A 114,997-nucleotide genomic window follows, 5' to 3' on the forward strand; every position below is an offset into this window, starting at 1 on the left:
GCCGGTTCGGCTGCCGCAGCGAACGCCGCGGCCGCCGCCTGCGATCAAACGGACCGCGAGAAAGGAAGGTTGTACTGAAATAATGAAGAAAAAGGTATTGTTCGTCTGTCTCGGCAACATTTGCCGTTCGCCGATGGCGGAAGCGGTATTCCGCCATCGGGTCAAGGAAGCGGGCTTGGACCATGCCATCGAAGCGGATTCCGCCGGGACAGGCGACTGGCATATCGGGCATCCGCCGCACGAAGGGACGCGGGCGATTCTCGATCGGCATGCGATCAGCTATGAAGGAATGCGCGCGCGGCTCGTAGCGGAAGACGATTTTGAAACATTCGATTATATTGTCTGTATGGACGATTCGAATTTGCGGAACGTCCGGAAGCTGCAGCCGAAAGCGGGACAACATCGGGCGAAATTATACAAGTTTATGGATTTTGTGCCGGAATCCGCCGTCACCGACGTTCCGGACCCGTACTTTACCGGCAATTTCGATGAGGTTTACGAACTGGTCAGCGTCGGCTGCGACAAGCTGCTCGAACGCATTAAGGCCGATCTGGCGGATGCCGGACGTTGAGCGGTCGCACGCGTCTGCCGTCATGCCGAAACAATAAAGCCCCATCGCCGGCGCCGTCCGTTGCGGCAACCCGGCGATGGGGCTTTCCCGTACAGGGCATCCGTCAGCCGGCCATGAAATACCGAAGCGCGTCCGGGATTTCCTGCTGCCAGAAGCCCCATTGATGCTTGCCGTCCTTTTCTTCATAGAAGACGTCGGCGCCGCGTTCCTTCAATAACCGGCTGGTCGTCCGGTTCAGCTCGACGAAATCGTACACGCCTGTATCGGTCTGGAACGATGTTTCCTGCAGCCCGACAATCATGTACAATTGCAGGGCGGACAAGTCCGCGTATTGCGCAACGATTCGCTGCGATTCAGGATAATAGGCGCCGGAAAGCGACATGATGCGCCGAAACAGCTCCGGATACGAGATCGCCGTGTGCAGCGACGCGGTGGCGCCCAGCGAATCGCCGGCCAGCAGCCGATATTCCGGTGAGCGCCGGACCGGATAGCGGCTCTCGACGTACGGCACCATCTCTTCGGCAAAAAATGTGACATAGTCGGCATGGCGCGCCCCGTCCGGCGCGTATTCCGCCGTCCGGTGCCGCTTGTCGACATCGACGCCCGCGATAATGAACGGCTCGATATCCTCGTCGAGAATGAGCCGGTTCGCGGTCGTGGCGATTCGTCCGAAATTAAAAAAATCTTCGCCGTCCTGGCAATACACGATCGGGTAGCTCAGCGTTTCATTGTAGCCCGGCGGCAAATAGATCCGCACGGAGCGGCTGCCCTCCGGCAGACGGCGGCTTTCGACAATTTCTTTTACGATCGTTCGTTTCGTATACCTTACATCGGTCATGGCGAATTCTCCTTTACCGGTTGCATGGTTTGGCGGATGTATGGGTAACAATAGAGAGGAAAGCTGGAAGAATAAAGGCTCTTTCTCAAAATTGTACTACTCTGTATTAGTGTTAAAAACTATCTGTTACATATACAATTTCTTAAGAAAAACATGCAAAACAGAGAAAAACAGCGGATTTTTCGTTTTTTGTTTTGACCATTTTGTGAAAACAGGTTTATAATGATTCTATAACAGTGGACCACGATTTTCAAATATTATGATCGAGGTGAGCGTTGACAATGAGCAAGGTGATCAGTAAAGCTCAGTACGAAGTGTACACGGAGCCGGTTCAGCCGTTGACGATATTGTCGCCGGAAGGCGAGGTCGTCAATCCGGATCTGATGCCGAATCTTAGCGACGACCAATTGAAAGAGTTAATGTATCGGATGGTGTTCACCCGCACATGGGACGAGAGGGCCGTAAACCTCGGACGCCAGGGGCGCCTCGGATTTTATGCGCCGGTATCCGGCCAGGAGGCGTCGATGATCGGAAGCGAGTACGCGCTCAATAAAGACGATTTTATATGTCCGGGTTACCGCGACATGCCGCAAATCGTCTGGCACGGCTTGCCGATGTATCAAGCGTTCCTGTATTCGCGCGGCCATCAGCATGGCGGGCAAATTCCCGAAGACGTGCATGTGCTGATGCCGCAAATTATTATCGGGGCGCAAGTTCTGCATGCTAACGGCGTGGCGATGGCGTTCAAGAAGCGCGGCGAGAAGCGCGTCGTCATTACGTATACGGGCGACGGCGGTTCCTCCGAAGGCGATTTCTACGAAGCGCTGAACTTTGCCGGCGTATTCAAATTGCCGGTCATCTTCGCCGTGCAGAACAACCGCTATGCCATTACGACGCCGTTCGAGAAGCAGACGGCCGCGCTGTCGATCGCGCACAAGGCGGTTGCCGCCGGCATTCACGGCGTACAGGTGGACGGCATGGACGTGCTTGCCGTTTACAAAGCGGTTTCCGATGCGGCGGAGCGCGGACGCAACGGCGAAGGCGCAACGCTTCTTGAGCTGCTCACCTACCGTTTCCGCCCGCACTCGATGGCGGACGACGCGACGAAATACCGGACGAAGGAAGAAGAAAACGAATGGTCGATGAAAGATCCGCTTGTCCGGTTCGGCAAATTTTTGGAGAAGAAGAAGCTGTGGTCCGAAGAAGATACGGCTCGTGTGAAGGAAGAGGCGAAAGCGGCCGTCAACGAGCATATCAAGAAGGCCGAAAATACGGAGAAAATGACGGTCCAGGGTCTGATCGACTCCATGTTCGAATCGACGCCGCAACATTTGGAAGAGCAAAAAGCCGATTTTAATTAAGGCCGAATTTCGATAAGGAGGAACCAGCGAACATGGCTCAAATGAATATGTTGGAAGCGATCCGCGACGCAATGCGCGTCGAAATGAAACGCGACGAGAACGTGATTGCGTTCGGCGAAGACGTCGGCAAGGTCGGCGGCGTTTTCCGCGTGACGGAAGGGCTTCAGGAAGAATTCGGAGAGGACCGCGTGTTCGACACTCCGCTTGCGGAGTCCGCAATTGCGGGGATGGCCGTCGGCATGGGCATTCAAGGCTTCCGGCCGATCGCGGAAATTCAGTTCATCGGCTTCATCTTCGAAGCGCTCGACCAGATGTTCGTTCAGGCTGCGCGGATGCGTTACCGTTCCGGCGGCCGCTATAACGCGCCGATCGTGTTCCGCACGCCTTTCGGCGGCGGCGTCAACGCGGCGGAGCTGCATACCGATTCGCTCGAAGGATTGGCCGTCCAGACGCCCGGCATGAAAGTAATCGTTCCGTCCAATCCGTACGACGCCAAAGGTCTTATGATATCTGCTATTCGCGACAATGACCCGGTATTTTTCATGGAGCATCTCAATCTGTACCGCAAATTCCGCGCGGAGGTGCCGGAGGGCGAATATACGGTGCCGATCGGCAAGGCGAAAGTCGTCCGCGAAGGCTCGGATGTAACGATTATCGCTTACGGCATGATGGTGCATACGGCGATGCAGGCGGCCGACGAACTGGAGAAGCAAGGCGTGAAGGCGGAGATTATCGACCTGCGCACCTTGATGCCGCTCGATATCGATACGATCGTCGCCTCCATTCAGAAGACGAACCGCGCCATCGTCGTGCAGGAAGCGCAGAAGACGGCGGGCGTAGCCGCGGAAGTGATCGCGCAGATCAACGAGAGAGCGATTCTTCATCTGGAAGCGCCGGTGCTGCGGGTAGCCGGTCCGGATACCGTGTATCCGTTCGTGCAAATCGAGAACGTATGGCTTCCGACACCGGCCCGCATCATTGCCGCCGTCAACAAGGTACGGGAATTTTAAGATCCGATAGTTCAGCTGGAGGAGGTAGGACAAGTGGCGAAATTCGAATACCGGTTCCCGGAGCTGGGCGAAGGACTGCACGAAGGCGAAATCGTCAAGATGCTGATCAAGCCCGGAGATACCGTAACCGACGAAGATATTATTATGGAAGTGCAAAACGATAAAGCGATCGTAGAGGTGCCTTGTCCGGTCAACGGGAAAGTGCTGGAAGTGCTGGCGAAAGACGGGCAAGTGTGCCATGTCGGCGACATTGTCGCCATTATCGACGCGGAAGGAGACATTCCGCAGCAGGCCGCTCCCGGAGCCGTCGAAAGCGGCGGCGCTGCGGCGCAGGAAGAGCAGAAAGCGTCGCAGGGCGGAGCCGACATTCAGCCCGGACAAGCGGCGCCGGCCGCTGCGGACGGGGGACAAGCGCCGAAGAGCGAGCCCGGTAAAGGCGGACTCGTGCTTGCCACGCCGAGCGTCCGCAAATACGCGCGCGAAAAAGGCGTCGATCTGACGGGCGTCCAGGGAACCGGCAAGAACGGCCGCATTACCCGCGAAGATGTGGATGCTGCCGCTTCCGGCGGCGTGCAGGCCGCTCCGGGAGCAGCCGCGGCACAAGGCGTTGCCGAAGCGCGTCCGGCGCAGGCGGCCGCCGTGCAGACGACGGGCGATCGTCCGGAGGAGCGTATTCCGTTCAAAGGTATTCGCAAAGTGATTGCAAGCGCGATGTCCAAGTCGGTTTACACGGCGCCGCACGTTACGCTGATGGACGAAGTGGACGTGACGAAGCTCGTCGAGCTGCGCACGAAGTCGAAGCCGATCGCCGAGAAGAAAGGCGTCAAGCTGACGTACCTGCCGTTCATCGTCAAGGCGCTGGTGGCGGCATGCCGCGAGTATCCGATTCTGAACGCGACGCTGGATGAGGAAAACCAGGAAATCGTGCTTCGGAAATATTACAACATCGGCATCGCCACCGATACCGACAACGGCTTGCTCGTGCCGGTCATCGAGAACGCCGACCGCAAAAACATCTGGATGATCGCGAACGAGATCCGCGATCTGGCGACGCGCGGCCGCGAAGGCAAGCTGGCTCCGCACGAGATGAAGGGCAGCACGATTTCGATTACGAACATCGGTTCCGCCGGCGGCATGTTCTTCACGCCGGTTATCAACTTCCCGGAAGTCGCCATTCTCGGCACGGGACGCATTACGGAGAAAGCAGTAGTACGCGACGGGCAAATTGTCGCCGCGCCGGTAATGGCGTTGTCGCTCAGCTTCGACCATCGTTTGATCGACGGTGCGACGGCACAAAACTTTTTGAACTACATCAAGCAGCTGCTGGCCGATCCGGAGCTGCTGGTAATGGAGGTATAACGATATGGTCGTAGGAGACGCTTCTCTCGATATCGATACACTGGTCATTGGCGCCGGTCCCGGCGGTTATGTGGCGGCCATTCGGGCCGCCCAGCTCGGACAGAGCGTGCTTGTCGTGGATAAAGAATATGTCGGCGGCGTATGCCTCAATGTCGGCTGCATTCCGTCGAAGGCGCTCATCTCTGCCGCGCATCAATACGAAACGGTGAAGCACGCTTCGTCGATCGGCATTGACGCCGGAGAGGTCAAAGTTGATTTCGGCAAAGTCCAGGCGTTCAAAGAAAGCGTCGTGAAGAAGCTGACGGGCGGGGTATCGTCGCTGCTCAAGGCGAACAAGGTCCAGTTCTTCCAGGGCGAAGTCATGTTCATCAACGAGAACGAGGCGCGCGTATTCAACGAACAGGAAGCGCCGCGCTACAAATTCAAAAACTGCATTATCGCCACGGGCTCCCGTCCGATCGAGCTGAAGGCGTTCCCGTTCGGCGGACGCATCCTCTCCTCGACCGGAGCGCTCGCGCTGCAGGAAGTGCCGAAGAGCCTTGTCGTTATCGGCGGCGGCTATATCGGCATCGAGCTTGGCCAGATGTTCTCCAAGTTCGGCACGCAAGTAACCGTGATCGAAGGCACGAACTCGATTCTTCCCGGCTTCGACACCGACATGTCGTCGCTTGTCGCGAAGAAGCTGAAGGCGCAAGGCGTGAACGTCGTGACGGGCGCCCAGGCGAAGAGCGCGGAGCAGACCGACAAGGACGTCACCGTTACGTATACGGTGGGCGACAAGGAAGAGAAAGTGACGGCGGACTACCTGCTTGTAACCGTCGGCCGCCGGCCGAATACGGACGGCGAGCTCGGTCTCGATCTGATCAACATCAAGATGACCGATCGCGGGCTGATCGAAATCGACGATCAATGCCGCACGAGCGTTCCGCATATTTATGCGATCGGCGACATCGTGCCCGGTCCTGCGCTGGCGCATAAAGCGTCGTATGAAGGCAAGGTGGCGGCCGAGGCGATCGCCGGGCTGCCGAGCAAGATCGATTACAAGGTGATTCCGCTCGTCTGCTTCTCCGATCCGGAATGCGCAAGCGTCGGCTATACGGAGTCCGAAGCGAAAGAGAAAGGCTACAATGTGAAAGTCGGCAAGTTCCCGTTCAGCGCGAACGGCCGCGCATTGTCGCTGCAGTCGACCGACGGATTCGTGAAAATCGTTTCCGACGCCGACACCGGGCTCGTCCTCGGCGCGCAAGTCGCCGGCGCCGAAGCGTCCAACCTGATCGCCGAGCTCGGCCTTGCGATCGAAATGGGCGCAACCGTCGAAGATATCGCGCTTACGATTCATGCGCATCCGACGCTTGGCGAAATTACGATGGAGGCGGCGGAAGTCGCGCTCGGCCATCCGATTCACACGTTCGTAAAATAATTCGCAGCATGCGCATGCAGACTGCCGAAAGAGAGGTCATGCGGTTGGTTCAACCGGGACCTCTTTTTTCGTCATCATACCGTATAAAACAACGGCATAACGTTCATGATGAATGAAAAACGAGAGGGGCGTACAGCGATGTCCGACAGGCAAGGCAGGTTGATCCGGGAATCCCGGACCGTTATGACGCAACTGATTTTCCCTTCGGATACGAATCATCACGGGACGATGTTCGGCGGAAAACTGATGGAATTGATGGATAAGGCGGCGGCGATCGCCAGCATGCGCCATGCCCGCATGGCTACCGTTACCGTTTCGACCGACAGTCTCGAATTCGTCGCCCCGATCCGGCTCGGCGAAGTGATCGAGGTGGAAGCGTTCATCAGCTGGACGCATCGCAGTTCGATGGAAGTTTACGTCAAGGTGCAGTCGGAAAATGTCGAATCCGGGGAGCGGAAAACGGCGGTCACCGCTTTTTTCACCTTTGTAGCGCTCGGCAAGGACGGTAAGCCGACGCCCGTCCCGCCCGTCATCCCCGAATCCGAAGAAGAGATTCGGCTTCATCAAACCGCGCCGGAGCGGTATGAAATGCGCTTGCAACGAAGACAAAACAAACGTTCGCATACTTGAACCGGTATGGTACAATAGGGGAAATGGCTTTGTCAGCAATCGGGAGGAGAAACGAAGCGTGAGAGCGTATTTGGATTTGCTTCAGGATATTTTGGACAACGGAACCGTAAAGAAAGACCGGACCGGGACAGGGACGATTTCGGTCTTCGGGCGGCAGCTCCGGTTCGATCTGAATGACGGTTTTCCGCTCGTCACGACGAAACGGATTCACATCAAGTCGGTCGTGCATGAGCTGCTCTGGTTTTTGAGCGGAGATACCAACATCCGCTATTTGCAGGACAACGGCGTGCGGATTTGGAACGAATGGGCGGACGAGAACGGGGATCTCGGGCCGGTGTACGGCTCGCAATGGCGGGCCTGGGAAGGGGCCGACGGCAGACGGCACGACCAGATCGCCCAGGTGGTGGAGTCGATCCGGCGCAATCCGGACTCGCGGCGCCATCTCGTCAGCGCCTGGAACGTGGCGGAAATCGACAAGATGAAGCTGCCGCCGTGCCATTTTGCGTTTCAATTTTATGTATCCGACGGTAAGCTGTCGTGCATGCTGACGATGCGTTCGTCCGACACCTTTCTCGGATTGCCGTTCAACATTGCCCAGTATGCGTTATTGACGCATATGATCGCCCAGCAGTGCGATCTTGGTGTGGGCGAGTTCATTTATTCGGGCGGCGACGTGCATATTTACCTGAATCATCTCGACCAGGTGAAAGAGCAGCTGTCGCGCGAGCCGTACCCGCTGCCGCGCCTTGTCATCAAGCGCAAGCCGGCATCGATTTTCGATTACAAATATGAAGATTTCGAGTTTGTCGGTTATCAGCATCATCCGACGATCAAGGCGGAAGTGTCGGTATAACGGGAAGGGAGCGTGGGAGCTGTGGGCATCACGATGATCGCCGCAATGGACCGCAACCGGCTGATCGGCCGCAACAATGAGCTGCCTTGGCGCATTCCTGCGGATATGGCTTATTTTGTCCGCATGACAAAAGGGAAAACGGTCGTCATGGGGCGTAAGACGCTGGAATCGTTCAACGGTCCGCTGAAAAACCGGACGAACGTCATGCTGACGAAGAGCCGCGATTTTCGGCCGGAAGGCTGCGAAGTCGTGCACTCCGTCGAGGAAGCGTTGGCACGGTATGCCGGCGGCGGGGAGCTGATGATTATCGGCGGGGCGGAAGTGTATAAGCAGTTTTTGCCATATGCGGATAAGCTGCTGCTGACCGAAATCGACGAGGAGTTTGAGGGCGATACCTATTTCCCGTCATTCGACGAGGCGGAATGGAAGCTCTCCGGCAGCGAAAAGGGCGTCAAAAACGACGAAAATCCTTATGATTACTGGTTTCGGACATATGTAAGACGCTGACGCGTTCCTGTGCGATTTGTGACAAGGTGTATGACAAATAGTGCAAATGATTATACGGATAATCCATTGGTTCGACCTGGATTGGAATGCTAGGATATTTTAAATAGGAGACGGGAATATACAAGACTTCTCAGTTGCAGATCAACGGAAATCCCGTTATAGTTTAAAATAAACTGGCCGATAATTGGCCAATCGGGACGAATAATGGAGGGATTGCGGTCATGTCGACACCTACCGGATTTATGGAATATAAGCGAGAACTGCCTGCCGATCGCGACCCGCTTGAGCGCATTAAAGATTGGGAGGAATTTCATAAGCATCTTTCCGAAGACCAGCTGCGGACGCAGGGCGCGCGCTGCATGGATTGCGGCACGCCCTATTGCCATACGGGAATGGAATTGAACGGATCGGTATTGGGTTGTCCTGTCCACAACCTGATACCGGAATGGAACAACCTGATCTATCGGGGACTGTGGCGCGAGGCGCTGGATCGGCTGCACAAAACGAATAATTTCCCCGAATTTACCGGCAGCGTCTGTCCCGCTCCTTGCGAAGGATCCTGTACGGTCGGTCTGATCGGCGAGCCGGTCACCATCAAGACGATCGAGAAAGCGATTATCGACCGCGGATTCGAGGAAGGATGGGTCGTGCCGGATCCGCCGAAGAAGCGTACCGGCAAGCGCGTTGCGATCGTCGGTTCGGGACCGGCCGGGCTCGCTTGCGCGGCGCAGCTGAACAAAGCGGGGCACACGGTCACCGTCTACGAGCGCGCGGATCGCATCGGCGGTCTGCTTACGTACGGCATTCCGACGATGAAGCTGGATAAGAAGGTCGTGCAGCGCCGGGTCGACCTGCTGGCAGCGGAAGGCGTCCAATTCGTGACGAATACCGAAATCGGCAAAGATATCCCGGCCCAACAGCTGCTGGACGAATTCGACGCCGTCGTCCTTTGCGGCGGCGCAACGAAGGCGCGTGACGTCGACATTGAGGGTCGCGAATTGGGCGGCATCTATATGGCGATGGATTATTTGAACAGCACGATCAAGAGCTATCTCGATTCCGGGCTTGCGGACGGGAACTACATTTCGGCGAAAGACAAAAACGTCATCGTCATCGGCGGCGGCGATACCGGAACCGACTGCGTCGCAACGGCGCTGCGCCACGGCTGCAAATCGGTCACGCAATTCGGCACGCATGCCAAGGCGCCGCTTACGCGCGACCCGATCACGAACCCGTGGCCGCAGTTCCCGAACGTCTATACGCTCGATTATGCCCAGGAAGAGGCCAAAGCGCTGTTCGGGGAAGATCCGCGGGCGTTCTCCGTGCTGACGAAGAAGTTTGTCGGCGATGAGAACGGCAACGTGAAAGAGCTGCACACGGTTCAAATCGAGCGGATCGTCGACGAAACCGGACGCAAAATTTACAAGGAAATTCCGGGTACGGAAAAAGTATGGCCGGCCGATCTCGTGCTGATCGCCATCGGGTTCGAAGGACCGGAGAACACCCTGATCGACCAATTCGGCCTGGAGCGCGACCGCCGTTCGAACGTAAAGGCGGAATACGGCAAATACCGTACGAACGTGGACAAAGTCTTCGCCGCCGGCGACATGCGCCGCGGCCAAAGCCTTGTCGTATGGGCCATCAACGAAGGCCGTGAGGCAGCGCGCGAAGTGGACCGCTACCTGATGGGCTCCACGATGCTGCCGTAATGTCGACTCAAAGCTGTCAGGAAAGAGAGTCCGCTTGTCAAGAAAAAGGCGTCAGGCAGCCGTAACGGCATTCCTGCGAGACCCCCGATTCGCCGCTCGCGGCGGGTCGGGGTTTTATGATTAGCTATTGCTTCAATCAAGGGAATCCGTTTAATTATAAAAGCTCTGCAAAGCCCTTCCATCCTTTACGGAAAAGAAGGGCTTATTTTTTTATTCATTCCTTTGACATTACATAAAAGATGCATACAATTCCACTTCCCTATGGTGGGATTTGGCGGAATCGACGCGATTATCGCTAAGCGGGAAGATTCCGCAATCGCAACCTTTCTTTATCGATTCTTTATAATTGCTTGATATGCTCTTTGTCGAAAAGGGGATTTCTCCCGGAATACTGACAGAGTAGGATGATAGCCATGAACGACATTTTGCGAACGGTGAATCTGGAAAAACGTTTTGGCAAACAAACGGCGGTCTCCGGCGTTTCGCTTCATGTCCGCGCGGGTACGGTGTACGGTCTTCTCGGGCCAAATGGGGCCGGCAAAACGACGACGCTGAAAATGATAGCGGGATTGCTGCGGCCTTCCTCCGGCCAAATATGGATAAACGGCAAGCCGTGGACCCGAGATTGCTTGAGGGAGATCGGGGCGCTGATCGAGTCCCCGGCGCTGTACGGCAATTTGACGGCACGAGAAAATTTGCTGGTGCACACCCGATTGCTGCAGCTGCCCGAATCCCGAATCCGGGAGGTGCTCGAAACCGTGGACTTGACGGACACCGGCAACAAGAAAGCTTCCCAATTTTCGCTGGGTATGAAACAAAGGCTGGGCATCGCCATCGCGCTCGTGCAAAACCCGAAACTGCTCATTCTGGACGAGCCGACGAACGGCCTGGATCCGCTCGGAATCCAGGATTTGCGCGGGCTGATCCGTTCATTTCCGGCACGGGGCATCACCGTGATCCTGTCGAGTCACATTCTCTCTGAAGTGGAGCATACCGCCGACGACATCGGGATTATTAGCGGTGGAAGGCTGCGCTACGAAGGCGCGAACCGGCGCGGAACCGACTTGGAATCGCTGTTTATGGACGTCGTCCGGGGCGACAGGCGGAAGGAGGGAGCGGGCGATGCTTAACCTGCTTCAGGCGGAAGCCTTGAAGTCCAAGCGCACGTTTGCCCGAAAGCTGGTATGCGGCGCGCCTCTTTTCTTTGTCCTGTACGCCATCGTCGTCAAAATGCTGATGCCCGACCAAAGCATCGGCACCTGGGAGGCGCTTCTGTTCATTGTGTTTAATTGGTGGCCGGTTCTGTTCGTGCCGCTCGGGACGGCGCTTCTGTGCGCGCTGACCGAAGCCCGGGAGAAAAAATCGGGAGCCGAGCGCAGCCTCAGGACGCGTCCGGTCTCGCTTCCGCGTCTCTGGCTGGCCAAAACGGCCGTTCTGGCCGGTCATACGTTCATCTCTTCCGGAGTGCTCGTGGCCTCAACGCTGCTCGCGGGGCTGCTCATAGCGGACGGGCCTGCGCCTTTCTGGCGGATTATCGGGGCAAGTGCGGTTGTCTGGATGCTGTCGACGGCGCTGATTCCGCTGCATTTGATGGTCGCGGCATGGAAGGGGCCGGCAGTTTCCCTCGCGCTCGGTTTGGCCGGGATGTTTGCCGGCGTTCTTTCGGCGCCGGAGCCCTATTGGCCGGCGGTCCCGTGGAGCTGGCCGACCCGGTTGATGGCACCGATTGTCGGCGTCCACCCGAACGGCGTTCCGCTCCCGGACGGCGACCCGCTGCTTAGCGCTTCCGTCATTCCGGTCGGGTTCGGTCTCGCCCTCGTGTTTTTGGCTGTTACCTTGCAACTGACCGCCATATGGTACGCTCGCAGGGAGGTGCGCTAGCGATGACCCTTTTGCGCATTCTCCGTACCGATTGGCTGATCACCAAACGAACCGGTTACCGCTGGCTCGTCTTTACGGCGCCGCCGCTGGCTGCGGGAATATTGCTTTGGTATTTCTCAGGCCGGCCGCTTGCTCCGGGATTGGCGAATGCGATCTATGAAGCTTTCAGCCAAATGACCGCTTCGGCGCTTCCGCTCGCGATCGGCCTGCTATCCGGAATGCTCGCCATGCAGGAGGAGCAGGCCGGCTGCTTCGGCGGGCTGTTGGGTCGGCAGCAGCCGAGAGCGCTGAGCTTTGCGGGCAAGCTCCTGATGGTGACGCTTCCTGTCGGCTTCGGGATTTTCGCAGCGGCTCTGCTGCTTGTCTTCGGTATGGAGACGCTGCTCGGCATCGCAGACGCCGATGCCGGTCTCTTTCTCGCCGGCGCGGCTTACACGACGATCGGATCGCTTACGCTATGTGTGTTTCATCTGTTTTTGGCGCTGGCTTTCGGGATGGGCGCTTCGGCAGCTGCCGGCGGAGCGGGATTTTTGCTGGCTGCGATCGTCGGCGCGACGGTGATCGGCGACCGGATTTGGGAATTCGTCCCTTGGGCCTGGCCTGTCCGGTTGTCGCAGTTTCCGTTGACGGCGCGTCTTTCGGAATTTCAGAACGGGACCGGCGCCTCGGCCTTCGAGCTGTACTGCCGGCAGGTGGACGGCGTCCTGCTGATGGCTGTTGCCTCGTTTATCGTTGCTTCGATCTGCGGTACAATATGGTTTGTCGGTTGGGAAGGACGCAAAACTTACGAATAGAACAGCTGGTAGAACAACGGAGGATCAAATGAGTACGATTTTGATCGTGGACGACGAGCGTGACATGGTGGAATTGCTGTCGGATGAACTGACGGCGAGGGGGCACCGCGTACTGGCCGCTTATGACGGAGACCGCGGCATCGAGCTGGCCGGCTCCAAACCCGACTTGGTCATTCTGGACGTCATGATGCCGGGCCGTGACGGCTTCGACGTGTGCCGGGCAATTCGCGACACCGTCGCGTGCCCGATCCTTTTCGTTAGCGCCAGGCAGTCGGAGAACGACCGGGTTAAGGGCTTCTCCATGGGCGGCGACGATTATATCGTCAAGCCGTTCGGACTGAGGGAATTGCTCGCCCGCATCGAGGCGAATTTGCGAAGGGAGGAGCGCGCCAGACAGAACATCGGGGCCGACGTTGGAGACAAAGCCGCTCAGCCGCTGCTTCGCTGGGGAAATATGGAGCTCGATCTGAAAGGGATGTCCGTAACGGTATGCGGAAAGCCGGTCGCCTTGACCCGGAAGGAATACGAGATCGTGGAACTGCTTGCGCTGCATGCCGGGCAAGTTTTTTCCCGGGAGCAGATATACGAAAGGATCTGGGGCTGGGATGCGGAAGGGGACTCTTCCACCATTGTCGAGCATATTAAAAAAATCAGGGCCAAGCTGGCCGCCGCCGATCTTTCCGGAGACTATATTCAGACTGTCTGGGGCATCGGCTACAAATGGAAAAAGGGGTAGAAGATGAAGAATATCGCCGATTGGTCGCTGAAGTCGCAGTTCGTCCTTGGCTTCGCGCTCATCCTTCTGCTCAGTTTGCTGGCTACCGCCTCCACATACGCGCTCGGCGCCGTATTGTTTACCCGGATGGAATACAAAGGCGTCTATCCGGCCAACTACTACGAAAAGCAGATTCCGGACATTAAGGAATATATCCGGAAGGAGAACACAGCATTGCTTAATCCTTCCGCGAAGGAAGAACTGGAGCGGCAAGTTCCCGGCGCCGGATTTCTTTATCAGGTGGTAGACGGCGACGGCAACTACAGATACGGCACCTTGCACGAACCGGTCTTCGAGGGGAGGCAGCAACTGTATGACGGGCTGAATAAGCCGATCCGGTATCGCGGCCGGTATGTGCAGACGGTGCCAATCATTGGCGGGGACGGGCGGATTGCGGGCGCTGTGCTGCTGTCCTACTCGCTCAGTCCGACGTTTGCCGAAGGTCAAGGCTGGCTTGCCGCTGTTTTTGCTGCCTTTTTGCTGTCGCCGTTTTTTTACATTTTTCTGTTTACGCTGCTTTTCGCCAAAACGATTGCCGGCCGAATCAACGAGCCGATCCGGATGCTGATGAAGGCTTCCCGCAAAATCGCGGAAAAAGATTTGGATTTCACCATTGAATACCGGTCAGGCAATGAGCTGGGACAATTGTGCTCGGCGTTCGCCCGAATGCAGGAGGAACTGCGCTCTTCGCTGTCCGCGCAATGGAGACTGGAGCGGGAGAAGGCTGAAATGATCGAAGCGCTGGCCCATGATTTGAAAACGCCAATTTCGATTATCTCGGGTTATGCCGAAGCTTTGCTCGATTCCGGGGCTCCGGAAGACAAGCTGCGCCGGTATCTGACGGTCATCCGCGACAATGCCGGCAAAAGCGCCGGGCTCGTGCGCCAGCTCCAGTACAGCGCTGAGCTGGAACGATTCGAAGACCGGCTGAACGTTTTACCGGTGGAGCTCGTGTCCTGGACCGGGAAGCTGATCAAGCAATTCAAGCCGGCGGCCGCGGCCAAGGGGATTCGCCTTTCTTTTCTGCCGGAGGGGGCCATAGGGGTATGCCGGATTGATCCGGAGAAGCTGGAGCGCATACTCGGCAATATTGTTTCCAACAGCATATCGTATACTCCCGAAGGCGGTCGGATCGAAGTAGGACTGGCAGTCGAAGGGCGGCAAGTCCGCTTCCGGATCCGGGATACCGGACCCGGATTCCCGCCCGGGGAGGAGGAAAGGGCGTTCGAACGCTTTTACCGGGCCGACAAAGCGCGGGGGCAATCGGAAGGCCATTCCGGTCTCGGCCTTTACATTGCAAGGCGGCTGGTGGAAAGCCATGGGGGAGAGATCAAAGCTTGCAACGCGGAGGACGGCGGAGCGGTGGTGTCCTTTGTGATTGCCGCCGCCGGAGAAGAGGGGGTAAACTGAACCTGCCGATGACGCCTTGAAATAGCCTGCAGTGCTTTCTTGAGCGGGCCAGGCAATGGCCGGTATTCGTTGACGCGATTCGCGTTCGTCGCACGACCGGCGTCCGTCGGTGAGATTCGAATCCGTCGGTGCTTCGCGTCACCGTCGAATCGCTTGGCTAAAAACCTGCAAAAATGCAGGATTTTCAGCTCCAAAAGGCTGATTTTACACAAAAGCCTGCAAAAATACAGGAATTATTTGATATTTTTGTCTATATGGCCTAATTCGAACAAAAATCCTGTATAATTGCAATAATTATTAAATTTTGTTTATTATTGGATGAAAAAAACTGTACTTTTGCAGTTTTTACGGTCATTTGATGTACCGTAGCAAATGTTAAAGCGAAGGTCAAGTTCACTGTCTTGCTGGGGAGCTTTTTGCAAGAAGGCCGTGCCGCATGCCGGCCGAATCCGGAGGACGCCTTTTATCCGTCTTGCCGCCCATCCGCCTCGTCTCCCGCCAAACCGTCAGCCATTGTCCATCCGCCTCGTCTCCCGCTACCCGTCCACCTTTGCCCGACCGCCTCGTCTCCCGCCAAACCGTCTGCCATTGCCCGCCCGCCCCGCTCCGGCCAAACCGTCTGCCATTGCCCATCCACCTCGGCCCCTGCCTCCGACCGAAACGTCGGCTCGCTGACCGGAACTTTTCGTTGTGGTAAAATAGATAACGGTTCTTTTTTCGAGTTCGTATTTTAGGGGGAATGGGGCATGATCCGTTATGGACAGGATACGGCGGAGGAGCTGCGCTTCACCGCATTTTATCCGCGAATCGAGCGGCGGAACGAGCATTGGGTGGACATCGAGCTGCGGTTCGAGCTGTCGCCGCAGACGCCGGCGCCGGCCGATGCGGTCGACTTGACCGCGCTCGTCATCTGTACGCCGGACGGGGAGATTTTCCAGATCGTGCCGCAGGAAGAAGGGTGCGACAGCGAGTTTCAGTTTACGGCGGCCGAGAAAGAGCAGATTGCCGCCTTTATCGCGCGGCCGGACATTCAGGCGGCTATAGCCGAGCAAGTGGCGGCGGCGCAGCGGGAGCGCTGACGCGGTATGTCTAAGACGCTTATTATAGCCGAAAAGCCGGATATGGGCCGGACGATCGCGGCGGTGATCGAGCCGAAGGCGGTCAACAAACGGACGTATCTGGAAGGCGAACGGTATGTGATCACCTGGGCGATCGGCCACCTCGTCGGATTGGCCGAGCCGGAGCGGTACGACGAGAAGTACAAGCGGTGGAATGACCGGGACTTGCCGATTATCCCGGAACGGTTCAAGCTGTGGCCGAACGCCCGGACGAAGGAGCAGCTGAAGACGATCGGCGAGCTCGCCAAGCGCTGCGACCGGCTGATCAACGCGTGCGACGCCGGCCGGGAAGGGCAGCTTATCTTCCATTTGATCCGCCAATATTTGAAGCTGAAGCAGCCCGTCGACCGGCTGTGGATTTCCGACCTGACGCCGGAGACGATTCGGCGCGGTTTCGAGACGCTGCGCAGCGACGCCGAGTACGACGCGCTGACGCGGGCGGCGAGAGCGCGCAGCGAGGCGGATTGGCTGATCGGCATGAACGCCTCGCGCGCCTTCACGATCCGCCATAAGGCACTGCTGTCGGTCGGCCGGGTGCAGACGCCGGTGCTGGCGCTGTTGTACGACCGCCACCGCGAAATCGAGGCGTTCCGGCCGGAAACGTATTATGTCGTTGCGGCGAGCTTCCTCCAAGAGAAGACAAGCTATGCCGGCGTCTGGCAGGGCGAGCGGCTCATCGACCGGATGAAGGCCGAAGCGATCGCCGGGAAAGTGCGGGGCAAGCCCGCCGCCATCGCCAAATACGAGAGCGCCGAGAGCAGCGAGTATCCGTTCAAGCTGTACGATTTGACGCTGCTGCAGCGGGAAGCGAACGGAAAATACGGCTTTTCGGCGAAAAAAACGTTGGACATCGCGCAGTCGCTGTACGAGAAGCATAAAGTGATTACATACCCGCGCACCAACTCGAACTATGTAACGGAAGGAAATATCGCGGCGATGAGCAAAGCGCTGGCGATGCTGGGCGGGACCGAATATGCCAAACTGGCGGCCGGCGCGGACCGCGGGCGCGTCCATAAAGGCAACCGGGCCGTATGCAATCCGGCGAAAGTGGAGGATCATCACGCCATATTGCCGACGCCGAAGAAGCCGTCAACGCTGAACGCCGACGAGCAAAAAATATACGACATGATCGTCAGGCGCTTCCTGGCGCAATATTATCCGCCGGCCCGCTATCGCAATCATACGGTATGGACGATCTGCGAAAGTGAGACGTTCCGGACGAAAGTGAAGGAGCTGCTCGAACCGGGCTGGAAGGTCGTGCAGCAGGACGCCGACGCTTCCGCGGCGCGCAAGCGGAAGAAGGACGGGCAGGACGAAGCCGGTCCGGAGGACGAGACGGTAACGGATCGGCCGTTCCTCATCGATAAGGCCAAAGAAGTTCGCTGCACCGAAGCCGAAGCGAAAGAGAAGACGACGCAGCCGCCGAAGCCGTATACCGAAGGAACGCTGCTGAAAGCGATGGAGAGCGCCGGAAAATCGATCGAAGACGACGAGCTGCGGGAAGCGATGAAGGAGACGGGGCTCGGTACGCCGGCGACCCGCGCGGCCACGATCGAAAGGCTGAAGCAGGTCGGGTACATTGCCGCGAGCGGCAAACGGCTCGATATTACGGCCAAAGGGCTGACCGCGATCGAGCTCATTCGGGGCGCGGGCGTGGAGCTGCTCGCCTCTCCGGAGATGACCGGGCAGTGGGAGCGGCGGCTGCATCAAATTTCCCGCGGGGAAGCGTCCGATGAACGGTTTATGGAGCAGGTGAAACGGTTTGCGGTCCAAATTGTCGAGAAGGTTCGGCAGCAGCAGCCGGCAGCGCCGGGCACGCTGGGGGACGGCGGCAGAACCGGCTCCGGGTCCCAAGGCCGCAAAAGCGGCAGAACGGCAGGCCGGCGCAGCGCCGCGCGCGGGAGCAAACCGGCAGCGTCCGCCGAACGCAAGGAGCCGGCCGCTTATGGAAGTTGTCCGAAGCCGGGTTGCCGGGGGACGATTATCGAAGGGAAGCGGGGCTTCGGCTGCAGCGCATACCGCGAAGGTTGCACGTTCGTCATGTGGAAGGACCAGTCCGGCAAGAAGCTGACCCCGGCCATGGTCCGGGATTTGCTTCAAAAAGGCGAAACCCGAAAGCTTTCGCTTCGCCGTCCGGACGGCTCGGAGGGAAAAGGCCGTCTCGTGCTGCACGACGCGGCAAGCGGCGCGATCCGGGCCGTATTCGACGATTAGACGAGTCCGGCGTTCCAGGCCGAGACCACGTAGTTTTGAATGGCGCCGGGCACTTCGGACAACCGGCCGACCGTAACGAAAGCGCCTTTCGGGGCGACGTCGATATCGACGATATTATACTGCCACTCTTGCTCCGTTTTGACGTGGATGGCGTGAATGCCGGTCGTCAGCGCTGGCACGACATCCGTCCGGATCGAATTGCCGATCATCCACGTCCGGCTGCGGTCGAATCCGCCTTCCGCCAATATGGCTTCCAGCGCATTGCTGTTTTTATGGCGGCGAATATAGATGCGGGAGCCGAAGTACCGCTCCAGCTTCAGCTTCTCGATTTTTCGCCGCTGAATCCGCCGCTCTCCTCCTGTGTACAGATGCAGCTCGTGACCGGACTCCCGCAGCGTCATCAGCGTTTCTTCCATATGCGGATACGGCTCGGCTTCCTGTTCGTAGACGCTAAGGCCCAGCTTCCATAGCCGCTCCTTCTCCGCATCGGACTCGGGACGGCCGGTCAATCTTGAAAAGTGCCGGTACGTCTCGACGAACGATTGCGGAAAATGATCGCTCTTGAAGCCGACGATTTCGATGCCGGCGATATCGATTTCGGTTTGCTTGTCCCGGATAATTTCAGGCGTAATTTCGTCGTAGCTTTTAAACCAGGTCGTCATCTCATCGATAAACTGGTCGATGATGAGGCCGAAATATTTATTGCAATGAATCAGCGTATCGTCCAGATCGAACAGCAGATGTTGTTTCATCGGGCAACTCCTTTTTTGCGTCCTCTGTTTCGGGCAAGAGCTCCGAATTCGGGTCGGCTCGTACCCATTTTATATTGCACAACAGCTTCTTCAAGTATAGCACAGAAACGAAAAGGCCGCGCGAACGAAACGCCAAGCGAATACCGAAGCGAAGCGGGACGAATAGAAGATGAAAATGGGCATATAGATCTAAAAGAAAGGGTTTACAACCGTCCGATACGGTGATATATTGAAGAAAAACGTTTCGAATTTTTGAAAGCGATTACTAAAAAACCGAATGGTTGACTGTTATTGCGTTTTTATCCGTTTCATTTGTATTTTTTTATCCGATTTGCGAAACGTTTCGAATTGATTCGTACCGGAGGGAGGAAGAGCCGTGAAGCTGCCGGTTATGACGTTTAACCTGCGCACCGAAAGCGGGACTTCGGCGGAGCATGCATGGGAGAGCCGTTCCGAACGGGCGGCAAAGGTGATCAGGCAATTCGGGCCGCTGCTGTTCGGAACCCAGGAAGGCTCCCGCTCCATGCTGGAGCTTCTCAAAGAAAAGCTGAAGGACTTTCGTTACATAGGCCAGGGAAGAGATGGCGGAACGAACGGCGAATACTCCGCGATATTTTACGATTCAAGCTTGCTTGACGTTGTCGAGGAAGGCCAATTCTGGTTATCCGAGCAGCCCGATGTGCCGGGAAGCAAGAGCTGGGACGCCGCTTTTCCGCGAATATGCACATGGGCGCAATTCCAATCGATTGAACAACCGGCTCATCAATGGCTGGTTTTCAATACCCATCTGGACCATATCGGCCGACAGGCGCGTGAGGAAGGGATTTTGCTTATTGCCGGTGCAATCGGGCGAATGCGTGCCCACACCGGGCTTCCCGCCGTCTTGATGGGAGATCTGAACGCCGCGCCGGACAATCCGGTCATCCGGTTTCTGTGCGGGGAAGTGACATTGAAAGGCTATAAGATGCAGCTTCGGAACGCTTTCGAGGCTGCGGCGGCCAGACCGGGGGCAACCTATCATAATTTTGAAGGGGGTGAAGAGGGAGAGCCGATCGACTACATTTTTGCCACCGAGGAGATCCGGATTAGTCAGGTGCAGATTGTCAGGAGCAAGGTAAACGGCCAATTTCCGTCCGACCATTATCCTGTAGCGGCAGTTTTGGAGATGGAATGAGAGGGTCTGCGTTAGGATGAATAGTTAAAATGTAAGGAGCGGGAGCATGCATATTTCAATTGCGTCTTATTCTTTTCACGGCATGTTTAATCGGAAGGAAATCGATTTGTTCGGTTATTTGGAAAGCTTGAAATATCGTTATCATGTCAGCGGTGCCGATATATGGAATATGATGCTCGTCTCCTATGAAGAAGACTATCTTCTGAAAATCAGGAAGCATATGGACCAACGGGAACTCCATCTGGCCAATTTATGCGTGGACGGCGCGCATGTATGGGAGCCGGACCCCGAACTGAGGGAGAAGAACTATCAAAACGCGCTGATGAACCTGCGTGCCGCGGAGCTGTTGGGCGCGCAGACTGTCCGAATCGACATGGGCGGGCATGATCTGGAAATGTCGGATGAACAATTCGAGTATACCGTCAAAACATACAAAGAATTTGCCCGCCGCGCTGAAGAAGGCGGCTATAAGGTCGGTCCGGAAAACCATTGGGGCACCTCACGCGTTCCCGAAAACATCAAGAAGCTGGTGGAAGCGGTGGACAGTCCCGCTTTCGGGATTCTGCTGCATTTGGAAAACTGGGACGTGGATAAAGAAAACGGGGACCGCTTGTGTGCGCAATATGCCTTCCATACTCATTTTGCAGCATGGGTGCTGCCGCGCTACGAGGAAAAGATTCGAATCCTGATCGATGCGGGATATGAAGGACACTACAGTGTCGAGCATCATTCCAGCAAAAATGAGTACGTGGAAGTCGAATGGCAGCTTGCCAATATCCGGCGCATTCTTGCACACCTGAACGGCGAAACGGATTAACGGAGGGGATCGGCGGTGAATAAAATCAGAATCGGAATTATTGGCGTCGGCATTATCGGAAAAGTTCATTTGGATTATTATGCGAAAATCGAAGGCGCCGAAGTGGTGGCGGCGGCCGATCTCAATGAAGCCGAGCTGCAAAGCGTAGCCGAGAAATATCATATTCCCCATACGTATACCCGCTTTCAAGATTTGCTGCAGCGCGACGACATCGACGCGGTCGATGTATGCCTGCATAATAACGCCCATGCGCCGGTGACCATTGAAGCGCTGAAGGCAGGGAAGCACGTCTATTGCGAGAAGCCGATCGCCGGCTCGTATATTGACGGCAAGTCGATGGTGGATGCGGCGAGGCAGTACGGCAGGAAGCTGCATATCCAATTAAGCCATCTCTACGCCAAAGAAACTTTAGCGGCAAAAACGCTGATCGAAGCCGGGAAGCTCGGCAAGCTGTATCACGCTCGCTCGACCGGCTACCGGCGGCGCGGACGCCCTTATGTGGACGGCTACGGCACGCAATTTTTTACGAGAAAGGAATCGGCCGGAGGCGGCGCTTTGTTCGATATGGGCGTCTATCATATTTCCCAGCTGCTGTATCTGCTCGGCAATAGGGAAGTCAAGACGATAACGGGCAGCACTTATCAGGAAATGGAGATCGACGAACGCCGAAAGAACATTTCGCAGTTTGACGTGGAAGAGCTCGGCGTCGGCTTTGTCCGGTTCAAGGACGGTCTTACGCTCGACATCATCGAATCGTGGGCGGTTCATTTGAATGATTTCGAAGGCAGCAGCATCATAGGCTCGGAGGGGGGAATACGGCTTCCGGGTTATGCGCACGGCAAACCGACGCCGATGACCTACCATACGAATATGTGCGATATGGAAATGGACAGTACCTTCAACCTGGATGCGATGAGCTACCGCTGGCATAATCTGCGGGACAACATGGATGCCTACGATTCTTCGCAGCACCACTGGATCGCCGCGCTTCAAGGCAGGGTCGAGCTGCTGCCGACGGCGGATATCGCTTTGCAGACGATGCTGATCAGCGAAGGAATCTATATTTCGCAGCGATTGGGCCGGGAGGTGACGGCTGACGAGGTCGTCTCGCTATCCCAATCCCTGGCGCTTCAACTCACATAGGCACGGTAGACGAGAAGGATAAAAAAGGATAAAAAAAGATTGATTTCGACATGATCATATGGTAAATTTTTATTACTGATCGAAACGTTTCGATATTCACGACGAATGATGAAAGGGCTAACAAGCGCAAAAATAGCTAGCAATCAACTGATTTCAAAAGAAAAACATCGTCTTTTTGCGTATGAATCGAATTTTTTACCCTAAAATCGAAACGTTTCTATTTTTTCTTTCCGCGTTTCTATGCTACTTTCTGTCTTGCAACTATCGGGGGCAAATGTAATCGCATTCATAGGGTCGGGCGGATTGTGAAAACGCATGCATGTGGAAAAAGAAAGGGCATGTCACAGGAAATCAAAAAAAGGAGCCTGATGTAAAAATGAGAAAAACGACCTCATTTATCCTGATGCTGGTACTGAGTTTGGCGCTCGTCGTTGCCGGCTGCGGCAGCGGCGGCGGGGAAACCGGCAGCAGCAACCAGAATCAACCTCCTGCTTCCTCGACGGACTCAGAAGGCTCTGCCGGGCAGACGAACGAGCAGACGAACGAACAGGCAAACGAACAGACGGATACGCCGAAAGAAACGGTGACGCTCAAATGGGGCACCTGGATGGGCGAAGAAGAAGCGAATCGCATCATCGAGGCTTTCGAAGCGACGCATCCGCACATCAACATCGAGACGGATCCGGCGGTCACCTGGCCGTGGAACGAGAAATTGGCTGCTGTAGCAGCCGCAGGGCAGCTTCCGGATGTCATCTGGACATTCGGCGTACCGGTAGCGGCCGCCAACGGATGGCTGGAGGATCTGACCCCCTTCCTGGCAGCAGATCCCGAATATCAGGCGGGCAACACGTTCAAGAACCTGGACGAGACCGCCAACTATAACGGCAAACAGTATGCGCTTCCGCACTCGCTTCTGATGTTCGGCGTGTTCCTCAATCTGGATCTGTTCGAAAAAGAGAACATTCCGATTCCGTCTGCCAACTGGACCGTCGACGAAATGCGCGAAGCCGCAATCAAACTGACCAAGTACAACGACAATCAATTCGGCATGGCGAATATTAAAGGGATGCGCGAAACGCTGACCTCTGCGTTCGATCCGTCCCTGGGCTGGAATGCATGGGACGGCGAGAAGTTTAACTTCACCAGTCCGGCCTTTAAAGAAACGGTAGCTTTTATCGACGAACTGCTTTATTCGGATAAAGTATCTCTTGATATTTACAAGCAGGAAGAAAAAGAACAATGGTACGGCAAAGATAAAAACCCCTGGATGCTCGGCAAGATCGGCATGCAGTATGACGGTACCTGGCTCATTAACGGAAGCATCCAGGATGCCAATTTCAAATGGGATATCCGGCCGCTGCCCGCTTCCAAAGGACAACGGATTCCGCTCATTACCGATTATGTCGGCATTACAAAAAGCTCCCAGCATAAAGAAGAAGCTTTTGAATTCGTAAAATGGCTGACTTACTCCAAGGAAGGCTGGATGGAAAGAATGAAGCCGGAATGGCCGCTGAACAGCATTCCGCTCATTAATGACGAAGAAGTATGGAACGCTTACCTGGGCAGAGAAGATATGCCTGCAGGCATGCGCGACATGATTGCCATGATTCCGGACGGGTTTGTCGATCCGATCAAGTGGCTGCCGGGCTACATGGATGCGCTGAACATCTATCATGAGACGTTCAAGCAAATCGACGAGCGTAAGGCCAAGCTGGAAGACGTGGCGCCCGATCTGGAGAAACGGATGAACGATGCTTACAAAACCGCTGCGGACCAACTGAGCGCGGCGCCATAACTTCCGGGATGAACATGTTCTCTCCCTGCTTCAGGGAGAGAACACTTTTTCACACTTTGCTGTTTGGATATTGGCGTTCGATTATTTACCTCGAAGAGGAGAATAAATTATGAAGCGTAAAGCGCCGGCATTAATGCTTGTTTTATGTATGCTGTTGGCATTGTTTCCATCCTCTCCGTCACAGCACGTCTTAGCCAATTCGGACGGCAGTACAAAGAGTTTGCTAGACAGCTTGTTTAAAAAAGACGGTGAAGAAAATTCCGGACAAGACGATGAGCAAGGCGGAACGGATACGGAGCAGGAGGAAGGCAGCCGCGGGATCGGTCGGAGAGTGACCGAGGATTATTATTTGCAAGTGAAACAGCAGTGGGAGCAAGCGGGTTACTCCGATTCGCAATCGTTTCAAGCGGTTATTCATCCTGCCGAGTTGTATGCCGGCGGAAAGAAAGCCGAGTTAACTCCAATCTCGCAAGCAAACGGTTACGATGAGCAAGTCGTGTTATGGAACGAACTGACTCCTGAAATCAATTTCACGGTAAATGTCCCGAGTGACGGGCTTTATCAGATTCAAATAGATTATTTTGCCCTTCCGGGCAAAATTACGCCGCCGGAGAGAGGCATTCAAATTAACGGCGAATACCAGTACTTCGAAAGCCGCAGAATCGTATTTCCGCGGCTCTGGGCCAATGAATCCGAGCAGTTCCAGACCGATGAGCTGGGCAATGAGGTGTTCGCCAAGCAGGTCGAAGTACAGCGGTGGCAAAGCGCCGCGCTGACGGATGCGAGCTACCTGAACAATGAGCCGCTTACATTTTACCTGAAGAAAGGCCGCAACGAGATCAAATTGCTGTATTTGAGGGAAGCGATGCTGTTAGGACGGATCCGTGTGGAGTCGCCCGAGGCGTTGCCTTCCTATGAAGACTATTTGCAGCGCAACGGCGCATCCGATGAGATCGAGGCGCTCTATACATTCGAGGCGGAGAAGTCGGATTTGAAATCGGATTCGTATATTCAGGCGATAGCCAGCGGAGACGCCAACGTAACGCCCAACCGGGGTTCTCTGATCACGCTCAATACGCTCGGCGGAGACAGCTGGAAGCACGGCGGCCAGAGCGTCACCTGGAATATTCAAGTAGAAAAAACCGGATATTACGAGCTTGCTTTCAAATATACCCAGTATTTCAATATCAACATGCCCGTATTTCGCAAGCTGCTGATCGACGGGCAAGTACCGTTTCGCGAAGTGGCGCCTTATCCGTTTCCGTACGCTTCGGACTGGGAAAACGAGGTGCTCTCGAACGACAAAGGAGAACCTTTCAAGTTTTATCTGACCGAAGGAGAGCACCAGCTGACGTTGATCGCCGACCCGTCTCCTTACCAACGGGTCATTCAAACGGTAAGAGATGTAATGGAAGAGCTTAACGAGCTCAATCTGGAAATCAAAATGGCGACCGGGAACACCCAGGATGTCTACCGCGATTGGGATATTACCGAACAGATGCCGGATATTACGGAAAGACTGAACGGGATTGCCGGCAAATTGCGTGAGGAGTATCAATATTTGCGCGATCTAAGCGGAAAAAATCCGGATCAGGCCAGAAATCTGCTGATCGGGGCCGAGCAGCTGGAGCGGCTGGCCAAAGAACCGGCCCAAATACCGGTGAGGTTCGATCAAATTTCGCAAGGTTCCGGCTCCGTTACGCAAAAGCTGGGAGACATGCTCCTGACGTTGCCGCAGCAGCCGATCCAATTCGACAAGTTCTACGTCTATCACAACAAGAAGCTGCCGAAGGCCAAGGCAAGCTGGTGGCAGAAAATATCCGCCATGTCCGGCAATTTCTTCACTTCGTTTACGACGGATTACACGCGCATCAGCCCTACGGACGAGGACGCCTTGCAAATTTGGGTTAACCGCCCGCGGCAGTATGTCATGCTGATGCAGCAGTTGGCCAATCAGGCGTTCACGGCCGAAACCGGCATTAAAGTATCCTTGTCTCTCATGCCGAACGAGCAGAAGCTCATCCTGGCGAACGCATCGGGCAAATCGCCGGATGTGGCGCTCGGCGTAAGCGAGAAATTTCCTTATGAATTCGCGTTAAGGGGAGCGCTGACGGATCTCAGCCAATTTGAGGATTACGGGGAAGTCGTCGAACGTTTCGCGCCGGGAGCGATGCTGCCGTTCATCTTTGACGGCGGAGTCTACGCGCTGCCGGAGACGCAGAACTTCTGGGTGCTCTTTTACCGCAAGGACATTCTCGATGCGCTCGGCCTGGAAGTGCCGCAAACCTGGGAGGATGTGCTGGCGATCCTGCCGAGCCTGCAGCGCTACGGCATGAACTTCTATGTTCCGCTTGCCGAAGCCGGCGCGATGAAATCGTTCAACCTGACGACACCGTTCTTCTATCAGCAGGGCGGCGAGCTGTTCGCGGAGGATGGCACGAAAACGGCGGTGGACAGCGAGGAAGCGCTGGAAGGGTTCAAGCTGATGACGGATATTTTCACGGTGTACAACATGCCGCTGCAAATCCCGAATTTCTACAATCATTTCCGGGACGGACATTTGCCGATCGGCATTTCCAACTACAACACATATGTGGAATTGACGACGGCCGCGCCGGAATTGAGCGGGTCCTGGAAGATCGCGCCTTACCCCGGAATCGCCGACGACAAAGGGAACATTGCCCGCTGGGCGCCGGGTACCGGCCAAGGCGTCATCGTCTTCAAGGACAGCGATAAACAGCAGCAGGCATGGGAATTCGTGAAGTGGTGGACGTCCACGGAAGTGCAGGCCGAATTCGGCAATCTGATCGAGACGATCTACGGGCCGACTTACCGCTGGAACAGTGCGAACCTGGATGCGTTCAGCGAGCTGCCGTGGCCGGAAGAGGATCTGGAAGTCATTCTGGAGCAGTGGAAATGGCTGAAGGACGTGCCGCATATTCCCGGGGATTATATGCTGGACCGGGAGCTGAGCAACGCCTGGAACAAGGTTGTGTTCGACGGGGAGAATCAGCGGAAGGCGATTGAGGACGCCGTCGTGCTGGCGAACCGCGAGATTATGAAGAAGCTGGAAGAGTTCGGCTATGTGAAGAACGGCCAAATCGTCAAAAAACTGAAGGTGCCGACGATTGAGGATGTCAAAAGGTCAGGAGGTGATTCGGGATGAAGGTGGCTATGAGCAAATCAGTGCGCAGAGAACTGGAGGCCATGTTTTTCGTATGGCCGTTCGTTCTCACCTTCACTTTGTTTATCGTCATACCGGTCATTGTCGCCATTTACCTGTCGTTTACTTACTTTAACACCATACAGCCGCCCGAATTCATCGGCCTGAAAAACTACGTCAATCTGCTCACGCAAGACAATGTGTTCATGATGTACGTGCTGCCGAATACGTTCAAGTTCTCGTTGATTGTCGGACCGGGAGGTTATATTTTGTCGTTCTGGCTGGCCTGGCTGCTGGCGCAAATTCCGAGACGCTCGAGATCGGTGCTGACGCTCATCATTTACTCGCCGTCGATGACCGCGGCGGTGGCGATGGCCGTCGTATGGCTCGTCGTATTCAGCGGCGATGCGGCTGGCTATCTGAACAGCTTGCTGATCAACCTCGGCATTATCCATGAACCGATCCAGTGGACGCAGTCGCCGCATTATCTGATGTACATCATGATTGCGGTGACGCTCTGGAACAGCATGGGCGTCGGCTTTCTCGCGATGCTCGCCGGCATCCTGAACATTAACCAGGAGCAGTACGAAGCCGGTTACATCGACGGCATCCGAAACAGGCTGCAGGAAGTTTGGTACATTACGATTCCGTCGATGAAACCGCAAATGCTGTTCGGCGCCGTCATGGCGGTCGTCGGCACGTTCCAGGCCGGCGATATCGGCGTCCAGCTGTCCGGCGCCAACCCGACGCCGCAATATGCCGGGCAAGTCATCATCAACCATATTCAGGATTACGGATTTATCCGCTATGACATGGGGTATGCGTCTGCGGTGTCCGTCGTGCTGCTCATCATCGTTTACGGCCTCTCCAAGATTTGCTGGAGACTGTTCGCCGAGAAGGATTAAAGTGATGCAGGAGGAGATGGTACGAAATGAATTCATTTCATGGCAATAAAATCAATCCGACAAGAATTCATCGGAGCCAAATCAAGTACTTTCTGTTCTTGATCACTTTATCCGCCTTCATGCTGCTGCCGATCGTATTTATGTTCTCGCAGGCGATGAAGCCGATCGATGAGCTGTTCTTGTACCCGCCGCGGTTTTTTGTGGAAAATCCGACCTTCAAAAACTTTTACGACCTGTTTAACGTGACGAGCGTAACGGTCATTCCGATGACCCGCTTTCTCTTTAACAGCATCGTCGTCACGAGCATTGTCGTATTTTTGAGCATCACGATCAGCGCGATGGCGGGTTTTGCGCTGTCCAAGCTGGAATTCAAGAGCAAGAAGATCATCTTCGAAGCCAATATTATCGCGTTGATGTTCGTTCCCGCCGCCATGGCGATTCCGCGCTATTTTATCGTCGATGCGCTCGGGCTGACCGATAATCTGCTCGGCCATATTATTCCGATTCTGGCGATGCCGGTGGGCCTGTTTCTGATCAAGCAGTTCGTGGATCAAATTCCGAACGAATTGATTCAATCGGCCTCGATCGACGGGGCCTCGAATTTTACGCTGTTCCGAAAAATCATTCTTCCGATTATTATGCCGGCGCTGGCGACCGTGGCGATTCTGGCGTTTCAGATGGCCTGGAACAATACGGAAACGTCGGAAATTTACATGAACAATGAAACGCTCAGAACGTTTGCCTTTTACATGACCACGCTCACAGGCAATTTGGAAAACCGGGTCGCCGGTCAAGGCATTGCGGCTGCGGCCGCTCTCATAATGTTCGTGCCCAACCTGATTATTTTTATCTTCATGCAGAGCAGAGTGATTGATACGATGGCGCATTCGGGGCTGAAATGATAAGGGGGATAAGCATGGCGAAATTCAAATCCATACTGTTCATCGCTTTGGTCATGCTGTTGCTGCTGCCGTCAGCGGCCTCCGCCGACGCCCCTTATGTGACGTTTACCGTCAATCATGAGGGCGAGCCGATTTTGACCCAGAGCGCTTACTTGCCGACAGGTGTCGTGGATGGCTTCAACATTATCGAGAAGGACGCCGAAACCGGAGAAGAAAGCGGCGTTCCGCTGTCGCGTCCGGAGGATATCTATATTGACAGCCTTGACCATGTCTATGTGGCGGACACCGGCAACGGCAGAATTGTGGTGTTTGACGTTTGGGGCAATTATTTGCGGACGATCGGGCAGGAGGTGCTGTCCAAGCCGACGGGCGTGTTCGTCGACGACGAAGGTACGGTATATGTCGCCGATTACGGCAACGAAAAAGTGTATATGTTCGGCAAAGACGGAGCGTTGCTCAAAGAGTTCGGCAAGCCGAAATCCCATTTGTACGGGAAAAATAATCCGTTCAAGCCGACGAAAGTGATCGCGGATAAGCGGAAAAATTTATTCATCGTCGGGGAAGGCACCATTCACGGATTGATACAGATCAGCCAGGACGGCGAGTTTCTCGGCTATTTCGGCGGCAATAAAACCGGCTTCAGCCTGAAGCGTCTGCTGCAGCGGACGTTCTACACCCAGGCCCAATTGGACCAGCTGATGAAGCAGCTGCCGCCTTCCGCCACGAATGTGGCGATCGACCGCGACGGGCTTGTGTACACCAGCACGGTCGGCACGCGAACCGACAGCATCAAGAAGCTGAACGTGGCAGGCAAAAACTTGCTTCCGGGACTGTGGTCATACCCGGATATCGCCGATATAACCGTGGATGCGCTCGGCAACATTTATGCGGTCGACGCTTTCAGAGGGAGGATTATCGAATACGACCGCGACGGCAACATGCTGTTCGTATTAGGCGGGACGGACCAGGGAAGCCAGCGGCTCGGGCTGTTCAATTCGCCAAGCGGCATAGCGGCCAGCTCGGACGGGCGGCTGTTTGTCGTCGACAAGCAGCGAAACAATATTCAGATTTTGAAGCCGACCGAATTTGCCGAAATTGTCCATGAAGCGATCTTTTATTACATGGACGGCAAATATGCGCAGAGCGAAGGGCCGTGGCTGGATGTGCTGCGGTTGAACAGCATGTTCGATCTGGCCCATACCGGGCTCGGCATGGCCGCGATGAAGCAGGGCGATTACGAGCTTGCGCTGGAGGAGTTCAGCGTAGCGGGCAACAAAGAGGAGTATTCGAACGCCTATTGGGAAATCCGCAGAGTCTGGCTGATGGAGAACGCCTCGTTTTTTATCATTGGCATCGTCCTTTTGCTTGCCGCGATTTCCGTCATGAAAAAGCTGTACCGAAAGTACGGCTTCGCGCGGCCGGTCGTTGACGGCTGGAAACGGTTCAAGGAGATCACGCTGGTGAAGCAGCTGCTGCATACGTTCCGCCTGATGAGGCATCCGGTTGACGGCTACTACGAACTGGAGGCGGAAGGGAAATCGTCCCTGTTGTCGGCGTGGATCCTGCTCGCGCTGCTGTTCGCCGTCCGCCTGTTCGAGATCTATCAGACGAACTTCCTGTTTGCGGACTGGGATGTCAAGAAGGTGAACTTGTTCACGGAATTTTTGAAGGTGTACGTTCCGTTTTTTGCCTGGGTCATCTCCAACTACCTGGTCAGCACGATCAATGACGGGGAAGGCAAATTCAAGGATATTTTCAAAGGCTCGGTATACGCTTTGAGCCCTTACATTATTTTTGCCGGGCCGGTGGCGCTCTTGTCCCAGGGATTAACGCGGCTCGAGGCCGTGCTGTACAATTTCGCGTCCACGGCGATCGTGGTGTACTGCGCCTTTCTCTTCTTTATGATGGTGAAGGAAATTCACGATTACGAGATCGGACAGTCATTCAAAAATATTTTCCTGACGATCGTCGGCATGTTGATTATGGCGCTGCTGGCCTTCATCCTGTTCGGATTGTCCAACCAGGTGACGGACTTCGTTTATTCGATCTTCCAGGAGGTGAAGTACCGTGTCTCTCATTAAAAAGACGGTCGCTTATCTGTGCGTCGTATCGCTGCTGTTTTTCGGCGCCGTATCGCTGGTGACCGGGGAAGAGCAGCCCTCCGAAGTGTCCGACCGATTCTCGGACGATCAGGCGGACCGGGCGATCGAATACAAAATCAACAGCTATACCTCACCCGAACCGAACAACAGCGCCGCGATCGCGCCAAGGGAAATTCCAAGCGGTTTCGAGCTGGCCGGACAAACGGACAGCCTGGAATTGTACATCGGCGAGCAGATGCAAAGTTTTATGATAAAGAACAAGCACACCGGTTACGTATGGAGCTCTGTGCCGGACGAGAAATGGCTGAAGGAGGAGAAGCTGAACGAGGAATGGGGATCGGCGGTCCGTTCGCCGTTTCTGCTGGAATATTTCGATCAGAATGCGATGCTGAAAAGGGGCAGCTACCGTTCGCTCGGGGCAACTACGGAGAGCATGGAGCCGGTTCCCGGCGGAATGAAAGCCGTCTACGCTATCGAATCGCTCGGCATCAAGTTTTCGATGGAAGTGAAGCTGGAGAATGACTCGCTCGTCGTACGATTCGCCGACCAGGACATCGTGGAGAACGGCAGCGGCAAACTGGCTTCCATTCAGCCGCTTCCGTTTTTCGGAGCGGTCAGGAACAGCGAGATTCCGGGCTATATGTTCATCCCGGACGGCAGCGGGGCGCTCATTCGTTTTCAGGCGACCCATCCGCGGTACGATCAGGCGTATGAAGGCCGCGTGTACGGTATGGATTACGCGATCGAATATTCGGATCTGTGGGCCGTGAACGAGCAGCCGATTCTGATGCCGGTGTTCGGTCTGACGCACGGCGTGAAGCAGAACAGCTTTCTGGGCATTATCGAGGACGGCAAATACAGCGCCCGGATCAACGCCTATCCGAGCGGCGTGAATACAGGCTTTTATTGGGTATCGCCCAAATTTATGCTGCGATATCCGTACTTTCAGCGAACGAGCAAAAACATGGGCGGCTTCAATACGTTCCAGGCCAATCGCAACCAGGAGGACCGGCAGGTTCGCTACCTTTTCCAAAGCGGCCAGGACGCCGATTACGTCGGCATGGCGAAGGCTTACCGGAGCTACCTGAACGAGCGGGGAGCGATTTCGCCGAAGCAGGGCTCGGACGGGAACATCCCGCTGAACCTCGAGATGCTGGGCGCGGACAAGGAGCCGGGAATCATCGGCAACCGGATCGTCAAAATGACGAGCTTCGATGAGGCGGAAAAAATCGTGGACGATTTGCGCGGGCGCGGAATTGACAATCTGTCCGTCGTGTTTACCGGCTGGGGCAAGGGCGGACAGAATGGCAGCAACCCCGACAAGTTCCCGGTCGGTAAGGAGTTGGGAGGTGAGAAAGGGCTCGTTGAGCTGAAGAACCGTCTGGCGGACAAGGGCGTCCCGTTGTTCCTGTACAACGACTATACCAATGCGTACGGCAGCAACGGCAATTTCCGCCCGAATGCGGACGGAATCCGCACAGCCGGCAACGAGGTGCTGCAGGAAACCTACTATTTGTGGGTCGACCAGGAAAGCAGCAGCGATCTGACCGTCTACTTTATGAACCCGAAGGTTGCGTCAAGCATAGCGGCCAAGGATGCGGAGCGGTTCGGCAAGATGGGAATGGATTCCGTCGCGATCGGCAAGACAGGCCGGCTGCTATTGTCGGATCATCATCCGCAGAAACGCCTGTCGCGGAAGCAGTCGGCGGAGGAATACGCGAAGCTGGCGGGCGCGTTGCGGGAGAAGCTGGATAACGTTGGCTTCTATACGCCGAACGAATATTTGTGGCCGTATACGACGCAAATGTTCGAAATGCCGATGTACTCTTCGCAGTATATGTTTGCGACCGATACCGTGCCGTTTCTGCAGATTGTGCTGCACGGATCTGTCGATTACTTTGCGCCGCCTGCCAATTACAACGCCAATCCGAAGGAGTACCTGCTGCGAATGGTGGAGTACGGGGCTTATCCGTCCTTTAACGTGACCGGCGAGCCGTCATGGAAGCTGAAGTATACGCTATCCAACTATATGTTCACCTCGTACTATGAGGACTGGAAAGAAGAAATCGTCTCCACTTACGAGCGGATGAACGAGGCGCTGCGGCAGGTGCAGGACGCGACCATCGAACAGCGCAATATGCTGGACTGGGGCGTCGTGGAAGTCGTCTACTCCAACGGCGTCAAAATTATCGTGAATTACAGAACGAAGGACGTTCAGTATGAAAACCGTACCGTACCGGGAATGGACTTCATTCTGGCGGGGGGTGAATGAGTTGCTGCTGAAACTGATCAGAAAACGAAGAGAGATGTTTACGGGTTATTTGTTCGTGCTCCCTTGGATTATCGGGTTTCTGCTATTTATGGCTTATCCGATCTATTTCTCGCTGTACATGAGCTTTAATCGGGTACTGATCACGTCCGACGGCATCAACACCACCTTTATCGGCTGGGACAACTTCAAATACGCGTTTCTGTCCGATCCGAAGTATGTGGAGGAATTGATCCTGTTCGTGCAGAAGGTCGTGTTCATGATTCCGGTGGTCGTCATCTTCGCAATGCTCGTGGCGCTGCTGATTAACCAGCCGATTCGCCTGAAAGGCTTGTTCAGAGGGATTTTCTTTCTGCCGGTTGTCATTACGAGCGGCGAGGTCGTCAAGGAATTGTTCTCGCAAGGGGCGACTTCCATTCCGATCGTCGAGCGCTACGGCATCGTCCAGTTTCTGGAGGCGAATTTTAGTCCGACCTGGTCGGAGCCGATTATTGCGGTCATTCAGCAATTGATCGTCATTTTATGGTATTCGGGCGTGCAGATTCTGATCTTTTTGGCCGGATTGCAGAAGGTGAACAGCCAAATTTATGAAGCGGCTTCGATCGACGGCGCCTCGCCGTGGGAAATTTTTTGGAAGATCACGCTGCCCAGCATCAAGCCGTTCATCCTGGTCAATATCGTCTATACGACCGTCGACCTGTTTACCAACTCTTTAAACGGCGTGATCGACCTGATCAAAGAGCATATGTTTAAGATCAATACCGGTTTTGGCTATGCGACAGCGCTGGCATGGATCTATTTTGCGATCATCTTTGTGATCCTGCTGCTCGTCGTCCTCATCTTCGGCCGAAATGAAGACTACAACCCGAGAAGGGCAGTGAGGTGAACAGGATGAAGCCGGACATCGCTTCCATTGTGAGGTCAGCCAGGACCGTAGATAAAAAAATGATCGAAAACGGCTGGAACAAGCTGAAAAAGTTTTTGCTCGGCAAGCAGGGCAACGACGGCATCGTCTTCAAGCTCGTCGTGTACGCGCTGCTGATCAGCATCGGCTTTGTCTATTTGTATCCGATCTTTTATATGCTCTCCCAGAGCCTCAAGAGTCTGGACGATCTGCTCGACCCGACCGTGCTGTGGCTGCCGAAGACGCTTCATCTGGAAAACTATGTCCAGGCCTGGAAGGTGCTCGATTTCACCCGGGCGTTCGGTGCGTCGCTGCTCAACTCGGTGCTCCCGGCTATCGCCCAGACCGTATCCTGCGCCCTGGTCGGTTACGGGTTTGCCAGATTCCGGTTTCCGGGCAAAAACGTAATGCTGGCCTTTATATTGCTGACATTCATTATTCCGGTGCAGGTCGTGATGATTCCGCTGTTCCTGCTGTTTCAGCAGTACGGCATGCTGGGCTCGCCGCTTCCGTTTATCGTACCGGCCCTGTTTGCCGGCGGACTCAAGAGCGCGCTGTTCATCCTGATCTATTTGCAGTTTTTCAAGACGGTGCCCAAAGCGCTTGAGGAGTCGGCGCAAATCGACGGCGCAGGCGCGATCAAAACCTTTTTCCGCATTATTATGCCGATCTCGGTACCGGCGATCGTCGTCGTCTTCCTGTTCTCGCTCGTATGGCACTGGAATGAAACGTATACGACATCGCTTTATTTGGGAGAAAGCATGAGGACGCTTCCGCTGAAGCTGCAGTCCTTCGATCTGGCCTTCTCTCAAGTGTTCACCTCGAGCCAGACGAGCGGCGATACGGCGAACATTAACGAGTCGATCAAGCTTGCCGGAACGATGCTGATCATTCTTCCGCTCTTGATCCTGTATCTGTTCGCACAGCGGTGGTTCGTCGAAGTTATCGACAAGACGGGCATTACAGGCGAGTAATCATCAAAAACCAAAAATATTCATCATTGGAGGAGTGGGAACGATGAGCAAACAAAAGTTGAAACTGGGTATTATCGGAGCGGGAGGCATTTTCAAATATGTGCATGGTCCGGCGTGGGCCCAGCATCCGGAAGTGGAATTCACAGCCGTATGCGATGTGAACCGGGAGCGGGCGGAGGAAGCGGCCAAGCAGTATAATATTCCGCATGTATACACCGACTACCGCGATCTGCTGGCGCATGATGAGATCGATATCGTCGATATTTGCACCCCTAATTTGTACCATTCTCCGTATACCGTTGCGGCGCTGGAAGCCGGCAAGCACGTCCTGTGCGAAAAGCCGGATGCGGTCAGCCCGGAGGAAGCGGTCAAAATGGCGGAGACCGCCGAGAGAACGGGCAAAACGCTGATCGTGATGCGCAACAACCGGTTCAGCGCCGCCGCCCGGTATATGAAGAAATTTATTGAGCAAGGGCACATGGGAGAGATTTATACCGGCCGCTGCGGCTGGCTGCGCCGCCGCGGAATTCCGGGCAAGGGCGGATGGTTTACGACCAAGGAACTGTCCGGAGGCGGTCCGCTCATCGATCTCGGCGTTCACTTTATCGATCTGGCTGTCTGGCTGATGGGCAATCCGCGCCCGGTATCCGTCGTAGGTGCCACCTATACGAAATTTGCGGATACGGACATTTCCGATTCGGAGCACAGCCAGTTCGGCGAGAAGCAGGATCAGGGCACATTTGACGTGGAAGATCTGGCAACGGGCTTCATCCGGTTCGACAACGGGGCCAGCCTGCAGATCGAGTTCAGCTGGGCTTCCAATGTCGAGGAGGAAGTGACCTTCTACGAGCTGCGCGGCACCAAAGCGGGCGCAAACTTCAGAAACGGCCAATTGAAGCTCATCACGGAAGTGGAAGGGAAAATGTGGAACGTCAATCCGGAGCTTCACACCCATCATGTCGGCGATCATGCCAACAATATCAACCATTTTGTCGATGTCGTCCAGGGCCGCACGCAGCCGATCTTTACTCCGCAGCAAGGGGTGGAAATGATCAAAATATTATCCGCCATTTACGAATCGGCACGGACCGGACGCGAGGTGAGGTTATAAGAGGGCGGCAAGATGAACCGGATAACGCGTTTGACGGCAGGGCTGCTGCTCGTCACGTTCGTGCTGCAAGTCGTGCTGGCCGGGTGCAGCCGTCCGGCCTCCCCCGACCGGGGGGATAAGACCGACGATCCGCTGCTGGAGGAGGAAAGCCGCAAAAGCTTCGAATTTTTCTGGAAGGAGGCCAATACGGACCCTGCAAGCAAAGGCTACGGCCTGATCCGGGACCGCGCGCCCGGTAATCCGAACTTGAGCAGCGTCGCCTCGGTCGGCTTCGGCCTGACCGCTCTGGCGATCGGCGCCGAGCGCGGGTGGATCACGCGCGAGGAAGCGAAAGAGCGTGCGCTGGGCACATTGAACACGCTGTGGAATCACGCCGAGCAGATCAACGGGTTTTACTACCACTTCCTGAACATGAATGATGCGACCAGAGCGGGCAACAGCGAGGTATCGATCATCGATACGGCCATTGCGCTGTGCGGCGCCATTGTCGCAGGCGAATATTTCGGCGGGGAAATCAAGGAGCTCGCAGAGCAAATCTACGAAAGAGTGGACTGGAATTGGTACCGCGACCCGGAGCGGAATCTGTTCTATATGGGATACCATCCGGAAGAAGGTTTCAAGGGCCATTGGGATTTCTATGCGGAGCAGCTGATGCTGTATTTCTTGGCTGCCGGTTCGCCGACTTATCCGCTCGACGAGAATATGTTCTACAGCTTTATCCGCCATACCGGGTCGTATGGGGACAGCGAGCCTTTCATCCATTCCTGGTTCGGCTCGATCTTTACCTATCAGTTCTCGCACGCATGGTTTGACTTGCGCGATAAAGTCGACAAACAGGGAGTCGATTGGTGGGAAAATTCCGTGAACGCCTCGAAAGCGGCCCGGTTGTTCGCCATCGATCAAGCGGAGACGTTCAGCACATTCGGTCCGGATGCATGGGGGCTTACCGCCTCGGACGGGCCGAGGGGTTATGAGGGGAAATACGGGGCGGCCCCGTCGGGCTACAGCAACGATGCGCATTTCGTAGACGGCACGCTGCCGCCGGCCGGAGCGCTCGGCTCCATCGTATTCACGCCGGAGGAATCGATTGCGGCGTTAAAGCATTACTACACGTTCCCCGATCTGATCGGCGAGTACGGATTGAAGGATGCTTATAATACCGCCGTATCGCCGGCATGGTATGCCCGCGATGTGATCGGAATCGACAAAGGCATCACGCTGCTCATGATTGAGAACTACCGGGCCGGCTTTGTCTGGGAATGGTTTATGAAAAACGAATATGTCAAAAAAGGAATGGAAATTGTCGGCATGTCGGAAAAACGGGATTCGTCTTCATAGAATCGCATCATTTCCTGCCGATAAAGAAGGTTTACGATTGAAAAACGAAGAATGTATTATGTAATTATTTCCGGAACATACAACATCAAGAACGGTTTTCTGCCGCCGCATCCGGCAGGAGCCTCTGCAGCTTGCCGAGTAAATCTGGAACTAGATGAGGAGACAACAATGGCAACGATCAAAGATGTCGCCAAGATGGCGGGTGTATCGATATCGACGGTTTCCTATGCCTTGAACGACAATCCCAAGGTCAGCAAAAAAACGAAACAAAAGGTTATGGAAGCCGCACGCCAGCTTAATTATCAGAAAAATGGCCTCGCATCCGATTTGAAAAAAAACAGTACGCGTACGATTGCCATTATTGTTACGGACTTGGCCGGCCCTCACTATGCAGAACTGGTAAAAGGCATTCAGGAGGTTACGATGTCCAAGGGCTACGATCTTCTCGCATGCAGCTCGGTTGGCGAGAAAACCTCCACCGCCGTCAAGTTTTTGACGGAAAAACGGGTCGACGGCGCGATTGTGTTGGCGCACAATATTAGTGAAGAGATCATCCTTCAATCGGCTCGCAAAGAATTTCCGATCATTCTGCTTGACCGGCAAGTAGACAGTGAATTCGTCGTAAGCATTGAAGTGGATAACGAGCAGGGCTGCCATATGGCGGCGGAATATTTAATTGAGCAGGGGCATCGGGATATTGCGTTTATAAGCGGCAATGCGATCAGCAGCCTGCATGTGCAGCGGGCGCGCGGCTACGAGAGCGCGCTGCGCAAGCACGGGCTGGACGGCAAAAGCCGGCTGCATCAGTTCGGGATGTTCAATCAGGAGAACGGCTACAGCATGACGAAGATGCTGATCGCCCAAGGCAATCTGCCGACAGCCATTATGTATGCCAACGACGAGATGGCGATCGGGGGCCTCAAAGCGTTCAGGGAGTACGGCATCAAGGTGCCTTCGGACGTCTCCATCGTCGGATTCGACGATATCGAGCTGGCGCAATACGTTCGTCCCGCGCTCACAACCGTCATGCAGCCCAAATATGAACGCGGCGCATTGGCGGCGCATTTGATATTCCAAATTCTCGAAGGCCAGGAGACGCAAAATTACTACAAGTTACCGACACAGCTGGTACTCCGGGATTCCGTTCAAAAAAGAACGGAGTAAACGGGGGAACGGTGAAACGGTTCGCCGGATTAATCGGCACGATTAGTCCGGGATACGTTTAGCGGATTTTCGAAACGTTTCACCTTTCTCCGGTCAATCGAGAGACATCTTCTGGAAGAGGAGAACGGAAATGATCGAAATCAAAAACAAGCGGATCCTTATCGACGGCAAGCCGCAACTCATAATGTGCGGCGAGATTCATTACTACCGGTTGGCCAGACATGATTGGCAGGATCGCATCGACAAGCTGAAGGCGGCCGGCTTCAATGCCGTAGCCTCGTATATTCCATGGCTGTGCCACGAACCGGTGGAAGGCGAAATCGATTTGGAAGGCAGAACGCGTCCGGAGCTCGATCTGGGCGGATTCATCGATTTGTGCCGGGAGAACGGGCTGTATTTCATCGCCAGGCCGGGTCCGTTCATTATGGCGGAAATGAAAAACGAAGGGTTGCCGCATTGGATCTATACGAAACATCCCCGGATCGTGCCGGTGACATGGGACGGGCGTGCGGTTCCGACGAAGACCGTCGATTACTTGGCCCCGGAATTTCTGCAGGAAGCGGAAAAATGGTACGCCGCAGTTATGCCGGTTCTGGCCGCTCGTCTATACGGCAAAGGCGGCAATGTGATCGGGGTGCAGCTGGACAATGAAATCGGCATGCTCTCCTGGGTGAGCAATTCGCCCGATTTGACGGAGCATGTGCTGGAGGACTTTGCCGGTTGGCTGCAGCGGAAATACGACGCCGGTACGCTGGGACGGCGATACCCGTTCAAGCTGGACCGGAAGGAGGAGCGGGAGCAGGCCGTCCGGTCGCCGCGGGAGGAATATGCGGCTGCGCTGCTTCACGACCTGGGCTATTATATGCGCCATCGTTTTGCCAAGTATGTAGCCGAGCTTCGCAAATATGCGGAGCAATCGGGGGTCACCGGCATTCCGTTCCTGGTGAATATTCACGGCACAGGGAACGGAAGAGGCAAAACCTATCCGATCGGCATCAGCCAGCTGTATGAATCGTATACGCAGGCGCCGGGTTACCTGTCCGGCTCGGATATCTATTTCGGCGACTTGAATATGAACACTTTCCAAGACTTGTATCTGATCAACGGATTTATGGATGCGGTTCATTTGCCCGATCAGCCGCTTGCGTCGCTGGAGTTTAACTGCGGCGACGGCAATTTCGGGGAAACCTACGGCAGTCGCTATGACCCTTCGGCTGTCGATTTCAAGACACGGATGTGCATTGCGCAAGGAAATCGGCTGCTTAATTTCTACTTATTCAGCGGCGGGTACAACTACCGGATGGACCAAAAGCTCGGCGACGGCAATGACCGCATCGCCTTCACCGGGGAGCGCCACGGATTTGCGGCGCCGGTCGGTCCGGATGGCGATCTGAATTATACCTATCCGAGAATGGCCCGCGTCAACAAGACCGTCATGGCCGTGGCGGATAAGCTGGCTGTCATGGACGAGGAGCGCGACGCGGTCGCATATGGCTTCATTCCCGACTATTACATGACGGAGTATAAATATCCGCACAGCACCGTAATGAAGGACATCGTTACGAATCTCGAAGCGAATCGCAATGCCGGAGCATGGGATATTATGGCCCGCGCGATGCTGCTTGCGGGATATCGCTTCGGTTCTGTCGACGTGCAGAACAAGCCGATCGATCCGCAGCAGACACCTGTAATCGCCCTTCCATCGGCCAGATATATGCATGCGCATATCCAGCGCAAGCTGGTCGCGTATATGGAAGCCGGCGGCGGCCTTCTGCTGTATGGCGAAGTTCCGCTCTACGATATGGAAGGGGCTCCGTGCACCGTTCTGGCCGATGCCTTCGGCGTGAAGCCGACGCGCACGCTTCGAGACGGAGGACATTATTACTTGTCTCTGTGCGCGGAGGGTTGGGCCGCGCCGCGGCCGGAAATCCGCGCTTATTACGCCCAGACGTTCGATCACGGCAGGACAGAGCCGCTGCTGCGCGTGTACGATACCCGCGAAGTGTGCGCTTTCGAAGCGGCAGTGGGCGAAGGCAAAGCGATCGTCATCGCTTCCGCTTACCGCTGCGATATTCCGCTGTTCCGCACGGCGCTTGAGCGATTGGGCGCGAAGGCCGAGCTGCAGCATGACTGCAGGGACCACGGCATTTTTATGACTTCAACGGCGACGGAGGACGGGGAACGGTTTCTTCATCTGCTCAATCTGGACGGATTTGACAAAGAGATCCGCCTGTATGACCGCGGGGCGCCGCTGCTGGAGGGCCGGCCGTTCGTACTTTCCAGCAAAGACGGGGTTATGCTTCCGCTCGATATCACGTATCATGGCGTAAAGATCGTCTATTCGACCGCGGAAATCGCGCAGGTAAGCGAAGACGAGCTGGCCTTCCGATTAACGCAGGCCGAAGATGTGATCGCGCTGGAAACGGACCGCAGAATTGCAGCGAGCGATGCGTATTCCGTTCGGCAAGACGGCAGCACCGTTTATATTATTTCCAAGAAGCATGCCAAGGTGGACGATCGTCTGGTCATTCGCTTTGCATCATGAGAAAGCATGAGATTTGAATCATGAGAGGAGTAATCCGATGACAAACGCCATTACGAACGCCGTTACGAACGTTTATCAGGAACTGCCGGAGAAAGTGAAAGCTTTTTTTGACCGTCAATACAAAGATTCGTACGCCTTGATCGATGCTGCGCGCCATCCGCGGACCGGCCTGTACGGCGATGCGTTTATGACGTTCGGCCCGAATCCGGAGAACAGGTGCTCCATTGCGGCCACAGGCGTCGGCCTGATCAGCCTTTGCGTAGCCGATCTGGAAGGCTGGGACGACAACGCTGCGGAGAAGGCAAGAGTGACGCTGCGCGGGGTAACGGGAGAGATCGAAGGCTGCCGGGTGGCGCGCGATACGTTCACCGGCTTCTACGCTCACTTTGTCGATATGGAGACAGGGGACAATCTGAATTCGGAAATTTCGACGATCGACACGTCGTTGCTGGTTGCCGGAGCGCTCTTCGCCGGGGAGCATTTCAAGGACAGGGCGCCGGACATCGCCGCCATGGCGTACGATCTGCTCCGGTCGATCGATTGGCGCGTCGTTGTCGCGGACAAGAATAAAGGCGTCATCAACATGATCGTGAAGGACGGGATCGGCACTGCGCCGCTGCCTGCCTACAACGAATATGTGCTGGTCTCCTATCTGGCGCTGCTCGGACAGCCGGAGAATCCGGATATCCGCGATTTGTGGTACAACAATTTTGCCGAGGAGCGAATGCATGAGCTTCCGAAGTCGAAATACCGGGACATTACGGTGTTGACAGACACGACGACCAATCACAGCGCGTTCCTGTCCTCCTTCGTGCATCAATTTCCGTTTTATCTTGTTCCGGAATATGCCAAGAGCCCGACGTACCGCGATTATTTCGCCAATGCGTGCCTTGCCGACCGGTTAAAATGGAAAGAGCTTCAGGATGTTCCGTCCTATGTGTGGGGGTACGGGGCCGGCCCGAACGACGGGTTGTTCGGCGGTTACCATGCGGACAAGATCGGCAATTCGCCGCACAACATCGCCTCGGCCTATATCGTGGCGGGTTTCCTGCCGGTATATCCCGCAGGCATCTACGATCTGTATGCGTTATATCAACTGCATATCCCTTATGACAGCTACACCAATCCGAACGACAAGGAAGACGAGCGCAAATTCCGGGCGGCGTATCGGTACGGCCTGCACCGCTATTCCTGGTGGCATCTCGAACAGCCGAACCGCTGGTACCCGACGAAGATCACCCTGATCGACTGGAGCTCCATGCTGTACGGACTGACGGCCTTCAAACGGGGGATGGCGTTCTTCACCGAGCGGCTTGTCGAGCTGGAACAGCTTCAGACCGGTACGGCATCTTACGCAGACGATCAGAATACGATCGCATAACGGTACTTGATACCGATTACTTCGTCTGAAAGGATGGTTAACCATGGGGTCCGATTCACGCCCGAATATATTATTTATTATGAGTGACGATCATGCCGCTCATGCGATGAGCTGCTACGGCAGCCGGATCAACGAGACGCCCAACCTGGACCGGATCGCCGAGGAAGGGATGCGGTTCGACAATTGCTTCTGCACCAACTCGATCTGCGCCCCGAGCCGGGCCACGATTTTGACCGGTCTTTATAATCATTTGAACGGGGTCAAAACATTGGGAGACGGCCTGGATGGCAGACAACAAACGGTGCCCAAGATTTTGCAGAAGAACGGCTATCAGACCGGGCTGATCGGCAAATGGCATCTGGGGCACGGAGGGGTCTATGACCCGACCGGCTTCGATTACTGGAATATTCTCCCCGATCAAGGGGAGTACCACAACCCTTCGATGTACGAAATGGGCGAGCTCAAGCCGTATACCGGCTATGTCACCGACATCATCACCGACTTGTCGCTCGAGTGGCTTGAAAATCGCGATCAGGACAAACCATTCTTTCTCATGTGCCATCATAAGGCGCCGCATCGCCATTGGGAGCCGGACGACAAGCATGCCCATATGTACGAGGATATCGACATCCCGGAGCCGGAAACGTTCTATGACGATTACAGCAACCGGGCGGCGGCCGCCGCAGCCGCTACGATGAGGATCGACAGGGACTTGAATGCGCTCGATACGAAAGGAGAGCCTCCGGAAGGGCTTACGCCGCTCGAGGTGAAGAAGTGGAAATACCAGCGGTACATAAAAGATTATTTGAGATGTATCGCGTCGGTCGACGATAATGTCGGCCGTCTCCTGGATTATCTCGACGAGAAGGGGCTAGCGGACAATACGATCGTCATCTACACGTCGGACCAGGGCTTTTTCCTGGGCGACCACGGCTGGTACGACAAACGGTTCATGTACGAGGAATCGCTGCGCATGCCCTTTATTGTAAGGTATCCGAAAGAAATCCGGCCCGGCAGCGTGCAGAAGGCGATGGCGCTGAATGTGGACTTCGCTCCGACCTTCCTGGATTATGCGGGAATCGATATTCCGGATCATATGCAGGGAAGCAGCTTGCGGCCGCTGATGAAAGGCGAAGTGCCGGAAGGCTGGCAAACGTCCATGTATTACCGTTATTGGATGCATCTGTCCCATCATGGTGTGTACGCGCATTACGGCATCCGCACCGAAAGATACAAATTAATCTACTATTATGCGGAGGCGCTCGGCACGACCCATTCGATCGACGATCCGAAAGAGCCGGAATGGGAACTGTTCGATCTGCAGCAAGATCCTTACGAACTCAACAGCGTCTACCACGATCCGGAATATGCAGATACCGTCCGCAGCCTCAAGGAACAGCTGTATCGGCTGAAAGAAAAAGTAAAGGACTACGAATAAGCGGCTTCATAGGATAAAAAAAAGCAGGGGCGCCTTGTGCGACCTCTGCTTTCTCATCATAACGGCTGCTGCCTGACCGTCGTCAGGCGCCGTACTTGGTCTTCTTCGCGATCAGATCGTTCTTGATGAACGAAATGCGCTTCCGTACGTAAAAATCCAGACTGTCTCCTTTCAATTCGCGCGGAGCGACCGGCACCCCCGCTTCGTTATCGATAATGGTCAGTCTGCCGTCGGCATAAAACTTGAACGTCAAGTCCCGCCACGGACGATGCTTTTCCACAAAACGATAGTTCTCGCAGTTGGTCATGCTGGTCAGCCTCCTTCGCAATGGATAGAACGTTTGTTCTTGTTTCTATTATAACAAACATTTGTTCGGGTGGAAACTGTTTTTTGTTTCCCGTAAACTAGTTTATAGGAAAACTTCGCAAAAACGGACGCGCTGCAAAGGAGAAACGGACATGATTCACGTATCCCGATTGACGAAACAGATACCCGGCGGGCCCAAGGTGCTGGACGATATTACGCTGGAAGCCGGACAAGGCCAGTTCATCGCCGTCAAGGGCGCGAGCGGGAGCGGCAAGTCGATGCTGCTGCGCTGCCTGGCGCTGCGCGAAAAATGGAGCGGCGGCACGTACGTCTTCGACGGGACGGATATTTTCAAGCAGGGCTGGGCGGGCATTCGCAAAATCCGGCGCGAGGTCGCGTACCTGGAAGAGAAGCCCGTTCTGTATCCGAACCGGACCGGTCTGAAAAACGTGCTGATCGGTTCCGCTTATCAAACGTCGATCTTCCGGCGTCTGACCGGCATGGTGCGCAATGACGATTATATGGGCGCGATGGATATGATCGAGAAAATGGGGCTGCTGGACAAGGCGCACCAGAAAGTGAGCAACATGAGCGGCGGCGAGAAACAGCGCATCGCGATCGCCCGGGCGCTCGTGCACGGCGCCAAGGTGATATTGGCCGACGAACCGGTATCGGGACTCGATCCGCACGCGGCCGATACGGTGCTCGCCGACTTGAAGCGGCTGTGCAAGGAGCAGGGGCTGATTGTCATCGCGGTGCTCCACCAGGGCGATTGGGCGGAGCGTTTCGCCGACCGCACGATCGGACTGAATCAGGGCCGGATCGTGCTCGACGTAAGCGGCAGAAGGCTGACGGAGCGGGAGAAGATGCTGCTGTGAGCGAGCTGTCCGCGATCGAGCTGCGCCCGATTCGGGAGGAAGAGCTGGATGCAGCTTACCGGCTGGAACGTCTGTGCTACCCGCCGGAGGCGGCGGCGACGGCGGAAGCGTTCCGTTACCGCTACCGGCGATTCGGCGCTTATTTCTGGTCGGCCTGGATCGGCGGCAAGCTGGTCGGCATCGCCAACGGCGTACGAACGAACAGTCCGACTTGCGGCGACGAGGCGAAGGGGGTTCAGGGGGCGGACGACGACGGCATTCATTTTTGCGTGTTGACCGTCGCAGTCGAGCCGTCATGGCGCCGCCGCGGCATCGCTTCCAAGCTTGTCAGACGTCTGATCCGTCAAGCCGAAACCGACGGACTCGCATCCGTCATGCTGATGTGCGAGAAGCATCTGGTCGATTTTTACCGCAAGCAAGGTTTCGAATATATCGGTCCGGCCGCCTCGAACCATGGAGGCATCGAATGGCATGAGATGAGGCGGGTGCATATAATGGAACATCATTGCTGACTAGGCAGGTGTTCCATTATGGTTTTTCACCCTCCTCCAATCATTTCGTCGCATCGCGTCGTGTTGCCGAAGACGGAACTGTGGGTTCCGGTCGTACGCGGCTTGCACAGCCGCAGAGCGGAAGCGGACATTAACGATGCCATTCGCGGCACGGTCCGCCAGCTCGTCGTCGATCAAGGCTCGCTGGACGATCCGCGCGCCGAGATGATTGGCTATTTCGAGACAAAGACAAACCACAGCCAGGTGCTGAGCATTTCGCTTTTCAATTATGCGTACACCGGCGGGGCGCACGGGCTGACGCTGCAGCGCTCGCTGACGTTCGATACGACAACCGGCCGCTCGTATGCGCTTCACGAATTGTTCAAACCCGGCAGTCCCTATGTCAAAGTATTGTCCGAAATCGTGGCGGAGCAGATTAAAGAGCGGAAGATCGATACGCTCCAGCCGTTCCAGTCGATACGTCCGGACCAGGATTTTTATGTAGCGGACCGTTCGCTGGTCATTTACTTTCAATTGTATGAATTGGCGCCGTACGTTTACGGATTTCCCTATTTTCCGATCTCCGTCTACGAGCTGGAGCCGATCATTAACGATGACGGGCCATTGGCTGCCATGCTGTAAAAAACAAGCAGTGCTGCGGTTCGCTTCCTCTTCATAGGGTAGAAGAGGGAGGTGGGCATCAATGGGGTTCGTGCTCGTAGGAGCGCTGCTTTTTGCCGCCGTTTGCGCGACAGCCATCGCTTTGGCCGCGCTGGCCGAACGGCGGGTGAGAGCTTCACGGCATCTGACGCTCGGCGATCAGACCGAATATGTCCGGTGGATGAGGGACAAACATGACCTGAACCGGTTCGGTCTCGCCCAGCAGCTGCGCCGCGGCCTCGGGGGACTGTCGTCGTTCGGCGCATCCTTCAATGTGATGTCTTTGATCGGCAGCTCGGCGGTTTTGTTCGGTCCGGCCCTCATGCTGGGCGGACCGGCGGTGATCGGCTACGGCTGGCCGATCGTCGCGCTGTTCTCGCTGGCCGTATGCGCTTCGCAGGCCGAGATCGCATCGGCGGTGCCGACGGCCGGCGGCTGTTATCACTGGGCTGCCGCACTGGGCGGACGGAGATGGGGCTGGTATGCGGGCTGGCTCCATCTATCCGGATATGGGGCACTGCTCGTTCTCGTGAACGTGACGGCAGCCGGTTTGCTGGACGCTTACGCCTCGCAGCGATTCGGCTATACGCCCGGCGCGCTGACGTTCTGGTCGTGGACGCTGGCGCTGTTCGGTACGCAAGCGGCAGCGCATCATGCGGGCATCCGCCTGCTCGCCGCCGTACACGCGGCGGGCGCCTGGCTGCAGGCGCTGCTTGCGGTCGCGATTATAGCCGGACTCGTCTGGATCGTCTGGCCGGGGGCCTATCCGGCGGACTGGTTGTATCGATTCGACAATCCGGTGCTCGGAACGGAAGGCGACCTATGGGCATTCGCAGCCGGCACGCTGCTGCTGATGCGGGCTTTCATCGGCGGGGACGCGGCCGGCCATGCGGGCGAAGAAACGGTCGATCCGCGCATCCGCGTTCCCTGGGGGATGTTTTTGTCGGCTGCCTATGTCGCCGTGATCGGATTCGTGCTGCTCGCGTTCATGGCGCTGTCCTGGGGAGCCGGCGCCAATGCCGCCGGCGGCAGCCTGTTCCTCCAGTTGGCGCTGGCGCCGTGGAAGGCGGCGGGACCGGTCGTCGCGGCCGGCATCGCGCTTGCGCTATGGTTCAGCGGATTTGCGGTGCTCGGTACGGCATCGCGGTCGCTCTTCGCGCTGGCCCGCGATCAGGCGGCCCCCAGAAGCTTCCTGTGGGCCCAGGTGTCGGCCAAAAGCCATATGCCCGTCCGGGCGATCTGGCTCGTCACCGCCGCCGGCCTCACTTGCGCCGTACTGCTCGATACGGCCGTCTGGCTGCAGCGGCTGTCGCCGGTCTCTTTCACGCTGGCGTTCGTGATGTTATGTCTTCATATCGCGTACGCCATTCCGATCGGCCTCAAGCTGACGCGCAGGGACAGATGGAGCCGGCTGGAGGCCGACGCGCCGTGGCGGCTGGGCGGTTGGGGAAAGCCGCTCGGCTGGATCGCCTTCGTCTGGCTGCTGCTGACCGCGGCCGCCGCCGTTTATTTGTTCAGCGTCTGGGCAGCAGCGGCCGCCGCCATCATCGTGCTCGTCGTGATCATCATGGACTTTCGTTACGGCAAGCGGCATAAGGAAGGTTTGGAGAACGCTTCCCGGCGCACGCGCGACGAAATCATCCGTATGGAACGCACTTACCGCCGCAGGATGTCCGGGAAATGAATGGGCGGGCCGGCTGTCATTTCCCGGGGAAACGCACAAATTTACATAATGCGAGCCGTTCGACAGCGAACCGGCCGGTGATGGACGGTTCTGTCGAACGAAGGCGAACGATCTTAATATTTTATCCTATTAATTATTAATATAGCGAACGATTAATCTCTCCGTTGTCTTCCCGGGAATCCGGACTTATAATTGCGGCATGTTCGACGACAAGGCGGCTGTATGAAACCGCTTGCCGAAACCGGCGCCGCCTGCCGGCCAGACGAACCGACCGAGCGGTGCGGAACGGCCGGCTCCGATCGAAATAACGGCACTGCAGGGCCCAAGCCGGCCGCAGACATGCGGGCGGACCCGCGGCCGGTTCGGCGTCTGCAGCTCAGCTCATTTTCCGTAAAAGGTGGGGTTCTCATGAATGTGGCGAAATTGCTTGGCTACGGGGAGCAGGACAGACTGCTGATCATTAACGCGGATGATTTCGGCGTATGTCATACGACGAACATCGGTATCCAGAAGCTGCTGGAAGGCGGCGTCGTCTCGTCGGCGACGCTGATGATGCCGTGCGGCTGGGCGCGCGAGGCGGCGCTGTGGAGCGCCCGGCATCCGCAGTTCGACGTCGGCGTACATCTGACGCTGACGAGCGAATGGGATCACTACAAATGGGGGCCCGTCTGCCGGACGCATCCGACGGATACGCTCGTGACGGAGGAAGGATACTTCCCGAAAGATACGAAAACGTTCGAAACGCAGGCTGACCCCGAGCAGGTGCGCGAGGAGCTGGTCGCCCAAATCGAGATGGCGCTTCGTCTCGGCATGAAGCCGTCCCATGCGGACAACCATATGGGCAGCTTGTACGGACTGGCGACCGGACGCGATTTTCTCGATATCGTATTCGACGTGTGCGCCCAATACGGGCTGCCGTTCCGGCTGCCCCGGTATTTGCTGCAGGAGAACGGCCAGGTAGCGCCGCCGGAGATGGCGGATTTGGCGCGCAAGCGGGCCGACGAAGCGAATGCGAAAGGCGTGCTTGTGCTCGATTATTTGCTCGGTTTGCCGTTCGGAATGGCGGAAGGCGAGACGTATTCCTCGCTGAAATCCGACATGCAGGCGCTGCTGCGGAGCTTGCGGCCGGGCGTATCGGAAATTATCATTCATCCTTCGCCGGTTACCGACGAGCTGCGCGCCTTCCACGGCCAGCCGGACAAGCGGGGAATGGAGATGGATCTGTTCCGCGATCCCGAAGTGCAGGAGACGATCCGTGAGGAAGGCATCATTCTGATTCGCTGGAAAGATCTGCAGAACGTGCAGAGGGGGCTGCGCAACCGGTAGCCCGGCGCATCCGGCCACGCATACGCACGCATACGGCCGGTCTGCCCGCGATCGTGCAAACGGCGCTTTCGCCATGCGGAAGCCGCCGTTTTTTTGCCCTGAAGACGCGGCGGGAAAGAAAGGGGTACAAAACCGGTACAGGACGCATATATCATTATGGATAACACTATGCGAATGGCTTGGAAACTGGTATACTCAAAATTGTAAAAATTATGACAATTATGAAAAATTCGATAATGGAAATCGGGAAGGGAGAGGGAGAAGGTGGCGGTTCTTCCGAAACGGAACGATCTCGGCTTCTTTGAAATCCGGCTGGAATCGATTGGCGGGCTCGGAGCCAATCTGGCAGGGAAGATGCTTGCGGAAGCAGGCGTAGTTGGAAGCGGTTTCAACGGCGTCAGCTTTTCATCCTACGGCTCGGAGAAGAAAGGGTCGCCGGTCAAGGCGCACATCCGGTTTTGCGATATAGGGACGAACATCCGCGATACGACGCCGGTAGAGCGTCCGCATATTGTCGGCATCTTTCACGAGAATCTGTCCAAAACCGTCAATGTGATCAGCGGCATCTACGAGGACAGCGTCGTCCTTGTCAACTCCGCGAAAACGCCTGAGCAATTGAAGGAAAAGCTGAAGCTGCAGGGCGGCACGATTGCGGTCGTCGACGCAACCGGCATTGCCCTGGAGGAGCATAACAGGGTCAACATGGGGATGCTCGGCGGCTTGTTCCGGCTGTGCGACTTTCTCGATTTCGAGCATATGAAAGGAATTATCCGGAAGTCGCTGGAGAAGAAATATCCGCAGGCGGTCGAGCCGGCGCTGCGCACGTTCCAGCGGGGGTATGACGAAGTCCGCTTTCGGACGTTCGCGCTTCCGGAAGGCGCCGAGATGCCGTTGCCGACCCGCTGGGACATCCCGGTGCTCGGCTACGAGACGCAGCCGCTCGGCGGCATGATCGTCAATCCGGGCAACAGCGTGCTGAAAGACTTGAGTATTTCCCGCCAAGGCATGATGCCGCATTTCGATGAGGAGAAGTGCATTCATTGCGCGGCATGCGATACGGCCTGCCCGGATTTCTGCTTCGTCTGGGAGGAACGGCCGGACAAGAGAGGAAGGCTTCAGATGTTTCTGCAAGGCATCGATTATCAATACTGCAAAGGCTGTCTGAAATGCGTCGTCGCCTGTCCGACCGAGGCGCTCATGTCGGAACGCGAAACGGATGGCTACGGCGAAGCGAATCGGGTGCCGCATCGTTTCCCAATGGCAAACTGATGCGAGTTCATGAATCGGGGTGATTATGCAATGGCCATCGAGATCGACAAGGAAGCGAGCCGGGGCACCGTCCCGCAGCGGATGGTGTACGAATCCGGCAACGAAATGGCGGCGTACGCGGCGCATCAGATCAACTATCACATCATGGGCTATTTTCCGATTTCGCCGTCGACGGAAGTGGCGCAGTTTCTCGATTTGATGAAAGCGAACGGCCAGCATGACATCAAGCTGATTCCCGCCGACGGCGAGCACGGCTCGGCGGGAATATGCTACGGCGCGTCGGTCGCAGGCGGCCGCGTATTCAACGCGACCAGCTCGAACGGCTACCTGTACATGCTGGAGCAAATGCCGGTGCAGTCCGGTACGCGGTTTCCGATGGTCATGAACCTCGTCTGCCGCTCCGTGTCCGGGCCGCTCGACATTCATGGCGATCATTCGGACCTGTATTTTGCGCTCAATACGGGCTGGCCGATTCTGATGTGCCGCGATCCTCAGGCCGTATACGACATGAACATCATGGCGCTCAAGCTGGCTGAGGACCCGGAGGTGCGGCTGCCGGTGCTGGTGGCGTCGGACGGCTATTTCACCTCCCATCAGAAGCGGCGCGTGCAGATGTTCGCGGACCGTGCGGACGTGCTGGCTTTCGTCGGCGAGCGCCCGCCGGAAGGATTCGCGCATGTGCTCGACCGGAACAACCCGATTACGGTCGGGCCGTACATGAACGAGCCGGACTATATCAACAACTGCTATCAGCAGTCGATGGCGATGTACAGGGCGGCGGACGTGTACGACCGCATCCGCAAGGAATATGCCGTACTGACCGGCCGCGACTATCCGCTGCTCGATCTGTACCGGATGGAGGATGCGGAAGTGGCCGTCTTCCTGATGAATTCCGCGTCGGAAATTATAAAAGATGTCGTCGACCAGCTGCGCAAGCAGGGAATCAAAGCCGGATCGATCGCGCCCAACATGATACGCCCGTTCCCGCAGAAGGAAATCGCCGAGGCGCTGCGCGGCGTCAAAGCCGTCACCGTCGGCGACCGGGCCGATTCGTACGGCGGGCACGGCGGCAATATGACGAATGAGGTGAAGGCGGCGCTGTTCTCGCACGGCGTGAAGGACACGCTCGTCATCAGCCGTGTATACGGATTGGGCGGCAAAGACTTCTACGCCGAGGACGGGCATCATTTCTTCCGGCTGGCGATCGAGGCCGCGGAAACCGGCAAGGTCGACAAGCCGTTCGACTACTACGGCCATACGCCGGGCGACCCGGCGCTGGCGCCGAAGCGGGTGCTGGAACCGCTGCGCTACGAAGATTTGAAGACCGGACTCGTCACGGTCGACAAGGACGAGACGACCGGCAAGCTGAAAGTGCGCGTTCCCCCGGTCCGCCAGCTGACGAAGAAGCCGAAGCGGCTTGCACCGGGCCACGGCGCTTGCCCGGGCTGCGGCATCTTCTCCGGACTCGAGCTGTTCTTCAAAGGCATCGAAGGCGACATCGTCACGCTTTATCAGACCGGCTGCGCAATGGTCGTCACGACCGGTTTTCCGTACTCGTCCCACAAGGCGACCTATATTCACAATCTGTTCCAGAACGGGGCGGCAACGCTGTCCGGCGTCGTGGAGATGTTCTGGGAGCGCAAGCGGCGCGGCGAGCTGGACGACCTTGGGCTGAAGGACGACTTCACGTTCGTGATGATTACCGGCGACGGCGGCATGGACATCGGGATGGGTCCGGCGATCGGCAGCGCGCTGCGCAATCATAAGATGATCATTCTCGAATACGATAACGAAGGCTATATGAATACGGGCGCACAGCTGTCGTATTCGACGCCGCTCGGCCACCGGACGTCGACGTCCAACGTCGGCAAGCATCAGGGCGGCAAGCTGTTTCACCACAAGGATACGGCGCAAATTATGGCGGCAACCAATATTCCGTACGTGTTCACCGGCTCGGAATCGGCGCCCCAGGACTTGCTGCGCAAGGCGGCGAAGGCGCAATATTACGCGCAGAACGAAGGGCTCGTGTACGGTAAAATATTAATCACCTGTCCGCTCAACTGGCTGTCGGAGGAGAAGATCGGGCAGACGCTCATCGACGATGCGGTCAATTCGTGCTTCTTTCCGCTGTACGAGGTGGAGCATGGCGTGACGACGATTACGTACAATCCGGAGGAGAAAGGGAAACGCATTCCGCTGGCGGACTGGCTGAAAAATATGGGCAAGACCAAGCATATGACGCGTCCCGAGTACGCCGAAGCGCTGCGGGCGTTCGAGGACGAAGTGGAGCGGCGCTGGAGCCGGCTGAAGGCGAAGCACGACAACCCGTATTTGTAGCCGGATCGTTCCGTACCGGAACAAGCAACCGGGCAGACGCAATCCCGCAAGGCGAGATTGCGTCTGTTTTGTGCGAGGAGGGGAGAGCATGCCCTTCGTTTGCCGTCATCGGGAGAGCGGCGTTATCGTCGCGGCGTGGCAGCGCAACGTATACGATTTGCCGTACTATGGCGTACTGTGGTGGGAAACCGGCGAAGACGCCGAGCGGGAATCGGAAACGCGGTTAAGCGAATGCGGATACGACGACATCTCTTCGTGGGAAACCGTCGAAGTCACCGAAAGCCGCGTCAAGCTGATGAATGTCAAGCTGAACAATAACGATGCGCGTACGGTCGTTCTCGAGCGCGACGGCTCCATTCAAGTATCGTTCGAACGGCCATAAGTTTACATATCGGAATAACGCATATCAACCCGTCATGCCGCAATGCGGCGCCAAGCACAATGTGCAAGGAGGAGCGCATTCGAATGGAATCCATACCGCGTCCCGATGCAGGCGTATTCGACCGGTTCCGGACGATCGGCTCGGTGGGGGAGGCGGCCGGCTTCGGCGAACGGCTCGCCCGCTGCGGCTTCAGCGCCGTGCGCCGTTTTCTGGAGGAGTTTCGCGATTATTTGAAGCAATATACCGACGACGAGACGCCGGAAGCGGAAGCGCTGCTTGACCTGGCGCGAATCGCGCTGCCCGAGCCGGGAACCGTAAGCCCTTCCTGGGAACGGATCTGGGACGAATACCAGTCGATTATTGCGTATAAAAGCACCGTGTACAGCCGCATACCGGTCCGGGAACGGGAAGGGGAATGGCAGGTGCTGATCGACAATCCGTTCACCCGTCAGCAGATCGTCGTCTATCCCGGCCTGACCTTCGCGGAAGCGGCCTATTTATTCGCTTATTTTCGGTCGGGGCTCGCCCGGAACGAACATATCCGGCTGCAAAAGATTGTCACGCTCGTTTCGGACACGGGCTCCGGATAACCAGAGACGGGGCGGAGGAAGGAACGGCCGCTTCCAGCCGAAAAAAGCAAACGTTCGCTTTATGCGGCGGAATCGGTTACAATGGAAGAAGCTGTACGATCGGGTGGGGAAGGAAGAAGATGAGCAAAGGAACGGCAATACTAAGACAGCAGAACGAGAAACGGACGCTTTCGCTGCTGCGGATACGCGGCACGAGCTCCCGGCAGGAAATCGCCAAGGAGCTTGGGCTGAGCAAAAATACGATATCGCTTATTGTCGATAAATTTTTGAAGGAAGGGATCGTTCAGGAGGTCGGCATCGACGAAAACGGGGGAGTGGGACGGCCGCGAATCCGGCTCCGCCTCGTGCCCGAAAGCTACAAGACGATCGGCTTGCTCGTCGGAAGCCGGCAATGTCAGTATGTAGTGACCGATTACGTCTCCTCCGTCCTTGAGAAAGGAACGCTTGCGATGGATTTTCGCGAGCCGGTGCAAGCGCTGGAAGCGATCGGCCGCTTGTGCGCCAGGCTGCTTGCGCTTCATCCGGAAGCGCTGGGCGTCGGCGTTGCGGTGCCCGGTCTCGTCGATCCGGAGCAAGGGCTGCTGCGGTTCGCGACCAACCTCGGGTGGCGGAACGTGCGGATCAGGGAGACGCTGGGCAGCAAGCTGAACGTTCCGGTCCGCGTCATGAACAAGGTGAAGGCGTCGGCTTTGGCGCCCGCCTTTGAAATGCCCGCCGGCGAAGCGGGCTCGGCTTTCTACGTTTCGATCGACGAAGGCGTCGGGGGCGCGCTGCTGATCCACGGTCAGATCTATCACGGCGCAAGCTGGACGGCCGGGGAAATCGGCCACATCTGCGTGGACCCGGACGGACCGGTCTGCAGCTGCGGGCAGCGCGGATGTCTGGAAGCGCTCGTGCGGCTGCCAGTTCTGAAGGAACGGCTGCTGCTCGCTGCGGATGGCGCCGGCGAGGATCTGCCGTTTCCGCTTGTCATCGACCGGCATGAAGGCAGCGCGGCCGTCCGGGAGACGTTGCGCGCGGCGGGCGAATATGTCGGCGCCGCGATGACCCAGGTCGTCAATCTGTTCAACCCGGAGCATATCGTCATCAACAGTCCGCTGCACCGTTCGGACTCGTTCCGGCAGGCGGTCGCCGATACGCTCGCCGCCAGGGCGCTCTCTATCCCCGGCGAAACGGTCAAGCTCCATTTTATTCATAACGAACTTTTGCCCGCTATCGGTGCGGGAGCGGCTATTATCCTCGACTTTGAGCGGGAATAGCCGTTATTTTTTTACACGAAGGAAATCCGGTTCGGGCGGGAACGGAAAAAGTGGAGTGCCTTTCTTTGCGGCACCTCTTGACGTAACCGCTTTCAGGTGATACGTTATAACCAATTAGTCCTTGACTAGGACAAAATAGGAGGTGCCGAGTATGGAAGCGTTGGACTGGATCGTGCTGGCCTTGTTCTTTTTGCTGATGGTCTTTATCGGTACGTGGTCGTTCAAGCAAATTAAAGGCACGAAAGACTTTTTTGCTGCAGGCGGGAGGATGCCGTGGTGGCTGTCGGGCATATCCCACCATATGTCGGGGTACAGCGCCGCCGTGTTCGTCGCATATGCGGGCGTCGCGTACACGCACGGCTTTACGCTGTACGTCTGGTGGGCGGTTCCTGTCGCCATCGCCGTCTTCGTCGGCGCGCTGCTGATCGCCCCGCGCTGGTCGCGTCTGCGCCAGAAGCTGAACATCGAATCGCCGATGGAATATTTGTCCACCCGCTACAATGTGCCGACGCAGCAGCTGATGGCCTGGAGCGGCGTGCTGCTGAAGCTGTTCGACGTCGGCGCGAAATGGGCCGCTATCGCCGTCATTTTGAACGTGTTCGCGGATGTGCCGATCGCGGTCGGCATTGTCGTCTCCGGAGCCATCTCGCTGTTCTACGCGGCGATCGGCGGATTGTGGGCCGATGCCTGGACCGATTTCGCCCAATTCGTCGTCCAGCTCGTCGCCGGCATCGCCATGTTCGTCATCGTGGCGGGCAAGCTCGGCGGTCTCGGCTCGGTTACCGGCATCTGGGAGCAGCTCCCGCCGGATCACAGCAAGCCGTTCGTCGGCGACTATACGATCGGCTTCGTTCTCGCTTATGTTGTCATCAATTTCCTCAGCTATAACGGCGGCACGTGGAATCTGGCGCAACGTTATATCGCGGCTCCGACCGGCGCCGATGCCCGCAAGGCTGCCATCTTCTCCGGCCTGCTGTATCTGTTCTGGCCTCTCATCCTGTTTTTCCCGATGTGGGCCGCGCCGCTCTTTTACGAAAATTTGGCGGATCCGACCCAATCCTATTCGCTTATGACGATGGATTTGCTGCCGGCCGGCCTGATCGGTCTCGTGCTGGCTTCGATGTTCGCCCATACGATGGCGATGACGACATCCGATGCCAACGCCATAACGGCGGTCATTACCCGGGATATTATGCCGGTCATATCCAAGAAGTACCGCTCGCTCAGCAGAAAAGCGTCGCTCCGGTTCGCCCGTATCGTAATGATCGTTTTCGTCGGACTGACGCTCCTCATCGCGCTGAACGCGAATTCGTTCGGCGGCGTGCTTAGCCTGCTGATCACCTGGTTCGGCGCGCTCGTCGGCCCGATCTCGATCCCGATGCTGCTCGGCCTGATGCCCGCGTTCAAGCATAGCGACTCGACGGCCGCCATCGTGTCGTGGGTCGGCGGCATCGTTACGTTCGTGCTGGTCAAATACGTGTTCGTAACCGGCACCGCGCTGCTGGTTGCGTCTCCGGTGCTCGTATCGGCCATTCTTTTTATCGGCATCGGATTGGCGAAGCGCGGCCGCCCGGTCCGGCCGGAGGTCGAGCAGCTGATGGAAATGCTCAAAGCGGACAGCGCTTTGGCGAATACCGGGACCGGTGCCGGGCACGGGATGAATTCGAATGGATAATCGGCTGAACGGCTCTGCATTGACGGCTTTTTACAAGGAGCATTTGACGGAATCGCTGCTGCCGTTTTGGGAGAAAGCGGTTGACCGCGAGCACGGCGGCATTTTCACCTGTTATTCCAACGATGGCGGACGGCTGTTTTCGCGGGATAAATATACGTGGTCGCAGGGGCGGTTCGTATGGCTGTGGTCGAAGCTTGCCGGGATGTCGGCGCGCGGATTGCTGGTATTGCCAAGCGGACGGTATGCGGAGGAAGCGGGCAAAGCTGCGGATTTTCTGAGACGGAATGCGATAATGGACAACGGAAATTGCGCGTTTCTGCTGACCGAAGACGGCCGGATGAAGGAGAGCGAACCGGGTAAAGGGTTCGACACGAGCGTATATGCCGACTGCTTTGTCGTGCTCGGGTTTGCCGCCTATGCCCGCGTATCCGGCGACAGCTCCTATGTCGAAGCCGCGCTGCGGCTGTACGACCGGATCGTGGAGCGGGTGGAGGAAGGCAGCTTCCGCAGCGAGCCGTATCCGATCGCGCCAGGCTACAGGGCGCACGCCATTCCGATGATTCTGCTCAACGTGACGCAGGAGCTGCTGGAATGCGCGGAGGCGTTCGGCCATGCGCGCTGCCTCGAACTGGCCGATCGATGCCGGCGTTTCATGGACGACATTATGAACCGGTTTCTGCAGCCGGACGGCCGGATAGCCGAAATCGTTCCCGCATCGGGCGCAGCGCCGCCGGATACGGTGCTTTGCCGGCATGTCAACCCCGGGCATACGCTGGAATGCATGTGGTTCGTCATGCACGCGGCCGTGCGGCTGGGACGGGAGGAGCTCCTCGCTCCCGCCGGCCGGGCCGTGAAGAGGGCGTTCGAACTCGGCTGGGATGCCGATTACGGCGGACTGCTGCGCTTCGTCGACCGGGACGGGGGGCGGCCGGCGGGGAGGCTGGCGAACGACCCTTACGAGACGCTGGTGCTGGATACGTGGGATACGAAGCTGTGGTGGCCGCATTCCGAGGCGCTGTACGTTACGCTGCTTTCGTCCCGGCTGCTCGGCGATCCGGATTTTGCGGCGCTTTACGACAAAACGCACCGCTATGTGTTCCGGACGTTCCCGAATCCGGACCGGACAATCGGGGAATGGGTCCAGATTCGCGACAGACAGGGGCGGCCGCTTGACAAAATCGTCGCTTTGCCGGTGAAGGACCCGTTTCATATTATGCGCGACGTGCTGCTGATCATCGAGCTGCTGGACGGCGACGGGCGACGCTTGCGGGAGGCGGCATCGTCATGACCGGTCGTTTGGAACTCGGGACGGCCAAAGCGGATATTACGCCGTCGCATCCGGTCGCGCTGGCCGGCTTCGCCCATCGCAGCGGCGTCTTCGAAAGAATCGTCCGGCCGCTCGGGATGAACATCTTTTGCTTTCGTCAAGGGAAATATCAGGCGCTCGTCGTATCGGCCGATCTGATCTGGTGGGGCTCGGACTATGCGGACAGGCTGAAGGCGGCTATCGATGCAGCATGGCCATCCGCTTTCGATGCCGTTCTGCTGCATGCGACTCACAATCATTGCGGACCGCAAACGAGCGGCCTGTTCCTGAAGGTGCTGGGGGAGCCGGACAGGGAGTATTGGGCCGAGCTGGAAGCGAAGCTGCTGGCCGGCATCGGGGAAGCGTTGGAGCGGATGGAGCCGGTCTCGGTCGAACGCGGCCGGGACCGTTGCGAGCTCGGCATACATCGGCGGCTATGGAAGGACGGCGTCATCGTCATGGCCCCGAATCCCGACGGGCCTGCCGATCATGAACTGACGGTTATCCGGTTCCGCAACGATGCCGGCCGCGTCAAAGGCTTGTTCGCGCATGCGGCATGCCACCCGACGACGACCGGGGACAACATCGTCTTCCCGGAGTTCCCCGGCGTCGCCATGGAGGCGGTGGAGAACGCGCTCGGAGAGGGCGCGGTCGCTGCGTATTTGCAAGGCTACTGCGGCGACGTGCGCCCGGCGCTGATTCGCGATGGGGCGTTCTGCCGCGGATCAGCGGACGATGCGGAACGGCTCGGCATCCGACTTGCCGAAGCGGTGCTGCGCGTGCTGGAGCGTCCGATGGAACCGCTCGCCGCATCCGAACTCCGGTGGGAGGAGCTGATCGTTCCGCTGCCGCTTCGGCGCGTTCCCGCTCGAGCGGAGCTTCAAGCGAAGTGCGGAGAGGACGGCATCGTCGGGGAATGGGCGGCGCGATTGCTCGGCGAGCTTGAAAATACGGGGCGGCTGCCGGATTCGGTGCCGCTGCGTCTTGGCGCGCTGCGGCTGGCGGACGGATTGACGCTGCTGGCGGCCGACGCGGAGATGGTGGTGGAGTACGGGCTGTTTGCGAAGCGAGAGCTTGAAGAAGGGGTTCTGCCGGTCGGCTACACGAACGGCATGACCGGTTATGTGCCCACCGACCGTCAGTTGGCGGAGGGCGGGTACGAAGCCGCCGATTCGTCGCTCTGTTTCGGATTGCCTTCGCCGTACGCCGCCGGAATCGAACGAAACATTAAGGAAGGGATGAGAACATTGACGGGAATAGTGAAGCCGGTGCTGGAGAAGCAAGCGGACCGGCTGCAGGTGCGCGTCTATCGCGACCGGAAGCAAATGGGCACGGCAGCCGCTCTTGATGTCGCACGCCATATGAGGGAGCTGTTGGAGAAGCGGCCGCGCATCCGGATGATTTTTGCCGCTGCGCCTTCGCAGAATGAATTTCTGGAAACGCTGCGCGGTTTAGACGGCATCGATTGGTCCAGAGTGGACGTCTTTCATATGGACGAATATATCGGGCTGCCGAGCGATGCGCCGCAGCGTTTCGGGCGGTTTCTGCAAGAAAGGCTGTTCGATGCCGTACGGCCGGGAGGCGTCCATCTGATCGACAGCTCGGGCGATATCGGCGCCGAATGCCGGCGTTACGGCGAGCTGATCCGCCGGGAGCCGATCGACATCGTCTGCATGGGAATCGGGGAGAACGGCCATATCGCGTTTAACGATCCGCCTGTCGCCGATTTTCACGATACCGAGACGATCAAGCCGGTCGAGCTCGACGACATCTGCCGGCAGCAGCAGGTGAACGACGGCTGCTTTGCGTCGTTGGCCGACGTGCCGACCCATGCGCTGACGCTGACGGTGCCGGCGCTCATGTCCGGCCGGCGGCTGTTCTGCATCGTGCCGGGTCCGACGAAAACGAAGGCGGTGCGGGAGACGTTATACGGACCGGTGTCCGAGGCGTGCCCGTCGACGATTTTGCGGACGCATCCGGCTTGCACGCTCTATACCGACCGGGACGCGTTCGGCGAGGAGGCGCTGCGATGAACGCGGCAGCAGGTATGGCGGCCATCGAGGGAGCGGGTGCGGCAGTGGGCACGGCGGAGGTGAGCGGCAGGCATTACCGGACCGGCGAGCCCGTTGCCGTCTGCATCGAGAACGGGACGATCGTCAGCGTACGGCCGCTGACGGACGCGCCGGCCGGGGCGGACGGCCGCGAATTGCCGTGGATCGGTCCCGGGCTTGTCGATCTGCAGATAAACGGCTGCGCAGGTTTCGATTTCAATACGATTCCGATGGCCGACGGGACGGCGCAGCGGATAACCGAAGCGCTGTTCCGGGAAGGGGTGACGGCATATTATCCGACCGTCATTACGAACAGCGACGAAGCGATTGCGGAAGGGATGCGGACAATCGCGGCCGCCTGCGACACCGATCCGGCATGCCGGGCGGCGATTGCCGGCATTCATCTGGAAGGACCATTCATCTCGCCGGAGGACGGCGCGCGCGGCGCTCACAGCAAAGCGTATGTCAAGGCACCGGATTGGGAGCTGTTTCAGCGATGGCAGGAAAGCGCGGGCGGGCGCATCCGCATCGTGACGCTGTCGCCGGAATGGCCGGAAGCGCCGGCGTTTATCGAGCGCTGCGTCGCCCATGGCGTGCGCGTGTCCATCGGCCACACGGCGGCGACATCGGAGCAGGTGAAGGCGGCCGTTCGGGCCGGTGCGACGATGTCGACCCATCTGGGCAACGGCGCGCATCGGCTGCTTCCCCGTCATCCCAACTATATATGGGATCAGCTGGCGGAAGACGGCTTGGCAAGCTGCCTGATCGCGGACGGGTTTCATCTGCCGGACGCTTTTCTCAAGGTGGCGTTAAGGGTGAAGGGCGAGCGGGCGATCCTCGTCAGCGACGCCGTCAGCTTCAGCGGAATGCCGCCCGGGATGTACAACAGCCATATCGGGGGGCAAGTGGTGCTGACGCCGGAAGGCAAGCTTTATATGGCCGGCGAACCGCGGCTGCTCGCAGGCTCAGCGCAGCTGCTGCCGCGGGGAATTGCGAATATTGCCCGCAAAGGTCTGGCGTCCCTGGCGGCAGCCTGGGAGATGGCGTCGGTGCATCCGTCGGAGCGGATGGGGCTTCCGTCGGCACGCGGACTTGTGCCCGGCGCTCCGGCCGATCTTGTCCGGTTCCGCTGGGACGGACAGCGGGTTCGCATTGTGGAAACGTACAAAAGCGGAGTGAAAGTTTACGATTCCGTAACCGGGGAGGGAAAATGATGGATCATCGTTCGGTTCCCGTCATGACGCAATATTTGGCGAAAATTGTGGAGCATCTGGAGCTGCTTCATCGGGAAGAACGGGAAGCGGTGGCGCGCGCGGCGCGCATGGTGGCCGATCAGATCAAGGAGGACCGGATCGTCTATGCTTACGGTCCCGGAGGGCATTCGAACCTGGGGGCGCAGGAAATCTTTTTTCGCGCGGGCGGCTTGATGCATATCAGCGCCATTCTTGACGAAGGTACGCTGCTGAGCGGCGGGGCGCTGCGCTCGATGGCGATCGAACGGACGCCCGGCTACGGCGCCATCGTCATCGACGATTACGGATTGAAGGAAGGCGATCTGCTCATCCTGATCAACGCATACGGCATCAATGCGGCGCTCATCGATGCGGCTCTGGAGGCGCGGGCCCGCGGCGTGAAAACGATCGGGGTGACGTCCGTGCGCCATGCGCGGGCCACGCCGGAGAACCATCCGGCGCGCCATCCGTCCAAGCGCAATTTGTGCGATCTGGTCGATGTCGTGCTGGACAGCAAAATCGAGGTCGGCGATGCCGTTATCGAAATCGAAGGCGTCGAGCAGCGGGTGGCGGCCATGTCGACCTTCGCCAACACGTACTTGCTGCAGTCGCTCGTCGCGGAGACGGTCCGGCTGCTGGCCGAGGAAGGCGTTCACCCGCCGATCTGGATGAGCGGCAATGCGACCGGAGGCGATGAGGCGAACAACCGGTTTATCGGCCGGTTCAAAGGGCGGATCAAGAAGCTGTAGCGCGGTCCGCGATCCGCGATCCGCGAGCCGCCGGCAGCCGGAGCTGACAGCATTTTCGCAGGGGCGCGAATAGCTGACGGTCCGGCTGCTTACGCCCGCTCCTTGGCGAGCAGGCTGGCGGCGATTTTGCGCCCGTGGAAACGGCCCGTCTCGATGAAGATTTCGTTGGCATCGTGACGCGACGCCACGACCCCGGCCAAATATACGCCCGGCACATTCGTCTCCATCGTCTCCTCGTCGAAGTACGGGTAGCCTTCCGGCTCGATTCTGACGCCGATGGCGGACAGAAAATCGCGGTCGGGATGGAAACCGGTGAGCGCCAGCACAAAATCGTTCGGCAGCCGCTCCTCGCCGTCCGGACTTGTTACGGTCACCTCGCGCGGTCCGATGCTGACGACCCGGGAGCGAAAACGCATGTCGATTCGCCCTTTGGCGACGAGACTTTCGAACACGGGGCGGACCCAGGGCTTAATGCCCGGCGAATATCCCTCGCCCCGATAAATGACGGTAACCTTCGCTCCGACCCGCTCCAGCTCGAGCGCGGCGTCGATCGCGGAATTGCTGCCTCCGATGATCGCCACTTTCATGCCGGTATACGGATGGGCCTCCCGGAAAAAATGCGATACTTTCTCCATATCTTCGCCCGGGATGCCGAGATAATTCGGATGATCGAAGTAGCCGGTCGCGACAATGACATAGCGGGCCCGGTAGAGCTTCCGTTCGCCGAAACGGTCGAAGCTTTCCAGCTCGAAGCCGTCGCCGCCGAGCGGCGTCACGCGCTTGACGGTTTCGTATGCGTTGATCCGCACGTTCCGGCGGAGCGCCACGTTGCGATAATAATTCAGCGCTTCCAGACGGGTCGGCTTCTCATGCGGCGTCGTGAACGGAATGCCGCCGATTTCCAGCAGCTCCGGCGTACTGAAAAAATGCATATAAGTCGGATACTGGGAGATGGAATGCACGACGTTCCGCTTCTCGATAATAAGCGGATCTTTCCCGATATCCTGCAGCTCCAAGGCTGCGGCCAGACCGCAAGGGCCGGCGCCGATAATAATTGCCGTTTCTTCGCGCATAGGTCGTCTCTCCTTCCCGAATGAAGGCGCGGGCTCCTCGGCCCGCGATATAGGTGAAGTCGATTCCCATTGTAACCTGCAAATCGCCGTCAGGCAAATCGTCGAATGGCTCTCTTGTACAGGCAGCGGAATGATGTATAATAATGTGGAACTGGTTTTTGAGGAGGAAGGCGAACGATGCGACGGCGTTTTGTAATCGAAGCGGTCATGGTTGCGACATACGGGCAGTTGCTGGTGCCGAGCCGTCCGATCGAGTATGTGATCCCTTATTCGACGATCATGGAGCTTTACGACATGAAAGATGGGGCCGATCCGATCATGGACGACCCGCAGGACGACAAGCATGTCAGGGAGAAGATCGGAGAGCTGATCGGCTTTTTCGAGGAGCCGCTCAACCGCAAAAAAATCGAAAAGGCGCTTCAGGTGCCGTGGCGCGAAAGCTCGCCGCTGCTGCTGAACGAGCTTGTGCAGTTTACGGTCGTTCACGCGATCGACAATGCGCAGTACGGCGAATATTTCGACCCGGTCGAGACCGAACTGCTGCTGACGGCGATGAAGCTGCAGACGCCGCTGCTGTCGGATCAATTTGAGTTTCAGGATAAGCTGATCGAGGCCGAAGTGCCGGTTCAGGTATACGATATCGAGGATTTCGAATTCGCGGTAGAGGAAGGTATTTCGAGCGAGGACTGGGAAGTTTCACGCGATCTGTAACCATCCGGAAGCGCTGCTTTAGAGAAGACCGGTAAGCCTTTGGGTAGGCTTCCCGGTCTTTTTTTAAAAGATTAAAGAGAGTATAAAAACTTACTTAAACCGTCCGCGCCTTCCGTCAAATCGTCGTCCGTCCGTTGCCCGCACCGTCATCTGTCTAATCGCCTCCGGTCCGTTGCGTGTACCGTCATCTCTAATCGTCTCCGGTTCGTTGCGTGTACCGTCATCTCTATTCGTCTCCGGTCCGTTGCGCTCCCCACCTTCAAGTGCCTCCCTTTTCCCGGTAGATTACTTTGGCGAAAAAAAGATGCAAAAATACAGGAATTTTGGCTTGAATAGGTAAATATGGAACAAAATACTGCAAAAATACAGTATTTTTTGGTGATTTTCGCTTGTCTGGCATGAACGGATCAAAAAAACTGTATTATCGCAGAAATTTTTGCATTTTGGTTATTTTACGCCCGAAAAGCTGCACTTTTGCAGCATTGTTCCGATAATGCAAGCGGGAAAGGTCCAGCAGGTGCGCTATCGGACGCGCGATCGGGACGACGCGAGCGCATAGTGCCCAGCAGGTGCGCTATCGGACGCGCGATCGGGGCGACGCGACGTATAGCGCCCTGCAGGTAGGCTATCGGCCCCCCGACGGTTTGACCGCTACCGGGGAGCTGCGATGCAGGGCCGCATGGACATGTTCGGTTGGATTACGAGGATTCGGGCGACCGCCATCGGCGCCGTTTCGTACGCGATCGCAATTGCCGGCTGCGGGTTTAGGCGGAATAAGGTCGGGATAACATAGACGAAGGGGCGGGGCGGCTGGCGGAGATTCGGCAGAGGTCGCGCGTAACAGCGCGCAACCTCTACGCATCGCGGACGCGATCGATCGCTTCGGCCATCGTCCGGTCGGTCAGATGGGCGTAGATTTGCGTCGTTTCGGGCGAAGCGTGGCCGAGCTGCTCCTGCGTTTTGTAAATATCGTTGCGCAAATAGTAGTCCGTCGCGAACGAATGGCGCAGCTTGTGAACGGACAGGTACGGCTTGCCGAACCGTTTGGCGTATTTGATCACCATTTCCTGAATGGCGCGCTTCGTCATCCGGGAGCCTTCGGACTTCCCGTTGGCGATGGCGAGAAACAGCGCCTTCTCGCGCTTCGGCGCTTTGTAGCGGGTTTCGCGCATCGCCAAATACGCCTGCAGATCGGCGACCGCTTCCTGGCGAAAATAAACCGGCGTCTTGAAGGTATCGTCGTTTTTCCCTTTTCGGTATACATAAGTAAGCTTTTTCTTCAAATCGATGTCGTCGACATCCAGATTGACGACCTCGGAAACGCGCAGTCCGGAATGAAGGATGAGGCTGACGATGCAGGCGTCGCGCGTCCGGTTCAGCTCGTAGGCGTACAAAGCCTGCTTGTTGCTTGCGACGTCGGCGCCGTAGCCGTGCTTGACGTATTCGAGAAACTCGGCAATTTCCTCTTCCTGCAGCAGCTTGCCTTCCAGCTTGGCCGCCGTATCCTTCGGCTTATGGGTGCGCTTGATCGAAATTTTGGCCATGACGTTGCGCTTCAGCAGCGGGTAGAATTGTTCGTCCTCGGCGATCTGGCTCAAGTAATGGAAGAGCGAGCGGAGCGAAGACAGCTTGCGCGTAATCGTGACGCGGCTGTTCGTCTGCTGCTGCCGTGTCGACAGAAACATCCGGAAGCCGTCGATATTGTCCATATGCAGCCTTTCGAGCTCCTCCAGCTTGATGTCGCGTATCGTGGGCCCTTCCGCAAGCCCTTCGGCCAGCAAATAGGAAAAAAACGTTTCGAAATCCCGCACGTACTCGAGCAAAGAAGAAGGCGACAGATCGGGCAGCTTGTAGCCGATAAACTTCTCGACATACCAGGGCATGGTAGGAAGCTTCTTTTCCAGCTCTTGCCGGTCCTTCGCTTTCAAAATGTTCAAAACTCGTCACCTCGCAGGAACAATGTCAGAGAGAAAGGTTATGATAAGGAAACGCGTCTTCGGCGTTGCCAAACGCATCCAAAATGATACGGCGACGCTTCTATTGTAGCAGTATGGCAACCGTCGAACAACTTGGCGGAGCCGTCGGCCGGCAGCGTCCCCAACCCCCGGTATGGTGTTTTTTCCCAAAGAATATGTTACGATCGAACTGAAACCGAAAGGCCGGATTCCGATTGGGACGGCTTTGCCGGATAACTGTTCTTGTTTTCCGATAAAATAACGGCGCTCGGGGAGCGCAGGTTTGGCATAATGTTTGCATAATCCGGCCATTCGTAGTCATTCGACCCTACGACCTTACATCTGAGCGGAGGCTGCATATGAACACGAAAAATATCGCGGGAATTTCACTGGCCGTTATGGGCGCCGGATTTGCGGCGACGTTGGCGCTGCCGGACAGCATATGGACGGAACTGGCCAAAGGGGGGTTCGAAGCCGGGCTGGTCGGGGGCTTTGCCGATTGGTTTGCCGTAACGGCGCTGTTCCGCCATCCGATGGGCATTCCGATTCCCCATACCTCGCTGCTGCTGCGGAATCGGGACAAAATCGTCAATGCGCTCGTATCGGCGATGGAGAACGAGCTGCTGAACAAGGAGAGCATCAGCGCCAAGCTGAAGAAGCTGCAGCTGCTGCGGCTCGCGGCGACGGGTGCAACGAGACTGCTCGCCCGCCGTCACGTACGGATCGCGCTCCTCGATTACACGCAAAAACTGATCGCCCGGACCGAGCCGGAACGGCTTGTCCCGCACATTCGGCCGATTCTCGCTTCCTTCGTCCGCCAGGCGGAGCTGCGGGAGCCTCTCGCCCGCGCTGCGGACGCGGTCATCGACGGACGGTACGACGAACGGGCGTTCGATTACCTGCTGAACGAAGCGCAAAATTGGGTGCGGAAGCCGGGAACGCAATATTTGCTTGGTCGGCTGGCGCTGGACAAGCTGAATGAAGCGCAGGTAGGCGGTTTTCTCGGTTTTGCGGTTCAAGCGTTCGCCGGATTCATGAACGAAGACAAGCTCGGCGGCTTGCTTCAGCATATGATCGTGACCGCGCTGGAGGATCTGGGCAAAGACGACAATGTCTACCGCCATTCGATCGTGATGGAAATCCGCGAGCGAATGCACGCTTTGGCCGACAACGAGGAACTGCATGCCCGCTGGAAAGCGTGGGCGGAAAACGCCGTTGCAGGCGAGAATTTCGAGCGGTTCGCAGTCGGTCGCTTGAACGAAGCGAAAGAATGGCTCATCGGCTGGACGGAGGCGGAGAAGCGGAACGGAGGGAAAGCCGTTTTCCGCGCTTACCGGGCGCTGCGCCGCTTCATCGACCGCGACCCCGCCATGATCGAGGCGTGGGAGAGCAATCTGCGTGATTATGCGACGAGGCTCGTCGAGCAAAATCATTACCGGATCGGCCGGCTGGTCAAAGAAAATGTGGACCGGATGGACGACAAGACGCTCGTGGCGATGCTGGAGCGGAAGGTTGGCAAAGATTTGCAATGGATTCGCGTCAACGGCGCGCTGTGCGGCTTTGTGATCGGCCTTGCGCTGACCGCTTTGCAGATCGCATGGTGATGTTTTTTATTTCTCATTTGAAAATTTGGTATATTTAATTTAAAATAGTTATACCAACTACGCCGTAAGAACAGCGAGAATAACATATGCAATGAAATGTCTACGATCCGAAATATTCGATGTAGAATGGAGAGAAGTGACTCGACGTGCCCGACAAGAGACCTTTATACCAAGTGATTCTGGACGATTTGAAGGAGAAAATCGAAACCGGATACTATGCGCCGGAAGCGCAGCTGCCGACGGAAGTGGAGCTGGCCGAGCAGTATGGCGTCAGCCGGATCACCTCGAAGCGGGCGCTTATCGAGCTGGAGCGGGACGGAATGATCTACCGCAAGCGCGGTAGCGGCAGTTACGTCAAGCCGCGGGAAGAGCCGGAACCGGTGCGGCAGGACGAAATCCGGAGCGCCGGTCCGATCATTTCGATGATTTTGCCGTATATGGCGACGAGCGAGCTCGAATATATTAAAGGCGCTGCCGATTATCTGGACTCCAAAGGATATTATTTGAGCATTCATAACAGCAATTGGAGCAAGGAGAAGGAAAAGGAATTGCTTGTCCGGCTCCCGAGAAGCGGCATCAACGGCATTATTCTATATCCGCTCAGCACGATCAGCAACGTGGAGACGGTCAATGCGCTCAGCAGCAACGGCTACCCGCTTGTCACGGTAGATCAATATTTCGACAAGCTTAACGTCAGCAGCGTCGTATCCGACAACTACAGCGGCGGGTATATGACGGCAAGCAGGCTGATCGAGCTCGGCCATGAACGGATTGCCTTCGTTTCCAGCATCAGCATCGAATACCGAAGCTCGGTCCGGGACCGCTACCTCGGTTATTGCCAGGCGATGAAGGATCACCGGATCGCCATTGATCCGGAGCTCGTATACACCGATTTCTACCGCGACGTAAACGACAGCAATGCGCGCGAGTTTTACCAATCGATGCTGGCCTCGCTGCTGGCGAAGCGAGCGACCGCGATCCAGGCGGAGCACGATCTGCTCGCGGCCGATCTGCTCAAAAATGCGCTCGAATCCGGCATCGGCGTGCCTAGCGAGCTGTCGATCATCGGGTTTGACAACCATGAAATTTCCGGCCATGTGGAAGTCCCGCTGACGACGGTGGCGCAAAATTATTACCACTTGAGCCGAAAGGCGGCCGAACTGATCGTCGACATTATCGAGAATCGGAATACCGGGCATCAGATGATCAAAATTCCGGTCACGATGATCGAACGCCAGTCGACAGCCGTACGCCATGTCCGCGCCTGAACATGCAAGATGATAATAGAGCTTTCCGAACGCTCCGGCGTGCGGAAAGCTCTTTTCAGTTGCGGGCGAAACACGTCCTTCTTTTACCTTCTTCCGCTCTGTCCGGGGCGGCTGCGATGGCGTTCGAAATCGCAAAAAAAATTCTTTATATTAGATATATCAAATTATTTACAATTGATTCGATCGGGGATATAATAGGCGCAATAAGAGTTTATGGTATATCAATTTTCGGATAAGTCGGTATACCATATTCATTCTTATTGTCGTCGCACAGCAGGGGACGGGAACACCTTTTCAAGGCGAAGGGGGGCAAAGCGGGAAATCAAAGGGGTCATGGGTTGCATTCGGTTTTTCGCACTACTGTCAAATATTCCGGAGATGGAGGCGGTAAAGTGAAAGCGATTAAAAAACCTTTTCTGCTCATTTGTCTAATGCTGTTCGTCATCATGGCGGCTTGCTCGGGAAATACGGAGAAACCGCAGGATCAGGGGAATGCCGGAGGGGACGCGCAGGCCGCCGAACAAACCGGCAGCAACGGCGAGGAAACGAAACCGGAAGCGGAGCCGGAGCAGTCGGATGAGAAAATATTCGATCTGAACGGGGAAACGGTCAAGATCGGATTGTGGTGGGACGGCGCCGATCCGCGCGAGACGAAGGCGGAAGAGCGGACTCCGGCCGCGGAAATGATGGTGAAGAAGATTGAAGAAGTAGAGAAGAAATACAACGCCAAAATCGAATTTGTCAAATTCGCCGACTATGAAAACTATGTGGAGCATTTCACCACGACTTCGCTTGCCGGCGAACCGTTCGCGGATGTCGTCGTGCTGGAGCTGTTCTGGGCGTTCCCGACGCTTGCGGAGAAAGGGCTGATCGAACCGATCGACCAGTGGCTCGACATGTCGGACCCGAAATACAACGAATGGATGAGAACAGGCGGCAGCTACAAAGGCAAGCAGTACGGCCACTATGACGGATCGCCTTCCCCGTACGGATTTTATTACAACAAAACGCTCGTGGAAAAGCTTGGTCTGGAAGATCCGTACGAGCTGCAGCAGAAAGGCGAGTGGACCTGGGATGTGTTCCGCGATTACGTGAAGCGGGCGACGAAAGATACCGACGGCGACGGCAAGACGGATATTTACGGCATCGCGGGAGCGAACGGCGGCGTCAAATGGCTGGCCGAGCAATTCATTTACGTTAACAACGGGGCGGTCGACAAGGATGAGAACGGCGAAATCAAATTTTCGCTCGACAGTCCGCCAGCGATCGAGGCGCTGCAATTCGTCTCGGATCTGTACAATGTCGACAAATCGATCAAGCCGAATGTGGAAGACCAGACGAAAGAATTCGTATCCGGCAACGGCGTCTTCTATGCCGGCTTCAGCTGGGAGCTGAGCGGTCTGATCGAAGGGCTGGCCGGCCAGGAGATCGGTTACGTATTTCTGCCGAAAGGTCCGAACGCGGACGATTATAAAAGCTATACCCCGTTCGGCAATATGTATTTTGCCGCCAAGTATTCGAAAAACGCCGAAGCGGCTATGCATATTTACGATGAAATCAATCTGTACGGCGAAGGGCGCAAATTGACCGAGGAATCGTGGGCCATGTCCTGGCCGTCCAAGGAATCGCTCGACACCCGCAAACAGATGTATGACAAGATCGGCTACATTTCCTATTATGCCGTTCCGGACGGCGAAAAGCTGTTTGAAAGCGTCGTCAAAGACATTACCGACGGCAAGGTGACGCCGGCTACTGCGGTCGACAAAGTCAAGCAGCAGTTCGAAGCGAATATCGGCAAGCTGCTCAGCGATAGCAAGTAAAACGGTACAGCTGTTCAATGCGCCATGCTTCTCCTTCCTGCGCCTGCCGGCACGGGAAGGAGAAGCCCGAACGAAGAGGGGGTAGGACATGCGGCGGCCGATCCAGTTCATGATTGGTTTATCGCTCGTTATCATTGCGGCCGCATCCGTGGCGTGGCCGCTGTCCGGCACGAAGGCGCGCCAGGCGGTGAACGTGGGACCTTCGCCGGTCGGCCCGACCGCCATGGTTGCGGGCGGTTCCTACAAGCAGGGGAGCTACGACTAATATTTGTCCGGGCTGACGGCGTCCGCCGAACGTCCCGGCATCGAAGTAAGGGTGGAGGGCGAGAGCTACACCCGTGTCGAGGGGATGGACGCAGCCGCGGCCGAAGACGAGGAAGGCAGGCCGGGAGCGGCGGTATGGACGGACGAAACCGGCACCGTCACATGGGAATTCGACGTTCCGCAGACGGGGCTGTACAATCTGCAGTTCAAATATTTCGTACCGGAAGGCAAAGAATCGGACGTCGAGCGCGAGCTGCGGATCGACGGCGAGCTGCCGTTCGCCGAGGCCCGCAGCATCGTCTTCCACCGCGTCTGGAAGAACGAAACGAACGCGTTCGAGCGGGACGAACAGGGCAACGATCTGATGCCCGCTCAGGTGGAAGTGCGCATGTGGCAGGAGACGGTACTGAAGGATACGACCGGTTACTACACGGAACCGTATCTGTTTTATTTTACGGAAGGGAAACATGCGCTGTCGCTGACGTCCGTGAAAGAACCGCTGACCATCGATTATTTCGAGCTGCTGAATGTGCCGGAGGAGCCGGCGTACGCCGAGGTGAAGGCGGAATACGAGGCGAAAGGCTACCGGAATGCCGGGAGCGTCCCGATTAAAATCCAGGGCGAGCATACGGCGCGCAAGTCGTCGCCGACGCTGCTTCCGTACAATGACCGCTCCGACCCGGCGGTCGAACCGTTCCATGTGTCGAAAGTGCGCAACAACGCGATGGGCGGATGGGGCTGGCGGCTGCCGGGACAGCGGATCGAGTGGAAATTCGAAGCGCCGGAGGACGGCCTGTACACCATCGCCCTGAAATTCCGCCAGAACTATTTGCGCGGCGGTTATGCCGTGCGGAGCTTGACGATCGACGGCAAGCTCCCGTTTCGCGAAGCGGGCCGCATCGCGTTCCCCTACAGCAGCGACTGGCAGATGGGAGTATTGGGATCGGATGAGGAGCCGTATCGGTTTTACTTGACGAAAGGCACGCATACGATCGGGCTGGAAACGACGCTCGGGGATATGGCCGCCGTCATTCGGGCGATCGAGACGACCATATTGAATCTGAACGCGATGTATCGGGAAATTATCAGCTATACCGGCACCGTGCCCGATTCGTTCCGCGACTATCAGCTCGACCGCCGCATTCCGCATATGATCGACGTATTCCGGCGGGAAAGCGCCAACCTGTACGCAGTCGCGGACTTGATCGAGGGAGCCGGCGACGGCACCGACCGGACCGCCACGATCAAGTCGCTGGCTTATCAGCTGAAGGATATGGCGGAGCGTCCGGATACGGTACCGTCCCGGATCGACCGCTTCAAGACGAACGTCGGCGGACTTGGCGATTGGCTTAATTCGTTCAAGGAGCAGCCGCTCGCGATCGACTACTTGCTCGTCACTTCGCCGGGCGCGAAGCTGCCGCAGCCGGAGTCGTCCTTCTTCCGCAGCGCGGCGAGCGGCGTCCGCTCGTTCCTCGCTTCGTTTACGGAAGATTACGACGAATACGGCGCCGAGGACGACCAGGCGATATCCGTCTGGCTGACTACGGCCAGGGACCAGGCTCAGGTGCTGAAACGTCTGATCGACGATTCCTTTACCAAGGAGACCGGCATCAAGGTCAGTCTGAAGCTGGTCAATCCCGATGTCGTCCTGTCCGCCACGATCGCGGGGAAAGGACCGGACATCGCCCTGCAGCTGTCCAACGAGCAGCCGGTCAATTACGCGACGCGCAATGCGCTGCAGCCGTTAAGCGACTTTCCCGATTTCGCCGAGGTGGCGGCCCGTTTTCACGACAGCGCGCTCGTGCCTTACGAGTTCGGCGGCCGCTACTATGCGCTTCCCGAGCAGCAGACGTTTCCGGTCATGTTCTACCGCAAAGACATTATGGACGAACTGAAGCTGGAAATCCCGCAGACGTGGGATGACGTATACGAGATGATTCCGACGCTGCAGAAGCAGAATCTGATCTTCGGGCTTCCCGGCAGCGAGTCGGCGACGCAGACGCCGAGCTCCACGCTGATGCCGAGCTCCGCGTTGACGATGATGCTGTATCAGCGGGACGGCACCTTGTATACCGACAACGGCATGAAGAGCAATCTGGACAGCAAAGCCGGCATCGAGGCGTTCACCGCCTGGACCGATTTGTTCGTCAGCTACAAGCTGCCGATTCAGATCGACTTTGCGAACCGGTTCCGGACGGGCGAGATGCCGATCGGCATCGCCGATTATACGATGTACAACATGCTGAGCGTGTTCGCTCCGGAGCTGAAAGGGTTGTGGGAATTCGTGCCCGTACCCGGCATGCCGGCGGAGAACGGGCAAATTCGCCGCGATGTCGGCAGCAACGGGACGGGAGCCGTCATGTTCAAATCGGCGAAAGACAAGGAAGCGGCGTGGTCGTTCCTGAAATGGTGGACGAGCAAGGAGACGCAGCTGGCATTCGGCCGGCAAATGGAAATTCGTCTCGGCACGTCGGCGCGTTACCCGACCGCCAACCTGGAAGCATTGTCGCTGTTGCCGTGGCCATCGCAAGATTACCGAAGGCTGATGGAGCAGTTCGAGTGGGTGCACGGCAATCCGGAAGTGCCGGGAGGATACATGACCGGCCGTCATGTCGACAATGCGTTCCGCAAAGTTGTCGTGCAGGGCGACGATCCGAGGGAAGCGATGGAATATTACGTTCGATACATGAATGAGGAAATCACGCTGAAGCGCAAAGAGTTCAATCTACCTTACGAGGAGTGAGGGGCCATACGGAAAGCATTCGTCGAAATCAAGAGGCATAGGCAGGCATATGTGCTGATGGCGCCGTATTTCCTTATTTTCACCACCTTTACGGTTGTTCCGGTTGTCATGTCTTTGCTGCTCAGCTTCACCCATTACAATATGCTGGAACCGCCGACATGGGCGGGCTGGTCGAACTATATCCGTCTGCTGGTCCAGGACGACGTGTTCCTGATCGCGGTAAAAAATACGATTCTGTTCGCCGCGATAACCGGCCCTATCAGCTATATGGCCTGCTTTCTGTTTGCCTGGCTCATCAACGAGCTGCCTCCGAGGCTGCGCGCGTTTCTGACGCTTGTGCTGTACGCGCCGTCCATCTCGGGCAACGTTCTGCTGATCTGGCAGCTGCTCTTCTCGAGCGACTCCTACGGCTACGCCAACTCGTTTCTGATGAGCTGGGGCTTCATTCTCGAACCGGTCCAATGGCTGCAGGACCCGCGATATATGCTGGGCATCCTCATTATCGTCCAGCTCTGGCTCAGTCTGGGAACCTCGTTCCTCGCCTTTATCGCCGGCCTGCAAAATGTGGACCGCACGATGTACGAAGCCGGCGCCATCGACGGCATCCGCAACCGGTGGCAGGAGCTGTGGTTCATTACGCTGCCGGCGATGCGGCCGCAGCTCATGTTCGGAGCGGTCATCCAAATTTCGACGGCATTTGCCGTTGCGGAAGTGTCGGTCAATCTGCTCGGCTTCCCGAGCGTCGACTATGCCGGCCATACGATCGTGACGCACCTGATGGATTTCGGCACGATCCGGTTCGAGCTCGGCTACGCGTCGTCCATTGCCACGGTATTGTTCTCGATGATGCTGCTGACCAACCTGCTCACGCAGAAGCTGCTGAGAAAGGTAGGGGAATAGCATGAGAATCATCAAGGCATACAAATTCAAACGTTTGAACCGGTCCCTGGGCGTCGATCTGCTGCTGTTCGCCGTCATCGGCATGGTCGCCTGCTTCATGGCGCTGCCGCTTGTGTTCACGATCAACAACGCATTCAAGCCGATCGACGAAATTTTCCAATTTCCGCCCAAGCTGTTCGTCCGCAATCCGACGTTTAAAAATTTTATCGATCTGGTCCATATATTCAACGATTCGTGGGTCCCGTTTTCCCGCTATATCTTCAACACCTTTTTCATTACGACGACGGGAACGGTCGGCCACGTGCTGCTTGCGTCGGCTGCCGCCTATCCGCTCGCCAAGATCAAATTTCCGGGCCGTTCGGTGCTGTTCAGCATCGTCGTCCTGTCGCTGATGTTCACGTCCCATGTGACGCAGGTGCCGAACTATATGACGATTTCCTGGCTCGGCTTGATCGACACGTACTGGGCGATCATTCTGCCCGCATTCGGGATGACGCTGGGCTTGTACCTGATGAAGCAATTCATGGAGCAAATCCCCGACGCGCTTATCGAAGCGGCCAAAATGGACGGCGCCAGCGAATACCGGATCTTCTGGCAGATCGTCATGCCGATGGTCAAGCCCGCCTGGCTGACGCTTATCATTTTTGCCCTGCAAAATTTGTGGTCGGGCAGCGCCATCAAATTTATTTACAGCGAGCAGCTCAAGACGATCAATGACGTATTCGGGCAAATCGCCGCCGGCGGCATCGTGCGCACCGGACCGGTCGCGGCCGTGACACTGCTCATGATGGTCGTGCCGATCACGGTCTTTATTGTGACACAGAGCAACATTATTCAGACGATGTCGACGTCGGGTCTGAAAGATTGACAGGGGGGAGCCGCTTGAGAAGAACGATAGCCATATTGTTCGCCATGGCGATCTTGATCGGTTTGGCTGCTCCCGCACATGCCGGATCGGACAGCTACACTTACAATTATTGGGGCGATGCCGTTCCTTCGCCGGTGCCGTACACGCTGCTACGGACGATCGACGGGGAGAGCCTGGGCGTCGGACCGTTATCCAATCCGCAGGATCTGTATGTCGGACCGGACGGCCGCGTCTATATCGCGGATACGGGCAACAACCGGATCGTCATCCTGGACCGGAATCTGAACGCGGTGCGCGTCATCGCGGAGTTCGGCAACGGCGGCAGCGCGGATTCGTTCGGCCAGCCCGAAGGGGTGTTCGTCGATCACAAGGGCCGGATTTTCGTCGCCGATACGCAGAACCGCAGACTGGTCGTCTTGAATGCGGACGGCACGCTGCTGCGGGAGATCGGCGCGCCGGAAACGACGCTGCTGCGCAGCGGCTTCCGGTATACGCCGATCAAAGTCGCCGTCGACAAGGCGGAGCGGATCTATGTCGTCAGCAGAGGCTCTTACGAGGGCATTATCGAGTTCGATTCGGACGGGCGCTTCGTCGGCTTCCTCGGCACGAACCGGGTCAAGTTCGACCCGCTCGATCTGTTCTGGAAACGGATATCGACGAAAGCGCAGCGCGATCAGATGGAACAGTTCATTCCGCTGGAATTCAACAATCTGGATCTTGACGGCAAAGGGTTTATTTACACGACCACCTCGGAGGAGGATGCCAGCCGGCCGATCAAAATGCTCAATCCGTCGGGCGCCGACATCTTGCGCGCCAAAGGTTATTTTCCACCGAAAGGCGATATTCGCGCGCCGCAGACGGGAAGCCGGCCGGGCAGCTCGATCTTCATCGACATCGCCGCCGACGAAGGCGGGATGTACAATGCGCTGGACTCGAAGCGCGGCCGCATTTTCACGTATGACAAAGACGGCAATCTGCTGTATACGTTCGGCTCGCTCGGCAGCGAACGGGATCAGTTCCGCACGCCGTCGGCGATCGATACGATCGGGAACCGGATGATCGTTCTCGACAAGGATTACAACCGCATCTCCGTGTTCGAGCCTACGCGCTACGGCCGTCTGATCCGGGAAGCGGTCATCGCGCTCCATAACGGCGAGTCCGACAAAGCCGCCGAAGCGTGGGAGCAAGTGCTGCAACTGAACGCCAATTTCGATGTCGGCTACATCGGAATCGGCAAATCGCTGCTCAAGAACGGCGACAATCGCCAGGCGATGGCATACTTCAAGCTCGGCAACAACCGGGAGTACTATTCGGAAGCGTTCAAGCGCTACCGGAAGGAAATCGTCATCGAAAGATTCGGCACGTTCGTCACTGCCGCCGCTGCAGCCGCCGTTCTCGTCTTCGCCGTTTACAGGTTCAGCCGCCGAAAAATCGCCGCGGGGAGCTTTTACAAGGAAATCGGCGTATTGCGCAACCCGTTTTATACGATGATACATCCGTTCAACGGCTTCTGGGAAATGAAGTACGAGCATAAAGGCCGGTTAAAAGTCGCGCTGCTCATTCTGTTCGGCCTTGCCGTCGTGACCATTGTGAAGCGCCAGTACAGCGGCTTTGTCGTGAATTTCAACAACTTGTCCGAACTGAACAGCTTGCAGGAGCTGCAGTACATCTTGCTGCCGTTCCTGCTCTGGTGCGTGGCGAACTGGTCGCTTACGACGCTGATGGACGGCGAAGGGACGTTCAAGGACATCGTCATGGCGACCGGTTACGCGCTCATGCCGCTCGTGATCGTCTATATTCCGCAGACGCTGTACAGCCGCGTCATCTCGGGTGATGAGAGCTCGTTCTATTACTTGCTGGAAGCGATCGCCTGGATCTGGTTTGTCGGCCTGTTGTTCGTCGGAACGATGACCGTTCACCAATTTACGGCGGGCAAGACGCTCGTGACGATGCTGCTGACAATCATCGTCATCGGCATTCTGATGTTCCTCGGCGTGCTCTTCTTCAGCATGATGCAGCAAATGATCAGCTTTATCGCTTCGATTTATCGGGAGTTGACGTTCCGTCTATGACCGCCCGGGATGACAAGCCGACAGGAGGGAGGGATTGATTTGACCGGATGGATCAAAACAGCGATCGGCCTGCTGTGCGTCTGCATCGTCGCCGGATCGTTCGCCGCGATGGCGGCCGGGAATACGGCGTCACAGCCGGAAACGCATACGGCCGCCCGTCCGGGCGAAACGGAAGCGTCCGCGGCGCCGGCGAATTCGGCAGCCGAAGCATCCGATCGGAGGCCGGAACGTCCGGCCGCTCCGGCGTTGCCGGCCACTACGACGGCTAATACGACCCATACTGCCAATACGGCCAAGGAGCTCGAAGCGCTCCGCGCGATGGAACGGATGGCCGAGAACGAAACGCTCGTGCTGTACGCCAACCGGAACACGGCGGAAATCGCCGTGAAAGACAAGCGGGACGGCTATGTCTGGTTTTCCAATCCCGCCGACCGCGACGAGGACCCGATCGCGTCTCCGCTCTACAAGGCGGAGAGCGCTTCGCAGGTGATCGTATCCTACTATAACGAGAAAGGCCAAATCAACACCATGAACAGCTATGCGGAAAGCGTGCAGAAAGGGCAATTTACGCTCGAACAAACGGGGGCCGGCCTCAAGGTCGTATACGAGCTTGGAAGCGCAGCCGCGGCGACGAGCAACGTGCCGCAGCGCATCAGCAAGGAGCGGATGGAAGAGGCGATCTTGAACCGTATCGAGGACGCCGACGTCCGGGAGGATGTCGCCTTCAAATTCCGGTTTAATGAAGAGGCGCAAGTTTACGAGCTGCGGAAGCTGCAGGATTATGTACTGGAGGAACTGTCCGCGACGCTTGCGTCGATCGGCTATACGGCGGAGGACGCGGCCATGGATCAAGGGGAAGGAGACGGCAGCGCGGCCGCGGCCGAGAAACCGTCGTTTACCGTACCGCTTGAATACGAGCTGGACGGCGAGCATCTTGTCGTGAAGGTGCCGCTTGCGGAGCTGCGTTATGCCGAGACGTATCCGATCGCCCATTTGCAGCTGCTGAAGCACTTCGGCGCAGCCGGCAGCTCGAAAACCGGCTATCTGTTCGTACCGGACGGAACGGGCGCGCTCATCCGTCTCAATAACGGACGATTGAACGCCGAAGCGTTCAGACGGGCGGTCTACGGCGACGACGGCACCTTCGATGTGAAGGAAGCGCCGCGGCAGAGCGAGCTGGTCCGGCTGCCCGTGTTCGGCATGAAGCAGAACGATCACGCCTTCGTGGGCATGATCGAGGACGGAGACGCGCTGGCTGCCGTCATGGCCGATATCGGGGGGCGGAACGATTCCTATAACACCGTCGGCGCGCAGTTCAAAATTGTGGCCATGGACCATTACACCTTGACGTCCGGAACGAAATCGAGCTCGGTGCCGATGTTCGAGCGGCAGCCGTATCAGGGCGACATCCTGATCCGGTACGCCTTCCTGAGCGGAGACGAAGCGGATTACGCGGGAATGGCCGTCCGCTACCGGGAGCGGCTGGCGGAGCGCTACGGGCTGACCAGGCTGGAGCCGGGAGACGCTCCGTTCATGCTCGAGCTGGTTGGCGCGTTTCCGAAGGAAAAGTCGTTCCTCGGTATTCCGTACAAATCGACCGAATCGCTGACCGGATATGGCGAGGCGCGGCAGCTGCTTCAGGAATTGAAAGCGCAAGGCGTCGGCCGTATCGCATTAAGGTATGTCGGCTGGTTCAACGGCGGGATACGCCACGATCTGCCGTCCCGGGTCCGTCCGATCGGCGCGCTCGGCGGAAAAAGCGGCTTGCGGGAACTGGTGAACTATGCCGAGTCCAATCAGGTGGAGCTGTATCCGGATGTGGCGCTGCAGCAGGCATACGAGAAGCCGGGCCGTCCGGCGTCGTTCCTGAACCGGAAGACGGCGAAAATATACAAGTACGATCTGGTAAGCGGCGTGCAGGACAAGTCGGCCTTCTCGCATTACATCCTGTCTCCCTCCGCGCTGTTCGGGCTGGCCGAGCGTTTCGCCGCGGCGTACGACGATTACGGCATCGGAGGGTTGTCGCTGCGCGATCTCGGAAGCGAAGTCAACTCGGACTTCGATACGGATCATCCGGTCAGCCGGCAGGATGCGCTGCAGATTGCGCAGCAAACGGCCGCTATGCTGCGGGAGCGGACGGGGAAGCTGATGGTCAGCGGCGGCAATGCGTACAGTTTGCCTTACGCCGGCATGATCGTGAACGCGCCGGACGGAAGCAGCGGCCACAATCTGACCGACGAAACCGTTCCGTTCTACCAGATCGCGCTGCACGGCTATTTCGAGCTGGCGGGGACGCCGTTCAATATGAGCGAACGCCAGGATCCGCATTATGCGGCGCTGCAGGCGCTGGAGACCGGCTCGAACATTTATTATCAGTGGATGTTCAGTCCGTCGTCGGCCGTCAAGGAAACGCCGTACAACGATTTGTACGCGCTGCACTACGGGGACTGGATCGGCGAAGCGGCCGAGCTTTATAAGGAAGCAAGCGAGACGTTGAAGCGGGTGCGGCATCTGGTCATTACCGACCACCGCAAGCTGGCCGACAATGTCACGCAGACCGTCTTCGAAAACGGCGTGTCCATTATCGTCAATTACAACAATACGGCTGTGCAGGTGAACGGCATGAAGATCGACGCCCGCAGCTACCGGCTGGACGGTGAGCCATCTTGAAAAAAAGGTTAACGCTTGAACAGACGAAGGCGCTCTGGGGCGTCATATTCTGCATCCCGCTCATGACGGGACTGATCATGCTGTTCATCCTGCCGCTTATCCAGTCGTTCCGCTTCAGCCTTAGCTCGATCGAGCTGGTGGAAGGCGGCTTCGATGTCGTCTATCAGGGCTTCGGCCATTATACGGAGCTGTTCACCTCGAACGCGGACTTTCCGCGGGCGCTTGCGGAAGCGGTCGTCAACATGGTCGTCAACGTGCCGATTATTATTTTCTTCAGCCTGTTCGCGGCGGTGCTGCTGAACCAGAAATTCCGGGGCCGGGCGCTCGCGCGGGCGATCTTCTTCCTGCCGGTCATCCTCGCTTCCAGCGCGATCGCAAACATCGATGTCAGCAGCTTCGTCGGCGCGCTGACGAGCGGCAGCGGCAGCGATGAGAGCAATGCGCTGCAGAGCTTCGAGCTGAAGAAGATGCTGCTGGAATCGGGCATTTCGCCCGTCTTCGTCAACTATGTGACCGGCGCCGTCGACCGCATCTACGAAATTATCAGCTTGTCCGGTGTGCAAATTCTGATCTTTCTGGCCGGCCTTCAATCGATCTCGCCTTCGCTCTACGAAGCTTCCAAAATCGAAGGCGCCACCGGCTATGAAACGTTCTGGAAGGTGACATTTCCGATGCTGTCGCCGCTCATTCTGACGAATACGGTCTATTCGATCATCGATTCGTTCACCCATAACAGCATTAACGAATTAATTTCGTCCACCGCGTTCAAGCTGTTCGATTTCGGTCTGAGCGCGGCGATGGCCTGGGTTTATTTTGCGGTTGTGGCGTTCATTCTCGCGACGTCCGCTTGGTTCATATCCAGAAAAGTGTTTTATTACGACTGAAGAGGGGGCGAAAGGGGAATGAAACGGCCAGCCGCATACGCAGAGCAGTTTATCATCAGGTACAATCCTGCGGAACGGGCGAAACGATGGATCTGGATCGTTCTGCGCGCCTTGCTGATTTCCGGATTTTGTTTCATTATCCTGTTTCCGCTGTTTCTTCGTCTGTCGGTCGCGTTCCGCAGCAGAGTCGATATTTACGATCCGACGGTGCTGTGGATTCCCCGGAATTTTACGCTGGAAAACGTCGAGAAGGCGATCGAAGCGATGCAATATGTTCCGGCCACGCTCAATACGTTTGCGATATCGGCCAGTACGACGCTCATTCAGCTCGTATCCTGCGCTCTGGCCGCCTACGCTTTTGCCAGGCTGAAATTCAGAGGAAGCGGTCTGCTGTTCGGACTCGTCGTCTTTACGATCGTCGTTCCGCCGCAGACGATTATGATTCCGCTGTACCTGACGTACCGGTATTTCGACTTATTCGGCTTGATCGGGCTGTTCACCGGCAAGGACAGCGTGAACCTGATCGACACGTTCTGGCCGTTCCTCATTTCCTCCGGTACGGCGATGGGCTTGAAGAACGGGCTGTACATTTATATTTTCCGCCAGTTTTTCCGGGGTATTCCGAAGGAGATCGAAGAGGCGGCGCTGGTCGACGGGGCCGGAGTGATCCGGACCTTCTACCGCATCATGCTGCCGAACGCGGTTCCCGCCATCGTGACGGTGCTGCTGTTCTCCTTCGTCTGGCAATGGAACGACAGCTATTATGTATCGCTGTTTCTGAGCAAGGTGAAGGTGTTGTCGACAGGGCTGATGGGGATGGGCGTAGCGATCGGCGGAGAGCCCGATCCGGTCTATTTCTCGATTCTGATGAATACCGGCGTTCTGTTGTCCATGGCTCCGCTCATCATTCTGTATCTGTTCGTACAGCGATATTTCGTGGAGAGCGTGGAGCGGACCGGTCTGGTCGGATAACGGCAGGCACGGTTAGGAAGAAACCAATGACAGTCGGGAGGAATGACGGCAATGAAGCAGTTGCGCGGATTTCATATGCGGTTCGGATCGCATGAGGATGTCGGCAATTTGAAGCGGGTCATCCGGGATGAATTGGTGCCGCTCGGCGTCAACGTGCTCGTTCTGGAATGCAATACATCGTTCGTGTTCGAATCGCATCCGGAGGTGTCGGGAGGGACGCTGACGAAGCAGGACGCGCGGGAGTTGTCCGCATTGTGCAAGGAAAACGGCATCCGGCTTATCCCGCTGTTCGAATGTTTGGGCCATCAAGGCTGGGGCGGCTCCCGCAATTCGCTGCTAAGGGCGCATCCCGAGTTCGACGAGACGCCGCATGTGCCGACCGATGCGAAATGGCCGGACTTCTATTGTCCGAGCTGGTGTCCGTCGCATCCGGATATCAATCCGCTCGTCTTCGATCTGATGGACGAGCTCTTGGACGCGTTCGAGGCGGACGCCTTGCACGTCGGCATGGACGAAGTGTTCGCGATCGCCGACGACCAGTGCCCGCGCTGCCGCGGGAAAAACAAGGCGGAGCTGTTCGCGGACGCGGCGAACGCGTATTACGATCATCTGACGAAGAAGCGGAACGTGCAGATGCTGATGTGGGCGGACCGGCTCATCGATGCGAAAGGGATGGGCTATTCGCAGTGGGACGGCGACGTATACGGCATTTGGCCGGCGGTCGACCGTATTCCGAAGGACGTCATTCTGTGCGACTGGCATTACGACAAGCTCGACGCTTATCCGTCGATCGGTTATTTTCTGGATAAAGGATTTACCGTGTGGCCGTGCTGCTGGAAGACGCCGGAAGCGGCGCTCGATCTGCTGGAGCAGGCGGTCGGGCAGGCGAAGGAGCGGAACGCGCTGGACCGGATGCCGGGGATGCTGGTCACCGGCTGGAACGCGACCGGCGAGAATCTCGTCGCGGCCCTGTTCGGCGACGGCGATCTGGGCGAAGACCCCGGCGACATCCGCGGCATCGCCGCGACGCTGCGCACGGTGATGAAAGCGCTGGACAAGTTGGCGGAAGGCGCGACAGACATGCGCCCTTGAGAAAAATACAGGACGGAAGCCGCAGATAGGACAGTTTCCGTCCTGTTTTATGTTTCGGAATCGAGGACGGTTCGTTCGGAAGCCGGTTTACGGATCGCGGGGCATGAAGTAAGATATGGAAAATACGATAATCAATGAAAATATCCGGCAGAGGATGTGAAGCTCGCGCGATGCGATTATCGGTTGCAAGATTATTCGCCTACTGGCTCGATGTCGTCATGGCCGCAGCCGTATTGATCGGCTTTCAGGCGCTTCTGTACGCGGTGACGGGCGGGTTTCCGTTCGATCATCTCGAGTACGGCTATCAAATCATGTTATGGGTTTGGGCCACGATCTCGTTGCCGGTATGGATCTGTTTTACCGGATGCGAAATGCGCTGGCGGCAGACGGCCGGCAAACGGCTGCTCGGGATTCGGGTAATCGCGGTCGGCGGGAGTGGCCTTCGCTTCCGCCAGGCGCTGACCCGAACGTTCGTCAAGCTGCTGCCTTGGGAGGCGACCCATGTGATCCTGCTCTATCCGGTACCGTGGTGGCAGGGAGCGGCCGATACGGGAAGGGAATGGCTCATTATCATTCCGAATGCGATGATGATCATCTATATTGCCGTTCTGTTGGCCGGCAGGGGGAAGCGCGCGCTTCACGATTACATCGCCGGCACGGAAGTCGTAGCGCGATAATGCTCAGCATTCCTGTTCGGCATAAGCGAAAGTTGGGACCGGCGTGCCCTCAAGAACGCCGGTTTATCGCTTCGCAGCGGCGGAACCGGCGGCCGTTTCGTTAAATTCGCTGCCCTCGGAAGGCGCAGGAATGGAGAAAGGGTACAGCCGCCCGTCCAGGCTGAAGGAAGTCGTGCCGGTCTCCTCCGATACGACCAGGACGAGCGCATCCGATCTTTCGGACAGGCCGATCGCCGCCCGGTGGCGGGTGCCGAGCTTCCGCCCGCTGAACCGTTTCTTGGTGAGCGGCAAAATGTTGGCCGCGGAAACGATTTTATCGCCCTTGATCAGCACCGCTCCGTCATGCAGCGGGCTGCCGGCGACGAAGATCGACTCCAGGAGCGAGCTCGTAATTTCCGCAGACAAGGGGATGCCCGGGCTGATCAAATCCGCGACCGGAACGTCCCGCTCGATAACGATAAGGGCGCCCAGACGTTTAAGCCGGATTCGCATGATCGATTGCGAAATTTCATCGTACTTGTCGGTGAACGGAGACAGGAAGCATTTCAGATAGTAGGAAGAAGCCAAAGCGCTGGATAGCATGAAGCTTTTGGAAATCTCGTCCAGTTCGTTCAGCAGGCAAGTGTCGTTTTCGTCCAGATCGGACATAACCCGGTCCAGACGATGGGCGATGGAAGTCAGTTGCGCTTGAAGCTCCTGCTTTAACGGTGAAAAATCGCAATTTTTATCGGTATCCATGACAGCCTCCCTTCCAGCTTTAGCTTTGCCTGTCAAGGAATCGGATATTCGAAAAGCGTTATCGGGACTTTTGAACGACAAATTTAGACAAACTTATTGCCAATTCGACCGCAATTTCGTATAATGTTTTATGCAACCGGTTGCATTAATGCGGAAAGGATTTTCGGACGTGAACGAAAACAAAATAACGATTCAAAAAATCGCCGAGCTCGCGGGAGTCAACAAAGCGACCGTTTCACGCGTGTTAAATGGAAGCGCTACGATTTCGCAAAAAACGAAGGAAAAAGTCGAACGGATTATCAAGGAATACAACTATACGCCCAATACGATTGCCAGGGGACTGGCGGTCAACAAAACGTTTACGGTCGGATTTTGTCACGATTACAAGGACAAGCGGGCGTTCGCCAACCATTTTTTCTACAAGATGCTGCAAGGAATCGAGAATGTCATATACGATAACGACTATCTGTTCCTGATGATGAGCCGGCATGAGAGAGAAGACGGCACATCCATGTTCGAGCGGGTCGTCAAGGAACGGCGCGTCGACGGCGTCATTCTTCCGAGCTCCTTGTACAACGAAGCCAATTACAGGCTGCTGAAGGAGCATCGGATGCCGTTCGTCGTACTGGGAGAACGGGAATTCGGCCATTCCGACGTTCGGTGGGTGGACGTCGACAACCGGCAGGCGGCGCAATTGCTGACCGAGCGCCTGTACGAGAACGGTTACCGGCGCATTCATCTTTATACGGATCAGGAGGCTATTGCGCGGGACAAATTTATCGCGGATCGGATTGACGGATATACCCGCACGATGGAAAAGCTCGGCCTGCCCGCATTCGTCGCCACGAGCGTCGGCGAGCTGCAAGCCCGCGGCACGGAAGCCGTCATCTGCTGCACGCACGAGCAGCTGTTCGAATTGTTGAAGGAGACCGCTGACGGTCTGCCGCTGCCGGATGCCGAGCTCGGGACATTCGACGAAAACCCGATGTTCCAATATTTCAAACGAACGGTCCATTACGTGTCGATCGACCTGGAAAAAATGGGCGAACAGGCGGCGCATCTTCTGCTTTCCATCATCAATCAAAAAGAAGGCGTTCCGCACTTTATCCAGATTCCCGCATTTTTGGCGAGAACATCAGATTTTGAATAAAGGACAGATGAAATGATAACAAGCTATTATCACGATCCTGCGATCGACGTCACGCTGACGGAACCGAAATCGCTGGATATTCGGTTGAAGCTGCCGGCCCATGCGCGGGACGTGCAGTTTATCGCCTGGAACAAAGCGAGGCGGGAGCCTTACCGCACCGAGCGGTTGAAGGTGAGCCGCTGGGCGGAATCCGAACGCTATGCCTATTACCGGATCAACTGGACGTGTATGGAACCTAGTGTTCGATACCTTCAGTATACATTCAAGTTTTCGATGAACGGGGGGACGCTATGGCTGAACGAAGACGGCTTGCACGAAGCCGATGAAATGCCGGGCAAAGGGGCGTTCGAGTTTCCTTACGGCAGCGACCGGGACGCCGTACATTCACCGAGCTGGATACGCGACAGGGTATGGTATCAAATTTTCCCGGAGCGGTTCCGCAACGGCGATCCGGCGAACGACCCGGAAGGCACGCTGCCATGGGGGACGCCGCCTACCAGAGACAATATGATGGGGGGAGATATACAGGGAATTATCGACAAGCTCGATTATTTGAAGGAACTTGGCGTTAACGCCCTCTATTTGAATCCCGTTTTTGCGGCGAAATCGAATCATAAATACGACACGCTGGACTATTTCAAGATCGACCCGCAATTCGGCACATTGGAAGATATGAAACGGTTGACGGAACGATGCCGGGAGCTCGGCATCAGAGTCGTGCTCGATCTGGTGATCAATCATTGCGGCTACGATCATCCGTTCTTTCAGGATGTCGTAAAGAATGGAGAGCGCTCCGTGTACCGCGACTGGTTCTATATCCGCGAATATCCGGTTACGTTGAGCGATACGAAGTACGATTCCGTCTGGTATTATCGATGGATGCCCAAATGGAAGACGTCGAATCCCCAGGTGAAGCAGTACGTCTTTGACATCGTTTCTTTTTGGCAGAAAGAAACGGGCATTGACGGCTGGAGAATCGACGTCGCCGATGAGGTGGAGCTCAGTTTTTTGCGCGAACTGAACTCCCATGTGAAGCAAATAAATAAAGACGCCTTTATTATCGCAGAAATTTGGCACGATGCCAAGAGACTGATGATGTCCGGCGGCACGGACAGCGTCATGAACTACGATCTGCGTTCCATCCTGATCGACTTTATCGTCGACCGTTCCATCACGGCGGAGCAATTTCATGCCAGGCTGGTCCGTTATGTCAACCGATATTCGGAAGCGGAGCTTTCGCAAATGTTCAATTTGCTCGGCAGCCACGATACGGAGCGGATTTTGACCCGCTGCGGCAACCGGATCGAGCTTTTGCATTTGCTTGTCGCGCTTCAGTATACGCTGCCGGGCAATCCCGTCATTTATTATGGCGACGAGCTCGGCTTCCAGGGGGATAACGATCCGGGTTGCAGAGCGTGCATGACGTGGACCGCCGATTATAAGAACCATCCGCTGTGGACGTTGCTGCGTCAATGGAACCGGCTCAAAACGACGGAGGCGGCGCTTCAGCATGGCCATGTGGAGCTGCGGCACATTCCCGAACTGGACGTGTACGCGGTGAAACGGATGTACGGAGCCGAGCAGGCCGTCCTTCTGCTGAACTTTTCGCAGCAGGACCGGCGTCTGGATGAGATTTGCCGTCAACTCGGCTGCGATACGGACGAGCTGCATGCCGTGCATTTCCCGGCCGTCCCCTGTCCCGATGGGCTGCTGCCGGTGATGCGGTACGCATTTTTTCTAAACCGTAAGCGATAAGGAGAAGATCGAATGAATATGAAAATGAAGCGGGGACGGTTGTCCTCTTCCATAATCGCGATACTGTTGATCGCTGTTCTGGCTGGCTGCGGAAACGGCGGTTCAGGAGAAGGAAACGGGACCGCATCCGGCGGAAACGAAAACGGAGAGGCGGGAGCGCCGAAATCGGCAACGCTTACATTCTGGCATCATTACAGCACCGCCTCGCCGGAAGAGAAAACGTTGAACGAAGTGCTGATTCCGAAGTTCGAAGCCGAGCATCCGGGCATTAAGGTCAACGCGGTCGCCTTTCCGTGGGATCAGCTGCACAAGAAGATTCAAATCGGAGGCAGCGCCGGAGAGCTTCCCGACGTCGCCCGGCTCGATATTATATGGGTGCCGGAGTTTCAGGATGCCGGATTGCTCGTTCCGCTGGACGAACAATTTGCGGATTTCGACGAGGTCGTCGGGCAATTGCTCGAAGGCCCCGTTTCGACGGCAAAGGTCGGCGATCACTATTACGCCTTGCCGCTCAATACGAATACGAAAGTGCTGTTCTGGAACAAGGACTTGTTCGCCAAAGCCGGTCTGACCGAAGCGCCGGCGACGACGGACCAATTTTTCAGCGAGCTCGGCAAGCTGAAAGCGGCCAATCCGGACGGATGGGGATACGGCGAGCCGGCGCTTCAAGGCTGGAATATATTGCCGTGGCTCTGGAGCAACGGCGCCGACGTGCTGTCGCCGCAATACGATTCGGCAACAGGTTACCTGAACGCTCCCGAAACGGCAAATATATTGAAACGGCTGCGCGAAGCATACAAGCAAGGCGAGCTCGCCGGATTTGAACAAGGGAATGTGCCGGTTACCGAAGGACATGCGAACGGCACCTATGCGATGATGGCCGAAGGCCCGTGGGCTTTCGCGCAATTCCAGTCCCAATTCCCCGATTTTCAGACGGCTGTCGCGCCGTTCCCCGGCGGGGAGACCGGCTCCGTTCAAGTGCTCGGCGGGGAAGATATCGGTATTTTCAGTCAAAAGCATAAGCAGGAGTCCTGGGAGTTCGTCAAGTTTATGACAAGCGAATTCGCGCAGAAGGAAATGGCCAAAGCGGGCCAAATTCCGGTAAACATGCAGGCTATCGAAGACGAAGAGATCCGAAAAATCGAATACTTCGCACCGTTCCTGGAGCAGTTGAAAACGGCCAAAGCCCGTCCTCCGATTCCCGAATGGCCGCAAATCGACCGCATTTTGAGCGACACGATGTCGTCCATCTTTATGACGGATCGGGACATCCAGGCCGAATTGGATGCGGCCGCCGAAAGCATTGACGCGCTTCTAGCCAAATAACGAACCGAATGCCGGACACCTGAACCGCCTGGTATCAGGTGTCCGGCTGCCTTGACGAAGGAGTGTCCAAAGTTGCGACATAACAAATGGGACGGCTATCTGTTTCTGGCTCCCGGCTTTATCTTTTTTTGCGTCTTTCTCGTCTATCCGCTGCTGCATAATTGGGTTTACAGCTTTTTCGATTTCAAACTGTCCAATTTGAACGAAGCTTCGTTTGTCGGTTTGGACAATTACCGAAGAGTGTTTCAGGACCCGGTGTTCTGGATATCCGCGCGAAATATTTTGATTTACGGCGTCATCTCCGTTCCGGGGCAAATGATTTTGGGCTTCGCCGCCGCATATGCGCTGAATCGCGCCGATCTGTGGTCGAAGCTGTTCCGCACGCTCTACTTTTTGCCTGTTATTACGTCCTGGGTCGTGGCCTCGCTTATTTTTACGTTTATCGTGACCGATCAAGGGCTGCTGAACTATTTGATCGTGGATGTGTTTCATCTGGCGGACGAACGGATCGGTTGGCTAAGCGATCCGTGGAAGGCGATGATCGTCTTGAGCATGCTTGGCATCTGGAAGGGGGTTGGCTGGGCGATGGTCATCTATTTGGCCGCTCTGCAAGGCGTGCCGAAAGATTTGTACGAGTCCGCCGATTTGGACGGATGCGGCCCGCTTCAGCGCATCTGGCATATTACGCTGCCGTCCATTCGCAGTACGAATTTCTTTATTCAAATTATGCTGATCATCGGGGCTTTCAACGTATTTACATCGGTTTTTCTCATTACGAAAGGCGGCCCGCTGCACCAGACCGAGGTGATGCTGACATGGATGTACCAGAAAGCGTTCACCGAATACGATCTCGGTTACGCGTCCGCGCTGTCGTACGTCTTCGCTCTCTTGATCGCCCTTCTCACGGCAATCCAATTCAAATGGAACAGGTCCAATTAGGGGAGGGGAAAGATCGGGATGAAAATGGTGTATCGCATTATCAAGATGGTGGTCTTGACGGCGGGGGCGGTCATCTCGGTTTATCCGCTGCTGTTTATGCTGACGACCGCGTTGCAGCCTTCGACATTGCTGTTCGAGTACCCTCCGAAGCTGCTGCCATCGCAGCTGACATGGGCAAACTTCGCGGAGGCGTGGACAAGCCAAAATTTCTCGATTTATATGGGCAACAGCGTCATGGTTACGGCGGCGAGTTTTCTGCTTATCTTCGTGCTGTCGTCGATGCTGGCTTTCGCCTATTCGCGCTTTCGGTTTGCCGGCAAATCACTGACCTTCGCCATGCTGATGGGGGCGCTCGTCATTCCGGGTTTAACGCTGGTCATTCCGCAATTTATGCTCATTCGGAGCCTGGGATTGTTCGATTCCTACTGGGGCTTGATTACGGTATACACGGCAAGCGCGATTCCGTTTACCACTTTTTTGCTCAAAGGCTTTTTCGACACGATTACGAAGGAGATCGACGAGTCCGTTTCGATCGATGGCGGAGGATCGTTTCGCTTGTTCCTATCGGTCATTCTGCCGTTGTCCAAGCCGGCATTCGTGCCGGTTACGATTTTTAACGCGCTGACCATATGGGAAGAGTTCCCATGGGCGCTCACGATTATCAACGATCCGTTGAAACGGACGCTGCCGATTGCTTTGGCCAATTTTCAAGGCCAGTATACGACGCAGTGGGGCATCGTATTTGCGGGCTCGCTGATCGCCTTGCTGCCGGTTATTTTGCTGTTTGTGTTTCTGCAGCGCTATTTTATTGCCGGGATAACGGCCGGGGCGGTAAAAGGGTAGATTATCCGCTCTGTTGCATCCCGTTCGATCTTGCTCGAAGGGGCCTTTCCAGTCGCCATCGTCATGGCGGGAAGGCCCTTGCTTATGCCGTTTTATTGAAGGTTGCGGAAAGAAGAGCCGGTATTGATCGGCTGCTGCCGGTACGGTTGCTGCTGATACGGCTGCTGTTGCAGGAATTGCTGCTGCGGGTTGGAGCTCTGCATGCTTTGGGCGGTCTGCTCGAGCTGCTTGCACAGCTGGGAAACCTGCTGCATCTGCTGCATGGCCAGTTGATGGCCGTGAAGCGCGGTTTGGATCATTTGCGCCGCCTGCTGCTCGCGGCGGACCAGCCCTTCCAGCGTTTGCGCGTTTTGCTGCTCTTGCTGCAGCATTTGCTGATACATTTGAGTCGCTTGTTGAGTCTGATTCATCAATTGATGGATCAACTGCTCGCATTGTTGAATTTGATGGGTCAAGTTGTGCATCTCGATTCTCCTATCACGTTAATGTGTATTGCTGATGCGAAAGCATCCGGACCAAACCGTATCGTTCCACGGTTGCATCGAACTTATTCATTTCGGAGGCCCTTCCGGCTCTGTCGGATAGCATGAAATTGGCGCACTACGGCTGTTTGCCGTGCTCACGAAAAGAGCTTACCCATAAAATGTACAATTCATAAAACGGGAGGGGAGCTGCTTGTGAAACTTTTTTCATCTTCACCTTATTACACCGCCTCGTCATTGGCAAAGTTTAAAAAATCCGCCGGCAGGCCAATCCGTGCAGGCAATGCCGGCAAACGCCGTACGACTAAAGCGACCGATACCCGTCAAATCGATAAGCTGCAGCGGAATCAGCCTAAGCTAACGAACGACAACGGCGTGAAAAAACGGACCATTCACCAAAACCGAATATCCGGGAACAGACCGCGCCGACATCTTGCCGTACAGAAGAGAATTCTGCCCAATCCGCAAGCCGACCGCTTAACGGGACAAAGAATGAACCCCTTCTTCAATGAGCTGGAATGGCTTAACGAACGATAAAGGCGGCACCGAACAACCGCATGACGAAGTCGCTCATGTGGCATTTTTTTAGGCACTGCAAGCCGGCAAGAGTCGGCCGTTGTTAACGGGCTTTCACGGACAAACTGCGTGCATTGACGGCCAAAATCGGTTATTCTAGTAGTAAAAAAAGTAGAAGGCAGGATTCAGAATGGGACGCAAGTGGAACAACATTAAAGAGAAGAAAGCATCCAAAGACGCAAATACGAGCCGGATTTACGCCAAGTTCGGCATCGAAATTTATGTGGCCGCCAAGAAAGGCGAACCGGATCCGGAATCCAATCAGGCATTGAAATTCGTACTCGAGCGGGCCAAAACCTACAATGTCCCGAAAGCGATCATTGACCGGGCGATCGAAAAAGCGAAAGGCGCTGCCGACGAAAACTACGAGGAGCTGCGCTATGAAGGCTTCGGTCCGAACGGCTCGATGGTGATCGTGGATGCGCTGACCAATAATGTGAATCGTACGGCTGCGTCGGTGCGTGCCGCCTTTAATAAAAACGGAGGCAATATGGGCGTGAACGGCTCGGTATCGTATATGTTCGACGCGACAGCGGTGTTCGGCATAACAGACAAATCCGCAGATGAAGTGATTGATATTTTGCTGGAGGCGGATGTCGACGTGCGCGACGTTGTGGAAGAAGACGATTCCGTCATCGTATACGCCGAACCGGAGCAGTTTCACGCGGTGCAGGAAGCGCTCCGCAACGCCGGTATAACGGAATTCAGCGTGGCGGAATTGACTATGCTTCCGCAAAATTACATCACGCTTCCGGCAGACGCGCAAGCGCAATTCGACAAATTGATCGATGCGTTGGAAGAGCTGGATGACGTTCAGCGCGTCTATCACAATGTCGAATAATCGTCAATACGAACGCCGGCATCGCAGCGGACGGGTAAGCCCGTCCGCAATCCGGCCGCAAGCTATGGACTGCCGTCATCGGCAGTCTTTTTTGATTCGCCTGTTTCATCGCCCGCGCCTTCCGTCAAATCGTCGCCTGTCCGCCGGTGCGCCCCGTTTTCCGTCTAACCGTCTCCGGTTCGTCGACGCGCCTCGCCTTCCGTCTAACCGTCTCCGGTTCCTTGACGTGCCTCGCCTTCCGTCTAACCGCCTCCGGTCCGCCGGTCCGCCCGGCAGATTCCTTTTGCGAAATGCTGCAAAAATACAGGAACTTTGGCCTGAATAGATGACTAAGGGGCGAAATCCTGCAAAAATACAGTATTTTTTGGAAATTTTCACTTGTCTGGGCTTGAACGGATCAAAGAAACTGCATAATCGCAGGAATTTTCGCGTTTTGGTTAATTGACCCCCGAAAATACTGCATTTTTGCAGCTTTGTTCTTTTATCCGGTTTCATCTTCCGGATGCGTGCCGCTGCGGAGCCGGAGTAAAGAAAGCCATTTCGGGACTGGTGGGCCGTTCACAGCGAGTTTGGAGCGAGCGAATATGGCCCCCGAAGCTTCGCAAACAGGAGCCCGGCGGTCAGGCAGGCGAGGGCGAATAGAGCCATTTATCGTCGGCTAGGCTGTTCCAAATTCGAAAATGTCGGGATATAATGTTTGGATATTCGGACGACGGCATCGGGCGTTGCAAAATTGTAAGCGTTTACCGATAAGGAGGCGGCTATGGGCAACTTTTTGGAATTGTTTCAATTCAAGAAAATCCGCGGCAAGCTGTTTATTTTGACGACGTTAATCACCTTTATCCCGATGATGGTTCTTAGCCTGGCGTTCTATCAGCTATTTTCAGAGAGGATGCTGCGCAATGCGGAACAGCAGGCATTCGCATCCGGCAGTATCGCCAATCATTACTTGGATCGCATTCTCGTGGACATGAACGATCTGTTCAACGTCATCATCAGCAACGGACAGATTCAATGCGCCTTGACCGGCGCCGTTAATTCGGTCTGCCAGAACGGCGACGGAGAGCGGGGCGATTCGGATTACGGCTACATCCGCAATTCCTATATGATCAACAACGCGATGAATACGATCACCCAGTCAAAATCCTATGTCGTCCGCTATGTTGTTTATCATATGGAGGCCCCTCCGAATCGCAGGCTGTACGGCTCGTATATCAGTCCGGAGGAAGCCGAAGCGTGGTACGCAGAGCTGCGGGAGGGGCTTCTCCGCCAACGAGCTGGGACTTGCTACCGCGATGTCTTTCTTCTTCTTCGTCTTCCTGCTCGTTCTGTCGTTTCTGCAGTTCAAGTTTTTCAGCAGAAAAGGAGATGACTGATCGATGAACGAAACGGTCGGGCGCAGAAAGCGGAGTCTGTCCGGGCTGCTGCTGCATGCCGCCGCCTATGCGGCGGCGCTCATCTTTGTCGTCCCGCTGCTCTATATGCTGTTTACCTCGCTCAAGCCGCAGGGAACGGCCGTCGGCAGCATCGCGGACCGGTTTTTGCCACCGTTCTCATTGGAAAACTACGCTTACATATTCGAGAATGCCCCTGTCATCAAATGGACGATGAACAGTCTCCTGATCGCGGCGATCGTGCCCGTCCTCAGCTTGACGATGGCTTCGCTCGCCGCATTCGCGCTGTCGCGTATCCCGTTCAGCTACAGCAAGTTCGCCTTCTGGTTTATTCTGAGCGGGATGATGATCCCCGGGGAAGCGACGATTGTGTCGCTTTACATGGTCGTCAATCGCATGGGCATTCTGGACACTTATTTGGCGCTCATTCTTCCGGGTCTGGCGGGTCCGCTTGGCGTCGTCATATTCAAACAGTTTTTCGACCGGATTCCGGGCGAGTTGGTAGAAGCGGCCAAAATGGATGGCTGCACGCTATTCCGGATCTGGTGGAATATATTCATCCCGCTGTCCAAGCCGATCATTTCCGCGCTGATGATTTTCGCTTTTCTCGGCTCCTGGAACGACTTTCTGTGGCCCTTCCTATCGATTCAGTCGGAAGAGCTGTTCACGCTGCCGATCGGAATCCCGTTCTTCATGAGCTCGTATACGCAGGACGAGGCGCTTCCGATGACCGTCAACGCTTACGCCTCGATCCCGATTATCGTCATCTTCGTCATTTTCCAGAAATATATCGTCAAAGGGATAACGCTGACCGGAATCAAGGGCTGAAGAAGCAATGGGCATAAGGGGCGGGATATGGTACTATATTTCCAATAAAATAGAGTGTAGGCATCCTACATTTAAAGGGGTTTAAAATTAATGGTATTAACGATTAATGCGGCTAGTTTTGACGGTTTTTGTCGGTTCGGGAAAGAGAAGGCGCACTGACGATGGAGTCGGTGCGCCGCCTGGGGCATGAGCGGATGCCGCATAACGGCGTCCTCCCGGCAACGGTTCCCGAGCGCCCGGCCAGGCCGAGCTGCTGCGGCGGTTCGGCCGGCTGCCGCTGTCCGAGGTGCCCGAACCGGCGGCCAAAGACGCGGTCGCAGCATGACGGAACCCGCCGATACGAAGGGGGCGGACGCGGACAAGCAATCCGGCGCAATACGCACGACAACAATTCAGAAAAAGAAAGGGGAACACGATTATGTCACAACCGCTTGCACCGCAATTAAATCGGGATTATATGCTGCGCATATTGGACATGCTGCTTCAAACCCCGAGCCCGAGCGGTTTTTGCACGGACATTATGAGGAAAGTGAAGGAAGAAACCGCAAACCTCGGGTACGCGCTCGAGCTTACGCCCAAAGGGAACGGCATCATCACGATTCCGGGAGACGCCGCAGACCGCGTCATCGGCCTATCCGCCCATGTCGATACGCTCGGGGCGATGGTCCGATCGATCAATGCGAACGGCACGATCCGGTTTACGCCGATCGGCGGCTATGCCATGCAGACCGTGGAAGGGGAGTATTGCCGGATTCATACGCGGGACGGCCGGACGTACGAGGGCACCGTGCTGTCCACGAAGACATCGGTCCACGTCTATCCCGATGCCCGAGACTGGAAGCGGGAAGAAGCCAATATGGAAATCCGCATCGACGAAATGGTGAAATCGAAGGAGGATGTCGAGAAGCTGGGCATCGCCGTCGGCGATTTCATCTCCTGGGACCCCCGAACCCGCATCATGCCGAACGGTTGGATCAAGTCGCGTCATCTTGACGATAAAGCGAGCGTTGCCGCGCTGTTCGGACTGATGGAATGGCTGAAACGCGAGGGGCGCCGTCCGCCCTGCACGCTGAAGCTCATTCTGTCCACGTATGAGGAAGTCGGGCACGGCAGCTCCTATATCCCGCCGGAAATTACAGAACTGATCGCCGTCGACATGGGCGCGATGGGGGACGATCTGTCGGCGACCGAGACGGATGTATCCATTTGCGCCAAAGACTCGACCGGTCCTTACGATTACAACATGACGACCCGCTTCATCGAGCTGGCCAAGCGGGAAAATATCCCCTACGCGGTCGATATTTACCCGCATTACGGCTCCGACGCATCGGCCGCGCTGCAAGCGGGCAGCAATATCCGGGCGGCGCTGATCGGTCCCGGGGTTCACGCTTCGCACGGGATGGAACGCACGCACCGGGACGCCATCTTCCACACGGCCGCCCTGTTGCTCGCGTACGTGATGGAGCCGCCGTCCGAGCCCGCCCTGTGACGAGCATGCCGGCGCAGAGGCCGCGCTGTGACGGTCTGATTGACGGGAGCGTAACGCCGGCGATGGCCAATGACAAGGCCGACCTAAATAAAGGATACGGGAACAGGCAGCAAATCGTTCGGGACAATGAGGAAGGGAGCCATCTTTTATGACGACAAACGACGTATGGCCGATCAGAAAACGGCAGCTGCAAGCGTATATGGAAGAACAAGGGATCGATGTCGCGATCATCACTTCCCCGACCCATGTGTACTACTTCACCGGCTTCCACTGCGATCCGCACGAACGTTTCCTGGCTTTAGCGATCGACGTCCGCAACGGCGCAGAAACGTTGTTCGTGCCGCTTCTGGACCGGCTTGCGGCGCAACATCAGGCGGACGTGAGCCGGATTGTAGCGGTATCGGATACGGACAATCCGTATGACACGCTGCGCGCGAATACCGTCCAGCCATCTTCGATCGGGCTGGAGAAGAACTTCGTCAGCCTGGCGGCGGCCGAACGGCTGACGGCGATATTCCCCGATGCGCGGCTTCACGATCTGGAGCCGGCCATTCTGTCGCTCCGGATGAAGAAGACGGAAGAGGAGATCGCCAAGGTCTCCGCCTCGATCGCGCTGATCGAACAGGTGATGGCGCATGCGGTGAAGCACGCCGCCATCGGGATGACGGAGCTTGATCTGACGGCCGAGCTGGAATATCAGATGAAACGGCTCGGCGCGGACAAGCCGGCATTCGAATCGATCGTTCTGACGGGGGCCCGGACGGCGCTGCCCCACGGCCATCCGGGCCCGACGCCGATCCGCCCGGGCGATCTGGTGCTGATCGACATCGGCGTAAAGGCGCAGGGCTACTGCTCAGATATTACGCGGACGTTCATTATGGGAGAAGGAACCAGGGAGCAGGAGCGGATCTACGAAACGGTGCTTGCCGCGAACGAAGCGGCTATCCGGGCGGTGCGGACGGGTGCGCCGATTTCGGTGCTGGACGATACCGCCCGGCAGATTATCGCTTCTCGCGGATACGGCGAATACTTCCCGCACCGCGTCGGCCACGGTTTCGGCATGGACATTCACGAGGCGCCGTCCATTCACGGGGAGAACGGGATGCTTATGGAGCCGGGGCTGCTGTTCACGATCGAACCCGGCGTCTATGTGCCGCAGATCGGAGGCGTCCGTATCGAAGACGACATCTACATTGCGAGTGACGGTTCCGCCCGCGTGCTGACGAGCTTCCCCAAGCGGCTGACCCGCATCGGATAGTCCGGATCCGAAGCCGCCATAAGGATACGGATATGCCCCTTACCGCTATCGGTTCATAACGCGACAGAACGACGGCAAATTTTTTTGGTCTCCGTTAAATCGGATTGCAAAAAACGGCATAGAATGGGCTTATATAAGGAGCATTCCGGGGGAGGACGAAGAGCCATGAAAGTGCCGTTTGCAAACGAGCCGTTGACGGATTTTACCGAGGAGCGGAACCGTCTCGCCTTCGAAGCCGCGCTTCGAACGGTGGAGCGGCAGCTGGGGCAAACGTATCCGATCAGGATCGGCGGGAAGGAGATCGTAACGGACAATAAAATCGTGTCGTTCGATCCCGCCGCGAAGGAGCGGATCGTCGGCTTCGTGTCACAAGGCGATGCCGGTCTGGCGGAAGAAGCGATCCGTACGGCGGAACGGACGTTCCATACATGGAAGCGGTATACGCCGGACGAGCGCGCCCGCTATTTGTACAAAGCCGCTGCGATCATGCGCCGCAAAAAGCACGAATTCTCGGCCTGGATGGTGTACGAAGCGGGCAAAACATGGGCGGAGGCCGATGCGGATACGGCCGAAGCGATCGACTTTATGGAATTTTACGGACGCGAGATGCAGCGTCTCGGCCGGCCGCAGCCGCTCACCCGCATTCCCGATGAAGATAACGAGCTGTACTATATGCCGCTCGGAGTCGGAATCGTCATTCCGCCGTGGAATTTTCCGCTTGCCATCACCGTCGGCATGACGACGGCGGCGGTCGTAGCGGGCAATACGGTCGTTCTGAAGCCGGCGAGCCCGACGCCGGTCATCGCCGCCAAATTTGCGGAAGTTTTGCGGGAGGCCGGTCTTCCCGACGGCGTCGTCAATTTCCTGCCGGCTCCTGGCGGAACGGTCGGCGATTTTATGGTCGGGCATCCGCTGACCCGCTTCATCAGCTTCACCGGCTCCCGCGACGTCGGCTTGCGGATCAACGAGCGCGCGGCCCAAACCGCCCCGGGCCAGAAATGGATCAAACGGGTCGTTGCGGAAATGGGCGGCAAAGATTCGATCGTCGTGGACCGCGATTGCGACCTGGACCTTGCCGCCGAAACCATTACCGCCTCGGCATTCGGTTTTTCCGGACAAAAATGCTCGGCCTGCTCGCGCGCAATCGTCCACGAGGACGTATACGATCGTGTGCTGGAGAAAGTGGCCGATCGCACAAGCCGGCTCGTTGTCGGCGACCCGGCGAAATGGGCGACGAACGTCGGTCCGGTCATCGACGAGAAAGCGTTTCGGAAAATCGGGGAATACATCCGGGTCGGCCGCCAGGAGGGACGGCTCGTCATCGGCGGCGGAACCGGCGATCCGGCCGGTTATTTTATCGAACCGACGGTTTTTGCCGATGTGGATCCGGACGCACGGATCGCGCAGGAAGAAATTTTCGGCCCCGTCGTCGCTTTCATCAAGGCGGCATCGTTCGATGAGGCGCTGGCGTATGCGAACAATACGGAATATGGCTTGACGGGCGCCGTCATTTCCCGCAATCGCGATCATCTGGAGCTTGCCCGCCGCGAATTTTTTGCCGGCAATCTGTACTTCAACCGCAAATGCACAGGAGCTCTTGTCGGCGTCCACCCGTTCGGCGGTTTCCATATGTCCGGCACCGATTCGAAAGCCGGCGGCCGCGACTATTTGCTGCTGTTCACCCAGGCGAAGCTCGTGTCGGAAAAATGGTAGTCGAACGAAAGTCGCGTAATTCGCGGCTTTTTTTGTTTTTGGGATGAAGGTGCGGAAATATCTCCATTTTTGCCAGGATTGCTCTGCCGTCCGGTTTTTGAACAATCGGTAAAGGAGGCGTATAGTAGAGGATAGTTGTCAAGCACGGTTCAGAAGGGAAGGGGACGTATGCAAAATTGGAAGCGGACCATGTGGATTTTATGGTTCGGCGTGCTGTTGTGCAGCTCCAGCTATACGATGTCGGTTCCTTTCCTGCCGCTCTTCCTCTTCGATCTGGGTGTGGAGAAGGACTCGGTTCATTTATGGGCGGGAATCGTACATTCGGCGGCATTCCTCGTCGGGGCTGTCATGGCTCCTCTATGGGGGATGCTGGCGGACAAGTACGGCAAGCGGAAAATGGTCATTCGGGCAGGGCTCAGTCTGGTTGTCATTTACGCATTGATCGCCTTCGTCCAGACGCCGTGGCAGCTGGTGGTTGTCCGAATGATGCATGGTTTGGTCGGCGGTTTCGTACCCGCGTCCATGTCCATTGTCGCCTCGATCGCACCCAAGGAAAAACTCGGCTGGAGCCTCGGCATGATGCAGGCAGGCACGATGACCGGCGGCATCCTCGGCCCGCTGTTCGGCGGACTGCTGGCGGAAGCGTTCGGCTTGCGGCGCTCCTTCGTCGCGGCGGCTGTCATCCTGCTTGCCGGGACGGCGGCCGTTATCGTCTGGGTCAAGGAGGGAAGGGCGAACGCGACCGAAGCGAAGAGAGCCGAAGAAGAGCAGTCGGAGCCTTTTACGTTCCGAATGGCGCTGCGCAGCCGGGCGCTGGTCGGCATGCTGCTGCTGCTCGTTCTCTTCCAGCTGTCGGTGAACATGTTCCAACCGCTTATGACGCTGCATATCGCCGATTTGCAGGGCGGGCTGCAGGGCGCGGTGCTGTCCTCCGGCTTCGTCCTTTCGCTGATCGGCATCGCCGGCATTCTCGCCTCCCCGGTATGGGGAAGGCTCGGCGAGAGCAAAGGGTATTATCGCATGCTGACCGTCTGTCTGCTGATGTCCGGATTCATAATCGGCATGCAGTATTTCGTGCAAAACTTGTGGCTGTTCGCCATCGTGCAGTTTATTTTCGGGTTGTTCATGGCCGGCATTGCACCCATCATCAATACGCTTGTCGTGCAGAACACCGACGAGCGGTTCAGGGGAAGATCGTTCGGCCTTACGACGAGCGCCAACCAGCTCGGTTCGATGCTCGGCCCGCTGATCGGAGGCATGCTTGGCCTGGTCGTCAGCATTCATTGGATATTCGCGGCGACGGGCATCATCATGGCCGGAGCAGGCGCATCCGTCTGGCTGAGCCGAAGGCTTCGCTTCCGTGTCAAGCGCCGTAATGTCCCTTATTCCATGTAATAACTCCGTCACACGATCAGGCGGCATGCCGGGACGCGAACGGCTAATCTGTTTCATTCCCCGTTTGGTATCTGGTACAATTTACTAGACGATAAGTTCGGCCCTGTCGGCCCGTCTGCTGACCGTTTTGCAGTCCGTATCTTTTTGCGGTACGATGATAGTACGATTCTGCGGCTGGCGCTGCTCAGCGTCGTCAAGGAATAGATCCGATTTTGGAAGCTTCCAAAAGAAAAGGAGGAGATTGTCCATGAGCATCTATGATTTTCCGGTAGAGACGATTACAGGGGAAAAGACGACGCTTGCGCCCTATCGCGGGAAAGTGCTGATCATTGTCAACACCGCGAGCCAATGCGGTTTTACGCCGCAGTATGCTGGCCTGCAGCAGCTGCATGAGGAATACAAGGAGCGGGGAGTCGAAATATTGGGATTTCCTTGCAATCAATTCGGCGGACAGGAGCCGGGAACGAATGCCGATGTACAGCAATTTTGCCAGACGAACTACGGCGTCACGTTCCCGATGTTCGCGAAAACGGACGTACGCGGCGAGAACGCCCATCCGTTGTTCATTTTTTTGACCCGGCAGGCGCCGTTCAAAGGCTTCAACCTGGACAACCCCCGCGCCAAAAAGATGAACGATTTTCTGAAAGAGCAGATGCCGGATTTGTATGAAGGCGACGGGATCAAGTGGAACTTTACGAAGTTTCTGATCGACCGCGAAGGGAATGTGATCGGCCGGTTCGAATCGCCGGATGACCCGCAGGATATGAAGCCGGCCATCGAACAATTGCTGTAATTCCGGTCTCATCTATGCGCATCGGTTAACCGTATTGGGATTCAAAACGAGGTGTTTTCCCATGAAGGCTGTCTTCGGGCGGCTTTTTTTTTCTGACCGGACATTCTGTACGCCATGCTGATTTCCATTGCGACCCCTTTACAGAAGATTTAAACCGGGTTGACATTGCGAAGACACTTCATTCATATCATACAAGTGTGTGGTACCGTTCCCATAGTGAGACCGTTCCCATATTCGCAGCACGGACATAAGGTCGCGATCGGTCAGACCGAATTCGCCGATTGGCGGCCGTCTATTTCGACGAAGGAGCTGACGCTATGAAATCGTTTCCGCTTATTACCGCTCATACCGGGTGCATGGGCACGCCCGAAAACTCCCTGGAATCCGTCCGGAAAGGGCTGCTGTTCGGAGCGGACATTATCGAAGACGATATCCGGATCACCCGGGACGGCACGCTCGTCTTGAGCCATGACGACCAGGTTGCGCTGACGGGCGGCCGGACCGGCAAGCTGTCCGCCATGACGATAAGCGAGCTGGATGATCGGATGGCCGCTCCGCTTGTCCGCCTCGAAACGGCCCTTCGGATCGTGAAGGAGGCGGGGAAGCGGATGAATCTGGATATTAAAGCGGATGAATGTCTGGGGCCGGTATTCGCGCTGATCGACAGGCTGGATATGGCGGACCAGGTGTTCCTGAGCGGCTGCGAATACAGCCGCGCCGTCAAAGCCGACGGTTACGGCCGGCGCATCCCCAAGCTGCTGAACGTGGACGCCGACAGCTTTCGCCGCCTGCCGTACGCCGATGCCGCCCGGCAAGCATGCGAAGAAGGCCGGAACGCCGGCTGCTTCGGCCTGAACGTTCCGTATCGGCTCGTGCGCCCGGAGCTGCTGGAGCTGGCGGACCGGCAGCGATTGTCCGTGTACGTCTGGACCATCCAGGACGAGGAAGAGATGAAACGGTTCGCCGGAATGGGCGTGCAATCGATCACGACAAAAGATATCTTAGCCCTGCAGTCCGTCAAAGCGGAATGGAACAAGCAGCGGAGCGGCAGATGAAATATAACCTGAAAGAAATCGCATCGCTCGCCGGGGTATCGAAATCGACGGCTTCCAGGGTCATCTCCGGCAAAGGCTATGCGAGTCCCGAAGTGAGGGAACGGGTGATGAACGTCGTCCACCAGCTGCAATACAAGCCGAATGCGGTGGCGAGAGCGATGGTCGCCAAGCGGACGAACAACATCGGCGTCATCGTCTTTCGCGAGCGGCAGCCGATCGTCTCCCATCCGCTATACGGCAAAATTATCGATTCCATTCTGATGGCTGCCGAAGAGCGGGGGTATTCCGTATACCTGAAGACCGATCGCGAAATGTCGCTGCGTTCCACCGACTACATGCTGGAACACCGGGTGGACGGACTCATTCTGATCAGCAGATTGCGGAAAAATGTGATCGATTACGTCAAAAAGTTCAACATTCCGTATTTGATGGTAAACGGTTCCACCGACGATGCGGACGTCATCCACCTCGTCAGCAACGACGAGGAAGGAGGAGAGCGGGCGGCCGAATATATGCTCGGATTAGGGCATACGAAGTTCCTCGTCATCGCGGGACCGCAGGAGCACCGGAGCCATGCGCTGCGGCTCGCGGGATTCCGGAAGAGGCTCGAACAGGCCGGACTGTCGGAGCGGATGAAGGTGGTCTCGTCGCCGGAATCCAGCTTCGAACTCGGCAGCAGGCGTATGGCGGAGCATTATGAAGCTTTCATTCGCGAAGGGTATACCGCCTTGTTCACGACGAACGATATGCTGGCGCTCGGCGCGATGAAAGTGCTGCTCGAACGCGGCGTCCGCATCCCGCACGATGCGGCGGTCATGGGGTTCGACAATATCGAGTACGCCGGCATGTGTACGCCCTCGCTGACAACGGTCAGCGTGGATGCGAACGGAATGGGGCGGGACGCTGTCGAAATCGTAGACCGGCTCATCCGCGAGGAATACGGTTTGCCCAAGCTCAAGGAGTACGCCAGCGAAATTATCGTTCGGCAATCGACGTGACGAAAGGAGCGATTCAGTCATGTGGTATTTCAGAGCCGTCGGTCTTCGGCGCATCGTCGAGTTTGTTCTGCTGACTTTATTTGCCGTCTTCTTCGCAGGCCCGCTGCTTAATTTGCTTGTGCTGGCCTTCAGCGAAAAATGGAGCTATCCAGACATTCTTCCGCATGTATGGTCATTCAAATGGTGGAGCTTCGTGCTGAAGCAGGACGATATCGTGGCGTCCATCTCGTTGTCCTTTCTGATCGCCGCCATCGTGACGGCGTTGTCCATCGTCCTGTGCATTCCGGCGGCATACGCTTTTGCCCGACTCCGGTTTCCGCTCAAAAGGTTTTTCCTGTTTTCCTTTCTGCTTACGCACGCTTTTCCCAAGATGGGGCTCTATGTCTCGATTGCGGTGCTGTTTTACAGACTCGGACTTATGAACACGCTTGTAGGTGTCGTCCTGATCCATATGATCAATGTGCTGATGTTCATGACCTGGATTCCGACCGCGGCATTTCGCAATGTGCACGCCGCTCAGGAGGAATCGGCGCGGGATGTCGGTGCGAGTCCGTTCCGGGTATTCCGGAGCATCACGCTCCCGATGGCGATGCCCGGCATTATGGTCGCGTCCGTGTTCACGTTTCTGAACTCGCTCGACGAAGCGCAGGGGACGTTCCTGGTCGGCATTCCCGATTACAAGACGATGCCGATCGTCATGTATTCCATCATCTCGGACTTCCCCAGCAGCGCTGGAGCAGTATTCTCGATCATTTTGACGCTGCCGACCATTATTCTGCTGCTGGCTGCGCAGAGGCTCATTAGCGCGGACGTGCTTGCGAGCGGATTCCAGGTGAAATAACGGAACATCGTTCCGGAACGGAGGATGGAAATGAGCATTCAGTTGACGGTTCGCGACCTGACCAAACGTTACAAAACCGGCGACGGCGTAAGCCAGATCAACCTTGACGTCAAAAAAGGCGAGCTCGTGACGCTGCTCGGTCCTTCGGGCTGCGGCAAGACGACGGTGCTGCGCAGCATAGGGGGCTTTCTGGAGCCGGATTCGGGGGATATTCTGATCGAAGGACGGAGCGTCATCAAGCTTCCGCCCGAGAAAAGGCCGACCTCGATGGTATTTCAAAGCTATAATCTGTGGCCGCATATGTCCGTTTACGATAATTTGGCGTTCGGGCTCAAAATCCGCAAAATGTCCAAAGCGGAAATTCGCAGCGCCGTATCGGAAGCGCTGAAGCTGGTCCGTCTTCCGGGATACGAGAAGAAGTATCCGACCCAGCTGTCGGGCGGCCAGCAGCAGCGCGTCGCGCTCGCCAGATCGCTGCTGCTGAAGCCGGCTGTGCTGCTGTTAGACGAGCCGTTCTCGGCCTTGGATGCGAAGCTGAGGCATGAGATGCGGGAGGAGCTGCGCGAAATCCAGATGCAGACCGGACTGACGATGGTCTTCGTGACGCACGATCAGGAAGAGGCGTTGTCCTTGTCCGACCGCATCGTCGTCATGAACCACGGGCACATCGAGCAGATTGCCGAACCGCAGCGGATATACGACGAGCCCGCGACGCTGTACGTAGCCCGATTCATCGGCAAAATGAATTTTCTGGAGGGGGTGGCGGACGGCAATCACATCCGGGTGGGAAGGCTGACATTCCCGAACGCGAAACGTTTAAACGGCCGGGTGACGGTAGCCGTCAGGCCGGAGGATGTCAGTCTGAACGATGCAGCGAACGATGGAGACGGTTTGGCCGGGAAGATCAAACAGATGATGATTCTCGGACACTATGCGGAAGTTTCCGTCGAATTGCCTGAATACGGCGTCATCCGTACGTTCCAATCCAAGGAAGCGATTCATGATCTGTGGGTCGGTAAAGATGTCGGCATCGCCTTTGCCCGGATGATCGCTTATCCGGTTAACGAAAACAATGGAGGATGATGGAACATGATCCGTTCGATCAAGAAAAAGCTGATATTGTCCGCTGCTATCGCACTGACGTTCTCTTTGCTGGCGGGATGCGGCGGAAGCAAGGAGACGGATTCCCCGGCACAGGGCCGGGACGCTTCATCCGGCGGCTCTGCTTCGCAGGAGCCTGTAAAGTTCAATTTCTACTTTACCGGCTCGCAGAACGTCAAGGATCTGTGGGATACGCTCGTCCCGATGTTCGAGCAGCAGAATGACAAGGTCAAGGTGGAATTGGTCTATATTCCGTCCGGGACGGGCGCCGAACCGACCTACGACCGGATTCTGGCGGCCAAGCAAGCGGGCAAAGGCTCGGGCGGAATCGATCTGTACGAAGACGGCATCGTAGCCGTTACGCAAGGCGTCAAGGACGATGTGTGGGAGACGCTTGACGAAGAGCGGATTCCGAATTTGGCCAACGTGAACGCCCAGACGATGAACGATGTCAGCTATCGCGCCATTCCTTATCGTTCGTCCGCCGTCGTCCTGGCGTACGACAGCGCGAAGATCGCAAGCCCTCCGACCACGCTTGACGAGCTGCTGGAGTGGATCCGCCAACATCCCGGAAAATTCGCCTATAACGATCCGTCTACCGGCGGCTCCGGAAGCTCGTTCGTCCAAACGGTCATTTATAAGGACCTGCCCGAAGAAGAGATTCATAACAGCGACCCTTCCGTTATGGAGAAATGGGACAGCGGTTTTGAAACGCTGAAGGAGCTCGGAGCCTATGTCTATGGCAAAGGGATATATCCGAAGAAAAACCAGGGTACGCTCGATCTGCTCATGAACGGCGAGGTCGACATGATTCCCGCCTGGTCCGACATGGTGCTGCAGCAGCAGAACGAAGGCCTGCTTCCCGATACGATCAAAATGCAGCAGATTACGCCCGGTTTTAACGGAGGGCCGACTTATCTTATGGTGAACAAGGAATCCGACAAGAAAGAAGCGATTTATCAGTTCCTGGACTTCGTGCTGTCGCCGGAGGCGCAGTCGGTCATCGTCGAGAAAATGAACGGTTTTCCGGGCATTGAACTGGAGAATATGCCGCAGGAGACGCAGGACAAATTCAAGGGTGTGGCCGAAGGATTCCGAACGTTCAATATCGGAGATTTGGGAACGGAAATCAACAAACGCTGGCAAAGCGAAGTGGCCGCGCAATGAGGAAAGATGTCAAACAGGCGATACTGGGGATGGCGATGGTCCTCCCCTCCTTCGCCATTCTGATGATCATCGTCGTCATTCCGATCATCCAGTCGCTGATCATGAGCCTCAGCAATGGCGAGGGCGGATACGATCTGAGCCGCTATCAGTTTTTGTTTACCGACAAAGGAATGCGCACCAACATCGTGTATACGCTTCGCATCACCTTGATCACCTGCGCGCTCGTGCTGACCGTCAGCTATTCGCTGGCGCTTTATATGCGTTTCAACAGCGGGAAACTCGTCGAATGGATACGCAAGACGTACATGATCCCGCTGTTCATACCGGGCGTGATCGCCACGTACGGGCTGATCAACCTGCTGGGCAATCACGGCTGGCTGGCACGGCTTCTAAGCCCGCTCGGCATCGAACTGCCGCGCATTATCTTTGACGAGAAAGGCATTATTATCGCAAATTTATGGTTCAACATTCCGTTCACGACGATGCTGCTCAGCTCGGCGCTTACCGGCATTCCGGCCTCGATTATCGAAAGCGCGAAAGATGTGGGAGCGGGCAAGCTGCAAATTTTTCTGCGGTTTATTTTTCCGTTGTCCTATAAAACCTTCCTTGTGGCGCTAACGTTCGTGTTCATGGGCGTCATCGGCTCCTTCACCGCGCCGTTCCTGCTCGGCGCCAACTCGCCGCAGATGCTTGGCGTATCGATGCAGCAGGTGTTCAGCGTATTCCGCGAGCGCGAACTGGCGGCGGCGATGGCTTTCTTCAGCTTTCTCCTCTGCTCCGTGCTCGGCGCCTTCTATATTCGTTCCATGGCCAAGGAAGAGCAGGCGAATATGTAATTGCGGATGCGAGAAGAAGACCCTCTACTTGTTGAAGGGTCTTTTTTGTATACTTGAAACCAATGGGCTGCAATATTGGCGGTTGGCTGCAGATTCAGATTAACAAATTGTAAAAGTTTCTCTGAAGTTGAGCAAAGCGATCCCTTCGGGGACGATCATATAAAGAAGACGTTGACCAGCCGCATTATGCGGCTTTTTTCTTTTATAATCGGGAATAACGAAGGTATTGCGAATTTGAATGCAATTTTTGAAGATTCTGATGGTATAATGGTAGCACGTGGAAGATCTTGGCGTGAAGATTCCAGTCGGATCATGCAATCGTATAACGGCGGAGCTGGATATGAGGCAGTATCCGTGACATAGAAGAAACCGGGCATTGGAGGGAATCGCAATGGTCGAAAGTATGGAAATCAAAGACATGAGCCAATTTTTGAAAATAAAAGAAGAGGGGATCGGGTTTATCGTCATTACCGACAGTTACAACCCCAATAAAGTTCATCGGCCGGACTGCCCGTGGGTATCCGTCGAAAATTTCAAAACCAAAGTGGTGGAGAACGGGAATGCGTTAGGCCATTTTTATTGGGTGGACAGCGTCGATACGGCGGAGGAGAAGTGGGATACCCATACTTGCACGAAATGCTTGAAGTATTGAACGACGCGAATACGAGGTGCAATAGAATGCCGGGCATTCCCCGATTGCGGATGATTTGCTAGGGTTCATCCATGCGGTGCATGAATGTTCGGCCAAGTAAAAGGGCGCCAAGGGCGCCGATTTGACGGCCGCGCCCTATTCATGATACAGTATGTGGAAATTACAGTTTTGAAATATAACGGAAAAGCTTTGACCAAGGCCAGTACGTTCCGCAATCGCCGTACAGAGAAGAAACCCGCCGGCTGAAAGGTTTCTCGCAGCGAGCGAACGTCCCCACCTTGCGAGCTGCGGCGGACTCCGCATCCAAACCGTCGCCGGCCTATGCCGTTACCCGATCGAGGACCGCTGGCGCTGCCTTCGCTGCGGTCAAAACAGGGTGGTACCACGACACATTCGTCCCTGACGGATGTGTCTTTTTGTTTTTTTCAGGAAATGACAGATGGGAGGATGAATCGATGCGCCAGAGCCGTTTATTGCCGACGACATTGCGCGAATCGCCCGGAGGCGCCGAAATCGTGAGCCATCGGTATTTGCTTCGAGCCGGATTTATCCGGCAATTGGCGGCAGGTATCTACACTTATATGCCACTCGGGAGAAGGGTTCTCCGCAAGCTGGAGCAGATTGTCCGGGAAGAGATGGACCGGGCAGGTGCCCAGGAACTGCTGCTGTCTGCCATGCAGCCGGCGGAGCTGTGGAAAGAATCGGGGCGGTACGAGGTTTACGGACCGGAGCTGATCCGTTTGGTTGACCGCCATGGCCGGGAATTTGCTTTGGGCCCGACGCACGAGGAGGTCGTCACGGCGCTTGTGCGAAACGAAATCTCCAGCTACCGGAAATTGCCTGTCACGCTATATCAGATTCAAACGAAGTTCCGCGACGAACGGCGTCCCCGTTACGGATTGCTCCGGGGCCGGGAGTTTCTCATGAAGGACGCCTATTCGTTCGATTCGGACCCGGAGGGGCTCGATCGATCCTACCGGAGCATGTTCGATGCCTACCATCGGATATTCGAGCGATGCGGCCTCTCGTTTCGCGCGGTCGAGGCCGATGCGGGCGCGATCGGCGGCCAGGGCGAAACGCATGAATTTATCGCGCTGGCCGACATCGGCGAAGATACGATTGCGGCTTGCACCCATTGCGATTATGCCGCCAATCTGGAGAGAGCGGAAGCCGGCGCGCCGTCCGCGGCAGCCGGGGGCAAGGAGGGCGAAGCGGCTTCGGCACCGCTTGAGAAGCTTCATACGCCCGGTATCCGGACGATTGAGCAGCTCGTTCGTTCGTTGCGGATTCGGGCCGCCGATACGATCAAGACGGTTATTTTCATCGCCGATGGTCAAGCGGTAGCCGTCGCGGTGAGAGGGGATGACGAGATAAACGAGATCAAAGTGAAACGTTATCTCGGGACCGAAAACATCGCCATAGCCGATCCCGAAACGGTGGAGAGGGTGACCGGCGCACCTGCAGGGTACGCGGGGCCGATCGGTTTGACCGTCCCCGTATTGGTCGACCGTTCGGTCGTTCAGATGACAGATGCGGTTGCCGGGTCCAATGAAGCCGATTATCACTATATCCATGTACGTCCCGAGCGGGACATCGACCTCCGGCATACGGGAGATTTTCGCAACGCGACAGAAGGCGACAACTGCCCTCGCTGCAGCGAAGGGAAATTGGCTTTTTACCGCGGGATTGAATTGGGCCACGTGTTTAAACTCGGAACAAAATACAGCGAACGAATGGGGGCGACCTTCCTGGATCAGGCCGGCCAAACCCGGGCGGCGGTCATGGGGTGCTACGGCATCGGCATCTCCCGCATGATGTCCGCCGTCATCGAGCAAAACCATGATGAAAACGGGATGATCTGGCCGCTCGCGGTCGCGCCGTTTCAGGTTCACCTGATTCCGGTATCCGTTCATGACGAGCAGCAAATGCGGCTTGCGAACGATTGCTATGAGCGCCTTCGCGATCACGGCATCGAACTGCTGCTGGACGACAGGGCGGAACGGCCCGGCGTGAAATTCAAAGATGCGGATTTAATCGGCATTCCGTTTCGAATCGTCGTAGGCAAAGAGGCGGCAAACGGACATGTCGAGTTCATGGAGCGAAAGGGGATGAAAAAAGAGTCGATTCCGGCAAACGAGGCGATCTCGCGCATTGTCGGGGCGTGCCGGGCCGCTTGGTAGCCGCAACGGGTAAGTTTCTCATGCAACATTTTCAAATCTGAAACGTCCTTTACCATGGGGTGTGAAATGGATGAAAATGTTGATTTGCTTGTTCGCTGCTGTCCTGATCCTTTCAGGGTGCCAAGCCGCCAAGATCGACGCGCCGAAGCCTTCCGCCGCATCCACCCATAATCCGACGGCGCATGAAATCCTCACCGGTCATTCGGATGCGGATATATTTCAATGGAACGGAATCGTTTACACAAACGCAAGCCACATCGAATGGGTGCAGCAGGAAGAGCTGTCTGCCGGCGATCAGATCGGTATCATTATGAAGCAATATCGAGACGGTCTCGATTTTGAAGACGCAATGGCCACAAAACTGCCGGTCGGAACCGAAATTTATAAGCCGAAAGGCGAAGGTCAGCTGATACTGATCGTCAAGTTAAATGGCGGGGAAGTCCGGTATCTTGGTTTGATCGAGGGATAACAATCCACGAGCAGCGCGAAGAACGCGTGCCTGGGCTGCGGATTCGACTGGAATTGCCGGTATGCCCAGGCACGACATGCCCGGTCGCACGATCGATCCGGGCATGTACTTCATGATCGGAAGCGGCGGCCAAGTCCGTCAGCTTGATAAAGCGTTGAGTTCGATCTCGAATCCCAAATCTTCGATGATGGCGTGGTCCGCCTGGACATCCTGGCCTTCCGTCGTCAAGTAATCGCCGACAAACAAGGAATTGGCGGCATACAGGGCGAGCGGCTGCAAGGAACGGAGGTTGACCTCCCGGCCGCCGGCGACGCGAATTTCTTTCGTCGGACAGATGAAGCGGAACAGCGCCAATACTTTCAACGCCTTCATGGGCGGGGTGCGCCCGGCTTTTTCCAGAGGCGTCCCCGGAATCGCATTCAGGAAATTGATCGGAATGGAATCGGCATCGAGCTCCCGGAGCGCGTAAGCCATTTCGACAATTTCCCGGTTCGTCTCGCCCATGCCGATAATGACGCCGGAGCAGGGGGACATTCCGCTTCGTTTGGCTTTCTGCACCGTTTCTACACGCTGGTCGTATGTATGCGTCGTCGTAATGGAAGGATAATTCGCTTTGCTGGTGTTCAAATTGTGGTTGTACCGATGTACGCCCGCTTCCGCCAGACGTTCGGCCTGCTCGTCCTTCAAAATGCCCAGGCAGGCGCAAATTTTGAGCGGCATCGTGCGGCGGATTTCCTTGACCGCTTCCACCACCTGATCCAGCTCCTTGTCGGTCGGACCTTTCCCCGATGCGACGATGCAGTAGGTTCCGGCCTTGCGCTCCATCGCTTCCCGCGCGCCCGCAAGCAGCGTCTCTTTGTCGAGCATGGTATACTTCCGGATCGGCGCGGTCGAAACGATCGATTGCGAGCAGTATCCGCAATCTTCGGGACAAAGACCGCTTTTGGCATTGATGATCATGTTCAGCTTTACTTTTTTTCCGTAGTAATGTTTTCTGACCTGGAAAGCAGCCTGCATCATCGTCAATATTTCGTCATCATCGGCCTCCAGCACGGCAAGCCCTTCTTCCATCGTCAAACATTCCCCGTCCAGCGCTTTAAGGGCAAACGCATGCCATCGACTATCCGCTGTCACGGTTTTCATAGTGATCATCCTCTCTGTAGGGCTGGGTATCTTGATGACATCCATCACATCAAAATGTTAACCATATTGTTTTTATTGGGTTTACAAATAGACATTGCCATTCTAGCAGATGGAGGACGATCTTGTAAAGAGACATGAACGGTCCGCGTTCGGATTCGCATCATGATGTCTTCTTCCGATGGCCCGCAGCCGCCGACCGTCCGGTCGAGCCGACCAGCCAACGCCCGAACGGCAGCTTGCCGAGCAGAACGGTCAATCCGATTGCACCCGACGCTACCAGCAAAAACGTGATGACCGCAGCGGGAAGATGAGCCCCGGAAAGCGGAATGGAACGCGTCACCAGGCTGACCAGCATAAGGACGAATGCGTGCGACAGAAAGCCGCCGAACGAATACCGTCCGATAAACTGCAGCATACGGTACAGCCGGCCTTGGCGCTGACGCAGCAGCAGCGCGAAGCCGTACAGCAGAAGCAACTGACAGACGATAATGACGGATGTCGAAGGTTTTAAATAAGTGGAAACTTGCAGATTGATTCGCTCCGTCGAGAAGCGCAGCACATCATAACCGAGCCAAATATACGCCCCGATGAACGCCGCAGCCGCCCACCCCGCCGCATCGATCGCAAATTTCCGGAATCTGGTGAGACCGAACGCGCAAATGCCGCCCAGCAGAAAGTAAAAAAAGTACATCACAAAATAGGAAGACCGGTACGAGATGACCGCAGACCAGAAACCGTTGGCCGAGGCTGCCCAATCCGGCATCCGATAATAGGACGCCCACATCAGAACCAGGTACGCGAGGCCCAGCAGCGCAGATACGCCGGCAATCCGGCCGAACGACTCTCCTTCCGGATGGCGTTTCAGCCGAACCCGGAAGAAGGCAACAGCTCGGGAAAATAGCGGGAACAGCAAGTAAAACTGAAAAATCATGATGATAAACCACAGATGGTATCCGTTGGTCGGAACCAGCAACTGCGGAAAGATGCCTATCCAAGCGGAAGGCTGCGCCAGCTTGCCACCGATCACCCCGTCTACCGCAACCCAATAAATGACTGTCCACCACAGGAACGGAACGAATATGTCGCCGAACCGCTTCCGGATGAACGAGCGATAGTCCAACTTTCCGCTGTAATTGTAGAAGAGGATGAGACCGGACAGGAATACGAACGTCGGCGTACCGAACCGCGTGAAGTGAAACAGCATCGCCAGCATAATCGAATCCGCCGGCAGAATGTCCGCCCGGTAAATATACTCCGCAATACAGTGCTGAAGCGTCACTGCCAGGAAAGCGAGCGCGCGCAGAATCGTCACTTCCTCGATCCGCTCTTTGGTCCGGCGAACCGAAAGCTCTGCTGTCTTTGTTCCGGTATCCTCTTGCTGGTTGTTCATGATCGATCCCTCAATTCCTGGCTGCTACCGATATCCGCATTATAGCGAACGAACCTTAACGAAAGATGAAATCAAGCGGATAAGCGTCCAGGAGCGGGATTATCGCATCGTGATACCGGTTTTGCTGAAGTCGCGGACGATGACAATCGTCTTAAGCAGCGTTGCCATCGGCCATAAAATATCCTCGTGACGGCGAACTCGGGCGGCAAAAACCGCGACCCTCAATTGATAATAGGAATAGTATACAATTGATAGCAGGAATAGAACACAGGCATGAATACCGGGGGGGGGGACGCCCATGAGGATTCTCATCACAGGCGCTGCAGGTTTTATCGGATCCCATTTAAGCGAATATTTCCTCTATAAGACGGAACACGAGGTCGTCGGCGTGGACGGATTCATCCGGGAAGAGCTGCATTCGATCGGCACGCGTAATATGGCCGACTTCCTGAACCATCCAAGGTTCAGACTGATCAAGGTGAACATGCTGGAGCTGGATTGGGCGGAAACGCTGAAGGGCATCGACGTCGTTTATCATCTTGGAGGTATACCAGGCGTCCGTTCCAGCTGGGGGACTTCATTCGAATATTATGTGAGCAGCAATATTCTGGTTACGCAGCAGCTGCTCGAAGCATGCCGGAGCGCCAGCATCACCAAATTCATCTTTGCCTCCACCTCCTCCGTGTACGGAGAGAAGTTCGGCAAAGTAGCCGAGGATGCCGAGCTCACGCCGCTCTCTCCCTATGGCGTTACGAAGCAAACGAGCGAGCAGCTATGCCGCGTATACCGGATCAATGACGGCGTGCCTGCAATCGTGCTGATGGCACACAGACGAGAGATTTTACGTATATCCGCGATTGTATTGAAGGAACTGCAGCGGTTGCGCTGCAACCGGGCATGATCGGCGAGACGATCAATATCGGCGGCAAAGAACGGGCATCGGTGAACGACGTTATTCAAACGCTGGAGCGGTTGACCGGGCTGCAAGCGAAGATCAGGTATTCCGGTACAACGCGCGGTGAACCGAAGCATACTTGGGCGGATATATCCAAAGCCCGGCGGCTGCTCGGCTATGAACCGGCGGTGACGCTTGAAGAGGGACTGTCCTGGGAGCTCCACGATTTGAAGAAGCTGTACGGCAGTTCTTCCAACTTTGGGTTCAAGTAATGCCGAGAGACGACTAAACCACAAGGAGGCAGCGGCACGGATGAAGCTGGCGTTCGTTAGCAGCGAGAAACTCCCTTCTTCTGCGATCAGGGGGGGAGCGATACAAGTGATGATAGACGGTGTTGTACCTGTCCAATGACACAAACATGCCATAATTAATACTCAATAAAATCAAGGGTTCTTATTAGTTGAAAGGGGATGTTTGTGTCCTAGCTCAGTGACACAAACATCCCCTTTTACGTATCTGGTGACACAAACATATACTTATAAGGCGCGAAAATTATTTACCGAAAATTATGACTATGATAAGATAATAGCAAAATCTTGTCAAAAAAAGGTGTTTTATGTACGACCTGAATCCGTCCTGAATCCGTGACAAACTT

At 56.5% G+C, this 114,997-nt stretch carries 95 protein-coding genes and 2 pseudogenes; 87 read left to right on the forward strand and 10 right to left on the reverse strand.

The features are described from left to right. Window positions 1-82: 82 nt before the first annotated feature. A complete protein-coding gene (locus ABEV74_RS13425; RefSeq protein WP_062492936.1) occupies window positions 83-571 on the forward strand; it encodes a low molecular weight protein-tyrosine-phosphatase in 489 nt (162 codons plus the stop codon). Between the two features lie 103 nt (window positions 572-674). Here ABEV74_RS13425 and ABEV74_RS13430 read toward each other — a convergent pair whose 3' ends face one another. Next, entirely contained in the window at window positions 675-1,409 is a 735-nt protein-coding gene (locus tag ABEV74_RS13430; RefSeq protein WP_430146637.1) for an alpha/beta hydrolase, read from the reverse strand. A 293-nt stretch (window positions 1,410-1,702) separates the two neighbouring features. On the opposite strand from ABEV74_RS13430, the gene pdhA reads away from it, so the two are divergent. From pdhA to ABEV74_RS13495, 13 genes are all read left to right on the forward strand, one after another. After that, window positions 1,703-2,770 (forward strand): pyruvate dehydrogenase (acetyl-transferring) E1 component subunit alpha, encoded by a 1,068-nt coding sequence (gene pdhA / locus ABEV74_RS13435; protein ID WP_430146766.1) that lies wholly within the window; start codon window positions 1,703-1,705, stop codon window positions 2,768-2,770. A 32-nt stretch (window positions 2,771-2,802) separates the two neighbouring features. Further along, entirely contained in the window at window positions 2,803-3,780 is a 978-nt protein-coding gene (locus tag ABEV74_RS13440) for an alpha-ketoacid dehydrogenase subunit beta (protein ID WP_430146639.1), read from the forward strand. A gap of 33 nt (window positions 3,781-3,813) precedes the next feature. After that, a complete protein-coding gene (locus ABEV74_RS13445; protein WP_430146641.1) occupies window positions 3,814-5,139 on the forward strand; it encodes a dihydrolipoamide acetyltransferase family protein in 1,326 nt (441 codons plus the stop codon). A gap of 4 nt (window positions 5,140-5,143) precedes the next feature. Then, window positions 5,144-6,559 (forward strand): dihydrolipoyl dehydrogenase, encoded by a 1,416-nt coding sequence (gene lpdA / locus ABEV74_RS13450; protein ID WP_062492940.1) that lies wholly within the window; start codon window positions 5,144-5,146, stop codon window positions 6,557-6,559. 138 nt (window positions 6,560-6,697) lie between these two features. Next, entirely contained in the window at window positions 6,698-7,189 is a 492-nt protein-coding gene (locus tag ABEV74_RS13455; RefSeq protein ID WP_062492941.1) for an acyl-CoA thioesterase, read from the forward strand. Between the two features lie 58 nt (window positions 7,190-7,247). After that, a complete protein-coding gene (gene thyA, locus ABEV74_RS13460; protein ID WP_430146644.1) occupies window positions 7,248-8,042 on the forward strand; it encodes a thymidylate synthase in 795 nt (264 codons plus the stop codon). A gap of 21 nt (window positions 8,043-8,063) precedes the next feature. Beyond that, complete coding sequence (locus tag ABEV74_RS13465; protein WP_430146645.1) at window positions 8,064-8,549, forward strand: dihydrofolate reductase; 486 nt, start codon at window positions 8,064-8,066, stop codon at window positions 8,547-8,549. A gap of 221 nt (window positions 8,550-8,770) precedes the next feature. Further along, window positions 8,771-10,258, forward strand: coding sequence for a glutamate synthase subunit beta (locus ABEV74_RS13470; RefSeq protein ID WP_430146647.1), 1,488 nt, complete (start codon window positions 8,771-8,773; stop codon window positions 10,256-10,258). A 413-nt stretch (window positions 10,259-10,671) separates the two neighbouring features. After that, a complete protein-coding gene (locus tag ABEV74_RS13475) occupies window positions 10,672-11,388 on the forward strand; it encodes a lantibiotic protection ABC transporter ATP-binding protein (protein WP_430146649.1) in 717 nt (238 codons plus the stop codon). Then, entirely contained in the window at window positions 11,381-12,139 is a 759-nt protein-coding gene (locus ABEV74_RS13480) for a lantibiotic immunity ABC transporter MutE/EpiE family permease subunit (RefSeq protein ID WP_062492946.1), read from the forward strand. Before ABEV74_RS13475 ends, ABEV74_RS13480 begins: the two co-directional genes overlap by 8 nt. A 2-nt stretch (window positions 12,140-12,141) precedes the next feature. Beyond that, window positions 12,142-12,933, forward strand: coding sequence for a lantibiotic immunity ABC transporter MutG family permease subunit (locus ABEV74_RS13485; protein WP_430146652.1), 792 nt, complete (start codon window positions 12,142-12,144; stop codon window positions 12,931-12,933). Between the two features lie 28 nt (window positions 12,934-12,961). Beyond that, entirely contained in the window at window positions 12,962-13,669 is a 708-nt protein-coding gene (locus ABEV74_RS13490) for a response regulator transcription factor (RefSeq protein WP_430146654.1), read from the forward strand. Window positions 13,670-13,672: 3 nt separating this feature from the next. Then, window positions 13,673-15,118, forward strand: coding sequence for a sensor histidine kinase (locus ABEV74_RS13495; protein WP_430146656.1), 1,446 nt, complete (start codon window positions 13,673-13,675; stop codon window positions 15,116-15,118). Between the two features lie 393 nt (window positions 15,119-15,511). Here the strand turns inward: ABEV74_RS13495 and ABEV74_RS13500 are convergent, their stop codons facing one another. Further along, window positions 15,512-15,751: a hypothetical protein gene (locus tag ABEV74_RS13500; RefSeq protein WP_430146658.1), complete on the reverse strand. Its 240-nt coding sequence runs from the start codon at window positions 15,749-15,751 to the stop codon at window positions 15,512-15,514. Between the two features lie 113 nt (window positions 15,752-15,864). On the opposite strand from ABEV74_RS13500, the gene ABEV74_RS13505 reads away from it, so the two are divergent. Both ABEV74_RS13505 and ABEV74_RS13510 read left to right on the forward strand, forming a co-directional pair. Next, on the forward strand, window positions 15,865-16,197 hold the full coding sequence (locus tag ABEV74_RS13505; protein WP_430146660.1) for a hypothetical protein: 333 nt from the start codon (window positions 15,865-15,867) through the stop codon (window positions 16,195-16,197). A 6-nt stretch (window positions 16,198-16,203) separates the two neighbouring features. Further along, on the forward strand, window positions 16,204-18,450 hold the full coding sequence (locus tag ABEV74_RS13510; protein ID WP_430146662.1) for a type IA DNA topoisomerase: 2,247 nt from the start codon (window positions 16,204-16,206) through the stop codon (window positions 18,448-18,450). Here ABEV74_RS13510 and ABEV74_RS13515 read toward each other — a convergent pair. After that, window positions 18,447-19,202, reverse strand: a complete 756-nt coding sequence (locus ABEV74_RS13515; RefSeq protein ID WP_062492952.1) for an HAD family hydrolase — start codon at window positions 19,200-19,202, stop codon at window positions 18,447-18,449. The two genes, ABEV74_RS13510 and ABEV74_RS13515, sit on opposite strands and share 4 nt — an antisense overlap. Window positions 19,203-19,578: 376 nt before the next feature. On the opposite strand from ABEV74_RS13515, the gene ABEV74_RS13520 reads away from it, so the two are divergent. From ABEV74_RS13520 to ABEV74_RS13600, 17 genes are all read left to right on the forward strand, one after another. Beyond that, the gene (locus ABEV74_RS13520) at window positions 19,579-20,376 is read left to right on the forward strand and encodes an endonuclease/exonuclease/phosphatase family protein (RefSeq protein WP_430146664.1); all 798 of its coding nucleotides are present in this window, start codon (window positions 19,579-19,581) and stop codon (window positions 20,374-20,376) included. A 46-nt stretch (window positions 20,377-20,422) separates the two neighbouring features. Next, a complete protein-coding gene (locus ABEV74_RS13525) occupies window positions 20,423-21,193 on the forward strand; it encodes a sugar phosphate isomerase/epimerase family protein (RefSeq protein WP_062492954.1) in 771 nt (256 codons plus the stop codon). Window positions 21,194-21,208: 15 nt separating this feature from the next. Next, the gene (locus ABEV74_RS13530; RefSeq protein WP_430146666.1) at window positions 21,209-22,336 is read left to right on the forward strand and encodes a Gfo/Idh/MocA family protein; all 1,128 of its coding nucleotides are present in this window, start codon (window positions 21,209-21,211) and stop codon (window positions 22,334-22,336) included. 376 nt (window positions 22,337-22,712) lie between these two features. Then, window positions 22,713-24,131, forward strand: coding sequence for an ABC transporter substrate-binding protein (locus ABEV74_RS13535; protein WP_430146668.1), 1,419 nt, complete (start codon window positions 22,713-22,715; stop codon window positions 24,129-24,131). A 232-nt stretch (window positions 24,132-24,363) separates the two neighbouring features. Beyond that, entirely contained in the window at window positions 24,364-27,297 is a 2,934-nt protein-coding gene (locus ABEV74_RS13540) for an extracellular solute-binding protein (protein ID WP_430146670.1), read from the forward strand. An 8-nt stretch (window positions 27,298-27,305) separates the two neighbouring features. Further along, window positions 27,306-28,199 carry a carbohydrate ABC transporter permease gene (locus ABEV74_RS13545; protein WP_062496831.1) on the forward strand — a complete coding sequence of 298 codons (894 nt, stop codon included), beginning with the start codon at window positions 27,306-27,308 and terminating at the stop codon, window positions 28,197-28,199. Window positions 28,200-28,225: 26 nt separating this feature from the next. Next, window positions 28,226-29,101: a carbohydrate ABC transporter permease gene (locus ABEV74_RS13550; RefSeq protein WP_062492958.1), complete on the forward strand. Its 876-nt coding sequence runs from the start codon at window positions 28,226-28,228 to the stop codon at window positions 29,099-29,101. Window positions 29,102-29,115: 14 nt separating this feature from the next. Beyond that, the gene (locus ABEV74_RS13555; RefSeq protein ID WP_430146672.1) at window positions 29,116-31,182 is read left to right on the forward strand and encodes a YIP1 family protein; all 2,067 of its coding nucleotides are present in this window, start codon (window positions 29,116-29,118) and stop codon (window positions 31,180-31,182) included. Further along, window positions 31,169-33,475 (forward strand): DUF5696 domain-containing protein, encoded by a 2,307-nt coding sequence (locus ABEV74_RS13560; RefSeq protein WP_430146674.1) that lies wholly within the window; start codon window positions 31,169-31,171, stop codon window positions 33,473-33,475. The genes ABEV74_RS13555 and ABEV74_RS13560 overlap by 14 nt, the downstream gene beginning before the upstream one ends. Continuing rightward, window positions 33,423-34,358 (forward strand): carbohydrate ABC transporter permease, encoded by a 936-nt coding sequence (locus ABEV74_RS13565; RefSeq protein WP_082655203.1) that lies wholly within the window; start codon window positions 33,423-33,425, stop codon window positions 34,356-34,358. Before ABEV74_RS13560 ends, ABEV74_RS13565 begins: the two co-directional genes overlap by 53 nt. 5 nt (window positions 34,359-34,363) lie before the next feature. Further along, window positions 34,364-35,350, forward strand: a complete 987-nt coding sequence (locus tag ABEV74_RS13570) for a carbohydrate ABC transporter permease (protein ID WP_062496835.1) — start codon at window positions 34,364-34,366, stop codon at window positions 35,348-35,350. Between the two features lie 43 nt (window positions 35,351-35,393). Then, window positions 35,394-36,461 carry a Gfo/Idh/MocA family protein gene (locus ABEV74_RS13575; protein ID WP_430146677.1) on the forward strand — a complete coding sequence of 356 codons (1,068 nt, stop codon included), beginning with the start codon at window positions 35,394-35,396 and terminating at the stop codon, window positions 36,459-36,461. Window positions 36,462-36,473: 12 nt separating this feature from the next. Further along, entirely contained in the window at window positions 36,474-37,799 is a 1,326-nt protein-coding gene (locus tag ABEV74_RS13580; protein ID WP_430146679.1) for a glucoamylase family protein, read from the forward strand. Window positions 37,800-37,967: 168 nt separating this feature from the next. After that, window positions 37,968-38,963, forward strand: coding sequence for a LacI family DNA-binding transcriptional regulator (locus ABEV74_RS13585; RefSeq protein WP_430146681.1), 996 nt, complete (start codon window positions 37,968-37,970; stop codon window positions 38,961-38,963). Between the two features lie 130 nt (window positions 38,964-39,093). Continuing rightward, the gene (locus ABEV74_RS13590; RefSeq protein WP_430146683.1) at window positions 39,094-41,508 is read left to right on the forward strand and encodes a beta-galactosidase; all 2,415 of its coding nucleotides are present in this window, start codon (window positions 39,094-39,096) and stop codon (window positions 41,506-41,508) included. A gap of 37 nt (window positions 41,509-41,545) precedes the next feature. After that, complete coding sequence (locus ABEV74_RS13595; RefSeq protein WP_430146685.1) at window positions 41,546-42,889, forward strand: hypothetical protein; 1,344 nt, start codon at window positions 41,546-41,548, stop codon at window positions 42,887-42,889. A gap of 43 nt (window positions 42,890-42,932) precedes the next feature. Next, window positions 42,933-44,327 (forward strand): sulfatase family protein, encoded by a 1,395-nt coding sequence (locus ABEV74_RS13600; protein ID WP_430146687.1) that lies wholly within the window; start codon window positions 42,933-42,935, stop codon window positions 44,325-44,327. A gap of 82 nt (window positions 44,328-44,409) precedes the next feature. On the opposite strand, the gene ABEV74_RS13605 is transcribed toward ABEV74_RS13600, so the two are convergent. Continuing rightward, window positions 44,410-44,634, reverse strand: a complete 225-nt coding sequence (locus ABEV74_RS13605; RefSeq protein ID WP_062492965.1) for a hypothetical protein — start codon at window positions 44,632-44,634, stop codon at window positions 44,410-44,412. A gap of 151 nt (window positions 44,635-44,785) precedes the next feature. On the opposite strand from ABEV74_RS13605, the gene ABEV74_RS13610 reads away from it, so the two are divergent. From ABEV74_RS13610 to ABEV74_RS13680, 15 genes are all read left to right on the forward strand, one after another. Then, the gene (locus ABEV74_RS13610; RefSeq protein WP_062492966.1) at window positions 44,786-45,511 is read left to right on the forward strand and encodes a phosphonate ABC transporter ATP-binding protein; all 726 of its coding nucleotides are present in this window, start codon (window positions 44,786-44,788) and stop codon (window positions 45,509-45,511) included. Then, on the forward strand, window positions 45,508-46,023 hold the full coding sequence (locus ABEV74_RS13615) for a GNAT family N-acetyltransferase (RefSeq protein WP_430146689.1): 516 nt from the start codon (window positions 45,508-45,510) through the stop codon (window positions 46,021-46,023). The genes ABEV74_RS13610 and ABEV74_RS13615 overlap by 4 nt, the downstream gene beginning before the upstream one ends. Before the next feature lie 18 nt (window positions 46,024-46,041). Further along, window positions 46,042-46,644: a DUF3298 and DUF4163 domain-containing protein gene (locus tag ABEV74_RS13620; protein ID WP_213528309.1), complete on the forward strand. Its 603-nt coding sequence runs from the start codon at window positions 46,042-46,044 to the stop codon at window positions 46,642-46,644. Between the two features lie 61 nt (window positions 46,645-46,705). Then, window positions 46,706-48,346: an APC family permease gene (locus ABEV74_RS13625; RefSeq protein ID WP_430146691.1), complete on the forward strand. Its 1,641-nt coding sequence runs from the start codon at window positions 46,706-46,708 to the stop codon at window positions 48,344-48,346. A gap of 408 nt (window positions 48,347-48,754) precedes the next feature. Beyond that, the gene (locus ABEV74_RS13630) at window positions 48,755-49,672 is read left to right on the forward strand and encodes a polysaccharide deacetylase family protein (protein WP_430146692.1); all 918 of its coding nucleotides are present in this window, start codon (window positions 48,755-48,757) and stop codon (window positions 49,670-49,672) included. Between the two features lie 264 nt (window positions 49,673-49,936). Beyond that, on the forward strand, window positions 49,937-50,941 hold the full coding sequence (locus tag ABEV74_RS13635; protein WP_062492986.1) for a 2-oxoacid:acceptor oxidoreductase family protein: 1,005 nt from the start codon (window positions 49,937-49,939) through the stop codon (window positions 50,939-50,941). Between the two features lie 30 nt (window positions 50,942-50,971). Next, complete coding sequence (locus ABEV74_RS13640; protein ID WP_430146694.1) at window positions 50,972-53,278, forward strand: thiamine pyrophosphate-dependent enzyme; 2,307 nt, start codon at window positions 50,972-50,974, stop codon at window positions 53,276-53,278. Window positions 53,279-53,366: 88 nt separating this feature from the next. Next, window positions 53,367-53,660, forward strand: coding sequence for a hypothetical protein (locus tag ABEV74_RS13645; protein ID WP_430146696.1), 294 nt, complete (start codon window positions 53,367-53,369; stop codon window positions 53,658-53,660). 83 nt (window positions 53,661-53,743) lie between these two features. After that, window positions 53,744-54,250 (forward strand): hypothetical protein, encoded by a 507-nt coding sequence (locus tag ABEV74_RS13650; RefSeq protein WP_430146698.1) that lies wholly within the window; start codon window positions 53,744-53,746, stop codon window positions 54,248-54,250. A 119-nt stretch (window positions 54,251-54,369) separates the two neighbouring features. After that, the gene (locus tag ABEV74_RS13655) at window positions 54,370-55,509 is read left to right on the forward strand and encodes an ROK family protein (protein WP_430146699.1); all 1,140 of its coding nucleotides are present in this window, start codon (window positions 54,370-54,372) and stop codon (window positions 55,507-55,509) included. A gap of 151 nt (window positions 55,510-55,660) precedes the next feature. Then, window positions 55,661-57,184: a sodium:solute symporter family protein gene (locus ABEV74_RS13660; protein ID WP_430146700.1), complete on the forward strand. Its 1,524-nt coding sequence runs from the start codon at window positions 55,661-55,663 to the stop codon at window positions 57,182-57,184. After that, on the forward strand, window positions 57,177-58,472 hold the full coding sequence (locus ABEV74_RS13665; RefSeq protein ID WP_430146701.1) for an AGE family epimerase/isomerase: 1,296 nt from the start codon (window positions 57,177-57,179) through the stop codon (window positions 58,470-58,472). Before ABEV74_RS13660 ends, ABEV74_RS13665 begins: the two co-directional genes overlap by 8 nt. Continuing rightward, on the forward strand, window positions 58,469-60,523 hold the full coding sequence (locus tag ABEV74_RS13670; RefSeq protein ID WP_430146703.1) for a glucosamine-6-phosphate deaminase: 2,055 nt from the start codon (window positions 58,469-58,471) through the stop codon (window positions 60,521-60,523). The genes ABEV74_RS13665 and ABEV74_RS13670 overlap by 4 nt, the downstream gene beginning before the upstream one ends. Continuing rightward, entirely contained in the window at window positions 60,520-61,755 is a 1,236-nt protein-coding gene (locus ABEV74_RS13675; protein ID WP_430146704.1) for an N-acetylglucosamine-6-phosphate deacetylase, read from the forward strand. The genes ABEV74_RS13670 and ABEV74_RS13675 overlap by 4 nt, the downstream gene beginning before the upstream one ends. After that, complete coding sequence (locus ABEV74_RS13680) at window positions 61,752-62,522, forward strand: sugar isomerase domain-containing protein (protein ID WP_430146706.1); 771 nt, start codon at window positions 61,752-61,754, stop codon at window positions 62,520-62,522. The genes ABEV74_RS13675 and ABEV74_RS13680 overlap by 4 nt, the downstream gene beginning before the upstream one ends. A gap of 89 nt (window positions 62,523-62,611) precedes the next feature. On the opposite strand, the gene ABEV74_RS13685 is transcribed toward ABEV74_RS13680, so the two are convergent. Next, window positions 62,612-63,595, reverse strand: coding sequence for a YpdA family putative bacillithiol disulfide reductase (locus ABEV74_RS13685; protein WP_062492994.1), 984 nt, complete (start codon window positions 63,593-63,595; stop codon window positions 62,612-62,614). A 177-nt stretch (window positions 63,596-63,772) separates the two neighbouring features. On the opposite strand from ABEV74_RS13685, the gene ABEV74_RS13690 reads away from it, so the two are divergent. Further along, the gene (locus tag ABEV74_RS13690) at window positions 63,773-64,306 is read left to right on the forward strand and encodes a hypothetical protein (RefSeq protein ID WP_062492995.1); all 534 of its coding nucleotides are present in this window, start codon (window positions 63,773-63,775) and stop codon (window positions 64,304-64,306) included. Between the two features lie 854 nt (window positions 64,307-65,160). On the opposite strand, the gene xerS is transcribed toward ABEV74_RS13690, so the two are convergent. Further along, complete coding sequence (gene xerS / locus ABEV74_RS13695) at window positions 65,161-66,243, reverse strand: tyrosine recombinase XerS (RefSeq protein WP_430146709.1); 1,083 nt, start codon at window positions 66,241-66,243, stop codon at window positions 65,161-65,163. A gap of 377 nt (window positions 66,244-66,620) precedes the next feature. Here xerS and ABEV74_RS13700 point away from each other — a divergent pair, with 377 nt between their 5' ends. The 13 genes from ABEV74_RS13700 to ABEV74_RS13760 all read left to right on the forward strand — a co-directional run bounded on the left by ABEV74_RS13700 (window position 66,621) and on the right by ABEV74_RS13760 (window position 84,095). Next, window positions 66,621-67,865 (forward strand): DUF445 domain-containing protein, encoded by a 1,245-nt coding sequence (locus ABEV74_RS13700; protein WP_430146711.1) that lies wholly within the window; start codon window positions 66,621-66,623, stop codon window positions 67,863-67,865. 146 nt (window positions 67,866-68,011) lie between these two features. Continuing rightward, window positions 68,012-69,133, forward strand: coding sequence for a GntR family transcriptional regulator (locus tag ABEV74_RS13705; protein WP_430146713.1), 1,122 nt, complete (start codon window positions 68,012-68,014; stop codon window positions 69,131-69,133). A 392-nt stretch (window positions 69,134-69,525) separates the two neighbouring features. After that, window positions 69,526-70,953 (forward strand): extracellular solute-binding protein, encoded by a 1,428-nt coding sequence (locus ABEV74_RS13710; RefSeq protein WP_430146715.1) that lies wholly within the window; start codon window positions 69,526-69,528, stop codon window positions 70,951-70,953. A gap of 109 nt (window positions 70,954-71,062) precedes the next feature. Next, window positions 71,063-71,218, forward strand: a complete 156-nt coding sequence (locus ABEV74_RS13715; RefSeq protein ID WP_430146717.1) for a hypothetical protein — start codon at window positions 71,063-71,065, stop codon at window positions 71,216-71,218. Window positions 71,219-71,221: 3 nt separating this feature from the next. Further along, the gene (locus tag ABEV74_RS13720; RefSeq protein ID WP_430146719.1) at window positions 71,222-73,960 is read left to right on the forward strand and encodes an extracellular solute-binding protein; all 2,739 of its coding nucleotides are present in this window, start codon (window positions 71,222-71,224) and stop codon (window positions 73,958-73,960) included. 6 nt (window positions 73,961-73,966) lie between these two features. Then, window positions 73,967-74,860 (forward strand): carbohydrate ABC transporter permease, encoded by an 894-nt coding sequence (locus ABEV74_RS13725; RefSeq protein WP_235593430.1) that lies wholly within the window; start codon window positions 73,967-73,969, stop codon window positions 74,858-74,860. A 1-nt stretch (window position 74,861) separates the two neighbouring features. Further along, window positions 74,862-75,728, forward strand: coding sequence for a carbohydrate ABC transporter permease (locus ABEV74_RS13730; RefSeq protein WP_062493001.1), 867 nt, complete (start codon window positions 74,862-74,864; stop codon window positions 75,726-75,728). Between the two features lie 14 nt (window positions 75,729-75,742). Next, window positions 75,743-77,800, forward strand: coding sequence for a YIP1 family protein (locus tag ABEV74_RS13735; protein WP_430146720.1), 2,058 nt, complete (start codon window positions 75,743-75,745; stop codon window positions 77,798-77,800). 39 nt (window positions 77,801-77,839) lie between these two features. Further along, window positions 77,840-80,470 (forward strand): DUF5696 domain-containing protein, encoded by a 2,631-nt coding sequence (locus tag ABEV74_RS13740; protein WP_430146722.1) that lies wholly within the window; start codon window positions 77,840-77,842, stop codon window positions 80,468-80,470. Beyond that, entirely contained in the window at window positions 80,467-81,354 is an 888-nt protein-coding gene (locus ABEV74_RS13745; RefSeq protein WP_307860603.1) for a carbohydrate ABC transporter permease, read from the forward strand. Before ABEV74_RS13740 ends, ABEV74_RS13745 begins: the two co-directional genes overlap by 4 nt. A gap of 18 nt (window positions 81,355-81,372) precedes the next feature. Further along, a complete protein-coding gene (locus tag ABEV74_RS13750) occupies window positions 81,373-82,326 on the forward strand; it encodes a carbohydrate ABC transporter permease (RefSeq protein ID WP_062493005.1) in 954 nt (317 codons plus the stop codon). A gap of 51 nt (window positions 82,327-82,377) precedes the next feature. After that, the gene (locus ABEV74_RS13755) at window positions 82,378-83,418 is read left to right on the forward strand and encodes a family 20 glycosylhydrolase (RefSeq protein WP_430146724.1); all 1,041 of its coding nucleotides are present in this window, start codon (window positions 82,378-82,380) and stop codon (window positions 83,416-83,418) included. 170 nt (window positions 83,419-83,588) lie between these two features. Continuing rightward, entirely contained in the window at window positions 83,589-84,095 is a 507-nt protein-coding gene (locus ABEV74_RS13760) for an RDD family protein (RefSeq protein WP_430146725.1), read from the forward strand. Window positions 84,096-84,158: 63 nt separating this feature from the next. Here the strand turns inward: ABEV74_RS13760 and cdaS are convergent, their stop codons facing one another. Next, window positions 84,159-84,833, reverse strand: a complete 675-nt coding sequence (gene cdaS / locus ABEV74_RS13765) for a sporulation-specific diadenylate cyclase CdaS (protein ID WP_430146726.1) — start codon at window positions 84,831-84,833, stop codon at window positions 84,159-84,161. A gap of 169 nt (window positions 84,834-85,002) precedes the next feature. On the opposite strand from cdaS, the gene ABEV74_RS13770 reads away from it, so the two are divergent. The 5 genes from ABEV74_RS13770 (at window position 85,003) to ABEV74_RS13790 (ending at window position 90,846) form a co-directional block, all read left to right on the forward strand. Then, complete coding sequence (locus ABEV74_RS13770) at window positions 85,003-85,983, forward strand: LacI family DNA-binding transcriptional regulator (RefSeq protein ID WP_430146728.1); 981 nt, start codon at window positions 85,003-85,005, stop codon at window positions 85,981-85,983. 12 nt (window positions 85,984-85,995) lie between these two features. Next, a complete protein-coding gene (locus ABEV74_RS13775; protein WP_430146729.1) occupies window positions 85,996-87,738 on the forward strand; it encodes a glycoside hydrolase family 13 protein in 1,743 nt (580 codons plus the stop codon). A gap of 12 nt (window positions 87,739-87,750) precedes the next feature. Further along, window positions 87,751-89,064, forward strand: a complete 1,314-nt coding sequence (locus ABEV74_RS13780) for an extracellular solute-binding protein (RefSeq protein ID WP_430146731.1) — start codon at window positions 87,751-87,753, stop codon at window positions 89,062-89,064. 72 nt (window positions 89,065-89,136) lie between these two features. Next, window positions 89,137-90,003, forward strand: coding sequence for a carbohydrate ABC transporter permease (locus tag ABEV74_RS13785; RefSeq protein ID WP_430146733.1), 867 nt, complete (start codon window positions 89,137-89,139; stop codon window positions 90,001-90,003). A gap of 18 nt (window positions 90,004-90,021) precedes the next feature. Beyond that, window positions 90,022-90,846 carry a carbohydrate ABC transporter permease gene (locus tag ABEV74_RS13790; protein WP_430146734.1) on the forward strand — a complete coding sequence of 275 codons (825 nt, stop codon included), beginning with the start codon at window positions 90,022-90,024 and terminating at the stop codon, window positions 90,844-90,846. A 92-nt stretch (window positions 90,847-90,938) separates the two neighbouring features. Here ABEV74_RS13790 and ABEV74_RS13795 read toward each other — a convergent pair whose 3' ends face one another. After that, a complete protein-coding gene (locus ABEV74_RS13795) occupies window positions 90,939-91,310 on the reverse strand; it encodes a hypothetical protein (RefSeq protein WP_430146736.1) in 372 nt (123 codons plus the stop codon). Between the two features lie 213 nt (window positions 91,311-91,523). On the opposite strand from ABEV74_RS13795, the gene ABEV74_RS13800 reads away from it, so the two are divergent. The 18 genes from ABEV74_RS13800 to ABEV74_RS13885 all read left to right on the forward strand — a co-directional run bounded on the left by ABEV74_RS13800 (window position 91,524) and on the right by ABEV74_RS13885 (window position 110,914). Further along, entirely contained in the window at window positions 91,524-91,865 is a 342-nt protein-coding gene (locus ABEV74_RS13800) for a hypothetical protein (RefSeq protein ID WP_430146738.1), read from the forward strand. 169 nt (window positions 91,866-92,034) lie between these two features. Next, the gene (locus ABEV74_RS13805; RefSeq protein ID WP_430146740.1) at window positions 92,035-92,745 is read left to right on the forward strand and encodes a YebC/PmpR family DNA-binding transcriptional regulator; all 711 of its coding nucleotides are present in this window, start codon (window positions 92,035-92,037) and stop codon (window positions 92,743-92,745) included. Between the two features lie 763 nt (window positions 92,746-93,508). Continuing rightward, window positions 93,509-94,117: a hypothetical protein gene (locus ABEV74_RS13810; RefSeq protein WP_430146742.1), complete on the forward strand. Its 609-nt coding sequence runs from the start codon at window positions 93,509-93,511 to the stop codon at window positions 94,115-94,117. A gap of 7 nt (window positions 94,118-94,124) precedes the next feature. Then, window positions 94,125-94,967: a carbohydrate ABC transporter permease gene (locus ABEV74_RS13815; RefSeq protein ID WP_062493025.1), complete on the forward strand. Its 843-nt coding sequence runs from the start codon at window positions 94,125-94,127 to the stop codon at window positions 94,965-94,967. Between the two features lie 418 nt (window positions 94,968-95,385). After that, window positions 95,386-96,456, forward strand: a complete 1,071-nt coding sequence (locus ABEV74_RS13820) for a M42 family metallopeptidase (protein ID WP_062496851.1) — start codon at window positions 95,386-95,388, stop codon at window positions 96,454-96,456. A gap of 148 nt (window positions 96,457-96,604) precedes the next feature. After that, window positions 96,605-97,714, forward strand: a complete 1,110-nt coding sequence (locus ABEV74_RS13825; RefSeq protein WP_430146744.1) for a M24 family metallopeptidase — start codon at window positions 96,605-96,607, stop codon at window positions 97,712-97,714. Window positions 97,715-97,879: 165 nt separating this feature from the next. After that, window positions 97,880-99,427 carry an L-glutamate gamma-semialdehyde dehydrogenase gene (pruA, locus tag ABEV74_RS13830; RefSeq protein WP_430146745.1) on the forward strand — a complete coding sequence of 516 codons (1,548 nt, stop codon included), beginning with the start codon at window positions 97,880-97,882 and terminating at the stop codon, window positions 99,425-99,427. Window positions 99,428-99,595: 168 nt separating this feature from the next. Continuing rightward, a complete protein-coding gene (locus ABEV74_RS13835; RefSeq protein WP_062493028.1) occupies window positions 99,596-100,822 on the forward strand; it encodes an MFS transporter in 1,227 nt (408 codons plus the stop codon). 247 nt (window positions 100,823-101,069) lie between these two features. Continuing rightward, entirely contained in the window at window positions 101,070-101,615 is a 546-nt protein-coding gene (locus tag ABEV74_RS13840; protein WP_430146747.1) for a glutathione peroxidase, read from the forward strand. A gap of 317 nt (window positions 101,616-101,932) precedes the next feature. Next, window positions 101,933-102,670, forward strand: coding sequence for a glycerophosphodiester phosphodiesterase (locus ABEV74_RS13845; protein WP_430146749.1), 738 nt, complete (start codon window positions 101,933-101,935; stop codon window positions 102,668-102,670). Beyond that, window positions 102,667-103,668 (forward strand): LacI family DNA-binding transcriptional regulator, encoded by a 1,002-nt coding sequence (locus ABEV74_RS13850; protein WP_430146751.1) that lies wholly within the window; start codon window positions 102,667-102,669, stop codon window positions 103,666-103,668. Before ABEV74_RS13845 ends, ABEV74_RS13850 begins: the two co-directional genes overlap by 4 nt. Before the next feature lie 19 nt (window positions 103,669-103,687). Beyond that, on the forward strand, window positions 103,688-104,509 hold the full coding sequence (locus tag ABEV74_RS13855) for an ABC transporter permease (RefSeq protein WP_062493032.1): 822 nt from the start codon (window positions 103,688-103,690) through the stop codon (window positions 104,507-104,509). 30 nt (window positions 104,510-104,539) lie between these two features. Further along, the gene (locus ABEV74_RS13860; protein ID WP_062493033.1) at window positions 104,540-105,592 is read left to right on the forward strand and encodes an ABC transporter ATP-binding protein; all 1,053 of its coding nucleotides are present in this window, start codon (window positions 104,540-104,542) and stop codon (window positions 105,590-105,592) included. A gap of 6 nt (window positions 105,593-105,598) precedes the next feature. Continuing rightward, complete coding sequence (locus ABEV74_RS13865) at window positions 105,599-106,777, forward strand: extracellular solute-binding protein (RefSeq protein ID WP_430146754.1); 1,179 nt, start codon at window positions 105,599-105,601, stop codon at window positions 106,775-106,777. Next, complete coding sequence (locus ABEV74_RS13870) at window positions 106,774-107,613, forward strand: ABC transporter permease (RefSeq protein WP_430146756.1); 840 nt, start codon at window positions 106,774-106,776, stop codon at window positions 107,611-107,613. The genes ABEV74_RS13865 and ABEV74_RS13870 overlap by 4 nt, the downstream gene beginning before the upstream one ends. Window positions 107,614-108,004: 391 nt before the next feature. After that, complete coding sequence (locus ABEV74_RS13875; RefSeq protein ID WP_062493036.1) at window positions 108,005-108,265, forward strand: hypothetical protein; 261 nt, start codon at window positions 108,005-108,007, stop codon at window positions 108,263-108,265. Window positions 108,266-108,720: 455 nt separating this feature from the next. Further along, window positions 108,721-110,445 carry a proline--tRNA ligase gene (locus ABEV74_RS13880; RefSeq protein ID WP_430146758.1) on the forward strand — a complete coding sequence of 575 codons (1,725 nt, stop codon included), beginning with the start codon at window positions 108,721-108,723 and terminating at the stop codon, window positions 110,443-110,445. Window positions 110,446-110,506: 61 nt separating this feature from the next. After that, window positions 110,507-110,914 (forward strand): hypothetical protein, encoded by a 408-nt coding sequence (locus ABEV74_RS13885; RefSeq protein WP_430146760.1) that lies wholly within the window; start codon window positions 110,507-110,509, stop codon window positions 110,912-110,914. Window positions 110,915-111,052: 138 nt separating this feature from the next. Here the strand turns inward: ABEV74_RS13885 and bioB are convergent, their stop codons facing one another. Both bioB and ABEV74_RS13895 read right to left on the reverse strand, forming a co-directional pair. After that, window positions 111,053-112,057, reverse strand: coding sequence for a biotin synthase BioB (gene bioB, locus ABEV74_RS13890; RefSeq protein ID WP_430146762.1), 1,005 nt, complete (start codon window positions 112,055-112,057; stop codon window positions 111,053-111,055). A 160-nt stretch (window positions 112,058-112,217) separates the two neighbouring features. Beyond that, the gene (locus tag ABEV74_RS13895; RefSeq protein ID WP_430146764.1) at window positions 112,218-113,447 is read right to left on the reverse strand and encodes an acyltransferase; all 1,230 of its coding nucleotides are present in this window, start codon (window positions 113,445-113,447) and stop codon (window positions 112,218-112,220) included. Window positions 113,448-113,745: 298 nt separating this feature from the next. Here ABEV74_RS13895 and ABEV74_RS13900 point away from each other — a divergent pair. Continuing rightward, a pseudogene (locus tag ABEV74_RS13900) lies at window positions 113,746-114,614 on the forward strand (NAD-dependent epimerase/dehydratase family protein). A gap of 40 nt (window positions 114,615-114,654) precedes the next feature. Beyond that, window positions 114,655-114,744 (forward strand): annotated as a pseudogene (locus ABEV74_RS13905) (hypothetical protein); the annotation flags it as partial. Window positions 114,745-114,997 lie beyond the last annotated feature (253 nt).

The organism is Paenibacillus cisolokensis (genome assembly GCF_050481165.1).
GTDB classification, from domain to species: domain Bacteria; phylum Bacillota; class Bacilli; order Paenibacillales; family Paenibacillaceae; genus Paenibacillus_AH; species Paenibacillus_AH cisolokensis.

What these genes read in the sequence shown, in the direction of transcription:
- ABEV74_RS13645 (WP_430146696.1), top strand. Translation starts at nt 53,367, where the DNA reads ATGCCCTTCGTTTGCCGTCATCGGGAGAGCGGCGTTATCGTCGCGGCG.
- ABEV74_RS13490 (WP_430146654.1), top strand. Translation starts at nt 12,962, where the DNA reads ATGAGTACGATTTTGATCGTGGACGACGAGCGTGACATGGTGGAATTG.
- ABEV74_RS13870 (WP_430146756.1), top strand. Translation starts at nt 106,774, where the DNA reads ATGAGGAAAGATGTCAAACAGGCGATACTGGGGATGGCGATGGTCCTC.
- ABEV74_RS13665 (WP_430146701.1), top strand. Translation starts at nt 57,177, where the DNA reads ATGGATAATCGGCTGAACGGCTCTGCATTGACGGCTTTTTACAAGGAG.
- ABEV74_RS13555 (WP_430146672.1), top strand. Translation starts at nt 29,116, where the DNA reads ATGGCGAAATTCAAATCCATACTGTTCATCGCTTTGGTCATGCTGTTG.
- bioB (WP_430146762.1), bottom strand. Translation starts at nt 112,057, where the DNA reads ATGAAAACCGTGACAGCGGATAGTCGATGGCATGCGTTTGCCCTTAAA.
- ABEV74_RS13425 (WP_062492936.1), top strand. Translation starts at nt 83, where the DNA reads ATGAAGAAAAAGGTATTGTTCGTCTGTCTCGGCAACATTTGCCGTTCG.
- ABEV74_RS13775 (WP_430146729.1), top strand. Translation starts at nt 85,996, where the DNA reads ATGATAACAAGCTATTATCACGATCCTGCGATCGACGTCACGCTGACG.
- ABEV74_RS13880 (WP_430146758.1), top strand. Translation starts at nt 108,721, where the DNA reads ATGCGCCAGAGCCGTTTATTGCCGACGACATTGCGCGAATCGCCCGGA.
- ABEV74_RS13525 (WP_062492954.1), top strand. Translation starts at nt 20,423, where the DNA reads ATGCATATTTCAATTGCGTCTTATTCTTTTCACGGCATGTTTAATCGG.
- ABEV74_RS13640 (WP_430146694.1), top strand. Translation starts at nt 50,972, where the DNA reads ATGGCCATCGAGATCGACAAGGAAGCGAGCCGGGGCACCGTCCCGCAG.
- ABEV74_RS13495 (WP_430146656.1), top strand. Translation starts at nt 13,673, where the DNA reads ATGAAGAATATCGCCGATTGGTCGCTGAAGTCGCAGTTCGTCCTTGGC.
- ABEV74_RS13600 (WP_430146687.1), top strand. Translation starts at nt 42,933, where the DNA reads ATGGGGTCCGATTCACGCCCGAATATATTATTTATTATGAGTGACGAT.
- ABEV74_RS13515 (WP_062492952.1), bottom strand. Translation starts at nt 19,202, where the DNA reads ATGAAACAACATCTGCTGTTCGATCTGGACGATACGCTGATTCATTGC.
- ABEV74_RS13630 (WP_430146692.1), top strand. Translation starts at nt 48,755, where the DNA reads ATGAATGTGGCGAAATTGCTTGGCTACGGGGAGCAGGACAGACTGCTG.
- ABEV74_RS13545 (WP_062496831.1), top strand. Translation starts at nt 27,306, where the DNA reads ATGAGCAAATCAGTGCGCAGAGAACTGGAGGCCATGTTTTTCGTATGG.
- ABEV74_RS13675 (WP_430146704.1), top strand. Translation starts at nt 60,520, where the DNA reads ATGAACGCGGCAGCAGGTATGGCGGCCATCGAGGGAGCGGGTGCGGCA.
- ABEV74_RS13565 (WP_082655203.1), top strand. Translation starts at nt 33,423, where the DNA reads ATGAAAACCGTACCGTACCGGGAATGGACTTCATTCTGGCGGGGGGTG.
- lpdA (WP_062492940.1), top strand. Translation starts at nt 5,144, where the DNA reads ATGGTCGTAGGAGACGCTTCTCTCGATATCGATACACTGGTCATTGGC.
- ABEV74_RS13610 (WP_062492966.1), top strand. Translation starts at nt 44,786, where the DNA reads ATGATTCACGTATCCCGATTGACGAAACAGATACCCGGCGGGCCCAAG.
- pruA (WP_430146745.1), top strand. Translation starts at nt 97,880, where the DNA reads ATGAAAGTGCCGTTTGCAAACGAGCCGTTGACGGATTTTACCGAGGAG.
- ABEV74_RS13865 (WP_430146754.1), top strand. Translation starts at nt 105,599, where the DNA reads ATGATCCGTTCGATCAAGAAAAAGCTGATATTGTCCGCTGCTATCGCA.
- ABEV74_RS13700 (WP_430146711.1), top strand. Translation starts at nt 66,621, where the DNA reads ATGAACACGAAAAATATCGCGGGAATTTCACTGGCCGTTATGGGCGCC.
- ABEV74_RS13510 (WP_430146662.1), top strand. Translation starts at nt 16,204, where the DNA reads ATGTCTAAGACGCTTATTATAGCCGAAAAGCCGGATATGGGCCGGACG.
- ABEV74_RS13475 (WP_430146649.1), top strand. Translation starts at nt 10,672, where the DNA reads ATGAACGACATTTTGCGAACGGTGAATCTGGAAAAACGTTTTGGCAAA.
- ABEV74_RS13685 (WP_062492994.1), bottom strand. Translation starts at nt 63,595, where the DNA reads ATGCGCGAAGAAACGGCAATTATTATCGGCGCCGGCCCTTGCGGTCTG.
- ABEV74_RS13470 (WP_430146647.1), top strand. Translation starts at nt 8,771, where the DNA reads ATGTCGACACCTACCGGATTTATGGAATATAAGCGAGAACTGCCTGCC.
- ABEV74_RS13620 (WP_213528309.1), top strand. Translation starts at nt 46,042, where the DNA reads ATGGTTTTTCACCCTCCTCCAATCATTTCGTCGCATCGCGTCGTGTTG.
- ABEV74_RS13715 (WP_430146717.1), top strand. Translation starts at nt 71,063, where the DNA reads ATGATTGGTTTATCGCTCGTTATCATTGCGGCCGCATCCGTGGCGTGG.
- ABEV74_RS13795 (WP_430146736.1), bottom strand. Translation starts at nt 91,310, where the DNA reads ATGCACAACTTGACCCATCAAATTCAACAATGCGAGCAGTTGATCCAT.
- ABEV74_RS13625 (WP_430146691.1), top strand. Translation starts at nt 46,706, where the DNA reads ATGGGGTTCGTGCTCGTAGGAGCGCTGCTTTTTGCCGCCGTTTGCGCG.
- ABEV74_RS13655 (WP_430146699.1), top strand. Translation starts at nt 54,370, where the DNA reads ATGAGCAAAGGAACGGCAATACTAAGACAGCAGAACGAGAAACGGACG.
- ABEV74_RS13480 (WP_062492946.1), top strand. Translation starts at nt 11,381, where the DNA reads ATGCTTAACCTGCTTCAGGCGGAAGCCTTGAAGTCCAAGCGCACGTTT.
- ABEV74_RS13760 (WP_430146725.1), top strand. Translation starts at nt 83,589, where the DNA reads ATGCGATTATCGGTTGCAAGATTATTCGCCTACTGGCTCGATGTCGTC.
- ABEV74_RS13820 (WP_062496851.1), top strand. Translation starts at nt 95,386, where the DNA reads ATGTCACAACCGCTTGCACCGCAATTAAATCGGGATTATATGCTGCGC.
- ABEV74_RS13595 (WP_430146685.1), top strand. Translation starts at nt 41,546, where the DNA reads ATGACAAACGCCATTACGAACGCCGTTACGAACGTTTATCAGGAACTG.
- ABEV74_RS13855 (WP_062493032.1), top strand. Translation starts at nt 103,688, where the DNA reads ATGTGGTATTTCAGAGCCGTCGGTCTTCGGCGCATCGTCGAGTTTGTT.
- ABEV74_RS13590 (WP_430146683.1), top strand. Translation starts at nt 39,094, where the DNA reads ATGATCGAAATCAAAAACAAGCGGATCCTTATCGACGGCAAGCCGCAA.
- ABEV74_RS13835 (WP_062493028.1), top strand. Translation starts at nt 99,596, where the DNA reads ATGCAAAATTGGAAGCGGACCATGTGGATTTTATGGTTCGGCGTGCTG.
- ABEV74_RS13680 (WP_430146706.1), top strand. Translation starts at nt 61,752, where the DNA reads ATGATGGATCATCGTTCGGTTCCCGTCATGACGCAATATTTGGCGAAA.
- ABEV74_RS13535 (WP_430146668.1), top strand. Translation starts at nt 22,713, where the DNA reads ATGAGAAAAACGACCTCATTTATCCTGATGCTGGTACTGAGTTTGGCG.
- ABEV74_RS13730 (WP_062493001.1), top strand. Translation starts at nt 74,862, where the DNA reads ATGAGAATCATCAAGGCATACAAATTCAAACGTTTGAACCGGTCCCTG.
- ABEV74_RS13670 (WP_430146703.1), top strand. Translation starts at nt 58,469, where the DNA reads ATGACCGGTCGTTTGGAACTCGGGACGGCCAAAGCGGATATTACGCCG.
- ABEV74_RS13690 (WP_062492995.1), top strand. Translation starts at nt 63,773, where the DNA reads ATGCGACGGCGTTTTGTAATCGAAGCGGTCATGGTTGCGACATACGGG.
- ABEV74_RS13455 (WP_062492941.1), top strand. Translation starts at nt 6,698, where the DNA reads ATGTCCGACAGGCAAGGCAGGTTGATCCGGGAATCCCGGACCGTTATG.
- ABEV74_RS13580 (WP_430146679.1), top strand. Translation starts at nt 36,474, where the DNA reads ATGAACCGGATAACGCGTTTGACGGCAGGGCTGCTGCTCGTCACGTTC.
- ABEV74_RS13440 (WP_430146639.1), top strand. Translation starts at nt 2,803, where the DNA reads ATGGCTCAAATGAATATGTTGGAAGCGATCCGCGACGCAATGCGCGTC.
- ABEV74_RS13585 (WP_430146681.1), top strand. Translation starts at nt 37,968, where the DNA reads ATGGCAACGATCAAAGATGTCGCCAAGATGGCGGGTGTATCGATATCG.
- ABEV74_RS13840 (WP_430146747.1), top strand. Translation starts at nt 101,070, where the DNA reads ATGAGCATCTATGATTTTCCGGTAGAGACGATTACAGGGGAAAAGACG.
- ABEV74_RS13500 (WP_430146658.1), bottom strand. Translation starts at nt 15,751, where the DNA reads ATGGGCAATGGCAGACGGTTTGGCCGGAGCGGGGCGGGCGGGCAATGG.
- ABEV74_RS13430 (WP_430146637.1), bottom strand. Translation starts at nt 1,409, where the DNA reads ATGACCGATGTAAGGTATACGAAACGAACGATCGTAAAAGAAATTGTC.
- ABEV74_RS13750 (WP_062493005.1), top strand. Translation starts at nt 81,373, where the DNA reads ATGAAACGGCCAGCCGCATACGCAGAGCAGTTTATCATCAGGTACAAT.
- ABEV74_RS13575 (WP_430146677.1), top strand. Translation starts at nt 35,394, where the DNA reads ATGAGCAAACAAAAGTTGAAACTGGGTATTATCGGAGCGGGAGGCATT.
- ABEV74_RS13570 (WP_062496835.1), top strand. Translation starts at nt 34,364, where the DNA reads ATGAAGCCGGACATCGCTTCCATTGTGAGGTCAGCCAGGACCGTAGAT.
- ABEV74_RS13550 (WP_062492958.1), top strand. Translation starts at nt 28,226, where the DNA reads ATGAATTCATTTCATGGCAATAAAATCAATCCGACAAGAATTCATCGG.
- ABEV74_RS13790 (WP_430146734.1), top strand. Translation starts at nt 90,022, where the DNA reads ATGAAAATGGTGTATCGCATTATCAAGATGGTGGTCTTGACGGCGGGG.
- ABEV74_RS13860 (WP_062493033.1), top strand. Translation starts at nt 104,540, where the DNA reads ATGAGCATTCAGTTGACGGTTCGCGACCTGACCAAACGTTACAAAACC.
- ABEV74_RS13850 (WP_430146751.1), top strand. Translation starts at nt 102,667, where the DNA reads ATGAAATATAACCTGAAAGAAATCGCATCGCTCGCCGGGGTATCGAAA.
- ABEV74_RS13485 (WP_430146652.1), top strand. Translation starts at nt 12,142, where the DNA reads ATGACCCTTTTGCGCATTCTCCGTACCGATTGGCTGATCACCAAACGA.
- ABEV74_RS13605 (WP_062492965.1), bottom strand. Translation starts at nt 44,634, where the DNA reads ATGACCAACTGCGAGAACTATCGTTTTGTGGAAAAGCATCGTCCGTGG.
- ABEV74_RS13815 (WP_062493025.1), top strand. Translation starts at nt 94,125, where the DNA reads ATGAACGAAACGGTCGGGCGCAGAAAGCGGAGTCTGTCCGGGCTGCTG.
- cdaS (WP_430146726.1), bottom strand. Translation starts at nt 84,833, where the DNA reads ATGGATACCGATAAAAATTGCGATTTTTCACCGTTAAAGCAGGAGCTT.
- ABEV74_RS13660 (WP_430146700.1), top strand. Translation starts at nt 55,661, where the DNA reads ATGGAAGCGTTGGACTGGATCGTGCTGGCCTTGTTCTTTTTGCTGATG.
- ABEV74_RS13505 (WP_430146660.1), top strand. Translation starts at nt 15,865, where the DNA reads ATGATCCGTTATGGACAGGATACGGCGGAGGAGCTGCGCTTCACCGCA.
- ABEV74_RS13895 (WP_430146764.1), bottom strand. Translation starts at nt 113,447, where the DNA reads ATGAACAACCAGCAAGAGGATACCGGAACAAAGACAGCAGAGCTTTCG.
- ABEV74_RS13805 (WP_430146740.1), top strand. Translation starts at nt 92,035, where the DNA reads ATGGGACGCAAGTGGAACAACATTAAAGAGAAGAAAGCATCCAAAGAC.
- ABEV74_RS13755 (WP_430146724.1), top strand. Translation starts at nt 82,378, where the DNA reads ATGAAGCAGTTGCGCGGATTTCATATGCGGTTCGGATCGCATGAGGAT.
- ABEV74_RS13825 (WP_430146744.1), top strand. Translation starts at nt 96,605, where the DNA reads ATGACGACAAACGACGTATGGCCGATCAGAAAACGGCAGCTGCAAGCG.
- ABEV74_RS13875 (WP_062493036.1), top strand. Translation starts at nt 108,005, where the DNA reads ATGGTCGAAAGTATGGAAATCAAAGACATGAGCCAATTTTTGAAAATA.
- ABEV74_RS13845 (WP_430146749.1), top strand. Translation starts at nt 101,933, where the DNA reads ATGAAATCGTTTCCGCTTATTACCGCTCATACCGGGTGCATGGGCACG.
- ABEV74_RS13780 (WP_430146731.1), top strand. Translation starts at nt 87,751, where the DNA reads ATGAATATGAAAATGAAGCGGGGACGGTTGTCCTCTTCCATAATCGCG.
- ABEV74_RS13810 (WP_430146742.1), top strand. Translation starts at nt 93,509, where the DNA reads ATGGGCAACTTTTTGGAATTGTTTCAATTCAAGAAAATCCGCGGCAAG.
- ABEV74_RS13650 (WP_430146698.1), top strand. Translation starts at nt 53,744, where the DNA reads ATGGAATCCATACCGCGTCCCGATGCAGGCGTATTCGACCGGTTCCGG.